Origin of the sequence: Sporosarcina sp. P32b (genome assembly GCF_002743335.1) — a bacterium.
In the GTDB taxonomy this organism is placed as follows: Bacteria; Bacillota; Bacilli; order Bacillales_A; family Planococcaceae; genus Sporosarcina.
Genome location: NZ_PDZB01000002.1, coordinates 115,344 through 230,686 on the forward strand (window position 1 = coordinate 115,344; position 115,343 = coordinate 230,686).

Annotated in this window: 109 protein-coding genes and 1 other annotated feature (2 of these 110 cut by a window edge); of the genes, 33 read left to right on the forward strand and 76 right to left on the reverse strand. The window is 42.2% G+C overall.

All coding sequences use genetic code 11. The annotated features are described in order from the left end of the window. Positions 1–1,257, reverse strand: the 5' portion of a protein-coding gene (locus CSV64_RS02210) for an MATE family efflux transporter (RefSeq protein ID WP_099633427.1). 99 nt of this gene lie to the left of the window's left edge; 1,257 of the gene's 1,356 nt are visible here — the first part of the coding sequence; the start codon lies at positions 1,255–1,257; its stop codon lies off the left edge, out of view. An 85-nt stretch (positions 1,258–1,342) separates the two neighbouring features. Between CSV64_RS02210 and CSV64_RS02215 the strand changes: the two genes are divergently transcribed. The 4 genes from CSV64_RS02215 to CSV64_RS02230 all read left to right on the forward strand — a co-directional run bounded on the left by CSV64_RS02215 (position 1,343) and on the right by CSV64_RS02230 (position 7,003). Further along, positions 1,343–2,416, forward strand: coding sequence for an undecaprenyldiphospho-muramoylpentapeptide beta-N-acetylglucosaminyltransferase (locus CSV64_RS02215; RefSeq protein WP_099633428.1), 1,074 nt, complete (start codon positions 1,343–1,345; stop codon positions 2,414–2,416). A 186-nt stretch (positions 2,417–2,602) separates the two neighbouring features. Then, positions 2,603–5,413, forward strand: coding sequence for a 2-oxoglutarate dehydrogenase E1 component (locus CSV64_RS02220; protein ID WP_099633429.1), 2,811 nt, complete (start codon positions 2,603–2,605; stop codon positions 5,411–5,413). Positions 5,414–5,512: 99 nt separating this feature from the next. Next, complete coding sequence (gene odhB, locus CSV64_RS02225) at positions 5,513–6,742, forward strand: 2-oxoglutarate dehydrogenase complex dihydrolipoyllysine-residue succinyltransferase (RefSeq protein WP_085426223.1); 1,230 nt, start codon at positions 5,513–5,515, stop codon at positions 6,740–6,742. 63 nt (positions 6,743–6,805) lie between these two features. Beyond that, positions 6,806–7,003, forward strand: a complete 198-nt coding sequence (locus CSV64_RS02230) for a DUF6501 family protein (protein WP_099633430.1) — start codon at positions 6,806–6,808, stop codon at positions 7,001–7,003. Positions 7,004–7,340: 337 nt separating this feature from the next. Here the strand turns inward: CSV64_RS02230 and CSV64_RS02235 are convergent, their stop codons facing one another. Both CSV64_RS02235 and CSV64_RS02240 read right to left on the reverse strand, forming a co-directional pair. Further along, positions 7,341–8,531, reverse strand: a complete 1,191-nt coding sequence (locus CSV64_RS02235) for a toxic anion resistance protein (RefSeq protein WP_099633431.1) — start codon at positions 8,529–8,531, stop codon at positions 7,341–7,343. Then, entirely contained in the window at positions 8,521–9,180 is a 660-nt protein-coding gene (locus CSV64_RS02240; protein ID WP_099633432.1) for a 5-bromo-4-chloroindolyl phosphate hydrolysis family protein, read from the reverse strand. The genes CSV64_RS02235 and CSV64_RS02240 overlap by 11 nt, the downstream gene beginning before the upstream one ends. A 234-nt stretch (positions 9,181–9,414) precedes the next feature. Between CSV64_RS02240 and CSV64_RS02245 the strand changes: the two genes are divergently transcribed. After that, positions 9,415–9,708 (forward strand): DUF1033 family protein, encoded by a 294-nt coding sequence (locus CSV64_RS02245; protein ID WP_099633433.1) that lies wholly within the window; start codon positions 9,415–9,417, stop codon positions 9,706–9,708. Positions 9,709–9,917: 209 nt separating this feature from the next. Beyond that, positions 9,918–10,118 carry a cold-shock protein gene (locus CSV64_RS02250; protein ID WP_085130730.1) on the forward strand — a complete coding sequence of 67 codons (201 nt, stop codon included), beginning with the start codon at positions 9,918–9,920 and terminating at the stop codon, positions 10,116–10,118. Between the two features lie 47 nt (positions 10,119–10,165). Here the strand turns inward: CSV64_RS02250 and CSV64_RS02255 are convergent, their stop codons facing one another. Further along, a complete protein-coding gene (locus CSV64_RS02255) occupies positions 10,166–10,858 on the reverse strand; it encodes a hypothetical protein (protein ID WP_099633434.1) in 693 nt (230 codons plus the stop codon). A 365-nt stretch (positions 10,859–11,223) separates the two neighbouring features. Here CSV64_RS02255 and CSV64_RS02260 point away from each other — a divergent pair, with 365 nt between their 5' ends. Further along, positions 11,224–11,586 (forward strand): helix-turn-helix domain-containing protein, encoded by a 363-nt coding sequence (locus tag CSV64_RS02260; protein ID WP_099633435.1) that lies wholly within the window; start codon positions 11,224–11,226, stop codon positions 11,584–11,586. 165 nt (positions 11,587–11,751) lie between these two features. Here the strand turns inward: CSV64_RS02260 and CSV64_RS02265 are convergent, their stop codons facing one another. Then, positions 11,752–13,350: an ABC-F family ATP-binding cassette domain-containing protein gene (locus CSV64_RS02265; RefSeq protein ID WP_099633436.1), complete on the reverse strand. Its 1,599-nt coding sequence runs from the start codon at positions 13,348–13,350 to the stop codon at positions 11,752–11,754. A gap of 150 nt (positions 13,351–13,500) precedes the next feature. On the opposite strand from CSV64_RS02265, the gene CSV64_RS02270 reads away from it, so the two are divergent. The 3 genes from CSV64_RS02270 (at position 13,501) to CSV64_RS02280 (ending at position 16,980) form a co-directional block, all read left to right on the forward strand. Further along, a complete protein-coding gene (locus CSV64_RS02270; RefSeq protein ID WP_233190391.1) occupies positions 13,501–14,679 on the forward strand; it encodes an MFS transporter in 1,179 nt (392 codons plus the stop codon). A gap of 75 nt (positions 14,680–14,754) precedes the next feature. Next, positions 14,755–15,711 (forward strand): LCP family protein, encoded by a 957-nt coding sequence (locus tag CSV64_RS02275; protein WP_099633437.1) that lies wholly within the window; start codon positions 14,755–14,757, stop codon positions 15,709–15,711. A gap of 27 nt (positions 15,712–15,738) precedes the next feature. Further along, positions 15,739–16,980 (forward strand): AI-2E family transporter, encoded by a 1,242-nt coding sequence (locus CSV64_RS02280; RefSeq protein WP_369823482.1) that lies wholly within the window; start codon positions 15,739–15,741, stop codon positions 16,978–16,980. A 325-nt stretch (positions 16,981–17,305) separates the two neighbouring features. Here the strand turns inward: CSV64_RS02280 and CSV64_RS02285 are convergent, their stop codons facing one another. Beyond that, on the reverse strand, positions 17,306–18,259 hold the full coding sequence (locus tag CSV64_RS02285) for a substrate-binding domain-containing protein (protein ID WP_099633438.1): 954 nt from the start codon (positions 18,257–18,259) through the stop codon (positions 17,306–17,308). 159 nt (positions 18,260–18,418) lie between these two features. Here CSV64_RS02285 and modA point away from each other — a divergent pair, with 159 nt between their 5' ends. From modA to CSV64_RS02310, 5 genes are all read left to right on the forward strand, one after another. Continuing rightward, complete coding sequence (modA, locus tag CSV64_RS02290) at positions 18,419–19,216, forward strand: molybdate ABC transporter substrate-binding protein (protein WP_099633439.1); 798 nt, start codon at positions 18,419–18,421, stop codon at positions 19,214–19,216. A gap of 25 nt (positions 19,217–19,241) precedes the next feature. Then, positions 19,242–19,916 (forward strand): molybdate ABC transporter permease subunit, encoded by a 675-nt coding sequence (modB, locus tag CSV64_RS02295; protein WP_369823489.1) that lies wholly within the window; start codon positions 19,242–19,244, stop codon positions 19,914–19,916. A gap of 18 nt (positions 19,917–19,934) precedes the next feature. Next, positions 19,935–20,603 carry an ATP-binding cassette domain-containing protein gene (locus CSV64_RS02300; RefSeq protein WP_099633441.1) on the forward strand — a complete coding sequence of 223 codons (669 nt, stop codon included), beginning with the start codon at positions 19,935–19,937 and terminating at the stop codon, positions 20,601–20,603. 125 nt (positions 20,604–20,728) lie between these two features. Then, positions 20,729–21,760, forward strand: coding sequence for a type 2 isopentenyl-diphosphate Delta-isomerase (fni, locus tag CSV64_RS02305; protein ID WP_099633442.1), 1,032 nt, complete (start codon positions 20,729–20,731; stop codon positions 21,758–21,760). Positions 21,761–21,803: 43 nt separating this feature from the next. Next, the gene (locus tag CSV64_RS02310) at positions 21,804–22,178 is read left to right on the forward strand and encodes an rRNA methyltransferase (RefSeq protein ID WP_099633443.1); all 375 of its coding nucleotides are present in this window, start codon (positions 21,804–21,806) and stop codon (positions 22,176–22,178) included. Positions 22,179–23,311: 1,133 nt separating this feature from the next. On the opposite strand, the gene CSV64_RS02315 is transcribed toward CSV64_RS02310, so the two are convergent. From CSV64_RS02315 to parE, 14 genes are all read right to left on the reverse strand, one after another. Continuing rightward, complete coding sequence (locus CSV64_RS02315; RefSeq protein ID WP_099633444.1) at positions 23,312–25,327, reverse strand: helix-turn-helix domain-containing protein; 2,016 nt, start codon at positions 25,325–25,327, stop codon at positions 23,312–23,314. A 156-nt stretch (positions 25,328–25,483) separates the two neighbouring features. Beyond that, complete coding sequence (locus CSV64_RS02320) at positions 25,484–26,470, reverse strand: electron transfer flavoprotein subunit alpha/FixB family protein (RefSeq protein WP_099633445.1); 987 nt, start codon at positions 26,468–26,470, stop codon at positions 25,484–25,486. Positions 26,471–26,500: 30 nt separating this feature from the next. Then, positions 26,501–27,274: an electron transfer flavoprotein subunit beta/FixA family protein gene (locus CSV64_RS02325; RefSeq protein ID WP_099633446.1), complete on the reverse strand. Its 774-nt coding sequence runs from the start codon at positions 27,272–27,274 to the stop codon at positions 26,501–26,503. 33 nt (positions 27,275–27,307) lie between these two features. After that, complete coding sequence (locus tag CSV64_RS02330) at positions 27,308–28,750, reverse strand: MFS transporter (RefSeq protein ID WP_099633447.1); 1,443 nt, start codon at positions 28,748–28,750, stop codon at positions 27,308–27,310. 150 nt (positions 28,751–28,900) lie between these two features. Further along, positions 28,901–30,388, reverse strand: coding sequence for an aldehyde dehydrogenase family protein (locus CSV64_RS02335; protein ID WP_099633448.1), 1,488 nt, complete (start codon positions 30,386–30,388; stop codon positions 28,901–28,903). An 18-nt stretch (positions 30,389–30,406) separates the two neighbouring features. Further along, positions 30,407–31,540 (reverse strand): acyl-CoA dehydrogenase family protein, encoded by a 1,134-nt coding sequence (locus CSV64_RS02340; protein WP_099633449.1) that lies wholly within the window; start codon positions 31,538–31,540, stop codon positions 30,407–30,409. A gap of 20 nt (positions 31,541–31,560) precedes the next feature. Beyond that, on the reverse strand, positions 31,561–32,757 hold the full coding sequence (locus CSV64_RS02345; RefSeq protein WP_099633450.1) for an acyl-CoA dehydrogenase family protein: 1,197 nt from the start codon (positions 32,755–32,757) through the stop codon (positions 31,561–31,563). Positions 32,758–32,788: 31 nt separating this feature from the next. Continuing rightward, positions 32,789–33,226 carry a Zn-ribbon domain-containing OB-fold protein gene (locus CSV64_RS02350; RefSeq protein ID WP_099633451.1) on the reverse strand — a complete coding sequence of 146 codons (438 nt, stop codon included), beginning with the start codon at positions 33,224–33,226 and terminating at the stop codon, positions 32,789–32,791. An 11-nt stretch (positions 33,227–33,237) separates the two neighbouring features. Beyond that, positions 33,238–34,398: a thiolase C-terminal domain-containing protein gene (locus CSV64_RS02355; RefSeq protein WP_099633452.1), complete on the reverse strand. Its 1,161-nt coding sequence runs from the start codon at positions 34,396–34,398 to the stop codon at positions 33,238–33,240. A 30-nt stretch (positions 34,399–34,428) separates the two neighbouring features. Beyond that, positions 34,429–34,854: a MaoC/PaaZ C-terminal domain-containing protein gene (locus tag CSV64_RS02360; protein WP_099633453.1), complete on the reverse strand. Its 426-nt coding sequence runs from the start codon at positions 34,852–34,854 to the stop codon at positions 34,429–34,431. 14 nt (positions 34,855–34,868) lie between these two features. After that, a complete protein-coding gene (locus tag CSV64_RS02365) occupies positions 34,869–35,312 on the reverse strand; it encodes an FAS1-like dehydratase domain-containing protein (RefSeq protein ID WP_099633454.1) in 444 nt (147 codons plus the stop codon). Between the two features lie 19 nt (positions 35,313–35,331). Continuing rightward, on the reverse strand, positions 35,332–37,482 hold the full coding sequence (locus tag CSV64_RS02370) for an acetate--CoA ligase family protein (protein WP_099633455.1): 2,151 nt from the start codon (positions 37,480–37,482) through the stop codon (positions 35,332–35,334). 362 nt (positions 37,483–37,844) lie between these two features. Next, complete coding sequence (parC, locus tag CSV64_RS02375) at positions 37,845–40,271, reverse strand: DNA topoisomerase IV subunit A (RefSeq protein ID WP_099633456.1); 2,427 nt, start codon at positions 40,269–40,271, stop codon at positions 37,845–37,847. Further along, a complete protein-coding gene (gene parE / locus CSV64_RS02380) occupies positions 40,268–42,283 on the reverse strand; it encodes a DNA topoisomerase IV subunit B (RefSeq protein ID WP_233190392.1) in 2,016 nt (671 codons plus the stop codon). The genes parC and parE overlap by 4 nt, the downstream gene beginning before the upstream one ends. Positions 42,284–42,514: 231 nt before the next feature. Here parE and plsY point away from each other — a divergent pair, with 231 nt between their 5' ends. Together plsY and CSV64_RS02390 are read left to right on the forward strand one after the other, a co-directional pair. Next, complete coding sequence (plsY, locus tag CSV64_RS02385; protein WP_099633458.1) at positions 42,515–43,117, forward strand: glycerol-3-phosphate 1-O-acyltransferase PlsY; 603 nt, start codon at positions 42,515–42,517, stop codon at positions 43,115–43,117. A gap of 29 nt (positions 43,118–43,146) precedes the next feature. Beyond that, positions 43,147–43,440, forward strand: a complete 294-nt coding sequence (locus CSV64_RS02390) for a HesB/YadR/YfhF family protein (protein WP_099633459.1) — start codon at positions 43,147–43,149, stop codon at positions 43,438–43,440. A 27-nt stretch (positions 43,441–43,467) separates the two neighbouring features. Here CSV64_RS02390 and CSV64_RS02395 read toward each other — a convergent pair whose 3' ends face one another. From CSV64_RS02395 to acnA, 3 genes are all read right to left on the reverse strand, one after another. Next, entirely contained in the window at positions 43,468–43,785 is a 318-nt protein-coding gene (locus tag CSV64_RS02395; RefSeq protein ID WP_099633460.1) for a hypothetical protein, read from the reverse strand. Next, a complete protein-coding gene (locus tag CSV64_RS02400; RefSeq protein WP_099633461.1) occupies positions 43,785–44,210 on the reverse strand; it encodes an acyl-CoA thioesterase in 426 nt (141 codons plus the stop codon). The genes CSV64_RS02395 and CSV64_RS02400 overlap by 1 nt, the downstream gene beginning before the upstream one ends. A 328-nt stretch (positions 44,211–44,538) precedes the next feature. Beyond that, complete coding sequence (acnA, locus tag CSV64_RS02405; protein ID WP_099633462.1) at positions 44,539–47,253, reverse strand: aconitate hydratase AcnA; 2,715 nt, start codon at positions 47,251–47,253, stop codon at positions 44,539–44,541. Positions 47,254–47,629: 376 nt separating this feature from the next. Between acnA and CSV64_RS02410 the strand changes: the two genes are divergently transcribed. Next, positions 47,630–48,178, forward strand: a complete 549-nt coding sequence (locus tag CSV64_RS02410) for a cysteine hydrolase family protein (RefSeq protein ID WP_099633463.1) — start codon at positions 47,630–47,632, stop codon at positions 48,176–48,178. Between the two features lie 132 nt (positions 48,179–48,310). Further along, complete coding sequence (locus CSV64_RS02415; RefSeq protein ID WP_029053795.1) at positions 48,311–48,565, forward strand: GlsB/YeaQ/YmgE family stress response membrane protein; 255 nt, start codon at positions 48,311–48,313, stop codon at positions 48,563–48,565. A 328-nt stretch (positions 48,566–48,893) separates the two neighbouring features. Here CSV64_RS02415 and CSV64_RS02420 read toward each other — a convergent pair whose 3' ends face one another. From CSV64_RS02420 to CSV64_RS02440, 5 genes are all read right to left on the reverse strand, one after another. After that, on the reverse strand, positions 48,894–49,577 hold the full coding sequence (locus tag CSV64_RS02420; protein WP_099633464.1) for a lytic transglycosylase domain-containing protein: 684 nt from the start codon (positions 49,575–49,577) through the stop codon (positions 48,894–48,896). A gap of 20 nt (positions 49,578–49,597) precedes the next feature. Beyond that, positions 49,598–50,188: an SCO family protein gene (locus tag CSV64_RS02425; RefSeq protein ID WP_099633465.1), complete on the reverse strand. Its 591-nt coding sequence runs from the start codon at positions 50,186–50,188 to the stop codon at positions 49,598–49,600. A gap of 120 nt (positions 50,189–50,308) precedes the next feature. Next, a complete protein-coding gene (locus tag CSV64_RS02430; RefSeq protein WP_081657891.1) occupies positions 50,309–50,437 on the reverse strand; it encodes a YvrJ family protein in 129 nt (42 codons plus the stop codon). Positions 50,438–50,512: 75 nt separating this feature from the next. Beyond that, positions 50,513–50,731, reverse strand: coding sequence for a DUF2922 domain-containing protein (locus tag CSV64_RS02435; RefSeq protein ID WP_099633466.1), 219 nt, complete (start codon positions 50,729–50,731; stop codon positions 50,513–50,515). 23 nt (positions 50,732–50,754) lie between these two features. Continuing rightward, positions 50,755–50,976: a DUF1659 domain-containing protein gene (locus CSV64_RS02440; protein WP_099633467.1), complete on the reverse strand. Its 222-nt coding sequence runs from the start codon at positions 50,974–50,976 to the stop codon at positions 50,755–50,757. Between the two features lie 133 nt (positions 50,977–51,109). Here CSV64_RS02440 and CSV64_RS02445 point away from each other — a divergent pair, with 133 nt between their 5' ends. Then, positions 51,110–51,520 (forward strand): DUF2621 domain-containing protein, encoded by a 411-nt coding sequence (locus CSV64_RS02445; protein ID WP_085133516.1) that lies wholly within the window; start codon positions 51,110–51,112, stop codon positions 51,518–51,520. Between the two features lie 312 nt (positions 51,521–51,832). On the opposite strand, the gene CSV64_RS02450 is transcribed toward CSV64_RS02445, so the two are convergent. The 8 genes from CSV64_RS02450 to CSV64_RS02485 all read right to left on the reverse strand — a co-directional run bounded on the left by CSV64_RS02450 (position 51,833) and on the right by CSV64_RS02485 (position 59,938). Beyond that, positions 51,833–52,345, reverse strand: coding sequence for a CcdC family protein (locus CSV64_RS02450; protein ID WP_099633468.1), 513 nt, complete (start codon positions 52,343–52,345; stop codon positions 51,833–51,835). Next, positions 52,338–52,667, reverse strand: coding sequence for a thioredoxin family protein (locus tag CSV64_RS02455; protein WP_099633469.1), 330 nt, complete (start codon positions 52,665–52,667; stop codon positions 52,338–52,340). The genes CSV64_RS02450 and CSV64_RS02455 overlap by 8 nt, the downstream gene beginning before the upstream one ends. A gap of 31 nt (positions 52,668–52,698) precedes the next feature. After that, the gene (locus CSV64_RS02460) at positions 52,699–53,409 is read right to left on the reverse strand and encodes a cytochrome c biogenesis CcdA family protein (protein ID WP_099633470.1); all 711 of its coding nucleotides are present in this window, start codon (positions 53,407–53,409) and stop codon (positions 52,699–52,701) included. Between the two features lie 131 nt (positions 53,410–53,540). Continuing rightward, positions 53,541–55,313 carry an ABC transporter ATP-binding protein gene (locus CSV64_RS02465; protein WP_099633471.1) on the reverse strand — a complete coding sequence of 591 codons (1,773 nt, stop codon included), beginning with the start codon at positions 55,311–55,313 and terminating at the stop codon, positions 53,541–53,543. After that, entirely contained in the window at positions 55,306–57,066 is a 1,761-nt protein-coding gene (locus tag CSV64_RS02470) for an ABC transporter ATP-binding protein (RefSeq protein WP_099633472.1), read from the reverse strand. The genes CSV64_RS02465 and CSV64_RS02470 overlap by 8 nt, the downstream gene beginning before the upstream one ends. Positions 57,067–57,239: 173 nt before the next feature. After that, positions 57,240–58,490, reverse strand: a complete 1,251-nt coding sequence (locus tag CSV64_RS02475; RefSeq protein WP_099633473.1) for a Y-family DNA polymerase — start codon at positions 58,488–58,490, stop codon at positions 57,240–57,242. Between the two features lie 201 nt (positions 58,491–58,691). Next, positions 58,692–59,105, reverse strand: coding sequence for a pyridoxamine 5'-phosphate oxidase family protein (locus CSV64_RS02480; RefSeq protein ID WP_099633474.1), 414 nt, complete (start codon positions 59,103–59,105; stop codon positions 58,692–58,694). 80 nt (positions 59,106–59,185) lie between these two features. Beyond that, positions 59,186–59,938, reverse strand: coding sequence for a DUF2087 domain-containing protein (locus tag CSV64_RS02485; protein WP_099633475.1), 753 nt, complete (start codon positions 59,936–59,938; stop codon positions 59,186–59,188). 219 nt (positions 59,939–60,157) lie between these two features. Here CSV64_RS02485 and CSV64_RS02490 point away from each other — a divergent pair, with 219 nt between their 5' ends. After that, positions 60,158–60,937 carry an NRDE family protein gene (locus CSV64_RS02490; protein ID WP_099633476.1) on the forward strand — a complete coding sequence of 260 codons (780 nt, stop codon included), beginning with the start codon at positions 60,158–60,160 and terminating at the stop codon, positions 60,935–60,937. A 52-nt stretch (positions 60,938–60,989) separates the two neighbouring features. On the opposite strand, the gene CSV64_RS02495 is transcribed toward CSV64_RS02490, so the two are convergent. The 7 genes from CSV64_RS02495 to CSV64_RS02525 form a co-directional block, all read right to left on the reverse strand. Further along, positions 60,990–61,445, reverse strand: a complete 456-nt coding sequence (locus CSV64_RS02495; protein WP_099633477.1) for a helix-turn-helix transcriptional regulator — start codon at positions 61,443–61,445, stop codon at positions 60,990–60,992. Positions 61,446–61,661: 216 nt separating this feature from the next. Beyond that, the gene (locus CSV64_RS02500) at positions 61,662–63,116 is read right to left on the reverse strand and encodes a carbon starvation CstA family protein (RefSeq protein ID WP_099633478.1); all 1,455 of its coding nucleotides are present in this window, start codon (positions 63,114–63,116) and stop codon (positions 61,662–61,664) included. Positions 63,117–63,253: 137 nt separating this feature from the next. Beyond that, complete coding sequence (locus CSV64_RS02505; protein ID WP_099633479.1) at positions 63,254–63,985, reverse strand: LytR/AlgR family response regulator transcription factor; 732 nt, start codon at positions 63,983–63,985, stop codon at positions 63,254–63,256. Further along, positions 63,951–65,714, reverse strand: a complete 1,764-nt coding sequence (locus CSV64_RS02510; protein WP_099633480.1) for a LytS/YhcK type 5TM receptor domain-containing protein — start codon at positions 65,712–65,714, stop codon at positions 63,951–63,953. The genes CSV64_RS02505 and CSV64_RS02510 overlap by 35 nt, the downstream gene beginning before the upstream one ends. A gap of 32 nt (positions 65,715–65,746) precedes the next feature. After that, positions 65,747–66,580, reverse strand: coding sequence for a squalene/phytoene synthase family protein (locus tag CSV64_RS02515; protein ID WP_099633481.1), 834 nt, complete (start codon positions 66,578–66,580; stop codon positions 65,747–65,749). 409 nt (positions 66,581–66,989) lie between these two features. Further along, complete coding sequence (locus CSV64_RS02520) at positions 66,990–68,360, reverse strand: PepSY-associated TM helix domain-containing protein (protein ID WP_099633482.1); 1,371 nt, start codon at positions 68,358–68,360, stop codon at positions 66,990–66,992. A 532-nt stretch (positions 68,361–68,892) separates the two neighbouring features. Then, a complete protein-coding gene (locus tag CSV64_RS02525; RefSeq protein WP_143565191.1) occupies positions 68,893–69,342 on the reverse strand; it encodes a hypothetical protein in 450 nt (149 codons plus the stop codon). 340 nt (positions 69,343–69,682) lie between these two features. On the opposite strand from CSV64_RS02525, the gene CSV64_RS02530 reads away from it, so the two are divergent. After that, a complete protein-coding gene (locus CSV64_RS02530) occupies positions 69,683–70,366 on the forward strand; it encodes an MOSC domain-containing protein (RefSeq protein WP_099633484.1) in 684 nt (227 codons plus the stop codon). 61 nt (positions 70,367–70,427) lie between these two features. After that, positions 70,428–71,654: an AI-2E family transporter gene (locus CSV64_RS02535; RefSeq protein WP_099633485.1), complete on the forward strand. Its 1,227-nt coding sequence runs from the start codon at positions 70,428–70,430 to the stop codon at positions 71,652–71,654. Positions 71,655–71,846: 192 nt separating this feature from the next. Here the strand turns inward: CSV64_RS02535 and CSV64_RS02540 are convergent, their stop codons facing one another. Then, complete coding sequence (locus CSV64_RS02540) at positions 71,847–72,200, reverse strand: hypothetical protein (RefSeq protein ID WP_099633486.1); 354 nt, start codon at positions 72,198–72,200, stop codon at positions 71,847–71,849. 193 nt (positions 72,201–72,393) lie between these two features. Between CSV64_RS02540 and CSV64_RS02545 the strand changes: the two genes are divergently transcribed. Further along, entirely contained in the window at positions 72,394–72,819 is a 426-nt protein-coding gene (locus tag CSV64_RS02545; protein ID WP_099633487.1) for an SRPBCC family protein, read from the forward strand. Positions 72,820–72,821: 2 nt separating this feature from the next. Further along, entirely contained in the window at positions 72,822–73,145 is a 324-nt protein-coding gene (locus CSV64_RS02550; RefSeq protein WP_099633488.1) for an ArsR/SmtB family transcription factor, read from the forward strand. A 73-nt stretch (positions 73,146–73,218) separates the two neighbouring features. Here the strand turns inward: CSV64_RS02550 and CSV64_RS02555 are convergent, their stop codons facing one another. From CSV64_RS02555 to CSV64_RS02585, 7 genes are all read right to left on the reverse strand, one after another. After that, a complete protein-coding gene (locus tag CSV64_RS02555; protein ID WP_099633489.1) occupies positions 73,219–73,668 on the reverse strand; it encodes an SgcJ/EcaC family oxidoreductase in 450 nt (149 codons plus the stop codon). 78 nt (positions 73,669–73,746) lie between these two features. After that, positions 73,747–73,953, reverse strand: a complete 207-nt coding sequence (locus CSV64_RS02560; protein ID WP_099633490.1) for an ATPase — start codon at positions 73,951–73,953, stop codon at positions 73,747–73,749. Positions 73,954–74,295: 342 nt separating this feature from the next. After that, positions 74,296–75,906 carry a catalase gene (locus CSV64_RS02565; protein ID WP_099633601.1) on the reverse strand — a complete coding sequence of 537 codons (1,611 nt, stop codon included), beginning with the start codon at positions 75,904–75,906 and terminating at the stop codon, positions 74,296–74,298. A gap of 342 nt (positions 75,907–76,248) precedes the next feature. Further along, complete coding sequence (locus CSV64_RS02570) at positions 76,249–76,974, reverse strand: amino acid ABC transporter ATP-binding protein (protein WP_099633602.1); 726 nt, start codon at positions 76,972–76,974, stop codon at positions 76,249–76,251. A gap of 14 nt (positions 76,975–76,988) precedes the next feature. Further along, on the reverse strand, positions 76,989–77,654 hold the full coding sequence (locus CSV64_RS02575; protein WP_099633603.1) for an amino acid ABC transporter permease: 666 nt from the start codon (positions 77,652–77,654) through the stop codon (positions 76,989–76,991). A gap of 39 nt (positions 77,655–77,693) precedes the next feature. Beyond that, a complete protein-coding gene (locus tag CSV64_RS02580) occupies positions 77,694–78,509 on the reverse strand; it encodes a transporter substrate-binding domain-containing protein (RefSeq protein WP_369823490.1) in 816 nt (271 codons plus the stop codon). Between the two features lie 501 nt (positions 78,510–79,010). After that, the gene (locus CSV64_RS02585) at positions 79,011–79,508 is read right to left on the reverse strand and encodes a YkvA family protein (RefSeq protein ID WP_233190393.1); all 498 of its coding nucleotides are present in this window, start codon (positions 79,506–79,508) and stop codon (positions 79,011–79,013) included. Between the two features lie 285 nt (positions 79,509–79,793). On the opposite strand from CSV64_RS02585, the gene CSV64_RS02590 reads away from it, so the two are divergent. Then, complete coding sequence (locus CSV64_RS02590; RefSeq protein ID WP_099633493.1) at positions 79,794–80,633, forward strand: pyridoxamine kinase; 840 nt, start codon at positions 79,794–79,796, stop codon at positions 80,631–80,633. Positions 80,634–80,717: 84 nt separating this feature from the next. Here the strand turns inward: CSV64_RS02590 and CSV64_RS02595 are convergent, their stop codons facing one another. The 12 genes from CSV64_RS02595 to CSV64_RS02650 form a co-directional block, all read right to left on the reverse strand. After that, a complete protein-coding gene (locus CSV64_RS02595) occupies positions 80,718–81,974 on the reverse strand; it encodes a YeeE/YedE family protein (protein ID WP_099633494.1) in 1,257 nt (418 codons plus the stop codon). 164 nt (positions 81,975–82,138) lie between these two features. Then, the gene (locus CSV64_RS02600) at positions 82,139–83,602 is read right to left on the reverse strand and encodes an MDR family MFS transporter (protein ID WP_099633495.1); all 1,464 of its coding nucleotides are present in this window, start codon (positions 83,600–83,602) and stop codon (positions 82,139–82,141) included. 154 nt (positions 83,603–83,756) lie between these two features. Continuing rightward, on the reverse strand, positions 83,757–84,671 hold the full coding sequence (locus CSV64_RS02605; RefSeq protein WP_099633496.1) for a conserved phage C-terminal domain-containing protein: 915 nt from the start codon (positions 84,669–84,671) through the stop codon (positions 83,757–83,759). 167 nt (positions 84,672–84,838) lie between these two features. Then, positions 84,839–85,192 (reverse strand): hypothetical protein, encoded by a 354-nt coding sequence (locus CSV64_RS02610; RefSeq protein WP_099633497.1) that lies wholly within the window; start codon positions 85,190–85,192, stop codon positions 84,839–84,841. Between the two features lie 286 nt (positions 85,193–85,478). Then, positions 85,479–86,360: a ring-cleaving dioxygenase gene (locus tag CSV64_RS02615; RefSeq protein WP_099633498.1), complete on the reverse strand. Its 882-nt coding sequence runs from the start codon at positions 86,358–86,360 to the stop codon at positions 85,479–85,481. 81 nt (positions 86,361–86,441) lie between these two features. Continuing rightward, positions 86,442–86,891, reverse strand: a complete 450-nt coding sequence (locus CSV64_RS02620; RefSeq protein ID WP_099633499.1) for a MarR family winged helix-turn-helix transcriptional regulator — start codon at positions 86,889–86,891, stop codon at positions 86,442–86,444. A 95-nt stretch (positions 86,892–86,986) separates the two neighbouring features. Then, complete coding sequence (locus CSV64_RS02625; protein ID WP_085426150.1) at positions 86,987–87,511, reverse strand: YceI family protein; 525 nt, start codon at positions 87,509–87,511, stop codon at positions 86,987–86,989. Positions 87,512–87,665: 154 nt separating this feature from the next. Next, entirely contained in the window at positions 87,666–88,262 is a 597-nt protein-coding gene (locus tag CSV64_RS02630) for an NADPH-dependent FMN reductase (RefSeq protein ID WP_199168386.1), read from the reverse strand. 16 nt (positions 88,263–88,278) lie between these two features. Beyond that, the gene (locus CSV64_RS02635) at positions 88,279–89,262 is read right to left on the reverse strand and encodes a ring-cleaving dioxygenase (protein ID WP_099633500.1); all 984 of its coding nucleotides are present in this window, start codon (positions 89,260–89,262) and stop codon (positions 88,279–88,281) included. A 193-nt stretch (positions 89,263–89,455) separates the two neighbouring features. Next, positions 89,456–90,193, reverse strand: a complete 738-nt coding sequence (locus tag CSV64_RS02640; RefSeq protein WP_199168394.1) for a pirin family protein — start codon at positions 90,191–90,193, stop codon at positions 89,456–89,458. A gap of 101 nt (positions 90,194–90,294) precedes the next feature. After that, on the reverse strand, positions 90,295–90,600 hold the full coding sequence (locus CSV64_RS02645) for a monooxygenase (RefSeq protein WP_099633501.1): 306 nt from the start codon (positions 90,598–90,600) through the stop codon (positions 90,295–90,297). A 14-nt stretch (positions 90,601–90,614) separates the two neighbouring features. Beyond that, positions 90,615–91,526: a DsbA family oxidoreductase gene (locus tag CSV64_RS02650; protein ID WP_099633605.1), complete on the reverse strand. Its 912-nt coding sequence runs from the start codon at positions 91,524–91,526 to the stop codon at positions 90,615–90,617. Between the two features lie 263 nt (positions 91,527–91,789). Here CSV64_RS02650 and CSV64_RS02655 point away from each other — a divergent pair, with 263 nt between their 5' ends. From CSV64_RS02655 to brnQ, 3 genes are all read left to right on the forward strand, one after another. After that, a complete protein-coding gene (locus CSV64_RS02655) occupies positions 91,790–92,347 on the forward strand; it encodes a TetR family transcriptional regulator (RefSeq protein ID WP_099633502.1) in 558 nt (185 codons plus the stop codon). A gap of 42 nt (positions 92,348–92,389) precedes the next feature. Then, positions 92,390–93,088, forward strand: a complete 699-nt coding sequence (locus tag CSV64_RS02660) for an anthrone oxygenase family protein (RefSeq protein WP_233190394.1) — start codon at positions 92,390–92,392, stop codon at positions 93,086–93,088. Between the two features lie 201 nt (positions 93,089–93,289). Further along, positions 93,290–93,542, forward strand: a binding site (T-box leader). A gap of 252 nt (positions 93,543–93,794) precedes the next feature. Next, entirely contained in the window at positions 93,795–95,096 is a 1,302-nt protein-coding gene (gene brnQ / locus CSV64_RS02665) for a branched-chain amino acid transport system II carrier protein (protein ID WP_099633503.1), read from the forward strand. Between the two features lie 181 nt (positions 95,097–95,277). Here brnQ and CSV64_RS02670 read toward each other — a convergent pair whose 3' ends face one another. The 4 genes from CSV64_RS02670 to CSV64_RS02685 form a co-directional block, all read right to left on the reverse strand. Beyond that, complete coding sequence (locus tag CSV64_RS02670) at positions 95,278–97,086, reverse strand: M3 family oligoendopeptidase (protein WP_099633504.1); 1,809 nt, start codon at positions 97,084–97,086, stop codon at positions 95,278–95,280. A 116-nt stretch (positions 97,087–97,202) separates the two neighbouring features. After that, complete coding sequence (locus tag CSV64_RS02675) at positions 97,203–97,679, reverse strand: peptide-methionine (S)-S-oxide reductase (protein WP_099633505.1); 477 nt, start codon at positions 97,677–97,679, stop codon at positions 97,203–97,205. A 292-nt stretch (positions 97,680–97,971) separates the two neighbouring features. Continuing rightward, positions 97,972–98,172: a cold-shock protein gene (locus CSV64_RS02680; RefSeq protein ID WP_085130578.1), complete on the reverse strand. Its 201-nt coding sequence runs from the start codon at positions 98,170–98,172 to the stop codon at positions 97,972–97,974. A 262-nt stretch (positions 98,173–98,434) separates the two neighbouring features. Further along, positions 98,435–98,956 (reverse strand): GNAT family N-acetyltransferase, encoded by a 522-nt coding sequence (locus CSV64_RS02685; protein ID WP_099633506.1) that lies wholly within the window; start codon positions 98,954–98,956, stop codon positions 98,435–98,437. 243 nt (positions 98,957–99,199) lie between these two features. Between CSV64_RS02685 and CSV64_RS02690 the strand changes: the two genes are divergently transcribed. Then, positions 99,200–99,898, forward strand: coding sequence for a pseudouridine synthase (locus CSV64_RS02690; RefSeq protein ID WP_099633507.1), 699 nt, complete (start codon positions 99,200–99,202; stop codon positions 99,896–99,898). 69 nt (positions 99,899–99,967) lie between these two features. Here the strand turns inward: CSV64_RS02690 and CSV64_RS02695 are convergent, their stop codons facing one another. The 7 genes from CSV64_RS02695 to CSV64_RS02725 form a co-directional block, all read right to left on the reverse strand. Further along, positions 99,968–101,725, reverse strand: a complete 1,758-nt coding sequence (locus tag CSV64_RS02695; RefSeq protein WP_099633508.1) for a GMC family oxidoreductase — start codon at positions 101,723–101,725, stop codon at positions 99,968–99,970. Positions 101,726–101,752: 27 nt separating this feature from the next. Next, positions 101,753–102,544, reverse strand: coding sequence for a gluconate 2-dehydrogenase subunit 3 family protein (locus CSV64_RS02700; protein ID WP_099633509.1), 792 nt, complete (start codon positions 102,542–102,544; stop codon positions 101,753–101,755). Positions 102,545–103,179: 635 nt separating this feature from the next. Then, positions 103,180–104,859: a hypothetical protein gene (locus tag CSV64_RS02705; protein ID WP_099633510.1), complete on the reverse strand. Its 1,680-nt coding sequence runs from the start codon at positions 104,857–104,859 to the stop codon at positions 103,180–103,182. Between the two features lie 345 nt (positions 104,860–105,204). After that, the gene (locus CSV64_RS02710; protein WP_099633511.1) at positions 105,205–105,876 is read right to left on the reverse strand and encodes a hypothetical protein; all 672 of its coding nucleotides are present in this window, start codon (positions 105,874–105,876) and stop codon (positions 105,205–105,207) included. Between the two features lie 515 nt (positions 105,877–106,391). Next, entirely contained in the window at positions 106,392–107,657 is a 1,266-nt protein-coding gene (locus tag CSV64_RS02715; RefSeq protein WP_099633512.1) for a YbfB/YjiJ family MFS transporter, read from the reverse strand. Positions 107,658–108,295: 638 nt separating this feature from the next. Beyond that, on the reverse strand, positions 108,296–109,051 hold the full coding sequence (locus CSV64_RS02720; protein WP_099633513.1) for an SDR family NAD(P)-dependent oxidoreductase: 756 nt from the start codon (positions 109,049–109,051) through the stop codon (positions 108,296–108,298). Then, complete coding sequence (locus CSV64_RS02725; protein ID WP_099633514.1) at positions 109,038–109,979, reverse strand: MBL fold metallo-hydrolase; 942 nt, start codon at positions 109,977–109,979, stop codon at positions 109,038–109,040. The genes CSV64_RS02720 and CSV64_RS02725 overlap by 14 nt, the downstream gene beginning before the upstream one ends. 191 nt (positions 109,980–110,170) lie before the next feature. On the opposite strand from CSV64_RS02725, the gene CSV64_RS02730 reads away from it, so the two are divergent. The 3 genes from CSV64_RS02730 to proC all read left to right on the forward strand — a co-directional run bounded on the left by CSV64_RS02730 (position 110,171) and on the right by proC (position 113,542). Further along, the gene (locus tag CSV64_RS02730; protein ID WP_099633515.1) at positions 110,171–111,310 is read left to right on the forward strand and encodes an SPFH domain-containing protein; all 1,140 of its coding nucleotides are present in this window, start codon (positions 110,171–110,173) and stop codon (positions 111,308–111,310) included. A 10-nt stretch (positions 111,311–111,320) separates the two neighbouring features. Continuing rightward, positions 111,321–112,427 (forward strand): TFIIB-type zinc ribbon-containing protein, encoded by a 1,107-nt coding sequence (locus CSV64_RS02735; protein WP_099633516.1) that lies wholly within the window; start codon positions 111,321–111,323, stop codon positions 112,425–112,427. A 308-nt stretch (positions 112,428–112,735) separates the two neighbouring features. Next, entirely contained in the window at positions 112,736–113,542 is an 807-nt protein-coding gene (gene proC, locus CSV64_RS02740) for a pyrroline-5-carboxylate reductase (protein ID WP_099633517.1), read from the forward strand. A 51-nt stretch (positions 113,543–113,593) separates the two neighbouring features. Here the strand turns inward: proC and rnz are convergent, their stop codons facing one another. Then, on the reverse strand, positions 113,594–114,541 hold the full coding sequence (gene rnz / locus CSV64_RS02745) for a ribonuclease Z (RefSeq protein WP_099633518.1): 948 nt from the start codon (positions 114,539–114,541) through the stop codon (positions 113,594–113,596). A 16-nt stretch (positions 114,542–114,557) separates the two neighbouring features. Beyond that, positions 114,558–115,343, reverse strand: the 3' portion of a protein-coding gene (locus CSV64_RS02750; RefSeq protein ID WP_099633519.1) for a DNA polymerase IV. Its footprint extends 405 nt past the window's final position; the window shows 786 of its 1,191 coding nt (coding positions 406–1,191); its start codon lies beyond the right edge, outside the window — the gene reads right to left on this strand; its stop codon occupies positions 114,558–114,560.

Below are 115,343 nucleotides of genomic sequence, written 5' to 3' on the forward strand. Positions count from 1 at the left end.
GTATGCGCCTAGCTCCGTATAGCGGGCGAGTGCGAATCCTGTAGGCAACCCAATGAGCCAGAATGACACGACACCGACTAGGAATGTCATCGTTACGTCCTTGTAGCCACGTAACGCACCTTGGATTGGCGCTTGCACTGCGTCCGATAGCTGGAAGAGTGCGGCATAGATGAAGAAGTGCACGGCTAGTGTAATAATCGCTGTGTCCGTCGTATACATAGAAGCAATCGACTCACGGAACATCAGTAAAATGAATATGGATAAGAAACTGAAAACCACAGCGAACGCTATGCCGAGATACGTATACTCGCGCGCGTCCTTCGTTTTATTCGCACCAATTGATTGACCGACTAGTATCGTTGTACCCATCGAGACGCTTAACGGCACCATATAGAGGAGAGACGTGAAATTGAGCGCGATCTGGTGAGCCGAGATGACTTGTGCGGTATAACTGCTCATTAATAATGTGACGACAGAAAAGATACTCGTTTCTACGAATATGGATAATCCGATCGGCACGCCAATGAGTAAAATTTCTTTCCATTTGCGGAAAGAGATTCGTTGCCATCCACTAAACAGCGTAAACTCTTTAAAGTGGCGGGATGACCAAGCGATTAGCACCGCGATGAAGAACACGAGCCAGTAGGTGAATCCGGATGCATACCCAGCGCCAGCACCACCTAGTTCTGGAAAACCGAAGTTACCGAAAATCAATAAATAGTTCAATGCGATATTAATGGGTGCAGATAACAGAATGATAAACATTGAGACACGGGTTGCACCGAGTGCGTCAAAGAATGAACGCAGAACAGTGTAGGCCATCAACGGCACCAATCCAATGCTCATACCCGTCAGATAGGCGGACGCTACTTCTATTACCGGTGCATCCAGTGGCATTCTCGTAATAGCGGGTAACACGACAAAGTGGATCAACACGAAAATGATTGCTGAAAGAGCGAGAGATACGTATAATGCTTGCTGGACAGTCGGACGGACATCGCTTTTATTCTTCGCACCGATTTGCTGTGCGATAATAGGAGTCAGGCCCATCAGAATTCCCGAAAGGCCGGTATAGACTGGTATCCAGAAGGAACTGCCGATGGTCACGCCTGCTAAGTGGAACGTGTCGTAGCGCCCTGTCATGAGAATATCGAAGAACGACATCAGATAAAGCGCGACTTGCGTAATCACAATGGGAATCATAATCTTAATAAAAATCGATGTTTTTTGTTGCAAAGGTTTCGTTACAGTAGTCATAGTTTTGATTTCCTCTACTAATTTTTTCGTTTTGACTAGTGTAGCATGAAATATAGTAGGCAACGCATAGGGAAGGATGGAATGAATGAAACAACCGGTAGTCGTTTTAACAGGTGGCGGTACAGCAGGACACGTATCCGTCAATCAAGCATTAATTCCTGTATTTTTGGGTAAAGGGTATAGTGTGCATTATATTGGTTCTCATGAAGGTATTGAAAAAGAGTTGATAGGAGAAGGTCATCCGGAAGTGGTCTATCACGCAATACAAAGTGGTAAATTGCGTCGGTATTTCTCAATGAAGAATTTTACGGATCCATTTCGTGTTGGTGCAGGGACGCTACAAGCGCTCGCTATTTTGCGGAAACTGAAGCCGGAGATCATCTTTTCTAAAGGAGGTTTCGTTTCGGTACCCGTTGTCATGGCAGCGAAACTTGCAAATGTACCTGTTGTTGTCCATGAATCAGACGTGACGCCAGGACTTGCGAATAAATTGGCATTGCCGTTCGCATCCCAAATCTTTACTGTCTTTGAACAGACGTTGCAATATGTGCCTACAGCAAAATCTGAATGCACAGGCCCGATTATTCGTCCTGAGCTGTTTATGGGCGATCGGCAAGAGGGATTACGCAGAACAGGTTTGAATTCCGAAAAGCCGGTATTCATTATCATGGGAGGTAGTCAAGGCTCTGCCGTGTTGAATGAAGCGGTGCGCAATGAATTACCCGCGTTGCTACAGAAGTATCAGATCATTCATTTATGTGGTAAAGGGAATGTGGTAGAAGGTCTTTCAGTGGCGGGGTACGTACAGTATGAATATGTCACCGATGAATTGCCTGATTTGCTAGCGGTTGCTGATTATGCGGTTTCGCGTGCGGGGTCGAATGCAATTTTCGAATTGCTTGCGATCCATAAGCCGATGTTGCTTGTTCCGCTTGCCGCCTCAAAGAGCCGTGGTGATCAAATATTGAATGCAGAATACTTCGCTTCTAAGGGATTGGCATTACAAATAGAAGAAGAGCAATTCGAAGTGCAGTCTGTTACAGAACAATTTGATGAACTCGTGAAGGAAAAAAATCGATTGCTGTCGAATATTGAAAAGACGACAGAACCGAAGACACCTGAAAAGATGGCAGAATTGATTTTATCGTTCCAAAAATGAGAATGTACGCGAAGTGCCTAAGAGACGTAGTTTTCAGTATTTTTTAATATATTTCCAAGTACTTTGCAGAAAACTACGCATATTAGGATTAATCCCTTTCAGTTCTAAGGTTTGCGTGCTATTATTGTATAGAAGTAGTTAAAATAAACACAACACGCCGATAGGCAAATGTGGAGGTTATATTACATGTCGAACAATGTGGATTCCCATCGTTCCCCGTATGCTAATTTTTCGGGTCCAAACCTTGGGTATGTAATGGAAATGTACGATCTGTTCAAAACAGATCAAGATGCAGTAGATCCTGATTTAGCAGAGCTATTCAGGAATTTTGGTGCGCCTCAGATGGATGAGTCAGGTCAAGAGGCAGTTATAGCGCAAGGTTCCCAAACGGATTTGCGTAAAGTTCTTGCTGTTTATTCTTTACTTGAAGCTATTCGTTCTTATGGACATCTTGCAGCAGACATTTATCCATTAAACGATCGACCTAAAGATACATCCCGTCTTGAACTGTCATATCATGGATTGACAGAAAGCGATCTGGTCGGATTGCCAGCAACTTTGTTCTTGAAAAATGTTCCAGCGACAGTTGAAAATGGATTAGATGCAATGAATTATTTGAAGTCTCTTTATACAGGCTCCATCGCATATGAATTCTCTCACTTGATCGATGAAACAGAACGTAACTGGATTCAATCAAAAATTGAAAACGGCGACGTACAGTCAAAAATGCAAGAAGACGAGAAAAAACAACTTCTTGAGCGTTTGACGAAAATTGAAGGCTTTGAAAAATTCATTCACCGTACATTCGTAGGAGCGAAACGTTTCTCCATCGAAGGTGTGGACACATTAGTCGTCTTAATTGATGAATTAATGCGTCTTTCCGAAGATGCGAAAATGGAAAAAGTGCTAATCGGCATGGCTCACCGTGGACGTCTGAATGTATTGACGCACAACTTAAACAAACCATACGAAATGATGTTTGCTGAATTCGCAGGCGTACCTGCTTCACCGTTCTTACCAAAAGACGGATCTCTTGAAGTAACGCGCGGCTGGTTCGGTGACGTGAAATACCATATGGGTGCTCTTCATAAAGGTAAGTCTGGGATGAATCGCTTCCTTGCGTATAACCCATCTCACCTAGAAGTAGTAAACCCTGTAATTACGGGTCAGACTCGTGCTGCCCAAGAAAACACGGACAACCCAGGTATTCCACAACAAGATACAAATAAAGCATACGCGATTTTAGTACACGGTGATGCAGCGTTCCCTGGACAAGGTATCGTTCCAGAATCATTTAACTACTCTCGTGTTCGCGGTTTTAGAACAGGTGGATCGGTCCATGTCATTGCCAACAACACGATTGGCTTTACGACGGAATATTATGATTCCCGTTCTACACACTATGCATCTGATCCAGCAAAAGGCTATGAAGTGCCTGTATTCCACGTGAATGCAGATCACCCAGAAGAAGTACTAGCTGTTGCAAAACTGGCATTTGAATATCGCCAGGCGTTCGGCAAAGACGTACTAATCGACTTGATCGGTTACCGTCGTTACGGACACAACGAAATGGATGAGCCACTAGTGACAAATCCAGTGATGTACCACGAAATCCATAAACACCCTACAGTTCGTGAAATTTACGGACAGCGTCTAGTAGAGCAAAAGCTTCTAACAGACGAAGAGGTTAAAGAAATGGACAAGTCGGTGATCGCAACGATGCAAGAAGCGTACGATCACGTAAAAGAAGAATCAGCAGACGCTCCGGAAATTTCTAATGCAACACCGGAAGTGGTACAAGCTGGACTTCCACGTGATCTTGAAACAGGGGTAGCGGAAGATCGCCTTCGTCAAATGAACGATGAGCTATTGACGTATCCAGAAGAATTCACTGTCTTCAATAAATTGGATAAAATCTTGAAGCGTCGCCTAGAGCCGTTTAAAGGTAAAGGGAAAATCGACTGGGCACATGCTGAGCAATTGGCATTCGGTTCAATCATTCAAGACGGTAAGCCAATCCGTATTTCTGGACAAGATATCCAGCGCGGTACATTTGCACAGCGTCATTTAGTATTACATGATGAAAAAACAGGTGAAGAACTTGTTCCATTGCATCATATTAGCGGATCTACTGCTTCATTCGTGGCGTATAACAGCCCACTGTCCGAAGCAGGTATCGTAGGATATGAATTCGGTTATAACTTAGAAGAAGACAAAACGATGTCGATCTGGGAAGCACAATACGGTGACTTCTCAAACATGGCACAAGTCATGTTCGACCAGTTCGTATCTTCAAGTTATTCGAAGTGGGGTCAGCAATCTGGCCTTGTGCTATTGTTGCCACACGCATTTGAAGGACAAGGACCAGAACACTCCAGTTCTCGCATTGAGCGTTTCCTACAACTTTGTGGAGAAAACAACTGGACAGTCGCGAATATCTCCAGTGCAGCAAACTACTTCCACGTATTGCGTCGCCAGTCGAAAATTCTCGGCAGCGAAGCAGAGCGTCCGTTAGTAATTGCAACGCCTAAGTCTTTACTTCGTCACCCACTAGTTGGAGCAGACGTTGAAGACTTAACGGAAGGTCACTTCAAGACAGTTCTTGAGCAACCTGGTACAGGAACTAAACCTGAAAAAGTAAAAAAGATCTTGTTCGCAAGCGGTAAGATGGCAATTGACTTGGCTGAGAAGATCAAAGACGGTGAAGGATTCGACTACTTGCACGTAATCCGTGTAGAGCAGCTATATCCATTCCCATCCGACAAAATCAAAGAAATCGTTGCTCGTTTCCCGAAAGCAAAAGATTTAGTATGGGTTCAGGAAGAGCCGAAGAACATGGGTACATGGTCATTCGCTTATCCGTTCCTAGAAAAACTAGCTGACGGCAAAGACATTTCTTATGTCGGTCGTATTAAACGCTCAAGTCCTTCTGAAGGCGACGGCGCATCTCATAAAAAAGAACAAAACCGAATCATTGAAGAAGCTTTGAAAAAGTGATATAACAAGTAAAGAAGCTTTACAGAAAAAGTTAAAAAACTACTTATACAAAGTAGCTTATCCGTTAAAAAACGGTATACCTACGAGGAGGAATTTATTGTGGCAGAGATCAGAGTACCTGAACTAGCAGAATCAATTACAGAAGGTACAATTGCAAAATGGTTGAAACAACCCGGTGAAAACGTGGATAAAGGTGAATTCATCGTTGAATTGGAAACAGATAAAGTGAACGTCGAAGTCATTTCAGAAGAAGCAGGTGTATTGTCTGAACTATTGGCTGCAGAAGGCGACACAGTTGAAGTTGGCCAAGTAATCGCGATTGTAGGCGAAGGTTCAGGTGCACCGGCACAACAAGCTCCACAAGCAACTGAAGCAGCAGCGCCAGCACCAGCACAAAAAGAAGAAACTCCGGCTCCAGCAGCAGCTGTAGCAGAAGAAACTTCTTCTTCAGACCGCACAATTGCAAGTCCAGCAGCACGCAAGCTTGCACGTGAAAAAGGTATCAATCTTGCTGACGTATCACCTGTTGATCCAATGGGTCGCGTACGCGCACAAGACGTATCTGCTCACAACAACGCTCCAGCACCTGCTGCGGCGGCTCCAGCTCCTAAAGCAGAAGCGAAAGATGATGGCCGTATTACTCGTGAAAAAATGACTCGTCGCCGTCAAACAATCGCTAAGCGTTTGCTTGAAGTTAGACAATCAACAGCAATGTTAACTACATTTAACGAAATTGATATGTCGAAAATGATGGAACTTCGTTCACGCAAAAAAGACCAGTTTTTCGAGCAAAACGATGTACGTCTAGGCTTCATGTCATTCTTCACGAAAGCAGTCGTTGCTGCATTGAAGAAATATCCATACGTTAACGCTGAAATCGATGGCGATGAAATCCTATTGAAGAATTACTTCGATATCGGTATCGCAGTATCTACTGACGGTGGACTAGTTGTACCAAACGTAGTAGACGCAGACCGTAAGAGTTTCGCACAAATCGAAGCATCTATCGGAGAGCTTGCGAAAAAAGCACGCGACAACAAGTTGACATTGGCTGATATGACAGGTGGTTCATTCACAATTACAAACGGTGGAGTATTCGGTTCACTATTGTCTACTCCAATCCTAAACGGTACTCAAGTAGGAATCTTGGGTATGCATACAATTCAGAAGCGTCCAGTAGCTATTGGTGACAATATCGAAATTCGCCCAATGATGTATGTTGCACTTTCTTACGATCACCGTGTAATTGATGGTAAAGATTCTGTAGGATTCTTGAAGATGGTTAAAGAGTTGCTTGAAAACCCTGAAGACCTTCTACTAGGTTCTTAATTAACACAATCCAAGCGACCCGCTAATCAGCGGGTCGTTTTTATTTGGGAAAGGAGAGATTTTATGTCATATTTACAATGGCTAGATGAGCCTACATTGAAGACGGTGACGTGTACGCATACCGATGCAGCGAAATTTTCCGTTAGTAATATGCTAATGGTAGGGAAGTCGTATGAAGTGAAGAATGAGACCGAGGAGTTTATCTTTGTGGTAGACAACTCCGGCAAGGTCGGCGGCTTTTATAAGACGTATTTTGAGTGATTGCTAGGTGAATAAATAGTAGGAAGTGTAGAGACGATTCTTAATTGAATCGTCTTCTTTATGTTTGGGATGGGTAGCGCGGGAACTATTGTAGTTTGAAGTTTTAAACTTGAATAACTGGTGAGAACTGTGCGGCTTACGCTCAATAATTCGTCTACGTGCTCATAATTCATGCGTATTCGCTCTATGGTCACTGCCAACCGCTCTATTAGGTGCCATATCCGATCATACGATACGCTAAGCGCTCTATCGCTGATTGTATCCGCTCATTGTCCGCAGACTCACTAGCGGTCCTGACCTATATCTTGAAATTACACCAACAAAAAAACCGTCTCTCTTATGAGGGACGGTTTTGTGATTCTTCATATACAGCGAGTAAACGTGTCTTCAGATCTTGTTCCATTCTAGCGATCTCAGTCTCGGCAGCTTTGCGTTTCGCGCGGCCATCTGCTTGGATCAGCAACGTTTCTTCGATCGTCTGGATCAAGTTCTCTTGTGTTGTTTTCAATGTATCGATCTCAATAATACCTTTTTCGTTTTCTTTAGCTGTCTCAATGCTATTCACTTTCAACATTTCGGAGTTACGAAGCAATAAATCGTTCGTCGTCTTCGTGACGAGCTTCTGTGACTCCACAGCCTTTTGCTGACGGTTGAGTGTCAAAGCAATCGCAATCTGGTTCTTCCAAAGTGGAATCGCCGTCATAATGGAAGCCTGGATCTTTTCAGCCAGTGTTTGGTTCGTTTGTTGGATCATCCGAATCTGCGGAGCACTCTGAATCGTGATCTGGCGTGATAATTGCAAGTCATACAGGCGTTTTTCTAAACGATCCACAAATTGTGCCATATCATTGACTTCTTGAACCATCATTTGATCATCCGATTGTTGTGCTTTTTTATGCAGTTCTGGAATAATTGTACTATTGATTTCATCAATCTTTAATTCAGCTGCTGCGATATAGACGTTCAATGCTTGGAAGTAAGTTTTATTTTGCTCATACAAATTGTCCAGCATGCGGACGTCTTCCATTAAGCCTCGTTTGGAATGCTCTAGTTGAACGCTTATTTTATCGACTTGTGTGCCGAGTTTTTCGTATTTTGTCATGATTTCTTTAATCGGGCGAGTGGCTTTGTTAAATAAACGACTAAGGCCGGATTTCTTTTTATCCGAAAGATCATCTGTATCGATTTCGGATAGTTTGGCCATTAATTCATTCAGTACATCGCCGACAGGGCCTATATCTTTGCCTTGAACATGATCCAGCATTTTGTGAGAGAAGTTGGATAGTTCGTTTTGCGCATTGGCTCCGTAGGAAATGACGGCTTCGTAATTACCGACAGGAATCTGTGAAGCCAATTGTCTTGCTTTATCCTGTTCTTCAGGTGTTAATCGATCAATTAATTTAGTAGGTGCAGCTGTGTCCGACAGCGAATTTTCCATCTCTTTCGGAAGCAAACTAGCATCCATGTCGAATGGATTGTCGAGCAAATCGTCCACTGATTTTTCTTGTAGTGTGTTTTTATCTGTCATTGGAATGTTCCCCTTTCGATTCGAGCAACGGTTTGTTTCGCTTGAGTGTAATATCGACGTAATCAATTTCCATTCGAAGTTGTTCCAAATCAGTTGATACAGCGTTACGTAAATCTTGTTCCATTTCGAGACTCAAATCGGATAATGTCTCGCGTGTATGTTGTAACGCGATCTTGATTTCCTGGTCTTTTAATGGTTGGTTCACGAGTAGGCTATACTTCGATGTTAATTCTACGACGGAATCAAGGTGGGCATAAAAAAAGCTTTCGACTTGATAGAACTTTCTCGGATTGGACTGGACGATCTTGATGATGCGTCTAGCCATCGAAGACATATCGTACACTTGTCTGAATGCTTGGATTGAACGGACTTGTCCGTACATATTTCCAAGCTGCTTTAGCTTACGTTTAGATTCATTCAGTTGTTGTTCAATATGTTTATATTCAGAGCGCGCCATTCCAAATTGTTTTAGTGTGGAGCGTAACTGCAGTTCTTTAATCGCCACGTTGCCTCCTGCATACAGTGCAATCCCGATTGCGGAACCTAGGAAAAAGTTGATACTAGTACCGCCAATTAGGATAACCCATGTCAAGAAACTAGTCGGAGCCATAATTACATGTCGTGTGAAGAAGTTTTTTATATTATTCATGATGGTTCAGGCCGCCTTCCATTCTGACTCTATATAATACTTACGGATTAACAGCGAAAAGGTTTCATTTATCGTGCAGACAGTAAGGTTACTGGAGCCTATCTCAATTATAGCCGAAAATGGCCAAAAACTCATATATTACGCAACATGAATCAATTTACTTTGATTAGCGAGTTGAATTTGCTAGAATGAATATCATTCCTGCATAGCGCAAGGTAAAGGAGTGCTTACTGAATGTATGAAGTGGTGTACATGAAGGCGGACTTTGAGCCGTGGTGGATGTTTGAAGAGTGGAGAGACTACAGTGTCTCATCCAAAACATTTACGAATAAAATCGATACAGAAACATATATTAAAGAAGTAATCGGGAAAATGGAACCGTATTTTGAGCATTACGAAGTACGGAAAGGCTGCTTTCACGCGTTTTGGACCACATCTGAAAAACACTATTGTGAAGGCTGTGAAGGAGACTTGCAATTGTATCACGGCATTATTGTGTTGTTAGACGGGGAACCAAACATATCGTAAGAACATTCTGTAAAAATGTATTTATCAATTGACAATTCAGACCAATATGTTATACTAAACGTAAGTAAATTAATCGAACGACCGTATGCTAAGTGATTCACCTATTACAAAAGGGATCGGCGTCGTCGGCAACTTTTGTAATACGTGAATTTTTTTGTATGCTAAGGTTCGTGTATTAAAGTATTTATATTTTTTTTGGAGGTAATCGAATGAAACAAGGTACAGTGAAATGGTTTAACTCAGAAAAGGGCTTCGGTTTTATCGAAGTTGACGGAGAAGAAGACATCTTTGTGCACTTCTCAGCAATCCAAGGCGACGGATTCAAATCTCTTGACGAAGGTCAGCAGGTTGAATTTGAAGTTGTCGAAGGTAACCGTGGTCTACAAGCAGCTAACGTTGTTAAAATCTAAACCACTAGAAAAGGCGCCCATTGTGGCGCCTTTTTATTTGCAAAAAATTAAGGTTGTGTCACAGTTTCTAGACTAGATGTAACGACGAATTCATCTTCGCCTTCCATAGACATTGTCGACTCACGTTTTACTTCCCCAAAATCCTTCACAAGATAGATCCTGTTGACGAAGTCTTTACCGACTTGCTCAATTACGACCGCATCTTCGAACTGCTGATAGGGCGTTTCCACTGAGGCGTTCATCTCAACAATCTTCCAGTCGTCAAATGTCGTCCCCACTTCAATAGGACCTTTCAAATACGTTCGAATCGGATTCATAGATTCTAGTTCTTCGGTCGGCGGAACACCAGCATCTAAATCGATATGTTCTTCCTGTAATACTTGAATTTCATCTCCATTGACTTTATACACTTTTTGAACAAATGCACCACCGTTGTTTTCGTGAATTACGACATAGTCTTGTGCAGGCCTCGCTACAGTAATATCTAGTTCAGCAAATTCATTCCCGACGCCTTTATAATGCGCGCTTGAACCATCTGGAAGAAAGTAATCCAGTAGGGCTACATCGGTCAGATTCGCATCCTTGTCGTCATTTTGCTGTTCTGACTTGTCACCGTTCGTTCCTTCTTGGTTTGTCTTAGCAGAGTCAGTCTTACCATCAATAGACGTAGCAGGCTTATTTGAGCATCCAGCGAGCACGAGAAGCAGTGCAGCCATCAGAAACCATAGATTGCGTTTCATAATGAAAAACCTCCTTTTACTTTCTGTTATTCCCTTAATAGTGGAAGCTATTCATAGCGAATAAAAAATAAGGTAGTGCAATCGATTTGTAAATCGCATCGATCGAGTGGACACTCAAAACATCTTGTACATTTAATTCGATTTCTAACCAGAAAGATTCAGTATAGATCTCTATTTTTATTGTGAAAAGTCTCAAAGTATATGATTTATTTACGAGTATCCAAACAAATCCATCTATAAACATATTATATAGTTCTAACGAAACCTGGTTCCAAATAATCCCTGTTTCCTACTTTAATCCTCGCATCTCATTATTTGGTATACTATACATAATGCACGTACAGCAATCAAGGAGGGGAAGAACAATGAAGAGTACATTTGTAATTCGTCAGAGAGCCTTTTTAAAGCTCTATATGCTCAACAAGGCAGAAGAAGGGAACTTGTATGGCTTACAAATATTAGATGACCTTCTAGATCATTTCAGAGACCTTGGGTATCGTCCGACTAAGTCTGAAGTATACAAGTCTCTACATGACTTACTCAACGACGGTCTTATCGTCAGACATCCAATCCATAAGCAGGGGACAGAGATGCAGACACTTTACATCTACCGCATTGGTGATAAGGAGAAGGTCAAAGCTTATAAAGATACGATAAAGTTTGAGATTGATCGATCTATCTCATTACTTAATAGAGCACTGCAAGACAATTATTCGCAGAAGAGATAATAAAAGCGGTGCGGTTTCGGCTATTTTTTTAGCCGCTGAAGATTGCGATTACAGCCAATCGACGGTTCTTATACATTACTTAAGGTTATCACCAAGTAACACCAATCTCAAAAAAACTCCCCTAGAAGTAAAATCTTCTAGGGGAGTCTCTATAGTAAATATCAATTAAGCTTTCTGACCTTTCCATTCCAAGTACTCGTCGTATGACATCGACTTATCAAAGATTGTTCCGTCGTCATTGATTTCGATTACACGATTAGCAATTGTCTGGATGAACTGATGGTCATGAGATGTGAAGATCATAGCGCCTTTGAATGCGATTAAACCATTGTTAAGTGCTTGGATAGACTCCAAGTCCAAGTGGTTTGTCGGCTCGTCAAACAGTAAGACGTTTGCGCTTGTTAGCATCATTTTCGATAGCATACAACGAACTTTTTCTCCACCTGATAACACACTCGGGCTTTTCTTAACTTCTTCACCTGAGAACAACATACGTCCAAGGAATCCACGCAAGAATGTTTCCGTTTCATCTTCAGGAGAATATTGACGTAACCACTCAACTAGCGACTCTTCGTCTCCTTCGAAGTATTCGGAGTTATCCATAGGGAAGTAAGCTTTTGTTGTTGTTACGCCCCATTTGATCGTACCTGAATCTGGCTCGATTATTCCATCCAACATATCAAGTAACGCTGATTTCGCAAGCGGGTTACCGATCAAGACAATTTTATCCTCTTTATCAAGTGAGAATGACGCATCTTTGATCATCGTTTTGCCATCTACTGTTTTGGTAACGTCTTTAACAGATACTACATCATTACCGATTTCACGGCCCATTGTAAAGTTGACGAATGGATAACGACGAGAAGATGGCTTGATGTCATCCAACTCAATTTTTTCCAACGTCTTTTTACGGGAAGTAGCTTGTTTAGATTTTGAAGCGTTGGCACTAAAACGTGCGATAAACGCTTGTAATTCCTGAACTTTTTCTTCTTTTTTCTTGTTTGACTCTTGAGATAGTTTCAATGCCAATTGGCTAGACTCATACCAGAAGTCGTAGTTACCAGCGTAGATCTGAATTTTACTGAAATCTAGATCTGCGATGTGCGTACATACTTTGTTCAAGAAGTAACGGTCATGGGAAACTACGATGACTGTGTTTTGGAAGTTGATCAAGAATTCTTCCAACCAACGAATGGCTTTTGTGTCCAAGTTGTTTGTCGGCTCATCCAGTAATAGTACGTCCGGCTTGCCGAACAACGCTTGTGCAAGCAATACTTTTACCTTATTCGAACCATCAAGTTCCGCCATTTTGGAATGGTGCATACTTTCAGGAACGCCTAGACCTTGAAGGAGAACAGAAGCTTCAGATTCTGCTTCCCATCCATTCATATCTGCGAATTCGCCTTCGAGTTCAGCTGCACGCATGCCGTCTTCATCAGAGAAATCTTCCTTCATATAAATAGCGTCTTTTTCTTTCATTACTTCATACAGCTCTTTATGGCCCATGATGACAAGATCCATTACTTCAAATTCTTCGTATTCAAAGTGGTTCTGCTTCAAGACAGCCATACGCTCGTCTTTTCCAAGAATAACATTACCTGTTTGGGGTTCAAGTTCACCTGACACAATTTTAACAAATGTTGATTTACCAGCGCCGTTCGCTCCAATTAATCCATAGCAATTGCCTGGATTGAACTGTATATTGACGTCTTCGAAAAGCTTGCGATCGCCGAAGCGAAGACTTAAATTACTAACTGCTAACATAAATAATATCCTCCTAATTTCACAATGTTCCTAGTATACATTAAAATTACGTGAAATGGAATGTTTGAACTAGTACTGTTTACAATTTTGATTTACGATATAATGAAGATAGATGTTATATATGTATTATATCTAAAAGGAGTCATTGTATTGCGCTCTAAAACAACTCAAGGTCTACTATTATTTGCGATTTTCATAGTCGCGCTCAACTTACGCCCGGCGATTACTTCCATCGGGCCGATGCTAGACATCATACGTGATGATCTGTTGTTGTCGAACACGCAAGTTAGTCTCCTGACCGTTATTCCGGTGATCTGCATGGGTATCTTCGCGATGCTGGCACCGATACTGAATAAAGCAATCGGCTTGAATAAAACGATGTACTTGATGTTGGTGTTACTTGCTGTAGCAACGGGCGCGCGTTTTGCTGTTACTTCGTTCAGTATCTTATTATTGACAGCTTTTCTTGCAGGTGTGGCGATTGCTGTCATTGGACCGTTATTATCTGCACTGATCAAACAATACTTCCCGATGCATGTTGCTGTTGTCGTAGGAATTTATTCATTCGGCATGGGTATGGGAGCGACGCTGAGTACAGGATTGACAGGTGTCTTTTATGAAAAAGCCCATTCCTACTCATTCGCACTTGCGGTTTGGGCAGGCATTGCGGTTCTTGGCATCCTGGCGTGGGCTATCACCGCCGCGCATCCGATCCAAGTGAAGCAAGTGACAGAGCAAACTATGCAAAAGGGGAAGAATCCTTGGCGCAGTAAACAGGCATGGAGCTTTCTGATCTTCTTTGGTTTACAGACCGCGCTTTTCTTTTCCGTTTTAACTTACCTCGTTCCCATCGCGGTATCGAATGGCATGACACTTCTACAAGCGGGGACATTGCTAAGTGGGATGACGATTGTACAGATTTTTATGAATATCGGCTTTCCTATTGTTTTACAGAAGTTTACTAGTAGAACGCCGGCACTTGTCGGTATTCTTGCACTCGGTATTGTCTCGATCGGGTTAATGTGGACAGCCGATCCGCTGTGGTTTGCTGTGGGTGTTCTCGTCATGGGAATTCCGCTCGGTGGATTATTCCCAATCTGCTTACTGATGCCGATGGACGCGACAGATACTGCCGAAGAAACGAATTCCTGGACTGCAATGATGCAGACAGGCGGATTTATCATCGGTGGGATCTTGCCGTTACTTATCGCTTCCTTATATGACTACACTGAAAATCATTACGTGACATTGTTCGTATTTCTTGTTTTATTTGTGGCTATGCTAGTGCTAGCGTTGCAAATAGGTCGATCCGCCAAGCAAAGCTCGTGACTGGACGCAACCCCTTGTGAACAGAAACGTCCTGATTAACAGGATACACACGGATAATGGAGGAATGAATGCCACATGGACGAACACTTCGACGAACAACAGCCGCATCGTAGAAAAAAGAAGCGTAAATTACGCGTTGGCAGAGTTTTTATGACAGTACTATTGCTTTTCACGGTAACGATATCAGCTTATAGTTACTTTCAATATAAACAAGGTAAGGCTTTGACAGCAGGTAGTAAGATTGATCCAGGAGAATTTCAAGGTGATTTGCTGAGTCCACAAGATCCGACGACAGAAAATTATCTACTGCTCGGCATCGATAATGACGGCTCTGGAAAATATCGTACCGACACCATGATGGTGCTGTCTTGGGATCAAACCGCTGGAACCGCGCATTTGATTTCATTCATGCGAGATATTTATGCACAAATTCCAGGGTACCAATCGTACAAACTGAATACCGCATACTACTTAGGCGGAGTCCAAACTGCGAAAGAAACGATTTCGGGGATGTTCAATATTCCGATTCATCACTATGCAGTCGTCGATTTCGATAATTTCGAATCGATTATGGATATTACGTTTCCAAAAGGTCTAGAAATGAATGTGAAGAATGAAATGTCTGAGAAAATTGGTGTCACGCTAAAACCAGGCGTACAAAAGTTGAATGGTAAAGAACTACTCGGCTATGCACGATTCCGCGCAGATGATGAAGGCGACTTTGGACGAGTCAATCGTCAGCAGGAAGTGATTGAAGCAGTGAAGGACGAGTTGTTTAGCGTATCAACTGTTTTACAAGCTCCAAAAGTAGCCGGTGCACTCGATAACTTCATTGAAACAGATCTCACGACGAAGGACGAGCTCACTAAAGTACTGACAGTTATCGCAAAACGTAAACTAGATCTGCAGACTTTGCGTATTCCAGTTGAGGACAGTTATTCCTTTACTTCGTATAGCCATGCAGGATCTGTAATTGATATTGATTTAGATAAAAACAGAGAAGCGATCCGTTCATTTTTAGCAGCACCGTAATGGATCGAATAAAGGGGGAGTGAAACGTTGAGGCAGCCACCAAAAAAGTCTTCTTTACGAGATTTCTGGTCTATTCCTTCGACGTCACCAATTGTCGGATTTCTCGGTGGTCAATCTACATTGTTTGTACTGCTTTGTTTATTGTTCATTGGATTGATCATCTTGGTCTTCACTCAAGTTTCATTTATTTTCTATCCGATTCACGTATTTTTCTCCACGGTCGTTTTACCGGTAGTACTCGCGACCATTTTATATTACTTAATGCGTCCAATTCTTCGTTTTTTGGAAGAACGTTTACGTATACCACGCGTCTATGGGATTTTGATCATCTTATTGGCAACTGCTGGTTTACTAACATTAGTGATTTTCTTAGTATTACCGTTCCTGCGTTTGCAGACGATCAATTTATTCGATGAATTTCCTTCGTATTTCAAACAGTTGATTTTGGATACGGATAACTTTTTCCGAAATTCTATATTTGCCCCAGTCTATGAAGGATTCAACTTTAATGTCAATACGTTTCTCGATTCCGGTTTTGAAAGTATTGGCAAGTTCTTCACTGAGACAATCGGCGGTATTGCATCAGGCGTTACATCATTCGTTTCTGCGCTTACGGGAATTATATTGAGCATTGTGACTGTCCCGCTCATTCTGTTTTATTTACTGAAAGACGGCGAGAAGTTACCACAAATGATTTTACGTATGTTGCCACCACGTATGCGTGACGGAGCATCTATTATCTTCCGCGATGCGGATAGGCAAATAAGTGCGTATATTCAAGGGCAGATTTTAGTTGCGATTGCGATTGGAATTATGGTATCAATTGGCTTCCTAATTATTAAAATGAAGTATGCGTTACTGCTCGGGGTACTTGCGATGTTCACGAGTATCGTGCCGTATCTCGGTCCGGTGATTGCGATCACGCCAGCTGCAATTATTGCGATGGTCACATCACCATTCATGCTCGTAAAGCTAGCGATTGTATGGACGATTGTGCAAGTGATCGAAGGGAAATTTATTTCACCACAGATCATGGGGAAGTCGCTGCATATTCACCCGATTACGATTATCTTCGTCTTATTGACAGCCGGCTCACTATTTGGCGTCGCTGGAGTGATTCTCGGGATTCCGGCGTACGCGTTGCTGAAAGTGGTCGCGACTCATGTATTTTATTTGTTCACGTTGCGATATAATCGCTTTGAGACGCAAGAAGAGATGTATTATGAAACGGATTCAATTGAAGAGTATTATGACAATGATAGAGAGTAACCCGCCTGTAGTTTAAGGTGGGTTACTTTTTTTATGAAGTTGTTGTGGGAGTATGAAAGTTCGGGATTTCATTGAAATGAATGCTAGACGTGGTGATGCTTGAGATTTTTAAGTTCAAAATTATAGAGACTCGAAGGCTAATGAGCGGATATTGGTCTTGATAGAGCAGTTAAGTTAAAAGTATGAGCGATTACGGATCGTGATAGAGCGGTTGACGATGAACATAGGGCGGATACGCATGAACTATGAGCGCTTATACGAATGAATGAGCGAAACCCGTGCTGTCTTTCACTAGTTGCATAAAAACGATCAACCGTGTCTTCCCTTATACCGTCTCATGCAAAATAGTTCCTGTTCTCGTTAGGTCATAACCACCCATAGCAGCCAGTTGCTCTTTGAACGAAGTAGAATTCAGAGTCTCGATAATAAGTTCGCGTAACCTTTCATTTTCAGCCGTTTTGATCAACACTAAATCATATTGTTCCTGAATCAAGGGAATGAAGTCTACGTCGATCAGTCGGGCGGTTTTTTCAATTCCGACACCTACATCTGCGTGACCTGAAGCGATGCGTGACGCGACGGCCATATGATTTAGTTCCTCGTCGTCATAGCCAATGATAGAAGGGCTTGTAATGCCTGCGAGATGTAGTTGCTCATCCAGTAAAACACGAGCTCCTGAGCCTTTCTCGCGGTTCACAAGGCGGATACTTGGCTGTCCGAGGTCGGTCCAGTTTTGTAGTTGCTTCGGATTATTCTTTTGAACATACAGCCCGGCTTTCCTGCCAAGCAAGTGAATGACCATATAAGAGCGTCCGGTAAGTAGCCGCTTAATATACGGAAGATTGTATTCACCGGTTTCTCCATCAAATAAATGGGTACTGACGATGTCAGCTTGTCCTTGATACATCTTGATCAAGCTATTCAAGCTACCAGAAAATGATCGCAACGGACGAAAGAGTCCCGATTCTTCTATATGACTGGCTATGATATCCAGGCTCAAATCCTGTCCACTAATGATGATTGGGTTGTCTGTCACGGATTCCGATGCATTGACGTGTGGAATTACGGAATTCGGATGCTTGTGCGCTGATTCGCCACCGCTTTTTAGTCGTTCTTTATACGCTGTTAAATCTACGGCATCAACACGCATTTGACGTCCCACACGATAGGCACGGATTTCTCCTTTTTTAATGATGTCATACACCGTTAATTTCGACACTTTCAATAATTGGGCGATTTCATCGGTCGTATAAGAAATATCATTTTCTAGATTTGTCATGTCTCAACCCTCCAAGAATAGTACATCTATCTTCTAACAACTTATCAATAATTGCAAAATTGACAAGCTTTATAAAGCATAATATGATGATTCTAGATATAACTAGTTATGTCTAGGCATATCTAGTTATAAGTAATACGGAAGTAGGGATACTACAAAATGAAACGTTTTCCACTTTCTACTTTGTTCATTTCACTAGCGATTTTTCTGGTAGGATGTTCAAATACAAATGAAACCGAGAAGACAAGGGCAATTGAGCAGGAGAAACCTGAGACCGAACTAATCGTTTCTGCTGCAGCCAGTTTAACCGATGCATTGGAAGAGTTAAAAGGTCCTTTTGAAGAAGCGCATGAAGGTATAACCGTGACATACAACTTCGGAAGCTCTGGGAAATTGGCAACGACTATTGAAAATGGTGCACCGTCTGACGTATTCTTGTCTGCTAGTTCACAAGATATGAATAATATGGAAGATAAGAGTTTAATCGTTAATGAATCAAGAATTGACTTCGCAGAAAATGCACTCGTATTTATTACGCATAAAGATTCCGATAGTACAATTTCTTCTTTTGAAGACATAGATCCCGCAGCAATCGATCATATAGCAGTTGGTGAGCCGGAATCAGTGCCGGTTGGTCGCTATACGAAAGAGACATTTGAACGCTTAGATCTCTGGGACCCTTTGCAAGACAAATTAGTTCTTGGCTCAGACGTGCGTCAAGTACTGACACATGTGGAAATGGGTAACGTAGATTACGGTGTAGTGTATTCCAGTGATGCATTCATTTCGGATAATGTAAAAGTATTGGCAGAAGCTACAGCTGATTGGCATGAGCCGATAGTGTATCCGGCAGCTGTCGTCGCTGAATCTAATAATCAAGAAGCCGCACAGCAATTTCTTGATTATTTGACTGGCGACAAAGGGGAAAAAACGCTACAGAAGTTCGGATTTAAGTAAAGGAGGGGGAGACAGCTTGCTGGAAATGGATTATTCACCTTTATTATTATCTTTGAAAGTAGCTGCTATCTCCACTTTCTTTGTTTTTGTAGCAGGGGTCTTCATTGCATATTTGCTTGCGAAGCGTGATTTTTTCGGGAAAAGCATATTGGAAGCATTGTTTTTATTGCCTCTCGTACTACCACCCACCGTTGTCGGCTTCGGTTTACTCATTTTATTTGGCAAAAAAGGCTGGATCGGCAGTTGGTTGCTTGAATGGTTCGATTTCCAAATTGTCTTTACGTGGATCGGTGCTGTGATTGCTTCGATTGTCGTATCCTTTCCTTTAATGTATCAAAGCGCAGCGGCCGCATTTGAAAGTCTCGATGAACGATTATCGAATGCGGCGCGTACAATGGGCGCTTCGGAATCGCGTGTGTTCTGGTCAGTCGTATTCCCACTCGCTTGGCCAGGATTACTCGCAGGATTGGTGCTTTCATTCGCAAGAGGTCTTGGCGAATTCGGTGCGACTTTAATGCTTGCAGGATACATACCAGGTAAAACGGATACGATTCCGATGGCGATTTATTTCGCGGTGGAGTCGGGACAGATGGAAAAAGCGACATTTTGGGTTGTTATGATCATTACATTCGGATTTAGTTTAATTTTATGGGTGAACTGGTGGAGCAAGCGCAATATTAGGCGTTTTACGAAATCTTGAGTATAAGGGGGATTTGACATGCTGCATGTGGATATCAATACACAACTCGCGCACTTTGAGATGAACATTCATTTTGAAATGTGCAATGAAATCATGGTGCTAGTCGGTCCATCGGGCTCCGGTAAAACGACGATTTTAAACTGTATTGCAGGACTCGTACACCCAGATCACGGCCAGATTCTATCGAATGAACATACATTCTTTGAAACCGGCGAAAAACCGCTGCCTGCTCGTGATCGTCAAATCGGTTACTTATTCCAAGACTATGCATTATTTCCGCATATGACGGTGGAGAAGAATATTTGGTTTGGCGTGAAAAAGAATGAGCGAAAAGAAAGTAATGAAATGATTCACCAATTGCTTCAAGTTCTAGGGATTGAGCACTTACTGCAGAAGTATCCCCATCAGATTTCAGGCGGAGAAAAACAACGTGTAGCACTCGCTAGGGCACTTGCCACACAACCTTCCGTGTTATTGTTGGATGAACCGTTATCAGCCCTTGATACAGAAACGCGGAAACAGTGTCAAGACGAACTTTTACGATTACATGACATGTGGAAAATTCCATTCATTATTGTGACTCATAATCTCGATGAAGCAGAACGCCTCGGTAATCGTATTATTTTCCTCGATCAAGGACAAATAACGGATGAAAAGTGGAAAAGATATGTAGTTTCAACGTATTAAAACGTACTAGGCTCCGATTTCATATCAGAGCTTTTTTATTTTTTGTGTAATCGAAATAGAACAGCTATAATTCATAGTAACCGACAATACAGTAACGGGTTTACGAGTAGATAGGAGCTAAAATCATGGGCAAGCAACTAAATGACCGGAAAGCACAGCATATTCAAATTGTGCTGGATGAACATGTGACGGGAAATGCGATAACAACAGGTTTGGAGCAGTATGATTTTCTACATAATGCCTTACCAGAATTATCATTTGACGAAATCAATTTGGAGCAAAACTTTCTAAACAAATCATGCAAAACACCTTTTTTAGTAAGTTCGATGACCGGTGGAGCGGATTTTGCGGAAACGATTAACCGGAATCTAGCACTTGCAGCGGAACAAAGAGGCTGGGCATTGGCATTAGGTTCGACACGCGCTTTAATAGAGAGTAAAGCATTTCGACCTTCATTTGCATTACGAAAATACGCCCCAACGGCCCCCATTATCGCGAATTTAGGCGCAGTGCAGTTGAATTATGGATTTTCTTCTGATGAATGCCGTCAAATCATCGAGTATACCGACGCAGATGCGTTAGTTTTGCACATCAATGTATTACAGGAAGTCATTCAGCCTGAAGGGAATACGAATTTCAGTAATTTATTATGTAAAATCGAGAAATTATGCAATGAATTAACAGTTCCTGTTGGCATTAAAGAAGTTGGATGGGGAATTGATGATCAAACGGCTAAGAAACTCTTAGATATCGGCGTGGCATTCATTGATGTAGCCGGTGCAGGAGGGACGTCTTGGAGTCAAGTAGAGAAATTCCGCACGACACCGATCAAACAGCAAGCAGCGGCAGCATTTAGCGAATGGGGAATTCGAACAGCAGATTCACTACGGCTAGTTAAGCCTCATATGGACAAAAAATTATTGGTAGCAAGCGGTGGACTTCATACTGGTGTAGACGCTGCAAAATGTATCGCGCTAGGTGCAGATTTTGTCGGCTTTGGTCGAGCGATTTTAGAAGAAGCAACTATATCGTCTGAAAGCGTTTTCCAAACAATGGAAGTCCGTGAACTAGAATTGCGTATGGCAATGTTTGCAACAGGTTCTGCGGATATCCAAGCATTACAACAAACGAATCGATTACGAAAAATTAACTCGTGAATATACTATTTGCGAGTTTTTAATTACTAAGGAGGAATTGGCGATGTGGAAATTAGTGAATGGAAAAATGATTCAAACGACAGATGAAACGCGAATTAAATTCCGCACGAATATCAGTCAGGAGATTTTAGAGCAATTAGAAGAAATATCTGAAGAACATGACACATACAGCAATTATTTATTAGAAAATGGATTATGGAACGTATTAGCCGCGGGAGTTATTGAGTACGATAAGAATTTACGTCCAACAGATCGAATTCAATATAAAACGACGTATGATAAAGAATTATTGGAATCCGTTAAACAGCTGGCAAAAGATCATAAGCTATTCATTAACGACGTCATTGAATACAGTGTAGGACATATCGACATGAAGCACATCAAAACGAAAGATCATAAGAATCGCTTAGAAAGCTAGCGCGAGAAGGATACATGGAGAGTAGAATATGTATAGATCGTAGAACGCCCCGAACATAATATAAATTATAGGAAGTAATATATCACTACTAAGTATACTTGCGATAGTGAGATATTAGCGCTTTTTTCAATGATTTTATGCGCTAGGCTTATTATAAATTACTTAACACGTTTACTTCAAGCTTTATAATGCTTAAGTGTTATTTATAGGTTTGTTTACTACTTTCTTTAAAAAACCTATTTAATGCTTTGTTAGTGCGCTGCGTTTTATTTTTTATCTTTGATGATCCATCTCATTAGCTTAACTTAATTTAACCAGTCATTTATAGGCTCTCTTTAACTCCGTGTTGAATTCGTTAGTCGACGTATTGCTTTTAAAGTCTTTTAACCCGTACTAACGTGGCGATTGTCCTCTCGTCAACTAGTTGACCGCCCTTTCCCTTGCAATTGTTCGAACTTCTTATCATCTGTTTATTTATGTACTTGGAGGTCCTCTCCTTGATTACTTTACGTGGGATAGTCAATGTTTAATGGATAGCATGATGCGAGGAAAATTATATAAAGAAGGATTATTCAGAACCATGTTCAATAAGATTACATATAGCATATAGACTTTCCGATACATATAGACCGTTCTTAGTCTATCACTTTTAACGCTTGTATGTTCGCATTTTATTTTGTTGCTCTATTTATGAATCTTTAATCCTTAAATTAAGGAAATCTGTCTTACACACACGTTGTCAGTGTCACGCAGCAAACCTTTCACATGTTATTTCACCTTTACATAGACCAATTAAAATCACGAATGTAAATATATCACTCCAGATCCTCTCATTTTAAATCGCTTCTAGTATGAGCTGGATGTTGCCCTTTTCGCTCTCCCCCCTTGATTGCTGTACGTGAGATATTTATTGCGACTCCATTTATCCGGCGCGAGTAATAATGAATAAACAAGGATTATTTGGAACCAGGTTTCTTAAGAAAATAGTATTCTTTAGTTATTGCTTTCATCGATAAAAAAGCAAAGCTCGACAAAATATGAGCTTTGCTTAGTATACCCTAGTATAGCGTCTGTATGTTCGCTTTTTTAAAAAAATATATTTTTATTTAGATGTTATTTTAAGTTTTTGCTTATTACATCATGCGGGTTTGATTTAACCAATCCTTCATCTTTTGATAGACAGCTTGGGACGGCAATGCTCCGCCTCGTTCAATATTGCTTATATAGGATGTTGAAATATTCAATTGATCAGATACTTGTTTTAGTGTTAAGCCACGATTGATGCGGCATTCTTTAAAGTCACTGCCAATATTCTTACAGACTTTTTCTTTAGGCTGCACTAAGGAGAAATTGGTTGTCGCCTTGACTGATTTCTTTCTCTCGATCGGCTCGTAATAGCTTACAATCTCGTCAGGTGGCGCGATGATGATCGTAGCATCTAACCAGACGCGTAGCCATCCTTTTTTCGACATACTGTCTTCGTTCCATTGATTGTACTGCCAAAATGTAATGACGCCCTCTTCTTCGAGTAGATCTAGCGCTTTCTCCAGACGGTCGCGAATGCGTGACGGAGCCTGTGAATCCGCTTGTATACCTATTTTTTCGAGCAGTGTGCTGATTTTATGCGGCTGCAAATAACTTGCTTTGCGTGCTTGTGTACGCCAGCGCCAGCTAATATAACGAATGAGTTTTTTCTCCCATTTACGCTGATACGGATTCAGTTCGATCGCTTGATTCGGCAATAATTTCACTTGTCTTGCAGAGCCTTGTAAGAAATGGTCAAACACTTCTCCAAGTATGATATATAAACGTTCAGGCGGTGAGTTTTCGGTAAATCGGCATGGACTACCGTCTTCATTTGTAAAAAGGAACGCGCGCCCTTGCATCTTCTTGTTAACGGGTTTACCTTGTTCGTAGACTACTACGCTATCGAGTTCTACCCATAGTAATTGAATGACGGAAAGCGCTTTCACTACTTGGGTGCGTTGTTCTTTTTCGTAGCCACCTCGCCGTCCGGTCCCTCCGAGTTTCGTTTTCAGTCCACGGATTGTCAATAGATCATCAAATCGAAGTTCTACTCGGGCGTCGGCCTGCGGGGATTGTGCCAAATACAAATGACATAGCGAATCCAGTACATCCACATCGACTTCGGATAAAGCATGGGCATAGTCATGCAGTAAACTCATCTGGCTTGTTGTCCGATCATTTTCGTTCGGAAGCAATTGCAACGAACCTTCTAATCTAGGCCCATGAATAGTTGCTTGTGGCCATTGATTCGGTTCGCAATCGAATTTTTGATTTGACATCGCTTCTGTAATGAATTGATAGACAGCATTACTCATAACGACAAGATTATTTGTTTTTACTGTGGCTTCAATTGGCTGATGTAAGGTAAATTGCGCGCTGACTCCAAGTAATTCATTGATCTGCTCCATGGAGTTTTTTTCCGATTCAAACGCTGCCAGTATTTCGGAAACCATTTTTTCAATATACGCGTTGACGTCAGTCGTAAATGTATTCAGGAAACTGTCATTAGAAGCAAAACTAGTGCTCATTTTTTTGAGAAATAAATCATTCAACTCTTCTTTATCAAGAGCGTTCAACGTATCATAACCATATTTTACGATTAACTCGTTGACGGTATGATTCTTCAAATAGGTTCTGTACCATATACTGAATACATTCCAGGAATTCTCATCATTGAGCCCGACGTGTGCACGCAACATTTTATCGTATTTATCGTATAATTTATTGATGATTTCCCATTTGAGTGTCGGCTTATTGGCAAGCAATGGTGCAAGATGACTTTCATAGGTGCTAAAAAATTTAGCAATCATGAATTCTGTAGCTTTTGCTAGCAGTTCACGTCTCGCATCTACACGCATTTTAAAAAACAAGTCCACGTTTTCTTCGTAGTGTTGCTGACGGACGACAAAAGTTTCATTTTTCACTCTCGGGAAAATGCGATTGGCATCCACTTTTTTCCGTACGTTTTCAGATGGAAAGTTCAGTAAATAATTATAATCAAAAAAGTTGGGTTGGCGATCATGAATGATGATTACTTGGAATCGATCGATTTTATTTGCGATTGATTGATGGTGGATTAGTTCGTAGTTCGTGTCATTCAACAGTAAATCGTAATTGATCAAAAATTGTCCCCCCGATAAACCGTAAGTTTCAAGTAGTATATCATGAGTTGACAGAATTATCTATATGCCTTTGTGGTAAAAAAGCGGCTTACGTAAGCGACACAGGCAAAAAAAGACCGTACAGTTCAACTCGCGAACTGTACAGCCTTTTACAATTTAGGATATGAGCGCGCCTTCTAGTTTCATTTCTTTAATAAGTAACGGAAGGACTTCAAATAGATCTCCGACGATTCCGTAATCTGCCATGTTGAAAATATTTGCTTCTGCATCACTGTTGATGGCGACAATCACTTTAGAGTTAGACATGCCAGCCATGTGCTGAATGGCACCGGAGATCCCTACTGCAATATAAAGGTCTGGTGTCACGACTTTACCTGTTTGACCGATTTGCAAGGAGTACTCACAGTAATCTGCGTCACACGCGCCTCGAGAAGCCCCTACAGCGCCTCCAAGCAGTTCTGCCAGCTCATACAATGCCTTGAAGCCTTCCGCACTCTTAACGCCACGTCCGCCTGCGATAACGATCTTCGCTTCGGATAGGTCGACGCCTTCAGTTTTCTTACGGATCACTTCTTTGACAATCGTCCGCAAATCTTTAACGTCCACTTTTTTTGCAGTGATATCGCCTGTACGGCTTGCATCGTGCTGTAATGCTGAAATATTATTCGGGCGGATGGTGGCGAACAGTAGTCCGTCGTCTTTCATCACTTTCTTCTCGAACGCCTTACCCGAGTAAATCGGTCTAGTGAAGACTACTTGATCGTCCTCTTTTTCAATCGCCACGGCATCTGATATCAAACCGAGCTCTAAGCGACTGGCGATTTTAGGTGTCACATCTTTACCGATGGATGTATGACCCATGATGATACCGGCTGGATTTTCTTCTCGCATAACCTCCATAATGACTTGACCGTAGCCTTCAGAAGTGTAATTACTTAAGTTTGCGTGAGTTACCGTAATCGCACGATCGGCACCATACTGAATCATGTCGTGAGCCGGTTTTTGTAAATCACCGTCACCCATAACCAATGCAATAATTTCCGCATCGACATCCAGTTGTTTCGCTGCTGCGATCGTCTCATAACTCACTTTTCGTAGATCTCCTTGTTGCAATTCACCGATTACTAATATTTTTTTACTCATGATAAAACTCCTTTCCATCTATAGGCGTAGTTACATTACTTTGGCTTCATTCCTCAATAAATCGACCAATTCTTTCACTTGGACTTCTGTTTCGCCAGCTAGAATACGTCCAGCTTGTTTTGTAGGAGGAAGGAACACCGCGATAGTTGCTGTCTTAGCCGCCACGTCGTTTTCATCCAAATCTAGATCATCTAACTCTAATTGCTCAAGAGGCTTCTTCTTCGCTTTCATAATGCCAGGCAGTGAGGTATACCTCGGCTCATTCAATCCTTGCTGGCATGTAACGAGCACAGGCAGTGATACCTCGATTCTTTCTAGATCGCCTTCCACGTCTTTTTCGATTGTCGCTGTACCGTCGACAATGTCCAGTTTGACAATTGTTGTAATGAACGGCATGTCCAAACGTTCAGCAAGACGCGGACCGACTTGGCCGCTTGCCTCGTCAATTGCTACGTTGCCTGCGAGGATCAAATCCACTTCTTTATCTTCAAAGAATTTCTCAAGAATTTTCGCTGTCGTGAACTGGTCGCCTTCGTCAAGGTCGTCATCTGTATTGATGAGTACTGCGTGATCGGCTCCCATAGCGAGCGCCGTGCGTAGTTGCTTCTCCGAATCCTGATCACCGATCGTGACGACAGTTACCGTACCACCGTGCGCATCACGCTGCTGGATGGCTTCTTCCACGGCGTATTCATCGTAGGGGTTAATAATGAATTCTGCACCGCTATCATCAATTTTGCCACCTGACACGGAAATGGCTTCTTCCGTGTCGAATGTTTTTTTCAATAAGACATAAATATTCATAGTAAAGACTCCTCTCTGTACGCAACAGCAAATTTATTTAATTTCTTCAATTTTTAAAGGTTTTGGTATGATTTTCGTCCCGAGTAAGTCATCTTCATTCGTATGAATTCCAGGAATAGTTCGCGGAATCAACGGTAAGAACAACAAGGCGATGACGACGAAGCCCATGATGACCCAGGAAGTACTGACTACCGCTCCGACATTGTTACCACTTGCACTGAAGATCGAGAAAGCGACTAAAGCAAACGATGCCCCCATTCTCTGTGCCAGACTTTCAATTACTGTATTCGTAAATGTCACGACGTTCATCCGTTCTATTGAGGCTTCCGAAACGATCAAGCCCTTCACTGCAGGTGTTTGGAAACCGACGCCAAGCCCGATCAGACTCATCGAGATGAACAAATAGATGAACGATGTCGTAAGCGTAACGAAATTCAACATGATAATCCCGGAAGCAAATACGAGAATTCCTGAGCCTATAATCGTTCGCGCTGAAAGTTTCTTCAAAATTCTTCCACTGAAGTACGCTGCGACTGATGTACCGAGGAATACCGCCATCTGTAAAAACCCGACTGTTGTAGCCGCTTTACCTTGTACGTTCTGAACAAAGAATGTCAGTAAGTACATGATGCCTGTGTACCCTAGGAAAATGAATACTGCAATCGTCGTCGGAACCCAGAAATTACGGTTCACGGCATACTTCAAATCAAGCAATGGTGCTTTTTGTTTCTTCTCTACAAAGATCAAGATAATCAATGCCGAAATGAACACTAGCAATGAGGGAATCCACATACCCGATTCGATACCGAAGCTGTTGATAAATGTCGGAATCGTCAGTAGACCTAACAACAAAATAATAACGAAAGCCAATCCAAGAACATCCAGCTTCTTTCTTGCTGGTACTTTGACATGTGGGACAAAAGCAAAGAGCGCAATTCCTACTCCGCCAAGAACCGCAGTGAACATAAAGCTCGCTTGCCAGTTGGCTGTATCGACGATCATGCCGCTGATGATCGGTCCGAACACTGATCCGATCGTAATGAATGCCGCAAATGTTCCAATTGCTTTAGCCCGCTGTGTACCGACCATGAATTTTCCGGCATAAGCAATTCCCGATGGTGCAATCGCCGCTCCCGAGATGCCCTTAAAGAACAACCCAAGAACAAGTACCCAAAATGAAAACGAGAACGCTACAAGCAATGAACCGATGACCATAAAGATCCCGCCGATCAAGATTACGATCTTTAATCCGAACGAATCACCGATCCATCCGAGCAATGGCTGGAAACCTGTCAATCCGATAGCCAAGCCAAGTTGCATCCACACTGCGTAGCCAGGCGTCAGATTAAATTCCGCTATCATATGTGGATACGCCGGAAGATGGGTCGCTAAACTTAACATAATAAAGAACGCTCCGAAACTGATGAACAAAAAACCTCTATTAATCGATTTATCCTTCAATGCCGCTTCACTCATATAGTGGCCTCCCTTTATCGATGTTGTACTAGTTTGTAAGCTTTATTTATTATGTCAAATCTAGCTGAGATCTAAAAAAATCTGCGGAAGGAGGCATGCTTGCAGCAAAACCGAAGCTCTCCCGCCACAGATCTCATCGTTACTAGTGGATTAGCCTATATTAATGACACATGCTTTCTCCTGTGTATAATCGAGAATCGAGTCTGTACCGTAACCACTTTCCTTCACACCACTAAACGGCAGATCCGCTCCCACTCTAGCGTACGTATTGACCCATACATTGCCCGCTTGGAGCTTATCTATCATCCGGTGAGCCAGACCTAAGTTCTGTGTCCACACCCCAGCCGCTAAGCCGAAGTTCGTATCATTCGCAATTTGAATCGCTTCTTCTTCCGTATCGAACGGAATTGCGACCGCCACAGGACCGAAAATTTCTTCACGAGCTAGTCTTGTGCTATTATCCGCTACCTTCACGAGCGTCGGTTGCACCCAGTAGCCGTCCGCAAATTCCGGTTGACCTGGTAGAACCGCTTCCCCGCCATACTGTCCACCAAAGACAATCTCATAGTCGTCTTTTGACGCTTCGTCGATATAGCTACAAACCGACTTGAATTGCGCTTCATTGGCGATTGGACCCATTGTGTTCGTCGTATCGAGCGTATTACCGTGTTTAACGAATTCCTTGTCCGTCATTAACTCTTTCAAGCGTCCGGTCACTTCATCGTAAATGGAACGCTGAATTAACATGCGTGATCCACCTACACAAATCTGACCGGAGTTCGGTGTGAAGATGCCGTTGATCAACCCGTGTACCGCTTGGTCGATATCGGCGTCTTCAAAGACGATATTCGGTGACTTACCGCCGAGCTCAAAAATCATTGACTTCGGCGAATGAGCAGTAGCCTTCGTAATTCGTTCAGCCGTTGCCTTAGAGCCAGTCAAACTCACTTTATTCACTTCCTTGTGACTGACAAGATAATCTCCAATTTCGCGACCTGCTCCGGAAATGACATTGAGTACGCCAGGAGGTAGAATTTGTGAAATTAATTCACCGTACCGTAAAGATCCAACCGCTCCACTTTCAGCTGGCTTGATGACGACGGTATTTCCTGCTGCGAGTGCATAGGCTGCTTTGATCGTGAACGTAAACAACGGTGCGTTCCAAGGTAAGATTCCAACGACTACTCCGTATGGCTTACGTTTCGTGAAGCCGAAGTCTCCGGTACCCATCTGTACAGTACGCCCTTGTGCACCTACTAATGTCGCTGCCCCTGCTGCGTCGTACCAAACTTGCTTCAACACTTCCGCGAGATAGCCGTATTCATCGAGTACCCAGCCGTTGTTGCGCGTCTCGAGTTCCAGTAGCTCTGTAGCATTATCAGAAATCATGTCTCCGATCTTGCGCATATAATCTCCGCGTGTACGCGCCGGTAGATTTGACCAATCTTCAAACGCTCCACGTGCCGCTTGAATGACAAGTTCCGCATCTTCTTTCTTACTGGACGGAATCTTCGCCCACACGTCACCTGTAGACGGGTCAATACTGTTTGATACTGCCCCGTCCTTTGCTTGTACGGTCTTGCCGTTGATGATGTTACCGTATGTTGTCAATTTGGATTTCTCGGATACATTCGTCATATGTTTTCCTCCTTCAAATTACCAGCCTAGTGAAGCGACTACTTTTTCTTGATAGAAAGGGGTGGAGCCTAAATACTGATCATAATAGCGGGCGCGCTTAACATATAAATGGCAATCGATTTCTTCTGTGAATCCGATGCCGCCATGGATTTGGATATTATGTGCCGACACTTCGATGAATTTCTCCGTCGCATATGTACGGGCGCTATATACTGCTGCTTCACGGTCAAATTCTTCCGTATCCACTACCCAGTTGGCATAATGGCTCAGTGAACGAGCAATTTCGAGATTCACTTTCATATTTACAATGCTGTGTTTGATCGCTTGGAAACGTCCAATTGCTTGACCGAACTGCTCCCGGATCTTCGCATATTCCGTCGCCATATGGACGACTTGTTCCATTGCGCCGACAATGTAGGAACTAAGTGCAGCGTTAAAGTACAATAGACCTTCCTGAAGCTGCGTCCAACCTTTATCTACTTCGCCTATGATTTGCTCTTGAGTGATGACTAGATTTTCGAATTCCATTTTCGCTACATGTTTGGATTCGTCAAACGATGATTGTTTCTCGATGTTCAGTGCATCCGTCTTATCGATCAAAAGAAGCGAAAGTCCGTCTTCTTGATCTTCTTGGTTTGTGCGTACGAGCACGAGGAATGCATCCGCAAGTTCCGCTTCTGGTACAAGCGTCTTCGTGCCGTTTAGTACGTACTGTCCATCTTTCTGCTGCAATGTACAGTGGATACCTGCCGGGGAGAAGTCGTTGAATGGTTCCAGTGCTGCGAATGAAATCCACTTTTCTCCTGAGGCGATCGCTGGCAAATACTGTTGTTTTTGCTCTTCCGTCGCATATTTCTTGAGAATCGGTACTGCCAACGCGGAAGTTTCCATGAATAAGCCGGGTACTAATGAACGTCCCATCTCTTCAAACGTTGGAACGAGATCGAGTGCCTCGAGGTCCATGCCGTCATACTCTTCCGGAATGTTGATGCCGCTGCATCCGAGTTCAGCTAGCGTCTTGTACACTTTCTTCAAATTTTGCGGATTTTGGTCGATCATTTCTCGAGCTACTTGTGTGCCGCCGAATTTATCTAGCATTTTGCGTATATGTCCACGAAACATTTCTTGCTCTTCTGTTAATGAAAAGTCCATAGTTCATCCCTCCACATCTATTAACGTCCCATATCTTTTGGTAATCCGAGTACCCGCTCGCCAATCGTATTGCGTTGTACTTCACTCGTACCGCCACCGATTGTCTGTCCGAATGAAGCGAGGAATAAATGCTGCCACTTCGGATCCGCTACAGCATCCTTATCCAATAACACACCTTGGTGTCCTTGAATTTCTACTGCGAAAGCAGAGAGTGCTTGATGTAGCTCTGTAACGACCAATTTATCGATAGACGTTTCTGCACCTGGTTGACCGTTCTTGATCGTCGTTGTTAGGTTTTTATAGTAATTGAGTAGCGATCCACGCACGCGAGCATAGAAATTCGCTAATTTCTGTCTAACTGCTGGATTTTCAATTAATGGACGGCCATTTACTTTATACTGCTGTGCCAGTTCCACCGTATCGTTGAATTGTTTTTCGAGTGTAAATAGTTCTGCACCGATCCCTGTACGTTCATGGAGCATTAAGGCAATCAATACATGCCAGCCTGAGTCCACTTGTCCAACGATATCCGCATCCGTCGCTACAGCATCTGTCATATACACTTCGTTAAATTCTGACTGTCCGTCCATCTGAACAATCGGAAGCGTTTCAACGCCTGGCTGGTCCATATCCATCATGAACACGGTAATACCGCGGTGTTTCTTCTCTGGATGTGTACTCGTTCTCGTCAGCAAGAAGCATTTATCCGCCACATGACCAAAACTTGTCCAAACTTTCTGACCGTTAATGAGCCAACGATCACCGTCTTTTACGGCACGTGTTTTAAGTCCCGTTAAATCCGAGCCTGCGCCTGGCTCTGAATAGCCTTGGCACCATATTTCTTCCCCTGTTAAGATGTTCTTCAAATATCTTTCTTTTTGTTCATCTGTGCCGATGTCGATCAACGTAGGACCTACCATGTGGATCCCGATATAGTTAATAAGTGGTGGTGCTTTCACGCGGACCATCTCTTGATGATAGATGATCTCTTCCATCAAACTGGCATCCCGTCCACCATATTCTTTCGGCCACGCGATCGCTGCCCATCCACCTTCGTACAATGTATTTTGCCATGCGCGTAACACGCGGGAGTATTCATCGAGATCTTCCGGTAAGTCTCGCTTGCCTTCTAGCCACCCTTCAGGAAGGTTGGTCTCGAGCCACGTTCGTAGTTCGGCTCTAAATTTTTCTTCTTTTTTCGTGAAAGAGAAATCCATACTCGCTCATCCTTTCTATGTCGTCTATCGATCAGTTCGTGTTTGGAATCCACTGTGGCAATGCACGGTCTTCCGTAATATCAATCCATGTCATGCGGATTGGCATGCCAATTTCCAAGTCTTTTTCCTCACAATGTAAGATATTGCACATAATTTTCACTTCCGGCACTTGATCAAGTTGTCCGAGTGCGACAATTGTCGGCAATTCATCTTGGAAGCCCGGTAGGAATGGACGGTAGGACACGACGTATGAATAAACTGTCGCTGTTATATCGTCACCCAACTGTTCAAAGCGGACATTTTCACTTCCACACTTCGCGCACGTAGGGCCTGGTGGTTGTGAATAAGCAGTACAGTCCTCACATTTTTGCAGTGCCAATTGATGGTTGTCTGCTGCATCCCAGTACGGGGCATTATCTATATCTTTTAATGGAATGGGTTTTTGGTATGCTGTCGTTGCTTGTGTCATAGTTACTCCTCCTAGTTTCGTAAGATCATAGCGCCTGCAATATCCGGTCCAGCCCAGCCCGTACAAATACCGATCTTGCAATCTTCTACTTGGCGGTCGGTTCCTTCATAGTCATGGCGCAGCTGTCTAACGATTTCAATCGCATTATTCATTCCGTGCGTGTAGCCTTCGGATAACATGCCACCCGCTGTGTTAGTTGGGAGCTTGCCTCCGATCTTCAAGTTACCTTCTGCAACGAAATCTCCTACTTCTCCGCGTTTTGCGAATCCGTATGCTTCGAGCTGGCGCATTACGACCCAGCTGAAACAGTCATAGATCGACGCCACGTCGATATCGTCTGGAGTTACACCTGCGTTTTCGTAAAGTTCTTTCGCTACATAATCCGAAGCGACTTGGTCGATGTCATTCCAGTAGTGTACGTGCGGATGACATTGGCGTGCGGACATCCCCATAATATAGACAGGTTTTGACGTGCAGTCTTTCGCTTTTTCTGCAGACGTCACGATGATCGCATTGCCTTCATCTAGCTCGAGGCACGAATCGTGGATATTAAATGGCGAACTAATATCCGGTGTAGCGAGATACGTTTCCATCGTTAACGGCTTACCATGTAAGAAGGCTTTCGGATTACGTTGTGCATGCTCATAGAAACTCAAGCACACATGTCCGAGATGTTCTTTCGTAATACCCGTTTCATGCATGTGACGCGTCGCATACATACCGAACCATTGTGACGGGCTCGCTGAACCATATGGAATAACGAAGCTTCCGCCAGCCAGTGCACCTTGAAGCATATCTGGGTCATAGCCGCGTCCTACACGTGTTCCTGAGCTTCCGTTTAATGAACGATAGATCAATACGGTATTGAGCTGCCCCGCTTCAATGAGCGCCACGGCATCCGCAATCAGCATCTCTGTGCTTGCTCCGCCACCTTGGATATCCTTGACGTATTTCGGTCGTACACCAAGATACGTTGCTAGTTGGTGAGATGTACAAGAATCTCCTTCGTTATAGTTCATGAATCCGTCGATGTCCGTTGCTTTCAAACCTGCATCTTTTATCGCGGCTCTTGCAGCATCGAGTGCTAAATGAAGAGGCGTTGTCCCCGATTTTCTTGAGCGTTCGCTCTCTCCTACACCTACAATGGCATAGCGGTCTTTAATAGTTCCCATAGTTATATTCCTCCTATTTCACGATGGCTTTTACGTTAGTTGCAAGATGGCGCTACCTGATCCGACGACTTCTCCAGATACTTTCTCAGCGGTCAGCTCGAGCGCGATACATCGCTTACCATCTTCTTCGTATGTTCGTTCCACTACACCTGAGCAACGAATTTCGTCACCTGGTACAGTCATTTTGCCGAAACGCATTTTTAAATTTGCGACGCGTGCTTCCTGACCGGCAAGTTTCATGACGTACTCGCCAAGGAAACCCATTACGAGCATGCCGTGTGCAATGACACCGTCCATGCCGATTTTTTTTGCGAAGTCATCGTCGAGGTGCAACGGGTTAAAATCTCCGGATGCACCTGCATATTGGGCGAGCTGTACTTTCGTAATCGGTGGCTTCACCATGGGTTCAAGTTTCTGGTCTACGGTTAGTTCTTCCAACACCCAATCTTTAATCATATGAGGTCCCTCCATTAGTTCGCTAGTGAGCGATAGACGATATTCATGCGGCTAATACAAACGAGTTCGCCCGTTTCATCTTTCATTTCCGTATCGAGCTTCAAAAACTGCATCTTTCCGCTTTTGCCTTCTTTGTCATACAGATCGCTTACTTTGATCTGGCAACGCAGTCGGTCTCCGATACGGATCGGCTTGTAATACAGGAATTCCTGCTCGCCGTGCAACATTCTACGCTGATCGAGAGCGAGTGGCATTTCCGTCTTGCCGTCATTCATAGCAATAGGGAAAGTGGGCGGTACGATCAGTCCTGCGTAAGCCGATTGATTGGCGTACTCTTCGTCTGTATAAAGTGGATGATCGTCGCCAATCGCCGCGGCGAATTGACCGACATGTCGTCGTTCTACTTCAAAGACGTATTCATTACTCGTTAAGCCAATGACACTTTGATCTAAGTCCATTTTCCATCCCCCTCATGAGTTACTTTGTAATGATCAATGCATCTGCCGCTACAATGCCGTTTTCGTACACGATGAGCGGGTTAATATCGATTTCCTTAATTTCATTTGAATAATCTTGAATCAATTCGGATACTTTCAGCAACACGTCGATGATTGCTTCTTGGTCGACCGGCTTTTTATTTCGTACACCTTTTAATAGTTCATAGCCTTTGAGACTTTCCATTTTATCGATCGCATCTTGTCTCGTGATCGGTGCGACGCGGAATGATACATCCTTGAATACTTCAACGAATACACCGCCGAGGCCGAACATGATAACCGGACCGAATGTCGGATCATTCGTAACACCCACAATGACCTCTACGCCTTCAGCTAACATTTCTTGTACGGACACGCCGTGAATAGTTGCGGTTGGACAGTTTCGAGTGGCATTTTGATACACTTCGTCATACGCTTTTCTTACTTGTTCCGCGTTCTGTACATTCAAGCGGATACCGTCTACTTCCGTCTTATGCGGAATATCAGGTGAATCGATTTTCAGCACGACAGGATAGCCGATAGTGTCCGCAAACCGTACCGCTTCCTCAGAAGACTGTGCGATTGCGCGTTTCGCTGTCCGAATTCCGTATTCGTTCAAAATTTCACTTGACTGCGACTCACTTAACGTCTGGTTTTCTAGTAATAAGTGGCGGATGTTCGTTTTATTGATTTTCTTAGGTTCCGCTTGCATTCGCTGTTCCTTAGCTTTCTCGTAAGTTTCTCTGTACTCGACTAGCTTGGCAAGTGAGCGGATCGGGTTCATATCGCCTCTAACGAACGCGATACCGTGATCTTCTAAATAGCCGACACCTTTAGGAACGGACATGCCTTCAAGTGGGAATGTCGTCACTAGAACGAACTTATCGGAGTTCTCGCAAAGCTGCACAAATTCTTGTAGCTCGGGTGTGGTTTCATCCCAGCCCATTGGGAATTCGGAGAAGATGATCATGTCCGTGTCCGGATCGTTGACGAGCACTTTCAATGGCTCAATAAATAGTTCTGGGTTAGTAATCGATGCCGCTGCGGTCAAATCAACCGGGTTGGAAGCGCTTGCATAACTAGGAATGTTTTTCTCGATTTCTTTTTTTACTTGATCGCTTAGCGGATGAATATTTAAACCGTATGATTCACAGCGATCTGCTTCGTTGATACCTCTTCCGCCGGAGCTCGTAATGATGACCGCATTTCTTCCTTTCGGTGTCTTCTTCGACATGAATAGCTTAGAGAAAGAAATAATATCTACGTAATCTTCCACTCGAACAATACCGGTTTGTTTGAAGAATCCATCATATACTTGATCGGCACCCGCTAGTGAACCCGTATGTGACGCTGCGGCTCGACTGCCTGCACTGCTTCGTCCTGATTTCATGATGACCATTGGTTTGTTGATCTCAAGTGCGAATTTCGCTAGCTTGCGTAACTTCTCGGGATTTTTCTCTCCTTCGAGATAGCCGGTTGCGATCGTCGTATTCGGATCATGCAGCATGTATTCCATGACGTCTGCAAAGCCTACATCGGCTTCATTGCCGACACTGACAAAATAGTTGAATGTTAAACCTTGCTGGGCAGCGGCGATATACGTTAACACGCCGAACGCTCCACTTTGTGTGACGAAGCCTGCTTCACGTTTTTTATTCAACGGCATATTCGTCAACCCTGGCGAGAAGGTTCCCATCAAACCATTCGTTGTATTGAGTAAGCCGACACAGTTCGGTCCGATAATGCGGATATTGTACTTGTCGGAAATGTCTTTTAGACGTTGTTGTGCCACGACACCAGCTTCACCAATTTCAGAATAGCCTGAAGCGAAGACGATTGCTGCTTTGACACCGCTTTCACCGCACTCGATCAAACACTTTTCCACTTGGTCGATCCCAACGCAGAGAATAGCCAGATCGATTTCGTTCGGTACATCTTTGACACTCGGGTAACACGTCAAATCTGCAATTTGCTGCGCGCTGCGATGGATCGGATAAATATCTCCTGCAAACCCTCCGTCAAGTAACGCCTTCAGCTGCAAGTATCCAATTTTATTCGGATTCTCGGAAGTTCCCAGAACCGCAATCGTTCGTGGATGGAATAATGGATCCAATTCTAAATTCGATACAACTTCTTCATTTATCAATTTCATATACTCTTCACCTCTCCACTCTCATATCTGCTAGTTGTTTGTCTAACTTGTAATAAATCATAACAAAGCACTTTTATTATTATTTTTACTTTTAGAGAGTAAGTAATTAATGTTATTAGCACTGGAAAAGTTTGAATACGTACTGACAAAGCGCTGGGGATACAGCGTTTTTTGTTTTCACTTTTTTCTGACTAGAATAGATACACCCGACTTCTATGCAAGATCACCACGACTTGCAAGATAGATCACCGCTTTTTTTCCTATACGGTGGTGGAAGTTGTGCATGGTAATCGTAAAACACAAAAAAGAGCTGCCCAGCCAGTCATATATAACGACCGGTGGGACAGCTCATGCATGCACACTTATTTACGTTCTTTTTTCACTGTAGAAACTTGGACAACTTTGCCTTCCTTCGCCTCATCTACAACGGCACTTCCCGTTGTCTGACGCGTCGTGTTCTTCAACGACATCGGATCGATCTCTACCTTGTGATTGCGTGTCGTCAGCAAGACCATTTCTTCATCGTCTTTCACTGTCTTCATCGCAATGACGCGATGTGGATTAGATTTCAATTCCTTCACCACTGTCACGCCTCTAAGCGCTCTAGAACTTACTTCGAACTCAGAAATATTCATGCGCTTCACCGATCCGCGCTGTGTTGCAACAAAGATATTTCTCGTTTTCGATGTAATCACTTCAAACGCCACTAGCTCGTCTTCAGCTTTCAAATTGATTCCTTTGACGCCGCCTGTACGGATACCCGTAATCGCGAGTTCGGACAGTGCAAATCGTAAGGAATAGGCTTGTTTACTAATCAATAATACGTCTTCTTCACCCGTTATAACCCGTGCACCAACTAGTCGATCGTCTTTTTTGACGTTCATTGCTTTAAATGAACGGTTATACCGTTGCACTTGGAAGTCGGTCAGTTTCGATATTTTTACATTCCCATTGGATGAAGCAGTTAAAATGCTACTGTTTTCATCGAATTTCTCAAGTGCGATCACGTCTACTAGCTCTTCGCCTGGCTCGAGTCCGCAAATGCTGGATAAATGCTGCCCTAAATCACGCCAGCGTATCTCTGGCAACTCGTGGACCGGTTGGTAGATGTAATTACCGAGGGAGGTGAACAACAGCAAGTGATGCTGTGTATTCATGGCAGATTCGATTAGATTATAATCGTATTCCTTCATTTCTTGGCCTTTTCCACCCGACGCGGAGTAAGAACGCATGCTTGTACGTTTGACATAGCCGCCTTTTGTGACGGATACCATGACTTCTTCGCTAGGAATTAAAATATCCAGATCTACTTTCAGTTCTTCTATTTTCTCTTCAATTACAGAACGACGTGGTTCCGCGAATTGCTTGCGAATCTCTTTGATTTCCTTTACCAAAACAGATATCAATTTAGCTTCGCTTGCAAGGATCGCTTCTAGCTCTGTGATCAGGCTACGTAGTTCTTGTTCCTCACGTTTTAATTCCGTAATATCCGTATTCGTCAATCGATAAAGTTGCAATGAAACAATGGCTTCTGCTTGAACTTCCGTAAATTCATACGCATTGACCAAGTTCAACTTCGCATCTTTTTTATCTTTTGACGCGCGAATGGTCTTAATGACTTCATCGAGAATCGATAAAGCTTTCATTAAGCCGTCTACGATATGTAATCGTTCTTTAGCTTTACGGATATCGAAGTTGGAACGTCGTGTAATGACATCTTTTTGATGATCAATATACGCGTCAAGAAGCATTGGAAGAGACATCAACATCGGACGTCTACCTGCTATAGCAATCATATTGAAGTTGTACGTGATCTGTAGATCGGTATGCTTCAATAAATATTGCATGATCGCTGTGCCGTCCATTTCTTTCTTCAACTCGACTACGATACGCATGCCTGTACGGTCGGATTCGTCACGAATTTCCGCAATACCATCCAATCGACGGTCATGGCGCAGTTCATCCATCTTCTTGACCAAATTGGCTTTATTGACGTCATACGGGATTTCCGTAATGACAATTTGAGATTTACCGGCTTTTAACTGCTCGATTTCCCATAATGCGCGGATTATGAAACGCCCTTTTCCTGTCTTATAGGCTGTGCGGATTCCGTCTGTTCCTTGGATAATCGCGCCTGTCGGGAAGTCTGGTCCCGGAATAACCGTCATCAGCTCATCTACGCTGACATCCGGCTTCTTTAAGCGCATCAACACCGCATCGATGACTTCATGCAGTGCGTGTGGCGGAATATCGGTCGCATAACCGGCAGAAATACCAGTCGTTCCGTTCACTAGCAAATTCGGAAAACGTCCCGGTAAAACAGTTGGTTCTAGTTCCGTATCATCAAAGTTAAAAGCAAAATCGACTGTTTCTTTACGAATATCGCGCAACATTTCACTCGCAATAGCAGAAAGTCGAGCTTCGGTATAACGCATGGCAGCCGCAGAGTCTCCGTCGACCGAACCGTTATTCCCTTGCATATCTACCATTTCATGACGCAACTTCCATGACTGACTCATCCGGACCATCGCGTCATAAACGGATGTATCACCGTGTGGGTGATAGTTACCGATTACGTTACCGACCGTTTTTGCGGATTTACGGAACGCTTTTTCATGTGTATTGCCCTCATGGAACATCGCGTACAAAATACGACGTTGCACCGGCTTTAATCCGTCCCGTGCATCTGGAATCGCACGGTCCTGGATAATGTATTTACTATAACGCCCAAAACGGTCACCAATTACTTCTTCCAAGGGCAGATCTTGAAACGTTTCTGACTGTGTCATTCCGTATCCCCCTCAACATGTATATATGCATTGTCTAAAATATTATGTTCTTCAATCAAGCCGAAATCGACGTTCTCTTCAATCCATTTACGACGTGGTTCGACTTTATCACCCATCAACGTGGTCACGCGACGCTCGGATTTCGCTCCATCTTCAATCGTTACACGAATCAACGTCCGTGTCGATGGATCCATCGTCGTTTCCCATAATTGATCGGCGTTCATCTCACCAAGACCTTTATAGCGTTGAAGCATATAGCCTTTTCCGACTTTTTCGATAGCACCTTCAAGATCATCATCTGTCCACGCATAGGCAAGCTTTTCACTTTTACCTGTGCCTTTAAACACTTTGAATAAAGGCGGCAGTGCGATATACACTTTACCCGCTTCAATTAACGGCTTCATATAACGATAGAAGAACGTCAATAGTAACACTTGAATGTGTGCGCCATCGGTATCGGCATCGGTCATAATGATAACTTTGTCGTACGCAGCATCTTCAATTTGGAAATCCGCACCGACTCCACCACCGACTGCATGGATGATTGTGTTGATTTCTTCGTTTTTCATGATGTCTTCAAGTTTCGCTTTTTCTGTATTGATGACTTTACCACGCAGCGGCAAAATCGCTTGGAACGTACGATCGCGACCTTGTTTTGCTGAACCGCCAGCTGAGTCACCTTCCACGAGATATAATTCATTTTTGGCTGCGTTACGTGATTGCGCCGGGGATAATTTCCCGGATAACAATGTATCGGATTTCTTGCGTTTCTTGCCTGAACGCGCATCTTCACGTGCTTTTCGTGCAGCTTCACGTGCTTGGTGCGCACGGATCGCTTTACGGACAAGATTTGCGCTCAGTTCCGCATTTTCTTCAAGGAAATACAGCATTTTTTGCGATATGACGGCATCTGTCACCGTTCGTGCTTCGCTCGTACCGAGTTTCCCTTTCGTTTGACCTTCAAATTGCAAGATTTCTTCCGGTATACGAACCGAAACAATCGCCGCAATCCCCTCGCGAATATCGGAGCCATCGAGATTCTTATCTTTTTCCTTCAATAAGCCTGCTTTACGTGCGTATTCATTCACCACACGAGTCATTGCAGCTTTCGCACCGGTTTCATGCGTTCCGCCGTCTTTCGTGCGGACGTTGTTAACGAATGAAAGAATGGTTTCGGCATAGCCATCGCTGAACTGGAACGCAAACTCGACTTCAATGCCGTCGACTTCACCTTCAAGGTACGCTACGTCATGCAACACTTCTTTTTCTTCATTCAAATAGGCAACAAACGCTTCAATACCCGATTCGTAATGGAAGATATCTTGTTTATCCGTACTTTCTTCTTTTAGCGTAATCTTTAAACCTTTCAATAGAAAAGCGGACTCACGCAATCTTTCTGCCAGTGTGTCATATTGATATTTAATCGTAGAGAAGATCGTCGTATCCGGTTTGAAATGAATCGTCGTGCCGGTTTCTTTCGTTTTACCGATTTCTTCAAGCGTGGTAGCCGGTTTGCCACCATGTTCAAAGCGCTGGAGAAATTTCTTTCCTTCACGATAGATGGTCACTTCTAGCCACTCGGATAACGCATTGACAACAGATGCCCCTACGCCGTGCAAGCCACCACTCGTTTTATAGCCGCCTTGTCCGAACTTTCCGCCTGCGTGCAAGACTGTCATAATGACTTCAGCAGTCGGTTTCCCTGACTCATGCTTCCCTGTCGGCATACCGCGTCCATAGTCTCGTACGCTGATGCTGCCGTCTTTATGGATCGTGACATCAATTTCATTACCGAAGCCGGCTAGCGCCTCATCCACCGAGTTATCCACTATTTCGTAGACTAAGTGGTGTAGACCTCTCGTATCGGTCGAACCGATATACATTCCTGGTCTTTTTCGTACCGCTTCTAAGCCTTCTAAAATTTGAATGGAACTATCATCATACGTATTTTGTATTTTCTGTTTCGTCAAAATGAAACCCCCGTCAAACAAATGTTCTGTTATTTTAATCATACATCTTCTGATAAACCTTGTCAAATCAACGTTTTGTTTCAGCTCAACCTATTGTATAGAAGAAATGTACGGAATGCAACGAGCAAACCATGACAACGCTCCGAACGATTTATACGGAATTTCGTTTTTTCGTCTGTTCTTCATCTTCCCCTAGAAATCTATTATTGTCCAGAACTTATGCATCTGCTACACTAATAATAAAATAGTTTATCATGCATAAAGGGGTTCACTATGGAAAATTACGTTATCATTCTGGCAGCTTATTTGCTCGGCTCTATCCCTTCCGCACTCTGGATCGGCAAGCTTTTTTATGGAACGGATGTTAGACAGCATGGCAGTGGAAACATGGGTGCGACGAATACATTTCGAGTACTCGGAAAGAAAGCTGGCATTGTCGTCACACTGCTAGACATCTTCAAAGGAACAGCAGCTGTTCTTTTACCGCTATTGCCGTTCTTTCATGATACAGCGATTCATCCGTTAATTCTTGGAGTCGTCGCAGTACTCGGACACATTTTCCCTATTTTTGCAGGTCTTAGAGGTGGAAAAGCCGTTGCGACTTCTGGCGGTGTATTACTTGGCTATAATTGGCCCATTTTTTTATTGGTCGTCATTACGTTTTTAATTGCGTTAAAACTAACGAAGATGGTATCGTTAACATCCATCATCGTGTCTGTCATGGGACCACTATACTGTCTCATTTATTACTTTATGGGTGGCGACCTGTATTTATTTTTAGTCGTCGCACTGATGGGCTTCTTCATTTTTTATCGCCATCGTGACAATATTAGCCGAATTAAAAATGGAACCGAACCGAAAGTGAAATGGCTTTAGGGTTCTCCACTGGAAAGGATGTATACAGCATGAATATTCACCTATCCGAACAAGCAATTCAATGGTTTGAAGAAGAGATGGAAGTCGCTACAGGCGATTATGTTAAGTTTTTCGCGCGTTATGGCGGATCCAGTCCGCTACATGAAGGCTTTTCCATAGGTATTACGAAAGAAGAACCAGACGAGCTGGCAGTAGAAAACATCGTAAACGGCGTGCATTATTACGTGGAAGAACGAGATCTTTGGTTCTTTGATGGACATGACCTGCATATTGATGCGGATTCGTCAACAGAAGAATTATCCTTTGACTATCAAGTGGCATAATGACAAATAAAATGGTAAGCAAAACTCCTATAAAGAGTTCTGCTTACCATTTTTTAATCGCGTTAATTGATGTAATTGCCCTTCTTTTGTCAAAATATCTACTTGACGTTCCCCGAGTAAATCAAAATGTGGATATTCTTCGCGCGCGTGGATCCATTCCGGTTGCAAACCGTACTGACTTCCCCACTTTATCAGCTTTTTTACATCACTGCATCCTGCTTTTGTGACGGTATTTACTGTTGGAAACCGGTCATCTAGCCAATAATGTGTCAAAAACGCAATTTCCTCACGCTGCACCGCATTTTTCCACTCTTTTAATTGTTGTCGATTGATTCCGAATGCCATCAGCCTTCGCCTCGCTGAATTTCTGTGTATTTGGCGTCCCACTCTGGATGGATTTTACGCAATGATACAGGGCGGAAGTTCTCTTTTTTGACTACTACGTGCTCGGAAACAGCGGTTGCGGCAATCGATCCATCCGCATGCAGGATTTCATAGCCGTAGACGGTACGTAGCTTTCCGTGCGACTCTACCCATGTTTTGACGGTAATGGTCTCACCATATGTAATCGACGTCTTATACTTCACTGACAGCTCTGTTACAGGCGATAGGTAGCCGTCGCGCTCGAGCTGTGCATATTCGTATCCGAGGTCTTTGATCAGCGTAGTGCGGCCGATTTCCATCCAAACTAAGTAGTTCGCATGGTAGACGACGCCCATCTGATCGGTTTCTGCGTATCGTACTTCTATTTCTTTTTCACTGGTTAACATGTGATCACCTCATGCTCTAGTATAGCGAATGGGAAAGTGGATTGCTTGTGATAGACATTCTGATGGTTTCGCGGACTAGGATTGAGCGCTTAATAGTTGCCTTAGAGCACTTAAGACGACGTTATGAGCGGTTATAGCTTGAGTATGAGCGGATACGGGCTGTGATAGAGCGCTTCGCGGTGACCATAGAGCGGATACGCATGAACTATGAGCGCTTACACGAATTGAATGAGCGTCCACGCGATGGTTTTGATTATTTCCCTGCTACTCCGCTTGTAAAATGCAAAAAAGGTGCCCGGCTAAGCCGGGCACCCTCATCAATTTCTTATTACTTAGCTGCTAATTTATTACGTAGAACCATTTGAAGGATTCCGCCGTGACGGTAGTAGTCCACTTCAACTTCAGAGTCGAAACGAGCTAGTACTTCAAATTCAGTTTCCTTGCCGTCTGGAGCTTTCGCTGTAACTTTAAGGATTGAACGTGGTTTTACGCCTTCAGCGATATTTACACTGATTTCTTCTTCACCAGTTAAGCCTAGAGACTCAACGTTTTCACCATTGATGAATTGAAGTGGAAGTACACCCATCATCACTAGGTTCGAACGGTGAATACGCTCGAAGCTTTCTACGATAACTGTTTTAATGCCAAGCAAGTTTGTACCTTTTGCTGCCCAGTCACGTGAAGAGCCCATTCCGTAGTCTTTACCACCAAGGATAGCTAGACCTGTACCGTCTTCTTGATACTTCATTGCAGCATCATAGATCGGCATAACTTCTTTGTTTGGCCAGTACGTAGTGAATCCACCTTCAGTGCCAGCTGCGATTTGGTTACGAATACGAATGTTCGCAAACGTTCCGCGCATCATGACTTCGTGGTTACCACGACGTGAACCGTAAGAGTTGAAGTTACGTGGCTCTACGCCATTTTCACGCAAGTAGAGTCCAGCAGGTGTGTTCAAACCGATAGCTCCAGCAGGTGAAATATGGTCAGTCGTGATAGAATCACCGAACTTACCGATTACACGCAAGCCTTTAAGCTGCTCGATATCCGCAGGTTCTTTCGAAAGGTTTTCGAAGAACGGTGGGTTTTGAATATATGTTGAAGATTCATCGAAATCGTATAGTGAATCGTCAGTCGTTTCAATTGCGTTCCATGCTTCGTTTTCAGTGAATACGCGAGCATATTCTTTACGGAACAATTCAGGTGTAACTGTAGCGTTCAATACATCGTTGACTTCTTGTGTAGTAGGCCAGATGTCTTTGAAGAATACGTCTTTACCGTCTTTGTCCGTTCCGATTGGATCTTTTGCGAAGTCAATGTTCACTGTTCCAGCTAGTGCGTATGCTACAACTAGTGGAGGTGAAGCCAAGTAGTTCGCTTTCACGAATGGGTGTACGCGGCCTTCAAAGTTACGGTTACCTGAAAGGACAGATGTAACTAGAAGATCTTCGTCAGCAATTGTTTTTTCGATTTCTGGAAGCAATGGACCTGAGTTACCGATACATGTAGTACAACCGTAACCTACTGTGTTGAATCCGATTGTATCCAAGTAATCAGATAGACCTGATTCGTTCAAGTAGCCAGTAACGACTTTTGAACCTGGTGCCAATGATGTTTTCACGTATGCAGGAGGTGTAAGTCCTTTTTCAACAGCCTTCTTCGCAACCAATCCAGCCGCCAACATTACGTAAGGGTTAGATGTGTTTGTACAAGAAGTGATAGCTGCGATTGCAACGTCACCAGTTTTAAGATCAACTTTACGTCCGTCTTCGAACTTGATTGTGCCTTTTTTCTCAAGCTCTTTTGGAGTTAATCCAAAACCTTGTGTTCCTTCTGGAGCTACAACTGAGTCTTTGAAAGACTGTTGCATTTCAGTCAATGGAATCAAGTCTTGTGGACGTTTTGGACCTGAAAGGTTTGCAGCGATGTCGCTAAGGTTGATTTCTACAACTTTAGTGAATGTCGGCTCTTCCTTTTCAGGAGTGAAGAACATATCGTTTTCGATCAAGTATTGCTTCACTACTGCAATGTGTTCTTCGTCGCGGCCTGTTAAGCGCATATAGTTAAGTGACTCTTCGTCAACCGGGAAGAATCCACAAGTAGCACCATATTCAGGCGCCATGTTTGCGATTGTCGCACGGTCAGCAAGTGGCAATTTAGAAACGCCAGGGCCGAAGAACTCAACAAATTTACCTACAACACCTTGTGCACGAAGGATTTGAGTTACTTTAAGCGCTAAGTCAGTTGCAGTTGTTCCGTCTGGAAGATCTCCAACTAATTTCACACCAATAACTTCTGGAATTGGGAAGTATGAAGGTTGTCCAAGCATTCCTGCTTCGGCTTCGATACCACCAACACCCCATCCAAGTACGCCGATACCGTTGATCATAGTCGTGTGGGAGTCCGTTCCAACTAATGTATCTGGGTATGTTTCGAATGATCCATCTTCGTTTTCCACAGCGTGAACAACGTTTGCTAGATATTCAAGGTTTACTTGGTGAACGATACCCGTTGCTGGTGGTACTGCACGGTAGTTATCGTATGCTTTTTGTGCCCAGCTTAGGAACTGGTAACGCTCAGCATTACGTTCGAATTCTAGTTCCATGTTCAGTTGTAGAGCTTGTTGAGTACCATAGCTATCTACTTGTACTGAGTGGTCAATTACTAGATCCACTGGAATTTCAGGGTTAATTTCGTTTGGATCTCCACCTAGTTCATTCATTGCAGAACGCAATGAAGCCAAGTCCACTACAACAGGAACTCCTGTGAAGTCTTGTAGGATTACACGTGAAGGTTTGAATGGAACTTCAGCGTCTGCGTTTTGTACAGTGCCCCATTTAGCCAAATCTTCAACATGGTCGTCCTTGATTACGTATCCGTCGTGTTGACGAAGTACTGATTCTAGTAATACTCTTACAGAATAAGGAAGTTTCGATACTTTTGTTAGTCCTGCTTCTTCTAAAGCTTTCAAACGGTAGTAGTTATACGTCTTGTCGTTTACTGTGAAAGACTGACGGCTATTATGCAAGTTGCTTTTTGCCATTTTTTTGTTTCCTCCCTTTATGTACTGAAAGACGAAAAGTTTACATCTTTCCTCTACTCCATCTTAGTATACCAAAGAACAATAGTAAAATACATATACATTATAGGTGTACATAAGAAAAGCTTATGACTAAACGAAATATCATTAAGAATTCTCAATTAGTCGTTTGCATTCTCAAATAGCACGACTTTTACTCGTAAAAATGCCGTTTATGTCATTTACTGTATATCTTTTTCGAAAAAATAATTATTTATTATTTTAAATATTTTATGTTTTATTATGATTTTATGCAGATTAATGAGTTCAAAGATGTCTTTACATATGTTTAGACACTAGGCCGCCACTATGAGAAAATAAAGAAAAGGAGATGTTCTATATGAAGAAAGCGTTACTCATTGTAGATTACACAGTAGATTTTGTTGCTAAAGACGGCGCATTGACTTGCGGCGAACCAGGTATCGCGCTTGAGAAGTATATTGTCGATCAGACAGCAGATTATTTGAAACAACAACTGCCAGTATTCGTTATCAATGATCTGCATGAAAAAAATGATCCGTATCATCCTGAAAGCAAACTATTCCCACCTCATAATATTCGAGGTACGGAAGGTAGAAATCTTTATGGGACATTGCATGATCTTTATACTGAGCAGAAGCAAGAAATTATTTGGATGGATAAAACACGCTACAGTGCGTTCGCTGGAACAGACCTCGATATCCAATTGCGTGCACGCGGCATTACGGAAATCCATCTTATGGGTGTATGTACGGATATTTGCATTTTACATACTGCAGTTGACGCGTACAACCTCGGTTACACGATTGTCGTCCACGAAGGCGGCGTCGCAAGCTTCAACGCTGCAGGCCATGACTGGGCTCTCTCCCACTTCCAAAACACCTTGGGCGCGACTGTACTAGCCAAATAAGCAATCCGAAAGTTCAGCAGGTATTTTCTCCTGTCTGAACTTTTTTAACGAAAAATGTTTGAGGTATTAAAAAGATGGCAATACCAATACTAAGCGAGAGCTACATAACATATTGAAAAGGAGATGAGCAACATGAGCTTTTTATGGTTCTTAATTATCGGAGGTATCATTGGTTGGCTAGCTGGACTTATTTTAGGTAAAGATATTCCCGGCGGTATTATTGGTAACATCATTGCAGGTATTGTAGGTGCATGGATTGGTGGTGCACTATTAGGAGAATGGGGTCCACAGATCTCTAGTTTCTATTTCGTACCAGCGTTAATCGGTGCGATCGTACTTGTATTCATTGTGAGCTTGATTATGAAGAGTATGCGTAAAGCTTCATAAAATTAAACATCAAAACGTGAAGATGCCCATTCGAGGCGCTTCACGTTTTTTATTTTGTGAATAAAATTAGGCATAACGAGAAAACGTTGCGAATTGGCTCATTGAATTGTTTAGGCGCTCATAGTTCATGCGAATCCGCTCTACGGTCGCTGCGAAGCGCTCTATACTAGTTGGCAACTGCTCTATCATGGACCGTAACCGCTCATACTTTACGTTAAGCGCTCTTTCCCGACCTGCAACCGCTCAATCACCCGCTTTTTGAACGTCACCTTCAAACGTATAGAAACTAAAAAAACGTAGAGCCACCAAATTCGGTGGACTCTACGTTTTATTTTTTCACTTGTTTTTCTGAGGCGATGCGTTGTTCTTCGAATTCATTATAGTACCACAATACATCCTCTACATACTGATCGCTGTGATTATAAGTGAAAACAGCTTTCTGTATATCCCCATCCGCTGCACCACTATCCGACAGATAGTGCGCCGCGCTGAAGATGGCGTCTTCTATATCAAATGGATCCGCTATTCCGTCACCATTTGCATCGACACCGTAGCCGCCATATTGCTCGATGACAGCCGGATCGATCTTATCGCGTTCAGGAATTTCTCCCTTGCCTAACTCCTTACAACCAGGATAATCCCAGCCGACGAAAGTACATGGCATGAACTGCATCGGTCCTTCTGCTCCAACAGGCGAGACGTCGGTTTTCATTGTAGAGAACCTAGTCTCAATGCGGTGATGCGCTGCAAGCAACGTCCAAGGAATATTATATTCTTTTGCTGCTTCGATATAGATTGGAATAAATTCCTGTGGGACGGCTTCTCCAGTTTTACGGTCTTGAATATGAAATAACGCCGTAGCCGTTTCTGCAATCGTGTCGTGTTTTCCGAAATTCACCCAAAGAATGGCGGAAATCGTAAAGAGTGTGACAGCAACAGGTACTAATAAAACCAAAAAAGCGACCATAACGCGTCCCGATCGACTGAGTCTCTTTTTCTTTAATTTCTTCATTGCCTCACCCCTTCTGTTGATTACTTGCCTTCTTTGATGAGTGCTTTCATGTCTTTTACGATTGTATCATATTGCACGTCTTCGTTCCCACCATATAATTTTACTACTTCGTTGTTTTGATTTACCAAGCCGAATGAAACACCATGGATGACTTGATCATCGTTAGGAATTTGTTTCACTAATTGTTTAAACGATGAAGCGGCTATTTTTTCAATCGTCTTCATATCGTATCCTGTCAGCATCTGCCATTTACTTTCATCCGGCGCGCTGAATAGGTCAAGGTATTTTGCCAATTCTTCCGGTGTATCTACATCCGGGTCTACACTGAACGACACAATATTATAATCCTCGATTTTATTGTCAATTAATTCTTCCTGCAACGTAACCATATTGCTCATCATCGGCGGACAAACTGTTGTACATTTCGTGAATACGAACTGTGCCAGCCAGACAGAGCCTTTTAGATCTTCATCGGTTACAGTTTCATTGTTTTGGTTGGTAAATTCAAATGAATCCACTTTATATTTATGGTCCGGTTTAAAACCACCACCACACGCACTCAACAACAGCACAAATATAAGTGTCAACGGTACCAAAAGCTTTTTATACATTTTTCGATTCCTCCACCTTTTAATAGTCACTTTATCATAACGAAAGTTCACAACGCATACAAGGTGAAGGCGTCCCGCATTTTGGCTAAATCTTGTCGGATTCATGAAGTTCCTATGAAGTCACCTGTTTTTGATGTCCGAGAGAACGCCATGAATCGCTTCTAACTTCACTTCCAAACGATGTAGTAGATAAAACGATACGAAAATCGGGAATCCAACATCTTGTATAAGCTGTAGCCAGTCCTCCATTGTTCACTCCCCCTCTCTCGTTTTCATTGAATAAAAAAGCCGGCTTCCAGTACAGGACTGAAAACCGGCCGCAACTTATCGACTGACGATGTTTTGTGTATCACGTGCAACGATTCGTGCACTTTTGATCGTAGCGAGTGGAGATTCTTCGATGAGGAAGATATTGCTTGCGATCACTCGCTGCATCACGGTTTCGACTTGCCCTTCCGTAAGGTCTTCATGCGGTTCATCTACCGTTAATTTCACCGGCTTATTCGCTGCGGTTAAAAATGTTAGTTCCAATACTTTTGCCATATGCGCTCTCCTCCTGTACGGTTTTAGTTATGAAGATCTTCTGTTACGACTTTCTCGAGCTGGATTAATGGGTAGCTTGATAATGAAGCGAGTTGTGTCAAAGCAGTGTACATATTTGCCGGTGTTGCGTCATCATTGATGAATTTGTACGTTTTAATCTTACGAATGAAGTGACCTTTTTCGTTAACGCCTGCATTAAAGTGGATCTTCGCCGTAGCCTGACTGAATTCTAGTGCTGCTGCCATGTGTATCACCTCCTTTCATCCGCTATATAGACAGAAATCTCGAAAAGGATACTTTGTTAGTGAAATATTTCTCAATTGCTTTTATAATGAAGGATAGAATGGAAGAGGTGAAAAAACCGTGCCAGACCTATTTATGTGGTTTATTATATTTTGGGGTATTGTGATGATCGGCTTATTCGCTATCGGTGGATTCTTTATGTTCCGGAAGTTCCTGAAGGTATTGCCGAAAGAAGACGGAAAATCGACGCTGGATTGGGAAGAGCATTACGTCAATGAGTCATTGCATTTATGGAATGATGAGGCGAAGAGTATGCTCAACGAACTCGTTACGCCTGTGCCGGAGTTGTTCCGCGATGTGGCAAAGCAGAAGATCGGTGCCAAGATCGGTGAGATTGCGTTAGAAGACCGTGCCAAAACTATTGAATTTGATCATATTATCAAGGGCTATATTCTTGCTACACCGAAGCGCGACCATAACTTCTTGCGCAAGAAGCTGAAGCAGATGGAAATTGATATTCAGCCGTATGAGCATTTATTTACGTGAGTACGTAAAAACAGGACGTCCCTATTGATGGGGCGTCCTGTTTTTTTGGGTTTTGAGTAATTAGTTCAAGTTCATAAGTTCAGTGAGTTAGGGGGTACGTCATGGGATGGGAGCTCCAGCTGGCGGACGCTTTTCCGTGGGCGTGGCTTGAGCCGCTTCCATCCTACGTTAATAGTGTTAGCACTTAGATCGCTCACTGAAGTCAGTGTGTGAATTATTGTTGTGTTTTAACTTATTTAAATCCCTATCCCCCTGCCTTCCCCCTTCATTCCATACATAAAAAAAGAAGCCGTCACAAGGACGACTTCTTTCCTACATACTCTTCTCAAGCTTCTTATACTTCATCAACATACCGATTCGCCACGGCAAGATCATCGAGAACGCGAGGATGAAGAACATGCCGCCGAGCTCTCCGACGTCGATAGTGTTACTGAGGACGATTTTGCCGACCATGCGAATGATTAGCAAGCCGAGCAAGATGACCAGAAACGCCTTCGACTTCTTCATATAAATCCTGTCGTTCTTAATCTCGAACGTTGTCGTATAAATTAAAAACGCAGAAAATATGATCCCCACGAGACTCGCCTCGAGTACTTGCGTCCACGGTACACGGAACTCGTCGAATAAGAACATCAACATCCCCGTCGACATGAACAATGGCGGTAAGATGATCTTTTTCGCCAGAATCGGCTTATTCGACGCCTTCGCTCGCATCGTGTAGACGATTGTCGTCATCACGACGAAAGTTACCGTCGAACCGATGATTAAGTAAATGGAAGGAATACTTGTGAAGACATAATCTATCAGTTCTTGTATCTTATGCATCTGCGTTCCCCCACTGCACCAACTCATCTAGGCGTTTCTTCAGATCATTCATTGGAACAATCCGTGCGAAACGCGTCAACTCTTTCTGTTCGTTAAATAATAAGACAACCGGCGCTGTAAAGAGGGACAATTGTCCAGCCATTTCCGGAACTTCCGCTGCGTTCACGCGGTAGAAATCAAACGGATAATCGCCTTCGAGTGCCGCCACTTGCGGATATAGTCCTTCGCAAACGGAGCAGTTATTCGTCTTCACGAACAACAGAAACTGCGGCGTCTCATTCAATACATGCTGCCACTCGTCAAAAGAAGTAATTTCTTTCATCATACACCTCTTTTCTGCTCACCAGCTTACATTAAAAGCCTTGGAAATCGCCAAAAATCGGGCTAAGCCAACTTGTGAAATAGACCATTCCGTTAAAGAATAGTATTATACCGAACACGATCATCAAGTAGCCGCCTACTTTCGTAATCTTCATACTGTGTTTGCGGATCCAGCCAATTCTTGTAATGAAGAATGACAAGAAGAAGAATGGAATCGCGAAACCAAGTACATAAAGCATCATATACAACATACTAGATGCTGGGTTCGTCGCGGCGAGATAAATGATGGCACCGATGATCGGTCCCATACATGGCTGCCATCCAGCGGAAAACGCTAGACCAATCAGCGCCGTACCAAAGTAACCCGCGGGACGATTTTTAAATTGCAGCTTTTTCTCTTGCATTAGAAATTCTGGTTTAAATAATCCAATCGTCATCAGTCCGAAGATGATGATGAAAATGGCACCTAGCTGACGAATCAAATCTTGATATTGCAAGAAGATGGATCCGATAAAGGATGTACTGAATCCTAAAATAATGAATACAATCGAGAATCCAAGTAAGAAGAACAGCGTGTGCAACATGCCAGCACGGTTCATTCCTTTTTTCTTATCTCCAAGTTCATCCAGTGACATGCCGGTGATATACGATATAAAGGCCGGGTATAGTGGCAGTACGCATGGAGAAATAAAACTCAGGAAACCTGCTCCAAACGCAAAGAAAATATTAACATCCGTCCCCAATAAAATTCCTCCTTTAACAGTAGGACAAGTAGAATGCCGGCAAGCGCCAACATTCCCACTCTATCGTACCAAACAAGAGGCTAGATTACGCTTCATTTGATTGTGAAATCTTTTTGACAATCACATAAACTTTACCCTTGCGTACCGTTCTGCAATTCATACATCGTGTAGTACAAGCCCTTTTGCGCAAGCAATTCTGCGTGTGTCCCACGTTCAACGATTTCGCCGTGGTGGAGCACGAGAATTAATTCGGCATCCGCGATTGTACTTAGACGGTGTGCGATCGCAATCGTCGTACGGCCTTCGCGCATCTTCTCTAAACTTTTCTGGATTGCAACTTCCGTTTCCGTATCAATATTCGCTGTCGCTTCGTCGAGCACAAGAACTTTCGGGTTCATCGCAATCGTCCGTGCGAACGCGATTAATTGACGCTGACCGCTTGATAATGTCGACCCACGTTCCGTCACTTTTTGTTCATAACCGTTCGGCAACTCTTCAATAAAGTGATTGGCTTGGACGAACTCTGCGGCTTCTCGCACATCTTCATCTGTCAACTCTTCGTTATGCAGACGGATATTGCTTGCGATATCACCGTAAAACATGAACGGATCTTGCAAGACGAGTCCTACTTTCTTGCGCAGTTCTTCTATTGGATAGTCCTTTAGCGATACTCCATCAATGAAGATGTCACCGCGCTCGTATTCATAGAAACGCATGAATAGATTGATAATCGAACTCTTCCCACTTCCTGTATGACCGACAAGTGCAACCGTTTCGCCTGCATTCGCGGTAAAGGAAATGTCTTTTAGTACATCATTTTTGCCGTCGTAACTGAACGTCACATTACGGAATTCGATCGTACCTTCTTGTATCTCTTGTGTAGACGCTGCTTTTTGTTCCGGTTCAATTTCCGGATTATCGATCAGCGCGAATACTCGTGATGCAGATACGATTGCTTGTTGGAACATCGACAAGCGTTGCATCACTTGATTGATCGGCTGGAATAGACGTCTCAGTAACGTAGTAAACGCATAGATAATCCCGACATCAACGACTGATGTAAGAGATGCCGTTCCGAAATAACTAAGTACCGCCACGATGGATAAGGCATACATTAAATCGATGAATGGCCCAAGCATCAAGCTGTCAAAACGAATATTTCGCAGTCCGACGCGGTAATGTCCTTCATTGACTTCAATGAACTCGTCAGACAAGCGTTTCTCCTGGCGAAAGGCTTGAATCATGCCCATACCGGATAAGGACTCGGAGATTTTCGCATTCAACTGACTGAGCCGTTCTCGGATATCTTGATAGAAGTCTGCACTGTAATAGCGGTAGACCGATACAAGAATGAGGAATAGCGGCAACAGGATCAGCGTATAGAGCGCGAGTTTTCCGTCTAGCGTAAAGAGCGCAATGTAGACGCCGACAATTCCGAAGATCGCCTGCATGAACGTAACCGCCACACTGACGAACATTTCCTTGATTGATTCGGTATCATTCGTTACACGTGAAACGATTCCGCCAGCTGGTGTCTGATCGAAGTACCGCAGTCCAAGCTTCTGAACTTTCGAGAACGCATCGATACGGATTTGCTGGATGATCGCGAGTGCGAGCTCTTGGAATCGCAATGTTTGGAAATACGACCCGACAATATTGACGAGTTGTAGTCCGATGTAGATCAGTGCAATAATCCATACTTCTTTCGCTGGGAAGTTTAGAGGTACGACATAGTCATCGAGGAATCGTTGGATCACTAGAGGTCCAAGAATCGTCGATGTTACCGTCAACAGCAATAATAGAGTCGCAATCAGTGCACTTTTCTTCATCGGCAAGACGTATTTCGCTAGCCTCATGAATGTTTTGAACTGATCCCTGGCGGACATCTTCTGTTTGTTATTCATCTGCGCCGCCTCCTTGCTCTACGATCGACTCTAGCTGTTGCAGATCGTACATTTCTTTATATATTCCGTTTTGTGCGATTAAACTTTCATGGTCGCCAATTTCAACGACTTCACCTTCATCAAGAACGATAATCTGATGAGCGTGCTGGATCGCACTTAAGCGGTGCGACGTAATGATAGTCGTCTTACCCGTTCTTTCTTCTTTCAATGAACGAAGAATCGCTTCTTCTGTCCGAGCATCGACGGCGGATAATGAATCATCCAGCAATAAAAGCTCAGGATCCATAAGCAACGCACGTGCAATCGACACACGCTGACGCTGACCACCGGATAATGATACGCCACGTTCTCCAACCATCGTCTCGTAGCCTTCTTCAAATGTCAGAATGTCCTCGTGAATATGCGCGGATTTCGCAGCCGCCACAATTTTCTCTGGATCAATCTTCGGGTTCGTAAAGGCAATATTTTCACCGAGTGTCGTCGAGAACAAGAAATGGTCTTGTGGCACATAGCCGATTGCTTGGCGTAAACATTCTTTCTTATACCGCGTGATCGGAATGCCACCATACGTAATCGTTCCTGTATACCCTTCGAATTCTCGCATTAATAACTTGAGAATTGCGGTTTTCCCTGAACCGGTCTTGCCGATGACGCCAAGTGTCTCACCTTGCTTGATCGTAAAGTGTAAATTACGCAACGATGCCCGCTGATCGTCTGGGAACTTGAACGTATCGATATCGAAGACAATATCTCCTTGCGGTAATTGACTCACCGCATTTGGACGATCTTGAATGCCTTGCTCAACCGAAAGTAAATCTTGAATTCGGCTGTACGACGCATTTCCTCGTTCCACAATATTGAATAGGAAACCAATTGCCAACATCGGCCATGTTAACAGTCCTAAATAGGAAGTAAACGCGACCAAATCCCCGATCGACAACTCACCTGATAAAATGAAGCGTGTACCGAAATAAAAGGATAGGACATATGAGATCGCAAATATCCCTGCAATCGTCGGATCGAACAACGCATCCACTTTCGCTACGCGCATATTCTCCTTAACGACTTGTTCCGAACGTTTCGTGAACGATTCGACATCTTCTTTTTGCTGGCCAAACGTCTTCAGCACTTTAATACCTGAAATACTCTCTTGCGCTTTGTCGTTCAAATCGGAGAATGCTTCCTGCGCTACACGGAATCGATTACGTAATAACCGTCCATAATAACTCGTCAGGATAATCATCACCGGAATTGGCACAAGAGCGATCAGCGTTAATTTCCAACTAATCGAAAACGCCATCATCAAGATGACGAAACCACCTGTCGAAATCGAATCGAAAAGTGTCAGAATTCCTGATCCCGCCGTTTGTTGCACCGCATTGATATCATTCGTTGCATGTGCCATTAAATCTCCAACACGTCGTCGCTGATAAAATGATGGCGACATGCGCGTGAAATGCGTAAACAGACGCTCTCTCATGACACGTGCAAGGTATACTGATGAGCCAAAGATCATCACGCGCCAAATATAGCGCAAGACATACATCAAGACTCCCGCCACTACTAGAATAAGCATCCAGCGTGTTAGCATCTCCGCGGTCAATTCATCTTTCGCGACCGCATCGACAATAAAACCGATAATTTTCGGCGGTGCCAGTTGCAGTAACGCGACAATCATCAGGGCCGTGATCCCTATGCTGTATTGTTTTTTTCTTTCAGAAAAAAACCAGCGTAAATCCAGTAACACTTTCACTGGCTTTCCTCCTTTATTCTGCATCACTTCTCTTGCAGTGTTTTTTATAGTGCTTGCTATTTGAGTTTAGCAAAACTTCTAGCATATCGAAAGTTACGGAACTGGGATATTTCAGTATTTGAAATAAATCCTCTCTATACTAGCGAGATCATACGACTTGATTCGACTTAATTTTATTTATAATGGCCACCGATTAATTGATTCCTTCTATACGCCGTACCGCCTGGCGTAACGGAAACCGCGCGAAGAATCGCAGCGGATCCATACTTCACACGAATTTCATCCATTACCTGACCAATTTTCTGTTGCTTCCAGTTCATTGGTTCAAATAAACTAAGTTGAAAGCTGTCATGTTCTTCGAGATTCGACAAGTTGACGGAAATATGGCGCACGGGACGCCCGTCATGGAACGTTTCAAACAGCTCCAGGCAAACGCGATAAATCGCCATCGTTTCATTCGTCGCTTCCGGCAACGTTTTCTGACGATTGAAACCGCCACCTAGCGCGTGCTTTGAATAACCGAACGATAACGTAATCGTGCGCCCTTTCTTTTTGGCAAGCCGCGCGCGCATCGCTGTATCCTCACACATCTCAAGCAACACGGCCAACACTTCGTCAGTCGTCGTATAATCGCGCAACAACGTCTGACCTTTGCCGTAACTCACTTGCCCCTCGATCAATACCGAGCCGAGGTCGGAATAATCGATACCGTGCGCATGATAATACAGTTGATTGCCCATCACACCGAACTTCTTCTCCAAATTTTCAAGTGGCGTGTGCGCGAGATCACCGACCGAATAAATGCCCATATCTTCAAGCGTTCGTTCCACTCGCTTGCCAATCCCCCACATTTTATGAAGCGGGGCAACAGGCCATAACTTCGCCGGCACATCCTCATACGTCCAGTGCGCGATTCCCGTTTTCTTCGCTTCAAGATCTAGCGCAAGCTTCGATAGCAACATATTCGGCCCAACTCCACACGCCGAACGCAACTCGAATTGCCGGTACAACTCATCCTGAATGCGGAAAATCAACGTCTCAAGAGGACCCCACAGTTTTTCGGTACCCGTAAAATCGACAAAGCTTTCATCGATACTGTACACATGAATCGCTTCTTTTGGCACATAGCGGTTCAACAACTTCGTCAATTCCATCGACACATCGATGTAAAACTGCATTTTCGGTTCAATTAAACGAATGCTTGGATCGTCCGGAATCTCATACAGACGCATGCCTGTCGTCACACCAAATCGTTTTTTTAGTGGCGGCGAAGCAGCTAGTACGACTCCGCCTTTTCTTTCGATATTGCCGACAATCGCAATCGGCACTTCCATTACATCGAGTCCTTCCATTGCTGCGGCGCAACTCGCGTAGAAGCTGCGCATATCAAGACAGGCAATTTTTCTATTCGGTAATGGTTTCATATGGCATTCACCTCTCATAAGAACAAGTGTTCTTATGAGTAGTATACCCCCATTTATTGCGTTCAAGCAATGGAAATTCGCGGGATTTGCGTATATTTTTGGTGAATTCTCTAACTAGACAAAAATATCCCGAAAATCAGAGTGTGACCTCTCACTTTCGGGATATGCTATTCAGGTATACTTTTATAGTATAGTAATTATTTACAGGGAAATATCTTCAGGAGGTTGGCCTGATTTATTCATTAAACGAATCGCTTCTGGTTCGATTTTCAAAATAACCAAGTTCGGATCTTCAGGACCATCAAACCATGCTTTCATATGATCGTTCCAGATTTTCTCTTTCAAGCTTTCGTCATCGGAAATTGTGACACGGCCGGAATACTCGACGAACGCGTCACCGAATCCTTCACCTTCATAGCCAAGCAGAATATGCGTGTGAGGATTGTCTTCGAGCTCATCCACCTTTTCCGTTTTTTTATTCGTTGGTGTATACAAAGTCAAACCATCACTCATGAATGTCATATACCGGCTGTACGGTTTATTGTTGTCCACCGTTGCCATCGTGCCCGTCATACTCTCGTTCAAAATTTTAATCACTGTATCTTTTGCAGTCATTTACTTCCGCTCCTTTCGCGATTACTCCTAGTCTTCCCACCACCGCGATTTCTAAACCTGATACGTTTCGTGTAGATAACTCATTTCAGCCAATATTGACTGCCATTGCGGGTTTGACCAAAATATCCGTATTCCGTTAAATAATTCCGAAGTGTAATGAAATCTTCATGGATTTCCGAAAGTCGATCATTCATTTCATGTTTACTGTACGAAATGTCCCCGTCAAAGCGTTTACTAATTTCCTGGACAATAATCCGTCGCTGTTTTTCTGTCGCCGGCATTTCTTTTAGCTGGCCATCTGTTCCTTCAGGGAAAAACGTGCGCAATATCGCTTGCTGCTCATCCTCGGCAACCAAATAATCATCATGGAAAAGCTGAGATGCTTTATGTGGCGGAATAAACGCCTGTGTGTACGACTCGCGTTCCTTCAATAACTCCATCATCGCAAGAAATACTTTCGCCTGACGTTCTTTCTCTTTTAGCGCAAAGCGATGATGCCGCACAGTCGTCGCACTGCCGATCTCCAGTTCTTCTTGTATATCCTTATCGCTTTTTCCTTGATAGAATAAACGCAACAAATCACCTTGATGATCCGTAATGCCCGACCATTTCTTATCAAGTTCAAGCAAATACGCAAACACTGATTGATGCGAATGTTCGATATGCACGTGCATAAATCGCTCTGCTTCATACAACGCATTTTCGTACGGATAAATCACACCTTTTTCAATCTGTTTACCACATAATAAACAATCATACGATGTAGAGCTTTCTATATAGCCTTGCTTTAATTCTGTTAATGAAGCATCCCAGAACGTTTCTGTAAATTCCATATATCTCACACTCCTAGTACATTTTTGGTCACAACAAACAAAATGTATATTCGTTTGTTCAATATATTATATGATACCCCGTACGTTCTATGACTTCAATAGTGCAACAAACAATATCTGATTTTGTTTGCGGTCTTTCTTAGAGCGCTATCCATACAGTCGCCAAACAAAATTGCACGTGATACACTACTTTCATACATACACAAACGGGGTGACATTATGTGTTTACTGGCATTTCAATTGCAAAGCCATCCGAAGTATCAACTTGTTATGATGGCGAACCGTGATGAAGCATACGGACGTCCAGCGGCGCCAGCCGACTTCTGGAGTGATCATCCGGATATTTTAGCAGGACGTGATCTCGAACAAATGGGCACGTGGCTCGGCGTTAACAAACAAGGAAAAGTCGCTGCGTTGACGAATTATCGCGACTTCTCACTACCGCAAACCGGCACACTGTCACGCGGTCATATCGTCTCTTCCTATTTACAATCAGAGCAGTCTGCACAAATATTCATGGAACAGTTGCATACGAACCGAGAGGATTATGCTGGTTGCAATGTGCTTGCCGGGTCAGCTCAGGAGATGTATTACTACTCGAACATCGAGCAATCTATCCAACAGCTAAGTCACGGCACACACGGACTGAGTAATGCATTTCTAAATACTCCTTGGCCAAAAGTGGATAAAACGAAAGCCTTACTGGCAGAGTACTTAGAACAAACGGAGACGATCGACCCCGATGTCTTATTCGATATGATGCAACGAGCGGAACGGTTTCCAACCGAACAGTTGCCTGACACAGGTGTAGGTGAGGATCTTGAGAGTTTGCTGTCTTCAATATTTATCGCGTCAAAAGACTATGGCACGCGTTGCACAACAGTACTGACAATAGATAGTGAAGATCAAGTGGAATTCGAAGAGCGCACATACGAAAAAAGCATATGTACTATCGCACAGAAATTCTCTTTCCACATCGAAAAGCCGGCTCACTCTTAAAAGAGTACAGCCGGCTTTTTTCTGTTTTTCATACATTATTTCCATATAATAGTTATAACATGTCCATATATTTTTTGAATTCAGCCAAGGCTTTTTCACGGTCTCCCGTACTGAATAAACGCTTATTCTCCGCTCCAATAATACGGTAATGCCCACCTGCGGTATGTTGTTGCAACTTATATTGCTGCCATTGCCCGATCTCCGTCCACCAATTAATCGACGCACTCGCTGCAGTTTCCCGCGAATGAATCTCTGTATGTACTGCCATTTCAGCTAATTCGATTGGATCTTCTCCCATGACCGAGCGCAACAAAGCACTCTCACGAAACAGCGCGCAAACTACTACCGCAGTAGCCCAACCAATTTCCTGGCGACCTTTCTCCAGTTGCACTAAAGTCTTCTTTGAGATACCTATAATCTCCGCCATTTGATCTTGCGTATAGTCCATCTCTGTTCGAATTAACTTCAAGCGGGGCGACACTAAGTCAATAACCGTCTGCTTATTCACTACTTTATTCCTCCTTTGCACTAATAGTGTATAATTACACTATTAGTTACTAAAGTTATTTAACTTGTAAAATAGTTGTTTATTGTGTGTTTTTTCTTCATTCGTGTAAATCAGCTTTTCTCTCTATAAGTAGTGTATCACAACTAGAATCCCTATATAAATCTCCATAGAAAAAACCTGCTGAACCGAAGCTCAACAGGTAGTAAATAGATCGTTTTAAATCGTTCTTGTAGAATCCCAGTTTGTAATATCTTCCTCTAGCGGAATTTGTGCAGCTCGTGCTTTCACTGCCGCGTTGAAGAACAAAGCTACTAGGAAGATTGAGATGACAGTCGCTCCGATTAAAGAGACATTCATTGGTAATCCGAATCCAATGGCTGCGTTTAGTATATAGGTCGTCGTAGCCATCAGCATGAACGTTCCGGGTATGAGTGCAACCCAGTAGTTCTTACCGGCAATGAAGAGATACATCGCACCTACGAATAACGCAATGACAGCCGTCGACTGATTCGCCCAGGAGAAGTAACGCCATAGAATGTTGAAGTCTATTTGAGTTAACGCGATTGATATAGCAAACATCGGAAGTGCGATCCATAGACGACTCATGATTTTCGCTTGCGGATACTTAATGTAGTCCGCGATAATCATGCGGGCACTACGGAATGCTGTGTCGCCTGATGTGATCGGTAAGATGATGACGCCGATCACCGCAAGTGTTCCTCCGACAGCACCAAGCATTGTCATGGATACTTCGCTCACAATAACTGCTGGTCCGCCAGCTGCAAGCAATTCACTCAATGTCACTCCGTTGAACAACGCCATACCAGCTGCTGCCCAGATCATCGCAATAATAGCTTCTGCAATCATCATACCGTAGAAAATTTTGCGACCTTGGCTTTCATTCTTCGTTGTCCGGGAAATAATCGGGGACTGTGTCGCATGGAAACCGGATAGCGCTCCACATGAGATCGTTAAGAATAATAACGGGAAGATTGGAATATTATCTGGATGTAAGTTCGCAAATGTTAATTCCGGAATTGGAACACCTTTGAACACCATCATGCCACCGATACCGACTGCACTGATCACAAGTAGTGCACCGAAGATTGGATAGAAACGACCGATGATCTTATCGATCGGTAATAGTGTTGCCAAAATATAATAAAGGAAAATAAGTGCTAAGATAATTCCCATTGCCATCCAACCATTCATTAGGTTGTAGAGCAGTCCTGCGGGTGCCGAAACGAATACCGTACCGACCAAGACGAGTAATAATAATGCAAACGCATTGACGATATGTTTCATCGCTTTACCTAAGAATTTTCCTGCTAGTTCAGGCAAGTGGGCTCCGCGGTTTCGGATGGAGATCATACCTGTCAGATAATCGTGTACAGCACCTGCGAAAATGGCACCAACGACAATCCAGATAAATGCGACCGGTCCGTATAACGCTCCCATAATCGGGCCGAAAATCGGGCCAACTCCTGCGATATTTAGTAATTGAATCAATGAGTTCTTGCTAGTGCTCATTGGCACGTAGTCGACTCCATCTGCGCTTGTATACGCTGGTGTCGCACGCTCTTCCTTTACGCCGAACATTTTGACGATGTACTTACCATACGTAAAATATCCTACTATTAATAAGACGATAGAAAATAAAAATGTAATCAATGCTTTTTCCCTCCCTTATAGTGATAACGCTTACATCAACTATAATAGAAAGATGTCCGAACTATGACAAAATCTCGTAACATGTCAGAATCGCGAAGTAAGATGCACTCCGAGAGATTAACATGTTACGAGATGCTTTATCCTTCAAGGCGTTGACGTAATTCTTTGACATAATTTCGGCTAACTGCCAGTTTCTCCGGCCGCTCATCGACTTCTAGTTGATAGGCTCCATTGAACCAAGGCGTCAAACTACTGACGTGCACGAGGTTCACGAGAATGCTTTTATGAATCCGGAAGAACGACGAATGTGTCAATCTGCTTTCTAGTTCTTTTAATGTCATACGCGTTTCGTAATCGCGCGTAGGTGTCACGACTTTCGTCCATTTCTCTTCTCGGTGTACGTAAAGAATATCACCGATTGGAATATAGTGGATTTCACCTTCTGTTTCTACTGGTAATCGATCCATTCGTTTCGGTGACGTTTCAGGTTGAGTCCGTTGCAGCAACTGTTCTACACGTTCGATCGTCTGCCGCAGTTGCTCTTCATCATACGGCTTCAGTAAATAGTCCATCGCATGAACACGGAACGCTTGTGCCGCGAATTGCGGGTAGGCAGTGGCGAAGATAATTAACGGTACTTTTTTCAGTGCACCTAGCGTCTTTGCCACTTCCATGCCATCAACTTTCGGCATTTCAATATCGAGGAACACGACATCCGGCTGTAGTTGCATCGCCTTGATAATTGCCGACTCCCCGGAATCCGCCTCTCCGACAACTTTCACTCGTTCAAATTGTCCAAGCAAAAAAATCATCTCTTCGCGCGCATACCTTTCATCATCCACGACCAATGCGCGAATCGTTTCCGTCATATCCGTTCACCTCCGATTTCGGAATATGGAATGAAATCTTCGTTCCTTCATTCGGTGTACTTTCTATTGCCAGTCCCGAATTTTCATCAAACGTCATCTTCAAGCGTCGATTGACATTATACAGGCCAAGCCCAGTACCTTTTTCAGACTCGACTTGATCCTGTCCGAGCATAGCGAGCCGCTCGGGAACAATTCCCGTGCCGTTGTCCTCCACTATAATATGAATATCATCGCCTAGTTCATGTATCGAAATATGAACGCTTGCATTCGCGTCCAACTCTTTAATACCGTGCGTAATTGCATTTTCCACGATGGGTTGCAACGTCAGTGGCGGAATCTTCTCTTGCAGGATGCTCGGATCCACATCGATACAAATCTTTAGCTTATCAATAAAACGCGCTTCTTCGATCATCAAATACGCTTCGACGTGTGCAAGTTCTTGCTGTAACGTAACCATCTTCGCCGTCGTGCCTTCGAGATTCTGACGTAAGAAAAAGGACAGCGATGACAGCAATTTACGCGCTTCGTCCGGATTCGTTCGGATCAATGAAATAATAATATTCATCGAATTAAACAGGAAATGTGGACTAATTTGCGCTTGCAATGCCTGGATTTCCGCTTCCTTCGCTAGTTGATAAGCATGATCTGCCTCGGCAATTTCCAGTTGATTGCTGAGTAATTCTGCGAGTCCCGCAATTAATTCAATCGTGACATCGGTAATCGCTTTACGCGAAGGATAGAATAGTTTCAACGTCCCAATCGTTTCACCGCGTGTTTTAAGTGGCGCAATAACAATAGCCCCTGATGCCGATACACTCGGATGTTCATGCATGACAGAGTCTGTGACTATGAGCCGACCTTCTCGAATCACTTGACGCGTTAAATCCGTCTGGATCGAACCTTCCATAACCGTCCCTTTGGATCCGACAAACGCAAGAATATCCGTTTTATCCGTCATCGCGACAGCACCTGGTTGCAACTCATCTAGGAGGATACCGCACACCGCGGTGGCCGTATCTTTTCGCATGCCTGTCCGTAAATAACCCAGTGTCTGATCCGCAATACGCAATGTTTTTTGCGCTTGTAACGCCGTCATTTTATCTTGATCACTGATGACATTATACGCAATCAGCATGAATAAGGCAGTCCCAATACCGTTTGCTAAAATCATCGGTAAGCCAATCGCTTGTACCAATGCAAACGCTTTCTCAAACGGCTCTGCAATAACGACAATGAGCAACATTTGCAACGCTTCCGCAGCTGCACCAATCGCAAATGCCAAAAGCGGACTGATGTGCTTGCCTTTCTTATAGAAGTAACCTGCAAGAACACCAGAAATAATAGTGGAAATCCCACACGAAATAGCCGTGAATCCGCCTAAAGACATCCGATGAATCCCAGCAATAAGTCCAGCACCGATTCCAAGTCGATAGCCACCGAGCAAACCTGCAACAACAACCCCGATTACACGGGAATTCGCAATTGCCTCATCAGTATCGAGTTGCCATGACATATTTTCAAAATGAAACGTCTGCATATCTAGTGCCACACCAAAATACGTTCCGAAAATCCCGAACAATCCAAAAAAGAGTATCGCCGTCAGCTCTTGCCGACGATCCAATACATCTTGATGGATCATATTTTGGAAAAATCGAAAACGAGTCAGAAGGAAAGCAACCGCCACAATCATTCCGACCCGTTCGAACATGATGATCAGTAAATCGAGCATCGCCATCCTCCATTCATTCGATTAACAATAGGTTACTTTTGAATTGCCTTGTTTACGACCGCTACGACTTCGATTCGCGACATCTTCTCGCGACCTTCTTTCAGTGCATCGAGTGTACTATGCGCAAGTGCCAACGGAATATTACAGAAGTTCAAAATCGTCTTCGTATGGATATCTTCAATGTACGCATCCGCTAGCGCCAAATTCTCTTCAGCATACGCGAACATTTCCGGCAACTTCCAATCATTCGGGAAGAAGTTCACGTCACGCACCGCGTCTTCCTTGTAGTTACGCAGAATATTAACAGACTGCAACCCGCGACCAAAACCAATTGCTAGGTCACGATCCGTTTCCGTACCATCATACCAGCGCCAAATATCCGCAAGCATGACGCCCACTAATCCAGCGACATAATACGTATAGTCATCGAGATCTTCACGCGTCTCGATCACCCAGTCCTTACCTGCCCACTCCGCCATGCCGCGACCCATGATCGCAGTCGATTCAAGTACTTTATTACGTGCCGTTTCCGGACAGAACTCTACCCAGTCAGCGAGACGCAACGTCACTTCAGGCAACTGGTCACGGTATGGTGCGAATAACTCGTCCAGTGCAGACGCCATCGATTCACCTGTTGCGATTCCGCGGTCTAGAATATCGCTTACTTTGTTCAGTAAGTCAATGACGATCGTCACGTCCAGTTGTTCATGATCTTCAATTTCATCGATTGCACGCATACACAAGTATGCAGACGCAACGGCTTCGCGAACGTTTGGTTCAAGTAATTTAATCGGTATGTAGAATGTACGGCTTGTCTCTTTTAAGACTTTCATTGCTTCTTTTTGTAATTTCGCTTCGGTTTTCATATAAGGTTCCCTCCATCAATCTTTGCACAGGTTGTGATTATATAGAATGGGTTTATTATAGCATTGATTGGGTTTGGGGTGCGACTGGAAAGGTGTTGGGGGAGGAAAAGCAAGTAGGTTGTGTGACGATTGTGCCTAAGATTGCTGAATGAGAATGGGTTGGCGCTGTTTCGTTGCGTTCCAGGCGGACGCGTTCGGGAGGGCCCGAACTAGTCGCGGTGCTCTTTTTAGTTGTTTCACCTGATCGGGCTGATCCTCCCTGAGTCGCCGCCTTCCACTTCACTTCACTGGATGGACGTTTAGGTAACTGTTCAAGTAGTAGTTCTCTGACTGCGACGAAACAGATCCTATAAAAAAGCTACCTAATGTCAACGTACGGACTTTCTAGGTAGCTCTTCTATTTTAACAATTACTCAGTCCGCGTATCATCTCTCGCACGACGAACCAAATACAAAATCCCTTCAATCGCAAGTACAACCAACAATGAAATCCCGAACAGTGGCATGATGACACCTAAAAACACCATAAGCACAACAAACCCTATAGAAATTTTACTCGTCGTCTTAGGCGGTGCCGAAATATTCCCTTTTCTCTTGCGTGATAACCACATCTTGAATCCGTAAAAAATCAGGAATAAAAATGCCAGACACACGATTAAATTAATAATTTTATTCGGCAAGCCAAACAGATGACCCTCGTGCAACGGAATTCCCCATGTGAACCACTTCGCCAAGATTCCATACTCATCATACCCAACTTTGGAGATCAAATCGCCGCTGTATTGATCAAAATATGAAGTCATTTCTTCAGCAGGATGTACATCTAACCCTGTTACACCTGTATTACTTCCTTTCGACACCGTGAATACACCATCTTCAGAAAACGGATAGACGATCGAATACGGTGTTGAAATCTTTTCGCCCTGTACTTTTTCCATCAATTCTTCAACAGCAATCCCATTATGGCCCATGTCTATTCCAGGCATGTCCCCATTTCCACCGTGATTCGCGTGTGGATCTGGTTTATCGGATGTAGGGGCTTCTTCTTTACGTGTTGCCCAAGGAATCTCACTCATATCAGAAGTAGGTGGCTGTTGTTGTAGCAACGGCGTTCCAATAGAAGGATGTTCTTGGGAGGCAGTATAGATGAAATTCCCCATGAATGCGGACCAGGGAAGCCCTGTGAAAATAAGAATGATCATGGGAATAGTGATGATTGTTCCAATTAAAGCATGAACCCGTTTAAATTGAAGTCGATGTGTTGATTTCTTCGGTTTCTTTAGCGCACGACTTTTAAATGTCATATACAGTCCGGAAAATAATAAAAAGATTGCCCAGCATGCAGCTAATTCAACTAAGTAATTGACGACAGTTCCACCAACAAAGAGCGAACTATGAACATTTCTCATAATATTAGCGTACGTATACTTTGGATTTTGAGAGCCAACTATTTCGTTATGATCATCTAAAAACACGTATTTTTCTTCGCCTGACTCGGACTTTAGAGTGAGTCTCGTGTTATAGGGCTCGTCCATAATCATAACCTTTGAAACTTCAAATCCTTCGTTCTCCTGTTTCACGAGTGAAATTCCTTCGTCAATCGTCAGTTGGGATATTTCTTCACTGTTACCAAAGAAAAGATCCTTGTACGCAACCTTTTCGACATCATTGTAAAACAAGTACCCAATTCCACTCAGCGTAAGTGTAATCAGAAGTGGAGCCATGAACAAAGCACCAAAGAAGTGCCATCTCCAAAAACGATTGTATGTACCTTTTTTCATTGTGTCCCCTCCTCATCTAGTTAGTTATCATTTTATAGCTAACGCAATTGATCTCGTTTTGGATCACTATACCTCCAACAATATGGGCCTTTTTAAAGAATGAAGTGAACGAAAGCGTTATCAATTGCATATAAGCTTTTGTAAGTAAACCATGAAGATATGAACTATGAATGAATTAGAGAACTTGTTCATTTTCTACTATTCAGTATCAAGGACTCCATTATTAATAGTAAGCAGATTCTTTTTCTAATTTGAATACTTTTTAAACAAGGGGGTAGAAAGTAAAGAGGTTATTTAAAAGGAGTAAATAGGTGAGGAAGTGAAAGCTGTAGATATGAGGACTTTGATTTTAGGAATTCGATATGGATGTGTTTTTTGAAGGCGAAATTGAATTGTTTATATTTTTCTTAGAGGCGATTGATCATGTTCTGAGATTCGTGAATATGTTAAATGTTGGCGCACTAAAAGGAAAGAAACATTAACTATTTCATTCCACATGTATCATTTCTACTTATATCTGATAAAAAATATATTATTCCGGTAAATACGGACTAATATAAAAAGCGAATTCTTGTAATCGATCCTCATACTCCGGATTAATCCGTTTCGTGTATTTCATAATGGCGCGAGTCAGTAGCGCTCTAGTCTCAGCAAAGTTGTATTCGCCTTCCTGTTGATTAAAGATGGACTTGACTGGTTTGATCGTAAAAAAATCATCCACTGTTGCGCTGCTATTTAGCTCCATATAATTAAGTGCATCGACTGACAACACGCTGTATACACGTGCTAGAAGATCTTGATCTCCATCGTTTTCATCCGCCACTACCTTTGCTAACTGGTTGATGCTGCGTGGTCCATTATGAAGCGCGTGCCACTTAGGTATAAATCTCCTTTTGTCACGTTGTTGCAATTCATTATATTGAGTCACTACTTCCTTTAACTCGTCTTTCATTAGTTCCATTTGATGTTGTTGAATGGTCAAAGGGCAAATTAACGGACGAATTGTTTTGACGTTTGATTGATCTCTTGTGTAGTGTCTGTAAATGATAGTAGATTCCTTTCAAATATATAGTTTCATATAAAAGGGCGTGTCTTCTAGGTTAGTAAGTTACCTAGAGGACACGCTTTTACATTTTTGAGACGTAAGTCGGACCGTTTCGATAGGATATATGTATCGATACTCTCGATCGATGGTTTTTACTAGATTACTCTTTGACTTCACCCACTTGGAAATATTGATTCTTAAAAATATTTACCAAGTTCAAGTGATAATGATACACTTATACTCAAGCGATATATTGATTCTACTGGAGGTATATTCCATGAACTGGGTTGAGATTCTTTCATTAAATGTAGGGAAACCAAAAGAAATGGATTTTGGAAAAAAGTCTGTTTCGACTGGTATTTTTAAAGAGCCAATTTCTCAAACAGTCTTTTTATCCTCTAGGAACTTTACCGGTGACGGTCAAGGTGATCTCGTTCATCACGGCGGTGTTCATAAGGCGGTTTGTGTGTATCCACATGAACATTATTCTCATTGGGAACGCGTCTTAGAAAGAACGCTTCCGTATGGTGCGTTTGGTGAAAACCTTACCCTAACAGGGATGACGGAAGAAGACGTATGTATCGGTGACTCTTTTCAGCTCGGTGAAGCGATTGTTCAAGTGAGTCAGCCCCGCCAGCCTTGTTTTAAGTTGGCGCTTGTCTATGAACGAAAAGATTTACCGCTTCTTGTACAAGATACAGGTTTTACAGGCTTTTATTTCCGCGTGTTGCGTGAAGGGTTGGTTTCGCCTATGGATACATTAATTCCGTTAACACGCCAAGTACATGCTATTTCAGTATCGGAGGCGAATCGGCTGATGCATCATGATAAACAGGACTTGGAAGGTGTTCGTCGATTGCTGGAAGTTGAAGAACTGTCTCCGAGCTGGCGCAAGACATTTGAAAAACGGGTGGCGGGTCAGGATGTAGATACTAGCGAACGGATTTCTGGTGAAAAGTGAAGTGGGTATTGGATCCACATGTAGTAGACTATAGTTTATTTCACGAGAAGAGGTATAGGATATGGAAAATGATAAAATACGAACTATGACTACGTGGTTCAGAAACTGGTTTTTGGATAATAAAGTAGTCGCGATATTATTGATTTCCCTATTAATTTTATTGAACTTCCTAGTCTTTTCTAAAGTTATGTACATGTTTCATTTTGTAAAAGAGTTTCTCGGTGTAGTGGCATTACCTATCATCATGGCGGGAATTCTATTTTATCTATTGAATCCATTGATCGATATGCTGGAAAGAAAGAAAATCAAGCGGGTTTGGGGGATCGCACTAGTCTTCGTGGTCATTAGTGGTTTAGTCGCATGGGGTATTATCATACTGATTCCGACTATACGCGAACAAGCGACTAGCCTCATTCAAAACTGGCCAGAATATTGGAATAAATTAGTAGCACAATTCGATAGCTTGTTGAGTAGTAGTATGTTTTCTCAACTACAAGGAAAGTTGGACGATATCGATCAAAACATTATCAAGTCGATAACAGAACAAACGAATGGCTTCATGGACTCTGCTTTCTCGGGGATTGGCAGCGTACTCGGAACGGTTACGAATGTGGTCATCGCATTGCTGACGATGCCGGTCCTTTTATTCTTTTTATTAAAAGACGGACGCGATTTGCCGTATCATATGATGAAACTTTTGCCGACGAAGATGCGTGCCAATACGTATAAAGTATTGAAAGAAATCAATATGCAAATTAGCCAATATATCAGAGGTCAATTATTAGTAGCATTTTTTGTAGGATTGATGTTCTGGATTGGTTTGGCAATTGCGGGCCTTGAATATGCCGCTTTACTTGCGATATTAGCCGGAGTCCTAAACTTGGTTCCGTATTTAGGGTCGTTCCTGGCAATTATCCCGATTGTCATCATTGCGTTAGTTTCTTCGCCTTTCATGCTTGTTAAAGTAATCATTGTGTTCGCAGTTGAACAAGCACTTGAAGGTAGATTGATCCAACCGTTGATTTTGGGTAGTAATTTGAAAATACACCCTGTCACTATAATTATCGTGTTGTTAACGGCTGGAAAATTATTCGGTGTACCCGGTGTTATTTTAGGTATTCCCGCTTACGCTGTCATCAAAGTACTTGTAGAACATATTTTCAAGTGGTATAAATCCTATTCAGGTCTTTATGCAGAGGCATATAACCCTGCGCCTAAACCGAACGTTCCCATTGAAAAAAGGAAAGTGAAGAAGCGTAAAAAGTTTAATTTTTGGAAAAAACGTTAGACTTTGCCGTTAATGAAAAAGTACAAGCCCGAAATGAGATAGCTCCTCATTCCGAAGTCAATAGGGCGTTAAATAAACAGAGCGTATCTTCTAGGTTAGTACATTACCTAGAAGATACGCTCTAAAAGTATTGAATTCATAAAGATGATTTGCATAATAAATTGGAAAAGCGCCCACTTCTTCGAACATCGTTCATTTCCCCTTGCAAAGCGCCCATAATCCTAGAACGCCACCCACAACTACGGTTAACGCGGTTAGTTTCTTCCTATCCAGAGTAGACTCAAACCTCACCTGGTCTGGTGTGATGACATATACGCCAATGGGTTTAATAGTAAAAGCACCGCCGCTACCGTCACCACCCCCACCTACTGCATATTTAACTTTCGCCACAGGGACTACTTTTTGCAAACCAAGTTCGATCGGTTCCCCGTATATGAAGGTCACGTCTTTTTGGTTGGCAAATTTATTAAAAATCGTATTAATGGGTGTTTCACTATACTCTTTCTTCCCAGCAAACTCGTTCGGTTGAGTTTGTCCATTATTCATGTCTATTCCCTCCTCTCTTTACTCATTCGCCTTCTTCGGTCAATCACCTTCTATAAGACGCTTACTGATGATTTATTATTTCATTTTAATTAAAACCTCTTTTAAGTAGATGAAATATAGTTTATATAACACTTAAAGGTGTTACAATAATACATAACACTTTAAAGTGTTATATGAATCGGAGGTATCCATGATGAATTCACAAGAGAAATTAGAAGAAATCCGTAAAACCGTTGTACTTCATGCGCCGCTTGAAAAAGTTTGGCAGGCGGTTTCTACATCAGAGGGCATGGCAGCGTGGTGGATGCCCAATTCACTTAAACCAATAGTAGGTCATGAATTTGTACTTCATACAGAGCAATTCGGGGATTCTCCTTGTAAAGTAACAGAACTTCAACCACCTACTCGTTTAGGCTTTAATTGGGGTAAAGATTGGCATGTTTTAATTGAATTGAAAAAATTGAGCGAAGAGGAAACAGAGCTTACGTTAATACATTCTGGTTGGGATGCAAATAAAGTAACTGAATTTGAACAACCTCATACAGTTGTTCGTGGATTTATGGAGAGCGGTTGGGAACGTATTGTCAAAGAGAAACTTCCGGCTATTTTGAAGGCTTAAAAGTGGTGAACCCAACTAAGCAAGATGTTTTCCAAGCGATTTCTGATCCGACTCGTCGTAGTCTGTTAAAATTGCTTGCCGAAAAAGAATTATCCATCACTGATATTGTGGAGTTTTATCCGATAAGCCGAACAGCAATAAATAAGCATCTTCATATTCTTTTTAATGCGGGCCTCGTCAGACGTCAGAAGGTGGGAAGGGAAACTCGCTATAAGCTTACTTCTGAACCACTAATTGAACTAAAGGACTGGCTTAGTTTCTTTGAACAGTATTGGGATAAAAACTTGCTCGCTCTTAAAGAATATGTAGAGAAAAATAATGATTAGCTAGTAGTGGAACCGAGTATAGGAAATGTAAATTCCTCGGTTCCTTTTACATGATTCGGTTACGACTTTGTCATTATTTAATTACTTGCCTTAACTCATCTGTCATTTGCTCAACTAATTCTGGTCTTCCATGAAATTGAGCAGGTGTATTTTGGAAGAGCTCAACTTTCCAATTGCCGTCTTTGTGAACAGTAACTAGAGTTTGTAGTGCATTTACTGTGGGCTCAATATCTGTTTTCCCAGGTGGAATCATCCCGGCAATGGCTTGTACGATTGCGGTATCCTTTCCGATTACACGAACGTCTTTCACTTTCGTCACAAAAGGCGCAGTGGGATGGTTTTCAAAGATTGACGTAAGATGCGATAAAATTTCCTGTCGTCCAACCATTTTACTTCCATCAAAACCAATTTGAATGCCTTGTTCCGTAAATAGTTCAGTCATTCCTTTTGCATCACGGTTGTTCCATGCGTCTATTAATTTTCCATAAAGACTAGTCATTTGATCTTCGTTAGAAATATTCATGCACTGTTCCCCTTTTTTTCATATATATTATTTCCCTTACTTCGTCTCTTGTATAACGGGTAGCCACTACGTACTTCACTAATTGGTATGTGATTTCGATTTGATAATAGTTTCACTAATAAACCCCATTATGATGCCGACACCGATCGGAAGTAGTGAAATTTCAGTATGCGAAAGTGAGAAATTAAAGATAAGAATATCTATATTCCCTATAAAGCCTATTACATATAGTACTATCATCGTTCCAAATGAAACGAGTAACGGAATCCAAAAGGACTTATTCACAACTCCACCTCCCGATCTAGTAGATTGTCAGTGATGTATTTATTATGAAAACTAGTATTCTAATCTACTTGTTCTTTCACGTTGTACACATATGGCTCCTTAAATGCGATCTTCTCTAGACATTTCTTACGATAAAGTATATCATTTTTCCGCTAAATTATCTAACTACTCTGTCTTTCATTTTATTGAACACAGATCAAACCCGTCAATAGAAAAGCTTGTATTTGAAAATAAAAAACATCTATATAAGTCACAAATGGAGAGGCTTGCGTGATCTCATTTGTTTCCTATACAGATGCTACTCTGCATATTAATTTGAATTGAAAGAGCTATTCCTTTTCATCAATAAGGGTCTGCTTCATGACCTTTATCCACTGCATCTTTCACAGCCGATTTAGAATCGGGCGTTCCTTGTCCGAATTTTGATTGACCCGCGTCACGGCCAGGGACGTTAGGTTCTGCCGCCATCCCTTCGAACTCTTTCATTTTCTGTTCAATACCTGCTTGTACAAGACGTCCGTATTCAAAATCCGCTTGTGTGAAGTGATCGATCATTGCTTCTTGAATACGTACATCACACGCTGCGAGCGCTTCGGAGAGGTTATTAATTAATTCCTCTCGTTCCCATTCTTCAAACTGCCGGAACGTCTCGCCTGCTTGTCCATAATTATTCGGTCGGTCAATCGGTGCGCTCATCGCTGCTGCATTATACGTAGGTCTATGCGGAGGTCGACTTTCTCCTGTTGCTTCCTTAAATCCACCGAGCATGGAGGGTTCATAATTAATATGCGGATTGTCTCCCGACTCGCTTGGGTCTCGATGATCCATTTGACCACGTTGCTGGTTTGTCCGAACTTCTTTTTTGGGTGCATTAACAGGTAACTGGAGATAATTCGTGCCGATACGATGACGCTGTGTATCGGAGTACGAGAATGTACGACCTTGAAGCATTTTATCGTCGGAAAAATCCATTCCGTCTACAAGTACACCGGTTCCGAAAGCGGCTTGCTCGATGTCCATATGAAAATCATCAGGGTTGCGGTCTAATACCATCTTCCCTACAGGCAACCAAGGAAACTGTTCTTCTGGCCAAAGTTTTGTATTATCAAGCGGATCAAAATCGAGTTCTGGGTGGTATCCATCTTCCATAATTTGCACGAAAAGTTCCCATTCAGGAAACTCTTTACGTTCGATTGCCTCAGATAAATCCTGCGTCGCATGTGCAACATTTTTCGCCTGAACGGCGTCGGCATCTTCTTGAGTTAAATTACGAATGCCTTGTTTTGGCTCCCAATGATACTTCACTAAAACTGCTTCACCTTTGTCATTCACCCACTTGTATGTATTCACACCTGAGCCTTGCATGTGACGATACGTGGCGGGAATGCCCCATGGTGAAAACAAAAACGTGATCATATGGATAGATTCTGGTGATCGAGAGACAAAATCAAACATGCGTTGTGGATGCGGTATATTAGAAGCTGGATCGGCTTTGAATGCGTGAATCATATCAGGGAACTTCATCGCATCTCGAATGAAAAAGATCTTTAGATTGTTTCCTACCAAGTCCCAGTTGCCATCTTCTGTATACATCTTCACCGCAAACCCTCGTGGATCCCGTGCAGTTTCGGGCGAATCTTTAGCGCCTGCTACAGTAGAGAAACGAGCGACTAAAGGCGTTCTCTTTCCAGCACCCGAAAACACTTTGGCACGGGTGTACTTTTCAACTGGCTCGTTCCCTGCTTTGCCATACGTTTCAAAATATCCAAACGCACCCGAACCTCTCGCATGGACGACTCGTTCAGGTATTTCCTCACGATCAAAATGAGAAATTTTTTCGATAAAATGATAATTCTCGAGTGTAGCCGGACCACGGTCACCAATTGTCCTGATATTTTGATTATCCTGTACTGGATGCCCTTGGCGTGTCGTAAGTATTTCTCGCTCTTCCATTTGACCGTCATTCTGTTTACGTTGTTTCTTTTCCACTGTATTCCTCCTCGACAAAGTGCTTTCTAATTCTACCGACAGTATGACCCGAACAGGAATAAGATAAACACCTACACTTCACTTCGAGAGAAACGGTACAATTCGCACGCAAGGCTTCCAGAATACTGCTTGTTGTATATATTTTAAATGCTTCCACGTTTCCCGGGAAATCTCAGAAGGTCGGATTGAGCAGGGGTAGGAAGATAGTGAATTGAATACAAAAAGCACCGGCTCACTGAACAATGGATAACTGTTCGGAGAGCTAGTGCCTCTTGTGAAACTATGAATGAAACTTTTCTACCGTTGTTATACGTCTACCATTTCTAGAAATTGCAGCGTTCGTTCATTTGTGGAGTGATTAAAGAATGTCTCTGGATCAGAATCTTCAATGATGACTCCTTCGTCTAGCATAATGACTCGGTCTGCCACGTTTTTCGCGAACTTCATTTCGTGTGTCACGACGATCATCGTCATCCCTTCCTCTGCTAGGTTTTGCATGACTTGCAACACTTCCCCAACGAGTTCGGGGTCTAAAGCAGAAGTCGGTTCGTCGAATAACAAGACTTTCGGTTCCATGGCAAGTGCTCGAGCAATCGCCACACGTTGTTTTTGACCACCGGATAATTTATTAGGGTAGACTGCCGCTTTTTCGGATAGCCCTACCTTTTTTAATATCCCGTGTGCCATCTTTTCCACTTCTACTTTGTTTAATTTTTTGACCATCAGAGGAGCTTCCATAACATTCTCTAATACAGTTTTATGTGGGAATAAATTAAAGTGTTGGAACACCATCCCGACTTCCGCACGGATTTTCACCAAATTGTCTTTTTTCTGATTGACTTGCTTTCCATCAATTGTAATAACGCCTTCATTCGTTAATTCTAAAAAGTTTAAACAGCGTAAAAAAGTACTCTTGCCTGAACCACTGACCCCTATGAGCACCACTACTTCTCCACGGTGTACTTCCATGTCGATACCTTTTAACACGTTCAAATCTCCAAATGACTTATGAATATTTTCTGCTTTAATCATCGGATCTGCCCCCATTATTTATCCACATCCAATTTGTTCTCATACCATTTTAATAGAGCGCTGAAGATTAGGACGAGAATTAGATAATAAAGACCAACTACGAGAAACGTTTCAAATTGTTTAAAGTTAGAGGCGGCGACGCGATTGGCCAAACCGAATAATTCAGATACACCAATAACATAGACTAGAGACGAATCTTTCAATGTGATGATGAATTGGTTTCCGAGCGGCGGAATGGCACGTCGTAAAGCTTGTGGAAAGACGATCCGTCTCATCGTTAATGAACTATTCATACCAAGTGCAAGACTCGCTTCACGTTGACCTTTATCAATTCCTTGAATAGATCCACGGAAGATTTCCGCAATATACGCACCATTATGAACACCTAGTGCAATCGCACCTGCCCAAAAGTTATCTAATACGATAATAGATGTGATCCCAAAGTATAGAAACATAATTTGAACAATTAACGGAGTTCCACGAATGAGCGTTATATAAATATTCGCGATCGTCTGCAGTATTTTGGAGTTTGAAATCTTCATCAGTGCGAAAATAACACCTAAAATCATCCCAATTACAACTGCAATCGCTGTGATTTCAATCGTTAATAGACCTGCTTGTAAAAATCCTTTGTACGTATTTTTGAATACGTCAACAAATGTTAGTATAAACTCAGGCACCGGCACACCAACTTTCTAAGAAATAGGTGGAGATTGTAGTTATTCCAATAACTCGACACCTTCTAAATCAATATCTAGTAAATTACGACCGAACCATTTATCTGAGATTTCCTCATACGTCCCGTCATCCATCATCTCTTGTAATGCCTCATCAAGTGCTTTTGTTAATTCTGGATTTTCTTTATTTACCGCAATGGAAGGTTGTTCTACCCACATCGGCTTGTCGACCTCTTTGATTTCAAATCCATTATCGATCGCTTCATAGCCTACGATGTCCGCAGTAATTACTGCATCTAAACGACCTTTAACCGTTAAATCTTTTAACGCTACTACATCACTGCTGTAATACTGGACATCATCCGATAATTCTTTAGCGGGTTCTTCATATGTGGACTGAGCTACTACACCGATTTTCTTACCATCTAAATCTTCTGGAGATGTAATTTCTTCATTATCCTTTGCAACAAAAATCATGCCACCTGAATAATAATAAGGCTCAGTGAAGTCCGCTTGTTCTGCACGTTCTTTTGTATAAGCCATAGAACCAATAATTGCGTCAAACTTATTTCCAACTAGACCTTGTAAAATTGTTTCAAATGGATTCGTTACGGGATTGGCTTCAAGACCCATTTTCTCAGCAAGTGCATTTCCTATTTCTATATCAAAGCCTGTAAGTTTACCGTCTTCTTCAAAACTAAATGGTTTGTACACGCCACTTGCAGCGAATGTAAATTTACCTTTATTTACTAATTTATAGCCTTGATCTTCAGTAGTATCAGATGTTTTCTCTTCGTCGGTACCACACGCAGCAAGCACTAACACAGATGCTGCTAGTAATAGAATCATCATTTTGATTTTTTTCATTTTCCCAAACTCCCTTTTTAGTTAGCACTATCGCTACTTTTTACTTTTCATTAGTGATTTCATTTTTCAGTGATTTTCTATTACGGACGTGCTTTCTGTTTTCGAAGTACTAGTATGGATTTCTTTCGTGGATAAATCTTTATTTCGATAATTTGAAAACGCTTACAATTACTATTGATGAATGCGGTACTTCGTACTATTAATATATCTAGCCTCCTTTTCATCGTGATTCATTGCATACTAAACTCATCATAGAATCGAAGTAGATTTTGGATCTTTATCACACTATCCTCACTTTCTAACTAGTAAGTTATTTACTATTAAACCATGATACCATAGAAAAGTGAACGATTAATTTTATATTCACATAATCTTTTTATCCAACACAATAAATATAATCTTTCTATTTTCACTACGTTACGACTATGTAACTACATATCATGTAGAAGCTATACAGTAAAAGTTTTCTTATATATATCCTCCAAAATACATTTACTCATTCACGCTTTTCTTATTCTCTTTCTTCAAACCTTTAATATTTTTCTTGATTTTTTTACTCTCTATTTTCTTTTCCTTTTTCTCTTTTCTATCTTGTACAGACTTTTCCATTTCATCATCCAATGAATCGGTATCGTTTACAGCATTTTCACCAAACCAGTCCACTACTTTATTTTTTGCGAGCTGTTTTGTATTTGCATCAATATACGTAGCGACGACTAGTAAAGCTCCCACTACAATGGCCAAATCATCGGAATATCCTACGATTGGCGTGAAGTCTGGTATAAAATCTAACGGCAAAATGAAGTATCCTAGAGCGCCTAAAATAGTAGACTTTACTTTCTTCGGGACTGTCGGCTTTTTAAATGTATAGAACAGTAATAGAGCCCCATACGTTAACTTAACTCCTGCTTGTTTACCAAACTTCAGAATTTTATCCCAAAACTTTTCCTCGGAGAAACGCTTAGAATAGTCCTCGTTGTTTTTGACCAAGATAATACCTACCTTCTTTTATTTTCTGAGTTTGAGTGTCTTATTATTTTCATTTGTGACCTCTACGACTCGAAACGTTCGTTTGGTCATATGTATACCCTTCATTCCCGGTATTCTAACCATGGTATTTTATTAGTAAATGCTCTTGCTGTGCTTTTGAAAAATTTTCATTTTTTAAAATCGTGATGTGTAATTAACTAGCCGTAACTAGTTCTCTCACAACAATCCACCGCATTCTTTATGCTATGATACGTATACTACATAGCGATTTACGGAGGATTCCACATGAAAAAAGTTGCAATTATTCAAGATTTATCTTCATTCGGTAGATGTTCACTCACTGCCGCGATTCCTGTTCTTTCCGTGATGGGCGTGCAAGCGTGTCCATTACCTACAGCGGTTTTGTCTGCACAAACAGAATATCCGAGCTATTACTGCCATGATCTTACGAACGTCATGCCGCGCTATATGGAGGAGTGGAAGAAGCTCAACGTTTCGTTTGACGGTATTCATACCGGCTACATTACTGGCAAAGAGCAAATTCACCATATCCTCACGTTTCTCGATAGCTTTTCTTCTAATCGGACGCTTTTGCTCGTGGATCCGGTGCTTGGCGACAATGGAAAAGCGTATGATAATTTTGACGAAGAACTTCTTGAACAAATGAAAGTTCTTGTCGCGCGGGCGGATATTATTACGCCGAACATTACGGAATGCTGTTTGCTGACCGGTTGTAGCTATGACGTCTTGCATAGTTGCGTGGATGAACAGGATTACTTGAAGATTGTCGAAGACGCAGGTAGACAACTACAACAGACAACTGGCGCTGAAATTGTCATTACAGGCATTCAGCCACCTAGCCGGCAACATTCTATCGGCAATATGTATATTAACGAGACAGACACTCTCTTTAATACGGTGCCGTACAATGGTAAAAGCTATTCAGGCACGGGTGATTTATTTGCATCGGTATTGATGGGTAGCCGACTTCGTGGTGTAAGTATGGAACAAGCGATCACGCTCGCAAAGGAATTTTTGCTCTCTGCCATTGAGGATACTGCTTTAGAAAATACACCGGTAGAGGCGGGAGTAAATTTCGAGAAATATTTGCGAATGTTATTGTGAGACCTACATACTAAAAAAGCACCGACCCACGAAAAAATATCGTGGATCTGGTGCTTTTTTATGAACTTCATCGTTTCATTTTCATTAGCATACAGAATCATTGGATTTCGGTACCGTAAGCCCGAACAGAGGCCGGAGATATAATGCTAAGAACGTTCCAGCAAGTGCGAGAATCCCCCAAATATATCCGTGTAAACTAAATGATGCGATGCCGCCGAAGTAGGCACCAATATTACAGCCGAATGCCAGACGTGCGCCATAGCCCATCATCAAACCACCAATGACAGAAGCTGCGAAATTACCAGTTGTTACGCGTGTGAATTTGAATAAACCACCTGCTGCTGAAGCGACGAAAGCTCCGATAATAACGCCAAAGTTCAGTACCGTAGTGGAATCAGTGAAAATAGATGCTTCTAGCGCAGACGCGTTGGCTCCTTGCCAATACCCCCAACTCGCTACATCAAAGCCTATGACAGAAGCTATTTTGGAGCCCCATAACGCGAAAGCAGAAGTAATGCCCCAAGGCGTACCACGCGTCATGAGCGTTAATGCGTTTAAAACCGCTAATACAATCGCAGCTGCAAACAAAGGCCAAGATCCACGGAAAATTCGTTTCCAACCTCTTTCAGTAGGAAGTGCTGCCATTTTAGGTGCTTTTTTCTTTTTCTCAATCAGTAAAGTAATCCAAGCAATGAATCCGAATAGCGCAATGGAGACAAGCCAAGCGCCACCATAGCCTAAACCAGTGGAAGTGGCCAATGAAACCGGAGCGAATGCAGGCATTTCTTCCGTCCAGAATGGTAAGTGATACGCGCCAACTGTAGCACCAACAATAAAGAACGCAAGTGTTACGAACATAACTGTACGTCCGCCACCTATTGCATACAGTGTACCGGAAGCACACCCACCACCTAGTTGCATGCCGATTCCAAAAACAAAAGCACCTACGAGGAGGCTAACACCTACAGGCGAAACATAGCCGGCGACTGGGCCGCCAAAAAATGTCGTGCCATACGCTAAAATCGGTGCGAATAACGTGACCGCTATTGCCAGCATCAGCATATGCGATCGCATCGCTTGGCCGTTTCCGACTGATGCCATGCGTCGAAATGCTGACGTAAAGCCAAAGCGTGCATGGAACAAAGTGAAGCCAAGCAATAACCCAATGCCAAGAAGCATCGATTGAGAGATATGCTGAGTGGCTAGCAAATAAGCGAATAATGCGACTGCCACAAGGACCCCACCCGCAATCAGTAGTTTTTGCGGTGGGTTTAATAGAAGATCATCTCGTTCAACAGGACCTTTTACGTCGTTGACGGGTTGTACTTTTATAGTAGTCAATGCAAAACATCCTTTTCCTATTAATTTAGTAAGTATATTAATTCATATTAGTATTATCGGGTTTTAAAGTCAACTTGTTGAGCTTATTATAATTCTTTTATCGCTTCCTAGTAAACTGCATAAAAAAATCCTTAACCCTAGTACCAGGATTAAGGATTTTTCTATTATTTTATTTCTTCTACATCTTCTCGCGGTGTCGCACGGTACACGATAAACGACAGTACAACCGCCACAAGTGACATGGCAAACGCGATAAAGTATACCAATTCCACTCCAGCAACGAGTGCCAAGTCAGCAGTTAATGCGTCTTCAGGCGTCGTAGATTTCTTTAGAAAGTGTAATTGTCTAGCATTCATAATACTAATGAACACCGACACGCCAATAGCTCCAGCAACAGGTTGCAGCGTCGACATCACTGCTGTACCATGCGGATATAATCGTTTCGGCAACTGATTCAATCCATTCGTCTCTGCTGGCATCATAATTGCGGAGACACTGAGCATAAGCAAGATATAGCTCGTGACGACAACCCAAATCGGTGTATCGAGTGTCAATCGGCTCATCATGAACATCGTTCCACTAAGCACAAGCGTCGCAGGTATCATCAACACACGCGGGCCGAATTTATCGAATAATGACCCCATGAATGGTGACATTATACCATTTAAAATACTGCCCGGCAGTAGGATCAAACCTGCTGTCGCTGCGCTCAGTGCGAGTGGTCCTTGCATATAGATGGGCAAGATGATTTCAGAAGCGAACATCGCCATAATAATAATCAAGAACAAGAACACCGCGTGCGTGAACATCGGATAACGGAACACACGCATATCCATGACGGGCTCTTTCAACTTGAGCTGTCTTATAGCAAAAAGTGCAATTCCGATTACACCGACTCCGATCAACAGCAAAACGCGAGGGTTCGCAAATCCATCTGCACTTTCACCAACCGAACTGAATCCATAAACGAGTGATCCGAAACCAATTGATGAATACACCAATGAAATATAATCAATTTTCGGTTTTGTAACTTCCGTAATATTGATCAAATATTTGTAGCCGAATCCGATTGAAAATAATGCGAATGGAATGACGAGGATGAATAAATAACGCCATCCGAGATATTCCACGATCACACCTGATAACGTGGGACCAATCGCTGGTGCGAACATAATGACGAGTCCGATGATTCCCATAATCTTACCGCGTCTATGCGGTGGATAAATGAGCAAGAAAACGTTAAAGATGATAGGCATCAATAAACCTGTTCCGACAGCCTGAATGAGTCGCCCCGTTAATAGAATCGGAAATGTCGGAGCACTCGCCGCCACGATCGTTCCAATCGTGAAGACGGTCATTGTACCGAGGAATAATTGCCTCGTCGTAAACCATTGTAAAAGTAAAGCCGAGATCGGGATAACGACCGCCATGACAAGCATGAAGCCTGTTGCCATCCATTGCACAGTCGGTAACGTAATGGAAAATTGTTCCATCAGTGTGATCAGTGCGATGTTCAATAGTGTTTCATTCAAAATGGCGAAAAAGGCACCGATAATGAGTGCCAACATGATGGGCAGCACTTTCATATTCGGGTTATCCGCCAAGTATTCGTATTTCTGTTCTTCCATCTGAAAACCTCTTTCGTTGATCTCGTGAATTCGGCAATATAGTTACCGTTCATTTACTCTTATCATGCTTTTTTATAGGCGATGTGTCAATCTTTCTGATTCCAAAATGGCGATCTTTTTTCCATAGATTTATTATCTCTTTTACGCATGCTATCTAGCCTAAATACTCTCCTCCACTAAAATCCAATACAGGTGATTGAGGTACGCGCCTTTGCATGTTCTCTACAGGAATAGCTGGTTGTTCATTCAAATAATTTTCAAAGTTCGTCGGGTTAAATAACGTCGAAGGACGTAAGTACGCTCGGAATTCGGGATGGGTATTCCACTGCGACACTTTGAGATCAATGACTTGTACAAAATCCTGTTGTGTATAGCCTTCTTTCACTCTTGCGCGAATAAATTTCTTTGTTGCTGCAGATGTTGCTTTAAATTGCTTACCGGTTTTCTCGTTCAGATAAGCAATGACGAAAAGCGTAACGTCGAGAGGCTTCTCGACAAGATCATTATTCTTTATTTTTTTAAGTTCTTTAAGTTCTTTGGTTATAGGCCGTACCAGAGTGGTACAGTCCTTCGTTTCACTTTGGTACGACACAGCGTTTCGAAGTGAAACGTCCGGTGTATCAGATTGAAACGTCGCATCGTCTTCTTTTTCGTTTGGTGATGTATCAGGTTGAGACATCGCATGAGGTATGTCTAGTTCACTTTTTGCTGGCATGGCTTCTTCAAACGACGTGTCATCTTGAATAGACAAAACAGGTAGTTTAGTATAATCAATCCGATACCATTTCGTCTTATCAATTTTCATTTTGTTATATTCTGAAGTCGAAATGAGGTATCCTTGCTTTTCCAAATTATAAATCGTGCGTTTGATCGTCATACATGACAAAAATGAAAATTCCTCCTGCCATTGATCAACTGTTTTATACACCCACTGATATTCGTCGCGCACATTTTTTGAAATAAGTGAACGGAAATGCAATTGCTGCAGAAATAACGCTTCATTTAACCCGACTAAATGCACAAGTGACGGTAGTAATTGTAATGGCTGTTCATTGATTAATAACTTCATACTGAATTCCTCCTAAAATGTCTGTAAGTGATAGCAATTCACCACTTCACTTACTATATAGAGGACTTTTTGCGTAAGGATACTCCTTTTTAAACTATTTTTTCTAGCTACAAAACTGTACGAAAAAAGAGCGGAAGCATAGGGCCTCCACTCACCTGTAATACATATTAGTTGATAGTCACTACTTCCTCGCTCGCTGGTTGAAGCAAATATACCGCATTCGACTTGCATACTTCGTAATCCACGAGATACATCTTTTCTCCGAAGTTCAGTCGCTTCGAATAAATATAGCCGGACTTCTCCAGTTTTCGTATCGCTCGGATAATCGTAGCCATTGACCAGAAATTCATCACCGAATGCCACTCTTTATACGATCTGCTTACCCACTGCGTTCCTTCTTCGATATCATTTGGACCAAAAGACAGCTCATGGATTTGCTGCAAGAACATCGATTCATTGAGTCCGATCTTCGCCGCTGTGTGTGGATGAAATTGCAGAAATGGTTCATGGATAATTTGCATACTAGTTTCCCCCTACTAACTTGTTGTAAGTGGCAGCTATTTGCCTCTTCACTAGCTATATAGAGAGCTTTCTGAATAAGGATACACCTTTTGAAAATAAAATGTGAAGATACATACAAAAAGAAGCTAGTACAGGATAGAAATGCCGTCTGTTACACAGTTGACGACCATTTACACACCTTTCACTAACTTCTTTAAAGTGGACACATCGGATCTAGAACGAGTTGATTGATTATAATTCACGTACAGTGATCGGTATCAATCTGCGCTCCAGTTCATCTCGATGTTATTCATATTGTGCGGGTAACTTCAATTCTTGTCCCATCGTTTCTTCCGACTCATCGTGAGCAAAGCCTGGAGGATCCGTAGCAATTTCGAATAAAATTTCTCCATGCTCTCTGAAGTAAATCGCATTGAAGTAGTTTCGATCTTTAACTGCCGTCACGCCATAATCATGATCTGAAACATGTTCTTGCCATTCCAACTGATCTTGGTCATCTATCGCTCTCCATGCAATATGGTGAACGGTTCCGACACCCATTTGTCCTTTACCCGTTGCAGTTGCTTTAAGATCAACAATATTTCCGATATCAGCGGATGAACGGAAACGAATATAGTCTCCCTCTTTTCCAATCAGTTCAAGTCCCATGACGTTTTCCAAAAGTTCAGCTGTTTTAGTCGGTTGTGAAGAATATAAAGTAGCGCCACCGAATCCTTTAATCGCTACTTCAGGTGTCACGCCTCCAAATGTCCATGCATTTTGTTCACCTTCTGCACGCTCCACGATTTCAAGTTGAAGACCATGAGGGTCATTAAACTGTAGGTACTGCTCACCAAATCGTTCTGTCTTCGTTACATCTACGTTAAATTTGGCTAAGCGTTGTTCCCAAAACATTAGTGCTCCAAGAGGAACAACATAAGAAGTTACACCTACTTGGCCATCTCCTATTTTCCCTTGATAGGCATTTGCCCATGGGAAGAACGTGATAATCGAACCTGGCTTGCCACCTTCATTACCGAAATATAAATGGTACGTACCTGGATCATCAAAGTTCACTGTTTTTTTCACAAAACGTAAACCTAGAACGCCTGCATAAAAATCGACGTTTTCTTGGGGATTCCCGACAATAGCTGTTATATGATGAATTCCACTAGTTTTCTTCATCATGTATGTTCACTCCTTAGGTATTATAACATTCAAGTTTAGCATCAATTACATTATTACTAATTCGAGATATCAGATTAAAAATTACAAATTTTGATCATGTAACCCTATTCTTTTTAGTTGTTCAATTAACTCTTGTTTTTCTATTACGCCTAACCCACTAAAAATTTCTTTCATCGCTTTTTTATGTTCTGGGAAGACTTTATTCATCAGTTCCGTTCCTTCAAACGTCAAAGCAGCATGTGTGACCCGACGATCATTCGGACACAGTTTTCTCATTAATACGTTTTTCTTTTCTAACTGATCAACCACATACGTAATACTACTACTGGCAATTAACACTTTCTCACCAATTTTTTGTATCGGTTGATCACCTTTGCTGTAAATGAACTCCAAAACCGCGAACTCTGTCGGGTTTAACCCCAAACATTTTATATCTTCAATGACACGCTTTTTGATTGACTCTACAGCTCGAGTTAGAACAACGAATAATTTTAGAGATAATGCCTCTTCCAGTTGATCTTTTGCATTCATACTTATCTTCTCACTTAGTTTTACTATATTTTATTCACTCACTAGTGGCTTAAGTAATCCTATTCAATCAGAAAGAGGCGAGTATCGTCTATTCGTTATGCTGGATTCACTTGAAGTTCTACTGTGATTTTAATATCGTCGCCTACTAATACGCCGCCTGTTTCTAGCGCTTGGTTCCAAGTTAAACCATATTCTTTTCTAGAAATTTTGATAGCTGTTTCAAATCCAACTACGTCTACACCCCAAGGATTTTTCCCAGCTCCCGTACGCGATACGTTAAATGTAGTTTTCTTCGTAACATCTTTAACTGTCAAATCGCCAGTTACATCGTATTCGTCTTCTCCTGTTTTGACAATTTCAGTCGAATCAAATGTGATAGTCGGATACTGTTCTACATTAAAGAAATCAGCTGAACGAAGGTGGTTATCACGATCTTCATTATTTGTATTGATCGTGTTCACATCAATCTTGAAGTCAATCTTCGCATCTGTTAAATTGTCTAGATCTCCAGTAACCGATCCTTCCACTCCAGTGAAGCTACCTCTTACATTGGATACCATCATATGTCTTACTGAAAATCCTACGTTCGTGTGCGCTGCATCTACATTCCATTTTGTCATGTTAAAACTCTCCTCTTTATTTACGTATTAAGACTATTATACAATATAATTGTCTCGAATTAAATATATTTGATTTGGTTGTATCTGAAATCGTTGTATTTAAGTGTAAACACTCTATTACTATGACCCATATAGAACACTTTATACCTTTAGCTTATTTACGGATTGTATTCAATGCTGTTGTCCAAGGAATTACTTGGTCTAACATTTGGTTTACTGAAGCGGCTTGTACGTCAGCAGCTTTAAGTTCTGTGCCATTTTCAAAGTCTGTAAATAATGAAAGTGCAGGGTGAACACGAACATGCGCCACGGATAATTCGCTCAAAATACCGCGTAAATGTTCTGCTGCACGAGCTCCGCCAACTGAACCGTATGAAACGATACCTGCTGCTTTGTCGTTCCACTCTACGCGAAGGTAGTCTAATGCATTTTTAAGTGAAGCCGAAATGGAGTGATTGTATTCTTGAACGATGAATACGAACCCGTCCTGTTTTGCGATAATTTCTGACCATGCTGCTGCACCTGATGCATCTCCACCTGCTTCGCCTAGAAGTGGTAATTTATAATCCGCGATATCAATAATCGTGTAATTCGCATCTCCGCGTTTGTCTGCCAATTCTTTTACCCATGCTCCTACTTGTGGACTTACGCGTCCTTCACGTGTGGATCCTAAAATAATACCGATGTTTGATTTTGTCATGGTTATTTCCTCCTGTTGTTTTGTTCCAAATAATTTACTGAAAAAGCTCATTGTTCATTCCAACTCCTTACAAATACTCTTTATCAAATGTACGTGTGCTACGTACTGTATCGATTGGTCTCACTGTTGCTTCAATTTCTTTACGGTTCCCTTCAAGGAATGGCGGTAATGACAGGATCTCTCCAACTGTTTCGTACGGTTCGTCTCCCATAAAACCAGGACCATCTGTCGCCCATTCAAAGAGGATGCCAGGTGCTACTGGTGCATATAAGGATTCAAAGAAGAAGCGATCCACATAGCCTGAAGTTCTAAAACCGGATGATTGCATATGGTCAATCCATTCATGCAATACGTTCGTATCTTCCACTCGGAAAGCAGCGTGATGTACTGTACCGAATCCTTGTCGACCAGCTGGTAACGTTTCATTATGTTCCACAATGACTTGCGCGCCATTTCCACCTTCACCGACTTCGAATAAATGGAATGAACCTTCACTTGCAATATTTCGCATGAACATTGCGTTTTCCAAAACACCTTTAAACTTATCAAATTCAGCGATACGAATATGAATAGGTCCTAAACCTGTAATGGCGAACTCTAATGGTACGGGACCATTTTGCCAAGGTGTTCCTGACTCAATACCTTCGTTCAACTCATCGGAAACTAACATATATTGTTGATCATCAAAGTCTACAAATGAAATCGTCTTTTTACCGAAAACTTCTTCGATTCCATTATGTTGTACTTCATATTTTTCAAAGCGTTTCACCCAGTAATCAAGTGCCGCATCTGTCGGTACACGGAATGAAGTTTTATAAATTTCATTCGTACCATGCGTACCTTTTGGAATACCCGGGAAATCGAAAAATGTCATATCTGTTCCAGCTGAGCCTTTATCGTCTGCGAAGAATAAGTGATAGGTTTGCACATCATCTTGATTGACAGTTTTCTTTACGAGACGCATTCCTAATACATAGGTGAAAAATTCATAATTCTTTTCTGCACTACTCGTAATTGCTGTTACGTGATGAATTCCTTTTAAATGGTTCATATACATCCTCCTATATATTAGCTCGTTTTGATATACTATTAATTCGAGATAAATTCATTTAAAAAAAAGAGATTGTCTTTAAATTAACGTCAATTGCATTTGCAATTAATTAACTTATCTCGAATTCAATATAAATATAACACGGGTAAATTTCGTTGTCAACACATAAAATTTTAAATTCATTTATTCGTGGCTACTTCTTCACCCCACTAATAGTTCCATCCATAGACATAGCCGCAGTCATTTCAACAAAGAACAGGACAAGTGTAGTATCTTCATTCGCGACAAACGATGGTAGTGGATTGACTGGATCGGTTACCGCTTCTTGTTTGCCAATTGTCAGATGCTCCATCGTAATCTCTCCATTCATGACGTATAGGAAAGGAGTGAGACCTGAATAGCTTGGAACGTCAACCACTTCACCTGCTTTAGGATGCGCGTCTAGAATGTAGACTTGTTGTCGTACATACAATGGGGCTTCGCTACCTTCAGGCCCAACCATGACATACCAATCCTTATTGTCTACCGGTTTATCATGAAATTGAATTTCCGGTGATAGATCGGTTTCATTCGGTCGCACGAAGATTTGAAGCATTTCCACTTCATCTTCATTTACTTTTTCTTCATGCCAAAACCCTGCTCCTGCATTCATCAACATTAATTTCCCGCGAGCAATCGGCGCTTCAAATCCTGCAGAATCACGATGATGCATGACGCCAGAGCCAATATAGCTTAAAATTTCATCATTGATATGCTGGTGCATTTTAATCGTTAACCCTTTTTTCATCACCGCATGATCAATGATCGCTAATGGTCCAAATGCCGTGTCTGTTGTTTCATCACCAAGAATGTCGCCCGGTTGAACGCGTGTAATGGTGAAGGGTCCTCTAAATGGCACGGCATGATGTCCTGCTGCAAGTTTTTGTAACAATCGTAACTCCTCCTTTTTCATCGTATACAATAAAATCGACTATCCAAGAGGAAGTCGATTTTATGTTATAGTACGTGTTTTACACAAATACTTCTAGCTATTTAGTTTACAGGTCCTTTATTGATCGCAGTCAATGTAGGATTAACAGCAAAGATTTTTGCGTTAACGCCCGTAATGCCAAAACTAGCTAATCTCTTTGTATGCATTTCTACATATTTTTCAGCCGATTCTTTTGTTTCGAAATTGTAAATTCCACCGGCTTCTTTGGCTTCAGGATCTTCTGTCCATATTTTCCAAATGAATCCCTCTTCTTCATTGATGCTTTTCGCCAAATCAGCAAATCCTTCTGCCATTTCTTCTCCAAACGGTCCATCCATTTTAAAATCAACTTGTGCAATATAGCTCATGATCATTCTCCTTTTCATTCAGTAGTTGTGAAATAGACTTCTCCTAGTATTTCTTTTGCTTGATATGGATTTGGTGAAAGTTCTTTTTCTACATAAGAAGCTACGTCAGATTGTTCTACATCGTACATCACTTCAAGTTCTTTTGAGAAAAGTAGTCTTTCTTTTTCAAGTAAGCTAGAAAGTGCTGGTTGTGGCTTTGGTTGTAGTGTGTCGACGTCAAGAACTTTTTTTAATCCATCGACGTAGGATTCAAGTGGACGACCCCCTACAATTTTCAAGCCTTTATTTTCTGCATTGATCATAATAATGCTTGGGAAACCCGTTGCGCCTAAACTTCTCGCTTGGGCAAAGTCTTCATTCAATAATTGTTGTCCGATTGGTTGTTCCGCTTCATTGACAATCGCTTCTCCATCAAGGCCAAGTGCATTGACGATTTCAACCATCTCAGCGCGTTCTGAAATATTTTGATTGAATACGAAAAGCTCTTCTCTTGTACGTCGTAAATAGGCAGATGCCAATGTGTCGCCATGATTCTTTTGAATAATTTTAAATACACGAGACGGAGGATACGAAGATTGGACTGGATTATCAACCATTAAACTACCATCAATCGGCATTCTTGAATGTTCTCCAACTTCTCTCCAATGACCCGCCACGTCAGCCGGCTTATAAATACCATTTCCAGGATCGATCGGCCCGTCATGCCATTTTTCCAATAAACCGCCCATCACCGTATGCATGTTGAAGTAATGACCATATTGTTCTACAAATCGACGAAGCTCAGGTTCAATCGCCCAACAATGAGAACATATAGGATCCGTCACATAATACAAATTAATCTCTTTTGCTGGCTGATTAAAATCGATCATTTCCATTTCATCGCTTCCTGCTTCTCCACATATTCCTGTTTCCATATCACACATCATATTATTGTTGTTTTTCAATGTATTATTCCCCTTTTCTATAGTTTACGGAATCCGCGCTTTCTTCCGTTCGAATCTATTTTTTCTAATTTTCACTGCTAGCGTAAAATTTAATTACGTTTCGTATCCTCTGCTTTACGCGCTAATCATTTGCCTACAACTAAATTCTATACCATAATGAAAATGATCAACACCAATAGAACCTTGGTTTTGTCGCTTATACAACACATTGAAGACATTGTCGGAAAAGTAGGAGGAAAAACGACATGAATCAACCAAAGACGGACCCACGAATTCTACGTACACGTAAATTAATCATGGATACTTTTATGGAACTGTCGGGTAAAAAAGAATTTAAAGATATTACCGTTACAGATATTGCGGCGGAAGCGATGATTAATCGTGCAACGTTCTATTATCACTTTGAGGATATATATGACTTATTGGAAAAGGTATTATCTGAAGTGTTAGTAGTGAATTTGGATTGCAGCAATTATCAAGACAATGAATTAAATGAAGAAGTGATCACGAGTATTTTTGTAGCGATCACGAACTTCCAAAAATCCTTATCGAATCGTTGTCACAGAGGATACGAAGATACGATTGCACGGAATATTCGAGAACAGCTCGAAATCATTTTTTATAGAATGCTATTAAAACAACATAAAACGGAAGAAGATGAAGGGTTGAAAATTACCGCTGTCATCTTGAGTTGGGGAATTTATGGAGCTTCTGTAGAATGGAAAAGACAAAGTAACAAGATCACACCAGAAGAATTTATTCAATTAGCCATACCTCATTTACTTCACAAGCATGACATTTGAATCATGCGTGACATGCACACACTAAAGGAGATATAAACACGTATGAATGGATTATTTACAGGGTTTCGCGCTGTCTTAGTCATTTTCTGCCTATTGCTATTGCCATCGATAGCCTTTGCTTCGGACAATGTACCCCACACCGAGATGTATGACCACCAATTACAGCAATACAGTTTTTCGCAACCAGCTGCACTACAATCCACGGAATTGAGCGAAGGGTGGATTGCTGAACAACATGTGCGAGGCCAAGACAATCGGTCATTACTCTTTATAGTTTTAGCGGGTCTCGCTGTACTCACAACTGGAATGATGGCTGGCATCGTCTTCGCATACGCAAACTCCGTCATGCCGGGTCTGCGTAAATCAGATGATCGTACTTTCGTTCTTGCCATTAGACACTTGACTTCATCCGTAGCCAATCCACTTTTCCTCATTATTTCAAATGGTGCACTTATAGCGCAAATTGGATTTGTTGTAGTAGCTGTTTTGGCACAGCAAGTTGATCAAGTTGTATTAGGATCTATCGCATTGATCTTTTATATTGCGACTTTACTCATTACTTTCTTAGGAAACCTTCCACTAAATAAAGCTATTATCTCTGCTGAGCTACCTGCAAGCGATACTAAATGGAATGAATTAAGAGTCCGTTTTGAATCCAGTTGGACACGGCTGAACAACTTGCGTACCATCACTTGCATGTTCAGTGTCTCTGCACTCATCATTGCGTTGCTTATTATATAATAAGCAACGCTTCAATCAGCAAAAGGTATTGGGGTATGTGTTAGTTCATGCATTCTTTGGAGTACGCAAAGTAAAAACTATAATTTCTAACTTTGTATGAAACTTCCACCTATTCAAATTGGTTAAGTGTTGTACTATTCCGAATATATTAAAAGGTATTGACCTTTCTAATAGTAGTCTGTTAAATTGTATTGTAGTATATAATATTCAGTGACGAGAAAGAGTACGATAAGAAACCTGTTCCCAAGAGAGTCGGCATTTGGTGAAAGCCGATGGACAGTTCGTATCGGAAAATCATCTCTAAGATGCAAAGTTGAAAATAGTAAATTTTGCCGGACTTCCAACGTTAAATGGAACACGTATAATCGTAAGGTGACTGAGGGTTAGACCTTCTCATTGTTTTACGAAGCTTTTGGATCATGGGTGGTATCGCGAGTAAAAACTCGTCCCTATTTAGGGGGCGAGTTTTTTATGCGCAAAAATATAGGAGAGAAAATGAAGATGAATACAGCACAAGATTGACAGTAATCACCTTCCACAACGAAATGTATACGTTGAATCTACTGTACTGGGAAAATAACCAATACAGTTAACACTATATTTTGCAAAGTCGCAATATTCTAGATTATAATTGCTTTATACATATCGATATTATGTACTTTCATTTTACTCTAGACACACACAAAACACATCAGGAGGTATTATCGTGAGTAAAAAACACATACTATTCACAGGATTCATGCTTTTCTCTTTATTTTTCGGAGCTGGAAATCTCATTTTTCCACCATTTCTCGGTTTAGAATCTGGTACTAATTTTGCACCTGCTATTATAGGCTTCCTTATCACAGGTGTTCTACTACCCTTCATGGCAATCATGGCGATCGCCTTGTCTGATAACGGACTATTTTCGATGGGTAACCGTGTACATAAAGTGTTCGGAATCGTTTTTGCGATCATCATCTATATGTCGATCGGAGCTTTCTACGGTATTCCAAGAGCTTCAAACGTGGCGTATGAGCTAGGATTTAAACAAATCGTTCAAGTGGATGGAAGCTTCCCGTTGCTTGTATTCTCATTATTATTTTTCGGTTTAACCTATTACATCAGTTTAAACCCTAAAAAAATTGTAGATCGCATCGGCCAATTTTTAACGCCTATTCTCTTATTAGTTTTAGGAGTACTTGTCGTCCAAGCTTTTATCAAGTTTGATAACATATCTTCTGCTCCGCGACCAGATTATGCATCAGCCCCATTTGTTAATGGCTTTTTGGAAGGCTATTTCACAATGGATGCTGTCGCAGCGCTGGCATTTGGAATTGTTGTAATCAATGCGTTGAAAGATAAAGGTTCGAGGTCGAAGGCAGAACTTGTTAAAGGGACTCTTGGTGCCGGCTTGATAGCTAGCGCGGGATTAGCCATTGTGTATTTCTCACTAGGATGGATCGGCAAGGTGATTCCGAAAGAACAAAATTTCGGAAATGGTGCAGAAGTATTAACGAAAGCAGCCAGCATGTTGTTCCCAAGTGGCGGCGGACTTCTTTTCGGTATCATTGTCATGCTAGCTTGTTTAACGACTTGTGTCGGTCTAATTAATGCCTGTTCAAGATTTTTCAATGAAATATATCCAAAACTAAGTTACCAGGCATATGTCGCTATTTTTGTACTAGTCGGTTTGTTAGTATCTAACTTAGGATTGAATGCTATATTAGCATTGGCCATACCTTTATTAGTGTTTATTTATCCGATCTCTATTGTGTTAATCATTTTATCTTTATTCCAACATGTTGCAGGTGGCGGAAAGATGATGTATCGGCTCTCCATATTTATCACGTCCGCTTTTGCGTTATACGAAGTATTCACGAAGTTGGGATACAGTCCAGATCGCGTTACCGAGTGGCTAGAAGTTATTCCATTTTTCGAGTATGGACTCGGCTGGGCTGTACCCGCGTTAGTTGCTGCCTTCATTGGTTATATAATGGATAGGTTTTCTCCTCAAGGAAGTCAGTAAAATAAATAGAAAATCCCGCTTCTTTTATTAAAAGAAGCGGGATTTTTTGCCTTCTATTACTGCATATTCTAACATCATTACCGTTTATTGATCTTTTGCGCAGTTTTATACCCCGCGACAACCATGAATGCAACGACGATCACTGTTAGTATGATTGTGATCACATTTCACTCCTTCAATTTCACTTCTGTACTGTATCCGTCAGTTCAACAAACTCTTCTACGTCTTTTGCAACGAGTGAAATGCCAGCTGCCCAGAAATCTTCTTTCGTAATATCTACATCCAGATGTTTCTTCGCTAGGTCTTCCACTTTCATCGATCCCGTATCTCGCAAGAGCGCAATATACTTCTCTTCAAATCCTTCAGGCTGTTTCAAGTATTCTGCGTAGATCCCTAAGCTGAACAAGTACCCGAATGTGTAGGGGAAGTTATAAAACGGCACACTATCGATAAAGAAGTGCAACTTAGCCGCCCAAAAATGCGGATGATAAGAAGACAGGCTATCACCGAATGCTTCTTTTTGCGCTTCTACCATTAATTCATTCAAGCGAGTTTCTGATACAATGCCTTTTGCGCGTTCCGTGTAAAAGTTATCCTCAAACAAGAAGCGAGCACGAATATTTAAAAACATCGCTGTAGCGCCTTCTAGTTTATTAGCTAAAAGGGAAATTTTTTCTTCATTCGATGTAGCATTTCTCACCGTAGCATCCGCTATAATCGTTTCAGCAAACGTACTCGCTGTTTCTGCGACGTTCATCGCATAACTACGGTTCAGTGTCGGTAAATCTTTCATTACGTGACTATGAAATGCATGTCCTAATTCATGCGCTAATGTGCTCGTATCACTTGGTGAGCCTGTGAAAGTCATGAAAATACGGGATTCTTCAAATTCAGGCAAGCTGGTGCAATAACCACCTGGGCGTTTATTTGCGCGATCTTCCGCTTCCACCCAACGATTTTCTAGTACATGTTTTGTAAACTCGGTTAATTTCGGGCCAAATGAAGCGAAGTTTTCAATAATAAAATCGCAAGCCTCGTCGTATGTGAAACGCGTTGGCTTTGCTTCGCCTACCGCTACCGGAGCCGCCACATCTTGCCACCCAAGCTGATCCACGCCAAACAAATCTGCTTTTCGTCCCAAATAATCAATAAATGTTTGCTTCTGCGCGTCTACTGCTGACCACATCGCAGTGAGTGTATCTTCAGACATCCGATTATATTCCAGTGGCTCTTCTAAATGACCTTTTCTTCCGTGTACCTCTTGTAATGTTAAGCGATAGCCTGCTAAATGATTCAAGATGTCCGCAAAAATTGGTCCATTCGTAGACCATGTCTTTTCCCAATTCTCAAATAATGCTGCACGCACTTCTGGCTCAGGATCCGCGTACATTTTGTTCATCGCTTGCCCAATAGATAAGTCTGTTGTGTTGCCGTCTTTATCAGTAAAGGGAACAGTCATAGTAGAACCTACTGTATTGTATAGATCACTCCACGCGGCAAGACCGTCTTTATTTAATTTAGCAATCAGTTTTTCTTCCGCTTCAGATACTAGACGTTTACCTTCTTCACGTATTTCATTTAATGAAAAACTGATGACCCGCAATGTATCGCCTTCAAGTAATGTATTCCAGTTTTCATCCGAAATGGCTACCAGCTTTTTAGTAAAGATTGTAGATAGTTGCTGAATTTCACTGCTTAATTCCATTACTTGGCCTTTGACAACGCTTGCATACGGATCATCCATAAAGGCGTCACGCCACATATTAATAAATGTACCTACTTGGCCAAGTCCTTTACCGATTACTTCTTGCTTTTCTAATAGTTCATGTAAAGTAGAGGCATCGGTAGCCGGATCACTGTTCCATGCGTGTAACTGATCGGCATACAATTCAATATCTTCTTTAACAGCCGAAAGCTTCGTTTGAACTTCCTCAGAATTAGTTCCACCAGTAAAAATACTCTCTAGATCCCATGTGTTCGTATATTTCAATGTATGTCACTCTCCTTATATATATCTACTGTAAACTTTGTTACTAAAATAAGAAAGTTTCGATAACTATGTTCATTATAAACCAATTCGTCAAACTGTGTTCATTCTGTTTGATTTCAAGACGGTTTATACCTGTTCAATAACTCATCTGGTATATGACAATAATCAGTTGGACATTGAGCTAATCTGTCTTGATGTTCGTCTGCACTTCTCACATAATTTGTAAGCGGTCCTACTTCCACAACTATACGGTCAGCATCATTTCTCTTCGCAAGAAACACTGCCGCTTCTTTCACGTGTTCAAGATTTTCACTATAGACACCTGTTCTGTATTTCTCGCCAACATCTGCCCCTTGTTTATTCAAACTATATGGATCAATGATTTCGAATAAATACTCCATTAATTCTGTGACGGATACAACTGTAGGATCAAATTCTGTTTTTACACATTCAGCGTACCCGTCATAATCGCCTTCTAGTGAATGAAGTGTTCCATTCGCCCTCCCTGCTTCCGTACATGTCACACCTGGTAAGGTTTTTATAAAAGCCTGCACTCCCCATAAACAACCACCAGCAATATATACTACTTCCATATTGACGCTCCTCTCGTCTGTAAGTCTTGACCCGCTATACTAGGGTTTTGAGTCCTTCCACGCGTCGTCTAATATCTTTTCTGTTCCTTGATAGTATACATAAATTACACGCATGTTTAAACGTATTCCATCGCTGCACATGATGTTACGATCTCCCATCAACTTCTCGTTCGAAAAAAATGCAATGACATGATGAATATGTTTCATCCAAGTAATTTTTACGTATACGATATGTATGAATTTTCATCAAATAAAAAAAGACCCTACAAGTAGGGTCTTTTTCAAGCTGTTATTAAGCTTTTTGAACGTTAGTAGCTTGTAGGCCACGTTGTCCTTGTTCGATTTCAAATGTTACACTTTGACCTTCGTCTAAAGATTTGAAACCGTCGCCTTGGATTGCTGAGAAGTGTACGAATACGTCTTCCCCTGCTTCGCGCTCGATGAAGCCAAAACCTTTTTCTGCGTTAAACCATTTCACTGTACCTTGTTCCATAATTAATTGCCTCCTAGTGTGGATGTCCACACAATGATGTTACTATACTTGCTCAAAACTTTAGACGAAAAACAAAATATATTTACATGAAATATATTCTCGATCTGAAAAAGAACAAAGATAATACTCTTTAAATATAACAGACATATTAAAAAAAAGCAACCCCTTTGTTTCTTTCTTAAAACAAACCTTTAGGGTTCTTCTTTTTTATATCCAAGAACCTGCTTGTTTTCAGTGTTTACGTAGACTTTTGCAATCACATTCAAATATGCTTTTCCATCCGAATATCAGCTCGCATGCTGCCTTCATAATACGTGAAGTTTTCTATGCGTCCCATTTCTTGATACCCTAACTTCTTATAAAGCTTCAGCGCAGGCTCATTAAATTCAAATACGCCTAGCTCGATTCGCGTAAGACCATGCTTTCTCACTTGCTCTTCCAAATACTCTAAAGCCATACTACCAATACCTTTTCCACGATATTCAGGCTCACCTATCAAAATACTGATCCATGCTGTTTCTGACGTCTTGTCAAGCAGATGTTCAGGGTCCACGGTATAACTCATTTCACCGATGAGCCGGTTTTCCAAATACATCAGGTATACATGTTGATATGTTAAACGATGGTATATATCTTCTATGGTCAAAAGATCTTCTCGTTCCCATTCCGCTCTACTTGGATTAGGTTGAGACAATGATTTTAAATTCATGTCATTTCCCCATCGGTTGAGCGTATTCACAAGCATGGATGTTGGTTCGGTTAATGGTATGAATTCAATATTCATTGACAGCCCCTCCTAATTTCTATAATTTGCAATTGGATGAACTTGTTTAACAAGGAAACTTTGCATAGTACCATTATAATATAACCACTCGCTTTCTACGTACTGAAAAGAACATGAATCATCTTATTAAATGAAACAGCAAGTTGATCTCCTTCTATAGTAGTAAGCTACATAAAGTCATTAAGCGAAATAGCAAACATGTTACAATGAAAGAAACACGTAGATAGACAAGGAGCGGACACGTTGAGGTTGAATCAATATATTAGTTCTTCGGGATTCTGTTCTAGAAGACAAGCGGAGCGCTATATTACAGCAGAAAAGGTGCTAGTAAACGGCGAGATTGCGTCACATGTCTACTTTGTTAAAGAGCATGATCATATCGAAGTAGACGGCCACACTATCACGCACACAGCACAAGATATTTATATGATGCTTAATAAACCGAGTGGAATCACTTGTACTGCTTCTCCTGCGATTGCCGGTAATATTATCGACTTTATCGCCTATCCTGAACGTATATTTCCCGTTGGACGCCTAGATAAAGAAACGGAAGGCCTTATTTTATTAACCAATGATGGAAGTATTGTAAATGAGTTAATGAAAGAAGAAAATCAGCAGGAAAAAGAATATGTCGTAACGGTCAATAAAAAAATCACGGATCTATTTATAAAAGATATATCAAACGGCGTAGATATTTACAATCCAAGAACAAAAGGCTATACGACGACTAAGCCTTGTGACGTTACGCAGTTGGATGACTTTACATTTCGCATAACATTGACTCAAGGATTGAATCGACAGATCCGCAGAATGTGCAGACGATTTCAATATACTGTCACGCACTTGCAAAGAGTGCGAATCAAGCACATTGAGCTCGGATCATTGGAACGTGGTCACTGGCGTTACTTGTCTGACGAAGAGATAGCGAAGTTGAAACTGTAATTTTGTAAAAATAGCCTAGCATCGCATGTGCGATGCTAGGCTATTATAATAGGTCATTCATACTCACACTTAAGCTTTGCTCGTTTGTTTAGCTTCTACTAACAAGCCACCTTCACCGCCAAGGTACTCGATCATACCTTCTGAAGCACGGTAAGCGAATGCACCGATTGTTTCTGTAGGGTCATGGTTACTGTTATGCGGGAAGGAAGATCCACCAAGCACAAACAAGTTCTCCATATCCCACATTTGCGAATACGTATTAACAGCGGATGTAACAGGATCTTCACCCATAATGGCACCACCAAGGAAGTGGTTGGTATAGAACTTACTATCAAACTTCACGTCGTCCGGCACGTCAACTAGATCAATAATATCCGCACCCATTTCTGTCATGATTTCCTTACATGTTTCAACGCCATGTTGTGCACGTTTGATGTCTTGTTCTTCATAATGCACTGTCGCACGAATTAGTGGGTCGCCAAATTCATCTTTATACGTAGGATCCAAATCTAGATACGTATAGCGGTTAGGCAGGAAAGCAGTTTTTGCTCTAATGATTAAACTACGGTTATGATAAAATAAATTTTTCTCTTTATATTCCTTACCCCATGCAGGCGTACCCTCTGGAACGTGGTTATTATCAATCGGACGTTGCCCTAAATGGTAGTAACGAATTTCATAGCCATGAAGGAAATCGAGATCGGTATGATCTACGTTATCTCCTGCAAAGTCATCCACTTTCGCACCTAGTGCACCTGTACCCATTGATAAATTCCACTTTTCATTATCAAAGAAGCCGCGTGCACCTATGTAGGTACTAATATTACTAAAGTGACCTGTAAAGTTTTTCCCGATCACGCCTTCTTGAGTTTCAGGATTATACGGCTTGCCTATTTTAGATTTTAGTAATAATTTATTATTCGTAAAGACAAATCCAGCTAACACGACAATATCTGCAGGCTGGATATATTCCGTACCTGTAATATTATCAATATATTTCAAGCCGATTGCTTTCGTTCCATCATGAATGACTTCAGTCACAGTGGATTCATTCCGAATTTCAAAGTTTCCTGTTTTTCTTGCCGTTTCCAATACCGTAACGATTGGATCTCCTTTGGCACCGAAATCACATCCATACTCTTCACAGAACGCACAATACATACACGCATTGATCGTCTCGCCATCTGGATTTGTATAAGACTCAGACATATTCGCAGCTGGTAAACGATACGGATGATACCCAAGATTTGTTGAAGCTTTTTTAAACAGTTCGATCGATGGTGTCGTTTTCAAAGGTGGATTGGGATACTTATCCGAACGTGGAGGTCCGACAGGGTTTTCCTCACCAGAAACGCCAGCTGTTTTTTCGAATTTATCATAATACGGTTCCATTTCATCGTATGTAACGCCCCAGTCCTGAATCGTACAGTTTTCAGGAATCTTTTTGGCACCGTATTTTTCAACTGTTTGACTATGTATCTCAAAGTCATAAGGTAACCAACGTAAGCTTACGCCATTCCAGTGAACACTAGCGCCGCCTGTATCATTCCCAAAGCGCGCATAGTTATTATTACGAACCGGCTTCGCTGTTTCTTCCATACTACCTCTTGCTGTCACAGTATCTTTCGATAAATCTTGCATCATATCGTAACGAATGGAGTACTTTAATTCGTCTTTCGCACCAATGAAGTCGTCTCGTGATTGTTCTTTACCTCTTTCAAGTGCCACTACTTTGTATCCTTTTTTCGCGAGTTCAGCAGCAGTAATCCCACCAGCCCAGCCAGTACCTACAATTACTACGTCTACTTTCTTTAGTTCTTCTGCCATATCTTCTACCTCCTGAAAATGTTGAATTTATTTCTTTCTTTGATAGTCCGTCAAACTAATTGGATCTAGTTTAACAAATTCTTCACTTTCAATAACGTCTGCATAAGAAGGTCGAGCTCCAGCAAATTCTTTCATTCGCCAACCGTCCATGTTTTTATTGCCACCATATAAAGGATCAGAAAACGCCCCTTCTAATGTAGCTTGCTTGAGTAGCGCAAAGAACGCATCCGAAGGAATAGATTTCATGTCGAGCTTACCCGCTGCAAGATCGCCCATGATTTCATTTTGTTGCTCTTCAGTAGCCTGATCAAAGGAAGCATCAAAGCGCTTCATGCTTTCCCCATTCATCAAGCGTAAACCTTCCAGGAAAATTTTCCCTCGGTTCGCCCGTGAATGATTGACTTTTTCATCAGCCTTCTCGATTTTCTTCAAACCTTCCAGATTGGTAAAAGGTGCTTGACGGTAGTCGTCACCATTTATGCCCCAAGTTCCTGCGAGTTGTTTATCGATAAAATACGGTACATCCAACCCGATAGCTCCTGGGCCGTTATCGTCTTCAGGGAAAATCAGTTCCGTAGCCGTTGCCAGCACGATAAAGTCTTCAAAGCGTCCGAAAAACACTCGTGCATGGGACGGATCCACTTTGACAGCGTCTTCATTTTTTCCTTTTTTGCCGTCATCTGATTTCATCTGATTCGTAAATAAGCCACCTAGTAAAGATCCACCTGCTACGCCACCTACAACTAGACCGGTGTTTTTCAGAAAGTTTCTACGACCCGGATCATGACTTTCTGTTTTGGGGGTATTGTTTTCAGCCATTTAATCACTCCTATGCATGAAAATTAGTCAGTACTAGTATCCATTGCTTTGTTGCTTTATAGAGAAATTGTTAATTTGTGTCAATAAAAATACAGACTACCTATATTGACAAAATAGTAGCAATTTCACCATAGTCCCCCGACTTTACCACAGTTCATTTTGCTATTCAATACGTTATGTATGAATATATTTAAATTTTTCGATAATTGAATAGAGATATACAAGTCTTTTACGTGAAATTACTTGAAAAAAGATAAATGGCTGAAGAGTAAACTATGCCATTAGACTATTTTAATACTTTTAACTTAAGATTCTTCTCCTTTATATTCGCTAAATTCATTTTGTGAAAAACTGTTGTTATAGCTTTATACTCGATTAAAGTAAAATAAATACACATTTAAAACGTGTGAGGAAAGCTCCATCTAACATTTACTATCATGGATAATTCAGTATTAATAAATTACTTGTTAAGGAATCTTTGATTGTAACTCTTCATATTCAAACCTTACTAGTTTATTAAGTACATCATGGAAAAACCCTTGATTATTACTATATCCAAATAGTAATATAACTACACGAATGCAAAAAAAACAGCCTAACAACGCTACTGCGCTGTCAGGCTATTTCCTACTCATTTATTTGACACTGTTATTAACCAATTCCTTGACTGGTAAGAATAACTCACCCGTTTCCAAATACGTCACAGTGAGCTGATCGCCTTCTTTTACATATATAGAAAGGGGTTCAACCTCAGATGAAACAAGGAAATTCCGACCATCTTTCGCGAGAATTGATACGAGTGTAAAATCACCAACACGTTCTTTAAATACACGCATTGCTGTAATCGTTGCTTTCGCTTCTTCTGCATCAGAACTTCCATCCACCGAACTGCCACCACGTTGAAGTGCTGTTTTATACAATTTTAACGCTTCATTGGGTGTATTCGCAAATACAGAGATCTCAGGATTTGCAGCGGAAACAATGAAATAATTTTGCAAGAATCCGTTCGAATCTAGTACCGGTGTCAACCAGCTCGCTTCACCGTAGAAGTTATACAAGACAGGCATTTCACCATTCCATTTCTTCTCGATAAACTTCTTTTCAATAATTTGGAGCGCACCTTGTGAATCCATGTACGACTCTTCCAAATCCCCCGTATAATACGTCGCTTTCCCTGTTCGACCATCTGTTAAGGCATAGCCAAGCATGGAATCGACACCTTCTTTTGGACTGGTGAAATCAGTGAAGTAATACATATGTCCTTCCGCATCAAAGATCGGACTGACATTCGCTTCCGTCCCTTCATCTGAAGGAATCTTCACATCTTTTTTCCCAACAAGTGAATTCCAAAAACCATGGATGTAATTCCCGAAATAGCTATTTTGAAGACTTACCGCTTCTGGTGAAACCGCTCCATTAATAAACTCAGGAACATCTTGTAACGCATACTTCTTCGTAGCACCTGTTTCAGGATCCAACATGACAATTCCTTTGGCGTTAAATCCGTTACGCGCTGTAATGAATTCCCCATACGTGCGAATATAATGCGGCTTACCATCATCATCAATTTCTAATTGAACATCTCCGTAAAAAATCAAATCCGGCATTTCCATACGCATTTTACGATACACTTTTTTATGGAAGTAAGAAGACGTCGTATACGCCATTTCCGTTTTAATGAATTTCGGGTTATCTGACGAATCCGTTGCGCTCATTGTGAAATAACCAGGTGTTGTTTTTCCATTAAACCATTTAAAAAACCCTGAAAACTCCACAGGTGCAATATAGACAAATTCATCATTCACTTTTTGAATTTGCAAATGTCCCAGCTCATAATAGCTCGTATCCGGCACTTGACCAAATGCTTTTTTCATTTTATTGCGTGCAAACTTTGGTGGTACACTTGCCGGCGTTTTGGTTTCATCAAACGCAGTAATTTCCACTTTTTGCTTCATCGCAACCGTTTCATACTTTTTATTTGCGTTGAAAAGAGGTGCACTTAAGACGTACACTCCAACGAGTAAGGCTGCCAACGTCACGACCATTTTGACTTTACGCTCCACACCTTGAGAAACGACTGCCCCTAAAATAGCGACAACAAGTAACAATGCCCACAACGATGTCCAGTTGCGATCTAAATTTGTCACGTAATAAAATATGAATACGCCAATCGTACTGATCACCGTCAGTGTTCCAAAAGCGATCCAGCGGTTAAAAGACAATGGTTCTTTTTTGTTATTTACAGAGAGGAACGGCACGATCATCGCACTCGCCACGACCCCTACAAGTACTGAAAATAGTAGTAAACTCAACATATCCAACACTCTTTTCCGGTTACTAGATTTTGTTTCATACTACGTATACGGATAAGGTGGGAAATCGTTTCATATTTAATTCAACTTTACAAGAGGATATTTATGGAAGTAACTTTAAAATAGATATAACAAGTAATTCTTTAAAACCCCTACTGTTACTTTAGAGATCTATGAACCACCTATAGTAACAGTAAGGGCACTATTCCGTTTAGCATTATTCCTAAAGGCGCTAAAGTATGGTTCCATATTATAGTTGCTAAGAATGACGTTATTAACTTTACGTTTTACGATTAAAGTAAATATGCAACAACGATATCAAACATAAAAAGAAATTCTTGTTGCCTATTAGTTTGTTTTTTCTCCGTGACTATTAAAAATGTTTATTTTGACAGATTTATTTTTTACGAATTTGTTCGAAGATAAATTTTCTTCTAAATATATATATATATTCTTTTCCATTTCCTTACCCTCGCCTGATGCGGTTTCATTTAATAAAAGCTTTACTTCAATACGTAATTCTGGAGCAGTATAATCTAAGTCTATCTTGTCAAGTTGATCTGGATAGAATTCAGATAAATAATCATTTATAGTTACCATGATCTCGTGTATTAAATGATGTTCTTCTCTACGTTCTTCGCTTATCACTTGATCAATTCTGCTTTTATTTATATTTATAGAGTAGTCTTCAAATGATGTGGATGTAGTTGTACTTTTTACGATTTCTTTTATTTCATTTTTTACTGAATCATAATACTCTTGACTTCCAATAATCTCAATGTCTATCCCCTGTGAGTTGTTATCAACATTTGAATTCATGTTATATGTACCTATGTTATATTTTTTGTGTGTTTTATCTTTTATTTTTTCTACTATCTCAGCTATTTCTGTTTCTGATGGACTACTATCTTTTTCGGCCGAAATATTTACAGTTGATCGATTTAAAGATTCTAATCCAAGATATATTATAAAAACCCCCATGACACTCAATGCTATTAAAAGCATTTTTCGTCCCAACATTTCCACATCCTTTTCGAGTTACTTCAATGATATGAATATGTAGTAAAGGGTATACAAGAAAAAACAGACATAAAATATGTCCCCATTCATAGAACCAATGAGAACTCTTTGTTGTTAATTGCGTCTTTTGTACTAGTGAACTAAATAGGATACTTCAGTTACTATAAAGAGATTATTAACTCATTGTACGTAGATATAAGTCGAGAGAATCTTCTACTTCCTGTTCTACCATTCATTTATTTGTCAGTATACGAGTAAACTGTGCATGCGCTGCGCCAATACGACAAAAATGGTCCGCTCACTTTCGATAATATAACAGATTTTAGACTAGGCTTTAATTAGCTAAATGTGTAGAAATACTACTACAAACTTTAAAAAGGCGCTGACATTCCGGGAAAGGAATGTCAGCGCCTATATTTCTTCCAACATACATGTTCCTATCACAACTACCTTGTTTTAAGGAGTATATGAGTGAAGTCATCTATCATTTGACAATACAAGAACTTCCTTAAAACTCACAATTCCTTCGCAGAAGTCTCGTTCATACAAATACTTTTTAACACAGGCTTCGCTTCCAACGCCGTCACATCTTCTTCCACTGCATGCGCGTTCATTCGAATCGTCAGCAAGAACGCCAAAGCAAGTAGGACACTGCACATAATTAGCGCAAGTGGTATTTGCTCGAAGCGGTCGATGATCCAGCCACCGACGCCAGGCCCAAGCAACTGTCCTGCTGCGAAAAAGAACGTTACATAGCCTAGCGCGACCGGTGCGTACGTCGGATGTACTTGTTCCGTAGATAACGCTTGGCAGAGCGACAGCATCCCTACAATTGTCGCACCCCATAGGAATTGACTGACGATAAGTCCACTATATACCGGGAAAACCACAGGAATAATGAGTGAAACTGCACCAATTCCGAGTGTCGCTAGCAATGCAGATTTTCGTCCGATCCGGTCAGATACTCCGCCCCATAACGGACCACTAAAAATTGCCATAATCCCACTGATTGTCATGATCTGACCCGCCTGGAATTTCGTCAGTCCCACTTCAAGAATATAGCTGAACAAGAAGCTTTGCGGTACCAAATAAGCAAATCCAACGAGTCCGTAAATGAAGGCGACACGAAGTACGCGTTTATCTAAATATACTTTCGTCCAAAACGTGCGTTTCTGCGTTTCCTTTGGCAGTAACAGGATTGGTGGATCACGTAAAATGATCAACGCGATGATGATAGATACTATCGACAGAGCGCCATAGAAGAACCATAAATAACGCCAGCCCATATCGCCGAACCATGTACTGAAGAACGGAATTAACGCGCTTGAAATGAGTGTTCCTAATCCCATGCCACTCACGAGAAATCCGATCAGCATGCCGCGTTCCCTCGGAAACCAACCGACGAGTATGGTGATGAGCGGCGTATACGTGAAAGCCGTTCCTATTCCAAGCAGTAGCATCGCGAAAAGTGTCCAGCCATAACCAGCGACGAATGATAACATAAATAGTCCGAATGAAACGAGTCCTGTTCCAAAAATCACGAGCTTTTTTGCTCCGTATTGAGTTACGAGCAATCCAACAAAGATCACCATCATCAAATAGCCAATTGACACCGTTGTTGCGAGCAGTCCTGCTTGTTTATAGGACATGGCGAGGTTTTCTTTCATGAAAGGCATAATGATTCCATACGACATCCGTCCAAAGCCGAGAGAGCTGACAGTGACGGCGACGCTTGCAAATGCGTATTTCCAAATGTTTTGATCGTGTTCTTTAGCTAGCATACAAATCCCACCCTTTTTCCCGTTCAGTATAAAATTTCTAGTAATGGTAGTCACTCAGAGTTGTGTCAGGGTGTTTGATCGTAGTTGGTTTATCAACATTTCTGAGGTCGTTCATATTATGTCTAATGTGTGAACTCTATCTTTCACACTATAGCATTCCTGATAGAATATTCCAACTTCTTTATGGTGGAGTATTTTAGTTTACATAATAATATTATTGGTGAATTAAAGTGAATAGCAAATGGTAAAGCGCCGTTGATCTGCGTTCCAGGCGGACGCGTTCCGCGGGCACGGCTTCAATCTCCTCGTCACTTCGTTCCTGCGGGGCTTTCAGCTCGCGCTGTTCCCGCTGGAAGAGCCGTCACGAAGGACGGCTTTTGCGAGTAAAAGCGAAGCGTTAGGAGCACATCTTTGCACTCGCCGCCTTCCACTCCGATCAACTAGTTTATTCTTCTATTTAATGTAACGTGTAAAGATTAATCCACTAATTAAACGAAGACACCTTCAAAACGAGGGCCATCCGCCAGCACCATAGTGAGTACTATGAAGCAATTTATTTTCACTCGCCCATTTCAAAAAAACGCTGTCGCCACAAGTCGGATCGTTACGACTTCTAGCAACAGCGCTCTAGTGTCTTCTTACTTTTTATAGAAAAACGGTTTTCCGATGGTTTCGACTATACTGGGTGCCAATGCGTAGAGTCTGCTTGTCAGACCTGTAATTTTTGGCAAGTTTACTTCGCGTCTAGGTCGCTCGATAGTTTCCATGACAGCGCGTACGACTGTGTCAACCGTTAGTAACTGGCTGCCCATTGCTTGTTTATAGCCGCCGGTGACGTCTGCTAGCTCGATAAATGGTGTATCGATTGGTCCTGGATGGATGACGGATACGTCGACGTTATAAGGCGCGACTTCCATACGCACGGCGTTTGTATAGCCGATCAGTGCGTGTTTTGTTGCGGCATAGACGGATGTTTTCGGTGTGGCTACTTTTCCTGCTTGTGAACCGATATAGAGTAAGTGACCGTACTTGCGTTCGATCATTGCCGGTACTACACGAGCAGTCAGTTGCATCGGCACGAGGACATTTGTCTCAAGCATCGCCAGCGTGTCTTCATCGGTCGTCTCTTGTGCTAGATGGAACTTCCCTACGCCAGCAGAAAATACGATGAGGTCCGGTGTGCCAATGCGAGAAACTAGCCAATCTAGCTGCTTCGTATCTCGTAGGTCGGCACAGTATCCTTCTACGCCAAGTATGCGTAACTCTTCTAATGCTTTTGCATTGCGCCCTGTTGCGATGACACGATACTCGTTCAATGCTGCCAAGCGCTTCGCCAGTTCACATCCAATTCCACTCGTCGCTCCTGTGATCAGAACGGTTTTAGATGCGGACATAGTGATGAACTCCTGCTGAATCGGCAGTTTCTGATATTAATTCTGCCGCCACTAGATAATCCAGTTGCCCAATTGTTTCAGACAACGTCAGTCCCAATTCTTTCTCATAGACTGCTGGGAACAATAGCTTCGTCACGTCAAAGACTGTTTTCGATTCATCCAGCATCGCGAGAACTTTCATAGCTCGGTCGCGCTGCTTCGCTAAGCGTTCCGTTATGAGCGCATGTGCATTCGTAATCTCTCCGCCGTGACCTCCGTAGACGAGTGACACCGGTAAATCCAATAAACGTTCTAGCGATGCATTGTATTGAAGCAATGACTTCGGACGTCCTTGTTCTTTCTTAAATGGCGGCTCAATTAATGGATTGGATGACACTTTCTCCAGCAATAAATCGCCACCAATTAGAATGCCTTCTTGTTCATTGAACAGTGATAAATGACTTTGTGCGTGACCAAGAGACTCTTGGATTTTCCAACCTGGATGTCCTGGCAGGTCGTCACCTTCATTCATCATGCGATCAACGGGACGCCCCCCCATCATGTCGACGGATCGACGGAAGCGTTTCACCCATTTCAAATATTCCTCCGGTACGCCTTCTTCTATTAATGATTGTTCATAGAAACGATCATGACGATCCAAAAATTCGGTATCGCGTGTTAGCCAATAGTTTAAATACGGATGACCGAGAATTTCCGCGCGGTCGAACATCTCGACCAATCCACAGTGATCAGGGTGGTGATGCGTGACGAATACTTGCTCAATATCATTAAATGTATAACCCATTTCTTTTAATTTCATCTGCAATACTTCACGCGCTTCTGGCGTCTTCGTTGCTGCGTCTACCAAAGTCAGTGTGTCGCCTTTTAGTAAAAAGCAGTTCACGTCACCTACCGCGAATGGCGTAGGTGTAATTATTTTTGTGATCATATACTGTTCCCCCTATAAAATGAATGACTGTTCAGTCTATTGTACTCTTTATTTTCATGTGCGTCACGTCTTGATTGTTCAATTACCGAAAGATATTTCGCGCAAAGTGAAACCATTTTGTCCATTCTTCGTATGGTATACTACAGGAAATCGCATGATTTACATAATGATGTCGAGTTGGAGGGAAAACAATGGGATTTTTTAATATGTTCAAAAACCAATTTATCGAAGTGATCGAGTGGCAAGCACAGGATGCCCATACAGTAGTCTATCAGTTCCCCGTGCATAATAATGAAATTAAAATGGGAGCAGAGCTAACGGTCCGAGAGTCGCAAGTCGCAGTCTTCGTCAATGAAGGAGAAATTGCGGACGTATTCGGTCCAGGGCGTCATATTTTGTACACGCAAAATATGCCCATTCTAACGAAGTTGAAGTCATGGAAGTACGGCTTTGATTCACCATTTAAAGCGGAAGTATATTTTATTAATACGAAGCAGTTCATCAATCAAAAATGGGGCACGTCGAACCCCATTATGATGCGTGATCCGGATTTTGGCATGATCCGTCTTCGTGGGTACGGAATTTATTCGTATCGCGTGTCAGACCCTACTGTATTCTTGCGGGAGTTATTTGGAACGAACAGTTCGTACGACACGAACGCCATTGAAGGTCATTTAAAGAAAATGATTATTTCCGGATTATCCGATTTATTCGCAGAGTCTCAAATACCCGCACTGGATCTATCAATGCATTACGACGAATTAAGTGAACAAGGCAAAGAGAAGATGATCTCTCGTTTCGCTGCATTCGGTTTCGAGATCACGTCACTTTATATCGAGAACTTGTCATTACCAAAAGAAGTCGAAGAAGCGATGGACAAGCGTACGTCTATGGGCGTACTCGGCAATATGCAGCAGTACCAGCAATATCAAGCAGCTGAAGCGATGCGTGACGCTGCACAGAATGAAGGCGGCATGGCGGGCGCAGGTATTGGCATGGGAGCGGGTATGGGCATGGGTCAAGTTATGGCAAATGCGATGAATCAGAATCATGCACAGCAGCCCCAAGCACAAGTCGCAACGAAATCTTGCCCGCATTGTCAGGCCACGATCAACGCCGACGCCAAATTCTGCGGTCAGTGCGGAAAGTCTGTTGAAACCGATAAAGTACCATGCGTGAAGTGTGAAACTATGATTCCAAAAGGCGCCAAGTTCTGCAGCGGCTGCGGTACATCTCAAGTCACCGAGAAAATTTGTCCTGCTTGCTCACATGCCAATCTGCCAGCTGCAAAATTCTGCGCAGAATGTGGTGAGACGTTAGACGAAAAGTGAGGGATGGACGTTGACTTCATTCGATGAACAACACAAAGTCGTAGAAGATACTGAAAACATTAAATGCCCTTCTTGTGGCGGTAACACGGAATATAATCCAGAATCACGTGGCTTAAAATGTCCTTTTTGTAGCCATGAAATGCCAATTGAAGCGACGTTCGACCATCATGTAGAACTCGATTTCAAGGAGGCTGGAAATAATCTTCAACACATCTGGAATGAAGAGAAACGCGTTTTCTCCTGTAGCAACTGCGGAGCGGAATCGGTACTGGACGCACATATCGTCGCGGACTTCTGTTCGTTTTGCGGATCTTCTCACATATCCGTGACGAATCACGATGCCGGGATCCAACCCGGGTTATTGATTCCGTTTCAAGTTTCTGAGGAACAAGCACAAATAAAGTTCAAAGACTGGATCAAGGGACACTTTTTCGCACCGAATACATTGAAGAAAACATATCGAATGAATAAAATTTCCGGTGCCTACTTGCCGTACTGGACGTATGACAGTCAGACACAGTCACACTATGTCGTACGTGTCGGGAATTATTATTATGTCACTGAAACTCGGACGGTTTACGAGGACGGTAAGGCTAGACAAGTGACCGAGCAAGTACGGAAAGTCCGCTGGCATCAGGAAAGCGGTAATTATCGGGAATTCTTTGATGATATTCTAATTAAAGCCTCTAACACAGTTGAAACGAAACTATTGCAGAAAGTACAGCCATTCCAATTAACTGGTCTCACCGATTATAAAGTGGAATACATGTCCGGCTTTCTTGCTGAGCGCTATTCTGTTTCGTTACAACAAGGGTTTACGCAGGCAAAAGACGTCATGACGAGAGAAATTGTCAACGGGATCGAAGGCAGCGTAGCGGGAGATATCGTACAGGTAGTCAACGTTTCAACAGATTATACCGATATTACATATAAACATATTTTATTGCCTATTTGGATTTCCTCTTTTCATTTCAAGGAAAAAGTCTATCAATTCATCGTCAATGGACAAACGGGAAAAGTGACCGGAAATTATCCGTTAAGTGTGATGAAGATTGTTTCGTTGGTGATCTCGATTCTAATCGTGATATTCATCGTCTACTTGTTCATCGACAGCTAACGACAGTTTGACAATTCACATAGTACATGACATAATCATGAAAATAGTATGGAACGGGCATTGAGGAAGATCAGTAGATGGGTGATGGATAGAAGAGAGCATGGCCGAGGCTGCAAGTCATGTATCCCACTCCCCTTTCGAACCTCCTTCCGAGCTGTCGTGGAAACACGACCGTACCTTCTGCGATAAAGAAGACTTGAAGTTGTGCTGTAGCAAACAGCAAATTTAGGTGGCACCGCGGAAACCGAGCGTTTTCGTCCTGAAAGACAGGACGGGAGCGCTTTTTTATTTTGGGGAGGATGTTGGACATGGAAAAAATTTTATTTGTAGGCGCTGGACAAATGGCAGAAGCCATTATTGCGGGGATTATTAAGAAACGAGTTATATATGAGGACAATGTCTATGTGATGAATCGTTCAGATACCGAACGGTTAGACGAACTGGAGTCGCGCTACGGGATTACGAAAGTGTGCGAAGACAGGGATTTCATTAAAAAAGTCGACTTAGTTGTGCTCGCGACAAAGCCGAAAGATGTAGAGAAAGTGATGGAGGATATCGCACCCTACCTCGGAGAAAATACAACAGTTCTTTCCGTCATTGCTGGAATTTCCATCGCTACATTTGAAAAAGGTCTAGGTAAACGTCCGATTGCACGCTCGATGCCGAACACGTCCGCGACAATCGGAAAATCAGCGAGCGGGATCGCGTTTAATGATGCCGTTTCAGAAAGAATGCAACAGTCGATTTTAAGCTTGCTGAATGCAATCGGTATCGTCAAAGTCGTCGAAGAAGATGATTTACATGCCGTAACCGCCCTTTCAGGTAGTGGTCCTGCATATATCTATTATTTAGTAGAAGCGATGGAAGAAGCAGCGGTTGCGCAAGGTCTAGATGCAGCCGATGCACGTGAATTAATCGTTCAAACAATCTACGGTGCGGCGTCCATGCTAAAGAAGACCGGCGAAGAGCCTAGTATATTGCGCGAAAATGTGACGAGCCCTGGTGGAACAACAGCAGCGGGTCTGCAGTCACTAGAAGATCACAACTTTAAGACTATTATTTCGGACTGCTTGATCCGTGCGGAAAAACGTTCGCGTCAACTAGGTTCTTCATAATAAAAAACTAAGCATCCAATGGTTCCCTTCAAGAGAGCCAAACTCGGATGCTTAGTTTTTTAGTAACTTGATTAATTCTCCATGTTTCCACTGAAAACGCGCGAAATCATCTGCAATCGAAATGGCATCAAATATCTCGGTACCTTCTTCTAAGAAAGCCGGCATTTCACCTGGCATGAAGCGTGCGCTAATATGGTTCACAATGAGGTTTTTCGCGTTCGCTTCTTTGGCAACGGTTGCTGCTTCTACAATAGTAGAATGACCAAATTCTTTCGCGCCTGCTGCGTACTCATCCGTGAACGTCGCTTCATGGATCAAAATATCAGCGTCTTGCGCCAATTCAACCGAAGCTTGGCAGTACGACGTATCCCCAATGACTGTAATAATGAAGCCTTTTTTCTTATCTGTCGTAACGTCTTGACTATAAACCATCTGCCCATTGTCGAGTTCTACGTCAAAGCCGTCTTTCAAGCGCTGCAACATAGGACCTTTTGGAACACCTTGCTCTATCGCTTTATCGACCAATAACGTACCAGGCAACTCTTTCTGTTCAATACGGAAGCCGAAACTCTGCACGACGTGTTGAACTTCTTTGGCGTAGACTTTGAATTCCTCTGTTTCAAGAATCAAACCGTCATGGATTTCATGCACGTTCAACTTGTAAGGTAAATAGGTTCCCGTCATTTTATAGGTGTGCTGCAACCATTCTTTCAAGCCAGCAGGACCGTATAGATCGACGGGGTCATCTCCACCTAAAAATGCGCGTGAGCTGAGAAAGCCAGGTAATCCGAAAATATGATCGCCGTGCAGATGCGTAATGAAGATTTTCGTAATCTTCTTCGGCTTAATGGCGCTGTATAGTAATTGATGCTGTGTCGCTTCACCGCAATCGAATAACCAATTTTCTTTATTCTCGTCTGTCAAATCCACAACGAGTGCTGACGTATTACGCTGTTTCGATGGCATCCCTGCACCTGTGCCAAGAAATTCAATATCCACATGCATTGCCTCCTTGCTATTTCTTCGTAAATCCTTTTTTAATAATACCATCTCCGAAACGTTGTGTCAGACTCGACATCAACTGATCCATTTCATATTCCTTTTCTTGTTGCTCAAAATTATCAAATGTTAGTTGCTTGACCATTTCAGACCGTTCGATGACATTCGCTGCCGTGATGCCTAGCAAGCGAATGGGCTCATGGTTCCAGTGTTGCTGAAATAATTGAAGCGCTACATCTGTAATATCTTTCTCAAGATAGACCGCTTGTTGGAGCGTTCTGCTTCTTGTCGTGTTTTGCCAGTCGGCATAGCGAATTTGAATGCTAATTGTCATTCCGGCCAACAGTTTCGTTTCCAGTCGAGCTGCTACCTTTTTCGCAAGTCGTTCAAATATCGGAACACAATCTTCAAGTTCCGTTAGATCAACAGGCAATGTGGTAGAACTGCCAATACTTTTACGTTCGTCTGCACTTTCAGGGTCGACAGGACGTGTATCGATTCCGTTTGCTCGTTGTTTAAGGCGCAAACCATTTTTTCCAAGCAGTGCTTCCAACGTGATTTTTTCAGCAGTGGCCAAATCGCCCATCGTTTTAATGTCTGCGCTATGCAATTTCTCTTCCGTCCGCTTGCCGATGCCATGCATTTCAATGACTGGTAACGGCCACAGCATTTTTGGCACTTCACGTTTCCGTAAAATGGTAATGCCCATTGGCTTTTTCATATCAGAAGCGGTTTTCGCAAGAAACTTATTCGGTGCAATTCCTATCGAACACGGTAGATCGAGTTCTGCTAAAATGCGCAA

Excerpts from the sequence above, each read along its gene's own strand:
- CSV64_RS02215 (WP_099633428.1), top strand. The coding sequence starts at position 1,343 with ATGAAACAACCGGTAGTCGTTTTAACAGGTGGCGGTACAGCAGGACAC.
- CSV64_RS02220 (WP_099633429.1), top strand. The coding sequence starts at position 2,603 with ATGTCGAACAATGTGGATTCCCATCGTTCCCCGTATGCTAATTTTTCG.
- CSV64_RS02230 (WP_099633430.1), top strand. The coding sequence starts at position 6,806 with ATGTCATATTTACAATGGCTAGATGAGCCTACATTGAAGACGGTGACG.
- CSV64_RS02235 (WP_099633431.1), bottom strand. The coding sequence starts at position 8,531 with ATGACAGATAAAAACACACTACAAGAAAAATCAGTGGACGATTTGCTC.
- CSV64_RS02240 (WP_099633432.1), bottom strand. The coding sequence starts at position 9,180 with ATGAATAATATAAAAAACTTCTTCACACGACATGTAATTATGGCTCCG.
- CSV64_RS02245 (WP_099633433.1), top strand. The coding sequence starts at position 9,415 with ATGTATGAAGTGGTGTACATGAAGGCGGACTTTGAGCCGTGGTGGATG.
- CSV64_RS02250 (WP_085130730.1), top strand. The coding sequence starts at position 9,918 with ATGAAACAAGGTACAGTGAAATGGTTTAACTCAGAAAAGGGCTTCGGT.
- CSV64_RS02255 (WP_099633434.1), bottom strand. The coding sequence starts at position 10,858 with ATGAAACGCAATCTATGGTTTCTGATGGCTGCACTGCTTCTCGTGCTC.
- CSV64_RS02260 (WP_099633435.1), top strand. The coding sequence starts at position 11,224 with ATGAAGAGTACATTTGTAATTCGTCAGAGAGCCTTTTTAAAGCTCTAT.
- CSV64_RS02265 (WP_099633436.1), bottom strand. The coding sequence starts at position 13,350 with ATGTTAGCAGTTAGTAATTTAAGTCTTCGCTTCGGCGATCGCAAGCTT.
- CSV64_RS02275 (WP_099633437.1), top strand. The coding sequence starts at position 14,755 with ATGGACGAACACTTCGACGAACAACAGCCGCATCGTAGAAAAAAGAAG.
- CSV64_RS02285 (WP_099633438.1), bottom strand. The coding sequence starts at position 18,259 with ATGACAAATCTAGAAAATGATATTTCTTATACGACCGATGAAATCGCC.
- modA (WP_099633439.1), top strand. The coding sequence starts at position 18,419 with ATGAAACGTTTTCCACTTTCTACTTTGTTCATTTCACTAGCGATTTTT.
- modB (WP_369823489.1), top strand. The coding sequence starts at position 19,242 with ATGGATTATTCACCTTTATTATTATCTTTGAAAGTAGCTGCTATCTCC.
- CSV64_RS02300 (WP_099633441.1), top strand. The coding sequence starts at position 19,935 with ATGCTGCATGTGGATATCAATACACAACTCGCGCACTTTGAGATGAAC.
- fni (WP_099633442.1), top strand. The coding sequence starts at position 20,729 with ATGGGCAAGCAACTAAATGACCGGAAAGCACAGCATATTCAAATTGTG.
- CSV64_RS02310 (WP_099633443.1), top strand. The coding sequence starts at position 21,804 with ATGTGGAAATTAGTGAATGGAAAAATGATTCAAACGACAGATGAAACG.
- CSV64_RS02320 (WP_099633445.1), bottom strand. The coding sequence starts at position 26,470 with ATGAGTAAAAAAATATTAGTAATCGGTGAATTGCAACAAGGAGATCTA.
- CSV64_RS02325 (WP_099633446.1), bottom strand. The coding sequence starts at position 27,274 with ATGAATATTTATGTCTTATTGAAAAAAACATTCGACACGGAAGAAGCC.
- CSV64_RS02330 (WP_099633447.1), bottom strand. The coding sequence starts at position 28,750 with ATGAGTGAAGCGGCATTGAAGGATAAATCGATTAATAGAGGTTTTTTG.
- CSV64_RS02335 (WP_099633448.1), bottom strand. The coding sequence starts at position 30,388 with ATGACGAATGTATCCGAGAAATCCAAATTGACAACATACGGTAACATC.
- CSV64_RS02340 (WP_099633449.1), bottom strand. The coding sequence starts at position 31,540 with ATGGACTTTTCATTAACAGAAGAGCAAGAAATGTTTCGTGGACATATA.
- CSV64_RS02345 (WP_099633450.1), bottom strand. The coding sequence starts at position 32,757 with ATGGATTTCTCTTTCACGAAAAAAGAAGAAAAATTTAGAGCCGAACTA.
- CSV64_RS02350 (WP_099633451.1), bottom strand. The coding sequence starts at position 33,226 with ATGACACAAGCAACGACAGCATACCAAAAACCCATTCCATTAAAAGAT.
- CSV64_RS02355 (WP_099633452.1), bottom strand. The coding sequence starts at position 34,398 with ATGGGAACTATTAAAGACCGCTATGCCATTGTAGGTGTAGGAGAGAGC.
- CSV64_RS02360 (WP_099633453.1), bottom strand. The coding sequence starts at position 34,854 with ATGATTAAAGATTGGGTGTTGGAAGAACTAACCGTAGACCAGAAACTT.
- CSV64_RS02365 (WP_099633454.1), bottom strand. The coding sequence starts at position 35,312 with ATGGACTTAGATCAAAGTGTCATTGGCTTAACGAGTAATGAATACGTC.
- CSV64_RS02370 (WP_099633455.1), bottom strand. The coding sequence starts at position 37,482 with ATGAAATTGATAAATGAAGAAGTTGTATCGAATTTAGAATTGGATCCA.
- parC (WP_099633456.1), bottom strand. The coding sequence starts at position 40,271 with ATGACACAGTCAGAAACGTTTCAAGATCTGCCCTTGGAAGAAGTAATT.
- parE (WP_233190392.1), bottom strand. The coding sequence starts at position 42,283 with ATGATTAAAATAACAGAACATTTGTTTGACGGGGGTTTCATTTTGACG.
- plsY (WP_099633458.1), top strand. The coding sequence starts at position 42,515 with ATGGAAAATTACGTTATCATTCTGGCAGCTTATTTGCTCGGCTCTATC.
- CSV64_RS02390 (WP_099633459.1), top strand. The coding sequence starts at position 43,147 with ATGAATATTCACCTATCCGAACAAGCAATTCAATGGTTTGAAGAAGAG.
- CSV64_RS02395 (WP_099633460.1), bottom strand. The coding sequence starts at position 43,785 with ATGGCATTCGGAATCAATCGACAACAATTAAAAGAGTGGAAAAATGCG.
- CSV64_RS02400 (WP_099633461.1), bottom strand. The coding sequence starts at position 44,210 with ATGTTAACCAGTGAAAAAGAAATAGAAGTACGATACGCAGAAACCGAT.
- acnA (WP_099633462.1), bottom strand. The coding sequence starts at position 47,253 with ATGGCAAAAAGCAACTTGCATAATAGCCGTCAGTCTTTCACAGTAAAC.
- CSV64_RS02410 (WP_099633463.1), top strand. The coding sequence starts at position 47,630 with ATGAAGAAAGCGTTACTCATTGTAGATTACACAGTAGATTTTGTTGCT.
- CSV64_RS02415 (WP_029053795.1), top strand. The coding sequence starts at position 48,311 with ATGAGCTTTTTATGGTTCTTAATTATCGGAGGTATCATTGGTTGGCTA.
- CSV64_RS02420 (WP_099633464.1), bottom strand. The coding sequence starts at position 49,577 with ATGAAGAAATTAAAGAAAAAGAGACTCAGTCGATCGGGACGCGTTATG.
- CSV64_RS02425 (WP_099633465.1), bottom strand. The coding sequence starts at position 50,188 with ATGTATAAAAAGCTTTTGGTACCGTTGACACTTATATTTGTGCTGTTG.
- CSV64_RS02430 (WP_081657891.1), bottom strand. The coding sequence starts at position 50,437 with ATGGAGGACTGGCTACAGCTTATACAAGATGTTGGATTCCCGATTTTC.
- CSV64_RS02435 (WP_099633466.1), bottom strand. The coding sequence starts at position 50,731 with ATGGCAAAAGTATTGGAACTAACATTTTTAACCGCAGCGAATAAGCCG.
- CSV64_RS02440 (WP_099633467.1), bottom strand. The coding sequence starts at position 50,976 with ATGGCAGCAGCACTAGAATTCAGTCAGGCTACGGCGAAGATCCACTTT.
- CSV64_RS02445 (WP_085133516.1), top strand. The coding sequence starts at position 51,110 with ATGTGGTTTATTATATTTTGGGGTATTGTGATGATCGGCTTATTCGCT.
- CSV64_RS02450 (WP_099633468.1), bottom strand. The coding sequence starts at position 52,345 with ATGCATAAGATACAAGAACTGATAGATTATGTCTTCACAAGTATTCCT.
- CSV64_RS02455 (WP_099633469.1), bottom strand. The coding sequence starts at position 52,667 with ATGAAAGAAATTACTTCTTTTGACGAGTGGCAGCATGTATTGAATGAG.
- CSV64_RS02465 (WP_099633471.1), bottom strand. The coding sequence starts at position 55,313 with ATGAATAACAAACAGAAGATGTCCGCCAGGGATCAGTTCAAAACATTC.
- CSV64_RS02475 (WP_099633473.1), bottom strand. The coding sequence starts at position 58,490 with ATGAAACCATTACCGAATAGAAAAATTGCCTGTCTTGATATGCGCAGC.
- CSV64_RS02480 (WP_099633474.1), bottom strand. The coding sequence starts at position 59,105 with ATGACTGCAAAAGATACAGTGATTAAAATTTTGAACGAGAGTATGACG.
- CSV64_RS02485 (WP_099633475.1), bottom strand. The coding sequence starts at position 59,938 with ATGGAATTTACAGAAACGTTCTGGGATGCTTCATTAACAGAATTAAAG.
- CSV64_RS02490 (WP_099633476.1), top strand. The coding sequence starts at position 60,158 with ATGTGTTTACTGGCATTTCAATTGCAAAGCCATCCGAAGTATCAACTT.
- CSV64_RS02505 (WP_099633479.1), bottom strand. The coding sequence starts at position 63,985 with ATGACGGAAACGATTCGCGCATTGGTCGTGGATGATGAAAGGTATGCG.
- CSV64_RS02510 (WP_099633480.1), bottom strand. The coding sequence starts at position 65,714 with ATGCTCGATTTACTGATCATCATGTTCGAACGGGTCGGAATGATTGTG.
- CSV64_RS02515 (WP_099633481.1), bottom strand. The coding sequence starts at position 66,580 with ATGAAAACCGAAGCGAAATTACAAAAAGAAGCAATGAAAGTCTTAAAA.
- CSV64_RS02520 (WP_099633482.1), bottom strand. The coding sequence starts at position 68,360 with ATGAAAAAAGGTACATACAATCGTTTTTGGAGATGGCACTTCTTTGGT.
- CSV64_RS02530 (WP_099633484.1), top strand. The coding sequence starts at position 69,683 with ATGAACTGGGTTGAGATTCTTTCATTAAATGTAGGGAAACCAAAAGAA.
- CSV64_RS02535 (WP_099633485.1), top strand. The coding sequence starts at position 70,428 with ATGGAAAATGATAAAATACGAACTATGACTACGTGGTTCAGAAACTGG.
- CSV64_RS02540 (WP_099633486.1), bottom strand. The coding sequence starts at position 72,200 with ATGAATAATGGACAAACTCAACCGAACGAGTTTGCTGGGAAGAAAGAG.
- CSV64_RS02545 (WP_099633487.1), top strand. The coding sequence starts at position 72,394 with ATGAATTCACAAGAGAAATTAGAAGAAATCCGTAAAACCGTTGTACTT.
- CSV64_RS02555 (WP_099633489.1), bottom strand. The coding sequence starts at position 73,668 with ATGAATATTTCTAACGAAGATCAAATGACTAGTCTTTATGGAAAATTA.
- CSV64_RS02565 (WP_099633601.1), bottom strand. The coding sequence starts at position 75,906 with ATGGAAGAGCGAGAAATACTTACGACACGCCAAGGGCATCCAGTACAG.
- CSV64_RS02570 (WP_099633602.1), bottom strand. The coding sequence starts at position 76,974 with ATGATTAAAGCAGAAAATATTCATAAGTCATTTGGAGATTTGAACGTG.
- CSV64_RS02590 (WP_099633493.1), top strand. The coding sequence starts at position 79,794 with ATGAAAAAAGTTGCAATTATTCAAGATTTATCTTCATTCGGTAGATGT.
- CSV64_RS02600 (WP_099633495.1), bottom strand. The coding sequence starts at position 83,602 with ATGGAAGAACAGAAATACGAATACTTGGCGGATAACCCGAATATGAAA.
- CSV64_RS02605 (WP_099633496.1), bottom strand. The coding sequence starts at position 84,671 with ATGAAGTTATTAATCAATGAACAGCCATTACAATTACTACCGTCACTT.
- CSV64_RS02610 (WP_099633497.1), bottom strand. The coding sequence starts at position 85,192 with ATGCAAATTATCCATGAACCATTTCTGCAATTTCATCCACACACAGCG.
- CSV64_RS02615 (WP_099633498.1), bottom strand. The coding sequence starts at position 86,360 with ATGATGAAGAAAACTAGTGGAATTCATCATATAACAGCTATTGTCGGG.
- CSV64_RS02620 (WP_099633499.1), bottom strand. The coding sequence starts at position 86,891 with ATGAATGCAAAAGATCAACTGGAAGAGGCATTATCTCTAAAATTATTC.
- CSV64_RS02625 (WP_085426150.1), bottom strand. The coding sequence starts at position 87,511 with ATGACAAAATGGAATGTAGATGCAGCGCACACGAACGTAGGATTTTCA.
- CSV64_RS02630 (WP_199168386.1), bottom strand. The coding sequence starts at position 88,262 with ATGAGCTTTTTCAGTAAATTATTTGGAACAAAACAACAGGAGGAAATA.
- CSV64_RS02635 (WP_099633500.1), bottom strand. The coding sequence starts at position 89,262 with ATGAACCATTTAAAAGGAATTCATCACGTAACAGCAATTACGAGTAGT.
- CSV64_RS02645 (WP_099633501.1), bottom strand. The coding sequence starts at position 90,600 with ATGAGCTATATTGCACAAGTTGATTTTAAAATGGATGGACCGTTTGGA.
- CSV64_RS02650 (WP_099633605.1), bottom strand. The coding sequence starts at position 91,526 with ATGATGTGTGATATGGAAACAGGAATATGTGGAGAAGCAGGAAGCGAT.
- CSV64_RS02655 (WP_099633502.1), top strand. The coding sequence starts at position 91,790 with ATGAATCAACCAAAGACGGACCCACGAATTCTACGTACACGTAAATTA.
- CSV64_RS02660 (WP_233190394.1), top strand. The coding sequence starts at position 92,390 with ATGAATGGATTATTTACAGGGTTTCGCGCTGTCTTAGTCATTTTCTGC.
- CSV64_RS02675 (WP_099633505.1), bottom strand. The coding sequence starts at position 97,679 with ATGGAAGTAGTATATATTGCTGGTGGTTGTTTATGGGGAGTGCAGGCT.
- CSV64_RS02680 (WP_085130578.1), bottom strand. The coding sequence starts at position 98,172 with ATGGAACAAGGTACAGTGAAATGGTTTAACGCAGAAAAAGGTTTTGGC.
- CSV64_RS02685 (WP_099633506.1), bottom strand. The coding sequence starts at position 98,956 with ATGAATATTGAATTCATACCATTAACCGAACCAACATCCATGCTTGTG.
- CSV64_RS02695 (WP_099633508.1), bottom strand. The coding sequence starts at position 101,725 with ATGGCAGAAGAACTAAAGAAAGTAGACGTAGTAATTGTAGGTACTGGC.
- CSV64_RS02700 (WP_099633509.1), bottom strand. The coding sequence starts at position 102,544 with ATGGCTGAAAACAATACCCCCAAAACAGAAAGTCATGATCCGGGTCGT.
- CSV64_RS02705 (WP_099633510.1), bottom strand. The coding sequence starts at position 104,859 with ATGTTGAGTTTACTACTATTTTCAGTACTTGTAGGGGTCGTGGCGAGT.
- CSV64_RS02710 (WP_099633511.1), bottom strand. The coding sequence starts at position 105,876 with ATGTTGGGACGAAAAATGCTTTTAATAGCATTGAGTGTCATGGGGGTT.
- CSV64_RS02715 (WP_099633512.1), bottom strand. The coding sequence starts at position 107,657 with ATGCTAGCTAAAGAACACGATCAAAACATTTGGAAATACGCATTTGCA.
- CSV64_RS02720 (WP_099633513.1), bottom strand. The coding sequence starts at position 109,051 with ATGTCCGCATCTAAAACCGTTCTGATCACAGGAGCGACGAGTGGAATT.
- CSV64_RS02725 (WP_099633514.1), bottom strand. The coding sequence starts at position 109,979 with ATGATCACAAAAATAATTACACCTACGCCATTCGCGGTAGGTGACGTG.
- CSV64_RS02730 (WP_099633515.1), top strand. The coding sequence starts at position 110,171 with ATGGGATTTTTTAATATGTTCAAAAACCAATTTATCGAAGTGATCGAG.
- proC (WP_099633517.1), top strand. The coding sequence starts at position 112,736 with ATGGAAAAAATTTTATTTGTAGGCGCTGGACAAATGGCAGAAGCCATT.